This window comes from Apibacter raozihei, from assembly GCF_004014855.1.
GTDB lineage: Bacteria > Bacteroidota > Bacteroidia > Flavobacteriales > Weeksellaceae > Apibacter > Apibacter raozihei.
Genome location: NZ_CP034930.1, coordinates 2,595,215 through 2,710,557, shown reverse-complemented (window position 1 = coordinate 2,710,557; position 115,343 = coordinate 2,595,215). Strand labels below are relative to the sequence as shown.

The 115,343-nt window shown below is 31.5% G+C and carries 100 protein-coding genes (1 of these 100 cut by a window edge); 66 read left to right on the top strand and 34 right to left on the bottom strand.

The window, feature by feature from the left end:
* Window positions 1–253 precede the first annotated feature (253 nt).
* Window positions 254–817 (top strand): DUF4468 domain-containing protein, encoded by a 564-nt coding sequence (locus EOV51_RS12015; protein ID WP_164875307.1) that lies wholly within the window; start codon window positions 254–256, stop codon window positions 815–817.
* 208 nt (window positions 818–1,025) lie between these two features.
* Here EOV51_RS12015 and pgl read toward each other — a convergent pair whose 3' ends face one another.
* The 3 genes from pgl to gnd are packed head-to-tail and all read right to left on the bottom strand — an operon-like array spanning window position 1,026 to window position 4,206.
* A complete protein-coding gene (gene pgl / locus EOV51_RS12010) occupies window positions 1,026–1,751 on the bottom strand; it encodes a 6-phosphogluconolactonase (protein ID WP_128152770.1) in 726 nt (241 codons plus the stop codon).
* Entirely contained in the window at window positions 1,748–3,283 is a 1,536-nt protein-coding gene (gene zwf, locus EOV51_RS12005) for a glucose-6-phosphate dehydrogenase (RefSeq protein WP_128152769.1), read from the bottom strand. The genes pgl and zwf overlap by 4 nt, the downstream gene beginning before the upstream one ends.
* A gap of 26 nt (window positions 3,284–3,309) precedes the next feature.
* Window positions 3,310–4,206: a phosphogluconate dehydrogenase (NAD(+)-dependent, decarboxylating) gene (gene gnd / locus EOV51_RS12000; protein ID WP_128152768.1), complete on the bottom strand. Its 897-nt coding sequence runs from the start codon at window positions 4,204–4,206 to the stop codon at window positions 3,310–3,312.
* A 551-nt stretch (window positions 4,207–4,757) separates the two neighbouring features.
* On the opposite strand from gnd, the gene EOV51_RS11995 reads away from it, so the two are divergent.
* The 6 genes from EOV51_RS11995 (at window position 4,758) to EOV51_RS11970 (ending at window position 11,701) form a co-directional block, all read left to right on the top strand.
* Window positions 4,758–7,952 (top strand): phage baseplate assembly protein V, encoded by a 3,195-nt coding sequence (locus EOV51_RS11995; RefSeq protein ID WP_128152767.1) that lies wholly within the window; start codon window positions 4,758–4,760, stop codon window positions 7,950–7,952.
* A 2-nt stretch (window positions 7,953–7,954) separates the two neighbouring features.
* A complete protein-coding gene (locus EOV51_RS11990; RefSeq protein WP_128152766.1) occupies window positions 7,955–8,803 on the top strand; it encodes a hypothetical protein in 849 nt (282 codons plus the stop codon).
* A gap of 23 nt (window positions 8,804–8,826) precedes the next feature.
* The gene (locus tag EOV51_RS11985) at window positions 8,827–9,180 is read left to right on the top strand and encodes a DUF4280 domain-containing protein (protein WP_128152765.1); all 354 of its coding nucleotides are present in this window, start codon (window positions 8,827–8,829) and stop codon (window positions 9,178–9,180) included.
* Window positions 9,181–9,414: 234 nt separating this feature from the next.
* Window positions 9,415–10,476: a chorismate synthase gene (aroC, locus tag EOV51_RS11980; protein WP_128152764.1), complete on the top strand. Its 1,062-nt coding sequence runs from the start codon at window positions 9,415–9,417 to the stop codon at window positions 10,474–10,476.
* Window positions 10,477–10,558: 82 nt separating this feature from the next.
* Window positions 10,559–11,164: a thioredoxin family protein gene (locus EOV51_RS11975; RefSeq protein ID WP_128152763.1), complete on the top strand. Its 606-nt coding sequence runs from the start codon at window positions 10,559–10,561 to the stop codon at window positions 11,162–11,164.
* 12 nt (window positions 11,165–11,176) lie between these two features.
* On the top strand, window positions 11,177–11,701 hold the full coding sequence (locus EOV51_RS11970; RefSeq protein WP_128152762.1) for a TlpA family protein disulfide reductase: 525 nt from the start codon (window positions 11,177–11,179) through the stop codon (window positions 11,699–11,701).
* A 41-nt stretch (window positions 11,702–11,742) separates the two neighbouring features.
* Here EOV51_RS11970 and EOV51_RS11965 read toward each other — a convergent pair whose 3' ends face one another.
* The gene (locus EOV51_RS11965; protein WP_128152761.1) at window positions 11,743–13,464 is read right to left on the bottom strand and encodes an IgGFc-binding protein; all 1,722 of its coding nucleotides are present in this window, start codon (window positions 13,462–13,464) and stop codon (window positions 11,743–11,745) included.
* A gap of 226 nt (window positions 13,465–13,690) precedes the next feature.
* Here EOV51_RS11965 and ychF point away from each other — a divergent pair, with 226 nt between their 5' ends.
* From ychF to rplS, 3 genes are all read left to right on the top strand, one after another.
* Window positions 13,691–14,782, top strand: a complete 1,092-nt coding sequence (gene ychF, locus EOV51_RS11960; RefSeq protein ID WP_128152760.1) for a redox-regulated ATPase YchF — start codon at window positions 13,691–13,693, stop codon at window positions 14,780–14,782.
* 237 nt (window positions 14,783–15,019) lie between these two features.
* Window positions 15,020–15,826, top strand: a complete 807-nt coding sequence (locus EOV51_RS11955) for a M48 family metallopeptidase (protein ID WP_128152759.1) — start codon at window positions 15,020–15,022, stop codon at window positions 15,824–15,826.
* A gap of 121 nt (window positions 15,827–15,947) precedes the next feature.
* Window positions 15,948–16,304, top strand: coding sequence for a 50S ribosomal protein L19 (gene rplS, locus EOV51_RS11950; RefSeq protein WP_128152758.1), 357 nt, complete (start codon window positions 15,948–15,950; stop codon window positions 16,302–16,304).
* A gap of 70 nt (window positions 16,305–16,374) precedes the next feature.
* On the opposite strand, the gene EOV51_RS11945 is transcribed toward rplS, so the two are convergent.
* Window positions 16,375–16,875, bottom strand: a complete 501-nt coding sequence (locus tag EOV51_RS11945) for a helix-turn-helix domain-containing protein (protein WP_128152757.1) — start codon at window positions 16,873–16,875, stop codon at window positions 16,375–16,377.
* Between the two features lie 320 nt (window positions 16,876–17,195).
* Between EOV51_RS11945 and EOV51_RS11940 the strand changes: the two genes are divergently transcribed.
* The 3 genes from EOV51_RS11940 to EOV51_RS11930 all read left to right on the top strand — a co-directional run bounded on the left by EOV51_RS11940 (window position 17,196) and on the right by EOV51_RS11930 (window position 19,620).
* The gene (locus EOV51_RS11940) at window positions 17,196–18,371 is read left to right on the top strand and encodes a M14 family zinc carboxypeptidase (protein ID WP_128152756.1); all 1,176 of its coding nucleotides are present in this window, start codon (window positions 17,196–17,198) and stop codon (window positions 18,369–18,371) included.
* A gap of 89 nt (window positions 18,372–18,460) precedes the next feature.
* Window positions 18,461–19,003 (top strand): RNA polymerase sigma factor, encoded by a 543-nt coding sequence (locus tag EOV51_RS11935; protein WP_128152755.1) that lies wholly within the window; start codon window positions 18,461–18,463, stop codon window positions 19,001–19,003.
* Complete coding sequence (locus EOV51_RS11930) at window positions 19,000–19,620, top strand: hypothetical protein (RefSeq protein ID WP_128152754.1); 621 nt, start codon at window positions 19,000–19,002, stop codon at window positions 19,618–19,620. The genes EOV51_RS11935 and EOV51_RS11930 overlap by 4 nt, the downstream gene beginning before the upstream one ends.
* A gap of 77 nt (window positions 19,621–19,697) precedes the next feature.
* Here EOV51_RS11930 and EOV51_RS11925 read toward each other — a convergent pair whose 3' ends face one another.
* Window positions 19,698–20,393, bottom strand: a complete 696-nt coding sequence (locus tag EOV51_RS11925) for an ABC transporter ATP-binding protein (RefSeq protein ID WP_128152753.1) — start codon at window positions 20,391–20,393, stop codon at window positions 19,698–19,700.
* 71 nt (window positions 20,394–20,464) lie between these two features.
* On the opposite strand from EOV51_RS11925, the gene EOV51_RS11920 reads away from it, so the two are divergent.
* From EOV51_RS11920 to EOV51_RS11870, 11 genes are all read left to right on the top strand, one after another.
* Entirely contained in the window at window positions 20,465–21,298 is an 834-nt protein-coding gene (locus tag EOV51_RS11920; RefSeq protein ID WP_128152752.1) for a prephenate dehydratase, read from the top strand.
* The gene (locus EOV51_RS11915) at window positions 21,295–21,756 is read left to right on the top strand and encodes a CvpA family protein (protein ID WP_128152751.1); all 462 of its coding nucleotides are present in this window, start codon (window positions 21,295–21,297) and stop codon (window positions 21,754–21,756) included. Before EOV51_RS11920 ends, EOV51_RS11915 begins: the two co-directional genes overlap by 4 nt.
* A 94-nt stretch (window positions 21,757–21,850) precedes the next feature.
* Window positions 21,851–22,930, top strand: a complete 1,080-nt coding sequence (gene prfA, locus EOV51_RS11910) for a peptide chain release factor 1 (protein WP_128152750.1) — start codon at window positions 21,851–21,853, stop codon at window positions 22,928–22,930.
* 89 nt (window positions 22,931–23,019) lie between these two features.
* Window positions 23,020–24,054: a hypothetical protein gene (locus EOV51_RS11905; RefSeq protein WP_128152749.1), complete on the top strand. Its 1,035-nt coding sequence runs from the start codon at window positions 23,020–23,022 to the stop codon at window positions 24,052–24,054.
* Window positions 24,055–24,319: 265 nt separating this feature from the next.
* On the top strand, window positions 24,320–25,198 hold the full coding sequence (locus tag EOV51_RS11900) for an SH3 domain-containing protein (RefSeq protein WP_128152748.1): 879 nt from the start codon (window positions 24,320–24,322) through the stop codon (window positions 25,196–25,198).
* Between the two features lie 16 nt (window positions 25,199–25,214).
* Window positions 25,215–25,607, top strand: a complete 393-nt coding sequence (locus tag EOV51_RS11895; RefSeq protein ID WP_128152747.1) for a hypothetical protein — start codon at window positions 25,215–25,217, stop codon at window positions 25,605–25,607.
* Between the two features lie 205 nt (window positions 25,608–25,812).
* Window positions 25,813–26,841 (top strand): hypothetical protein, encoded by a 1,029-nt coding sequence (locus EOV51_RS11890; RefSeq protein WP_128152746.1) that lies wholly within the window; start codon window positions 25,813–25,815, stop codon window positions 26,839–26,841.
* 89 nt (window positions 26,842–26,930) lie between these two features.
* Window positions 26,931–27,932 (top strand): hypothetical protein, encoded by a 1,002-nt coding sequence (locus EOV51_RS11885; RefSeq protein WP_128152745.1) that lies wholly within the window; start codon window positions 26,931–26,933, stop codon window positions 27,930–27,932.
* Between the two features lie 163 nt (window positions 27,933–28,095).
* Window positions 28,096–30,918, top strand: coding sequence for a DNA polymerase I (polA, locus tag EOV51_RS11880; RefSeq protein ID WP_128152744.1), 2,823 nt, complete (start codon window positions 28,096–28,098; stop codon window positions 30,916–30,918).
* A gap of 170 nt (window positions 30,919–31,088) precedes the next feature.
* Entirely contained in the window at window positions 31,089–31,895 is an 807-nt protein-coding gene (gene pgeF, locus EOV51_RS11875) for a peptidoglycan editing factor PgeF (protein ID WP_128152743.1), read from the top strand.
* 43 nt (window positions 31,896–31,938) lie between these two features.
* Entirely contained in the window at window positions 31,939–32,682 is a 744-nt protein-coding gene (locus EOV51_RS11870; protein ID WP_128152742.1) for a hypothetical protein, read from the top strand.
* Here EOV51_RS11870 and EOV51_RS11865 read toward each other — a convergent pair.
* Complete coding sequence (locus EOV51_RS11865) at window positions 32,679–33,575, bottom strand: helix-turn-helix domain-containing protein (RefSeq protein WP_128152741.1); 897 nt, start codon at window positions 33,573–33,575, stop codon at window positions 32,679–32,681. The two genes, EOV51_RS11870 and EOV51_RS11865, sit on opposite strands and share 4 nt — an antisense overlap.
* Before the next feature lie 179 nt (window positions 33,576–33,754).
* Here EOV51_RS11865 and EOV51_RS11860 point away from each other — a divergent pair, with 179 nt between their 5' ends.
* The 10 genes from EOV51_RS11860 to EOV51_RS11815 all read left to right on the top strand — a co-directional run bounded on the left by EOV51_RS11860 (window position 33,755) and on the right by EOV51_RS11815 (window position 46,286).
* Entirely contained in the window at window positions 33,755–34,735 is a 981-nt protein-coding gene (locus tag EOV51_RS11860) for an aldo/keto reductase (protein WP_128152740.1), read from the top strand.
* 33 nt (window positions 34,736–34,768) lie between these two features.
* Window positions 34,769–35,752, top strand: a complete 984-nt coding sequence (locus tag EOV51_RS11855; RefSeq protein ID WP_128152739.1) for an aldo/keto reductase — start codon at window positions 34,769–34,771, stop codon at window positions 35,750–35,752.
* Window positions 35,753–35,815: 63 nt separating this feature from the next.
* On the top strand, window positions 35,816–36,391 hold the full coding sequence (locus tag EOV51_RS11850; RefSeq protein WP_128152738.1) for an NAD(P)H-binding protein: 576 nt from the start codon (window positions 35,816–35,818) through the stop codon (window positions 36,389–36,391).
* Window positions 36,392–36,420: 29 nt separating this feature from the next.
* Window positions 36,421–37,197 carry a carboxymuconolactone decarboxylase family protein gene (locus tag EOV51_RS11845; protein ID WP_128152737.1) on the top strand — a complete coding sequence of 259 codons (777 nt, stop codon included), beginning with the start codon at window positions 36,421–36,423 and terminating at the stop codon, window positions 37,195–37,197.
* Between the two features lie 5 nt (window positions 37,198–37,202).
* Entirely contained in the window at window positions 37,203–37,604 is a 402-nt protein-coding gene (locus EOV51_RS11840) for a putative quinol monooxygenase (protein WP_228427626.1), read from the top strand.
* Window positions 37,605–37,610: 6 nt separating this feature from the next.
* Window positions 37,611–38,462 carry an aldo/keto reductase gene (locus EOV51_RS11835; protein ID WP_128152736.1) on the top strand — a complete coding sequence of 284 codons (852 nt, stop codon included), beginning with the start codon at window positions 37,611–37,613 and terminating at the stop codon, window positions 38,460–38,462.
* 13 nt (window positions 38,463–38,475) lie between these two features.
* The gene (locus EOV51_RS11830; protein WP_128152735.1) at window positions 38,476–39,534 is read left to right on the top strand and encodes an NAD(P)-dependent alcohol dehydrogenase; all 1,059 of its coding nucleotides are present in this window, start codon (window positions 38,476–38,478) and stop codon (window positions 39,532–39,534) included.
* Window positions 39,535–39,567: 33 nt separating this feature from the next.
* Window positions 39,568–39,987: a cupin domain-containing protein gene (locus tag EOV51_RS11825; protein ID WP_128152734.1), complete on the top strand. Its 420-nt coding sequence runs from the start codon at window positions 39,568–39,570 to the stop codon at window positions 39,985–39,987.
* Between the two features lie 314 nt (window positions 39,988–40,301).
* Window positions 40,302–41,411, top strand: a complete 1,110-nt coding sequence (locus tag EOV51_RS11820) for an acyltransferase family protein (protein WP_128152733.1) — start codon at window positions 40,302–40,304, stop codon at window positions 41,409–41,411.
* 294 nt (window positions 41,412–41,705) lie between these two features.
* Entirely contained in the window at window positions 41,706–46,286 is a 4,581-nt protein-coding gene (locus EOV51_RS11815; RefSeq protein WP_164875305.1) for a T9SS type A sorting domain-containing protein, read from the top strand.
* 823 nt (window positions 46,287–47,109) lie between these two features.
* Here EOV51_RS11815 and EOV51_RS11810 read toward each other — a convergent pair.
* Window positions 47,110–47,313, bottom strand: a complete 204-nt coding sequence (locus EOV51_RS11810) for a SymE family type I addiction module toxin (protein WP_128152731.1) — start codon at window positions 47,311–47,313, stop codon at window positions 47,110–47,112.
* Between the two features lie 154 nt (window positions 47,314–47,467).
* On the opposite strand from EOV51_RS11810, the gene EOV51_RS11805 reads away from it, so the two are divergent.
* The 3 genes from EOV51_RS11805 to EOV51_RS11795 are packed head-to-tail and all read left to right on the top strand — an operon-like array spanning window position 47,468 to window position 49,995.
* The gene (locus tag EOV51_RS11805; RefSeq protein ID WP_128152730.1) at window positions 47,468–47,884 is read left to right on the top strand and encodes a helix-turn-helix domain-containing protein; all 417 of its coding nucleotides are present in this window, start codon (window positions 47,468–47,470) and stop codon (window positions 47,882–47,884) included.
* Window positions 47,885–47,918: 34 nt separating this feature from the next.
* Window positions 47,919–49,163: an AAA family ATPase gene (locus tag EOV51_RS11800; protein WP_128152729.1), complete on the top strand. Its 1,245-nt coding sequence runs from the start codon at window positions 47,919–47,921 to the stop codon at window positions 49,161–49,163.
* Complete coding sequence (locus EOV51_RS11795) at window positions 49,156–49,995, top strand: DUF4435 domain-containing protein (protein ID WP_128152728.1); 840 nt, start codon at window positions 49,156–49,158, stop codon at window positions 49,993–49,995. Before EOV51_RS11800 ends, EOV51_RS11795 begins: the two co-directional genes overlap by 8 nt.
* Before the next feature lie 922 nt (window positions 49,996–50,917).
* Here the strand turns inward: EOV51_RS11795 and EOV51_RS11790 are convergent.
* Window positions 50,918–51,121 carry a SymE family type I addiction module toxin gene (locus tag EOV51_RS11790; protein ID WP_128152727.1) on the bottom strand — a complete coding sequence of 68 codons (204 nt, stop codon included), beginning with the start codon at window positions 51,119–51,121 and terminating at the stop codon, window positions 50,918–50,920.
* A gap of 154 nt (window positions 51,122–51,275) precedes the next feature.
* Between EOV51_RS11790 and EOV51_RS11785 the strand changes: the two genes are divergently transcribed.
* Genes EOV51_RS11785 through EOV51_RS11770 form a run of 4 tightly spaced genes read left to right on the top strand, consistent with a single transcriptional unit; the run spans window position 51,276 to window position 53,764 of the window.
* A complete protein-coding gene (locus tag EOV51_RS11785; RefSeq protein WP_128152726.1) occupies window positions 51,276–51,689 on the top strand; it encodes a helix-turn-helix domain-containing protein in 414 nt (137 codons plus the stop codon).
* A gap of 42 nt (window positions 51,690–51,731) precedes the next feature.
* Window positions 51,732–52,529: a hypothetical protein gene (locus EOV51_RS11780; protein WP_164875304.1), complete on the top strand. Its 798-nt coding sequence runs from the start codon at window positions 51,732–51,734 to the stop codon at window positions 52,527–52,529.
* The gene (locus EOV51_RS11775) at window positions 52,522–52,923 is read left to right on the top strand and encodes a hypothetical protein (protein WP_128152724.1); all 402 of its coding nucleotides are present in this window, start codon (window positions 52,522–52,524) and stop codon (window positions 52,921–52,923) included. Before EOV51_RS11780 ends, EOV51_RS11775 begins: the two co-directional genes overlap by 8 nt.
* A gap of 16 nt (window positions 52,924–52,939) precedes the next feature.
* A complete protein-coding gene (locus tag EOV51_RS11770) occupies window positions 52,940–53,764 on the top strand; it encodes a toll/interleukin-1 receptor domain-containing protein (protein WP_128152723.1) in 825 nt (274 codons plus the stop codon).
* A 513-nt stretch (window positions 53,765–54,277) separates the two neighbouring features.
* On the opposite strand, the gene EOV51_RS11765 is transcribed toward EOV51_RS11770, so the two are convergent.
* The gene (locus tag EOV51_RS11765; protein ID WP_128152722.1) at window positions 54,278–55,972 is read right to left on the bottom strand and encodes a M12 family metallopeptidase; all 1,695 of its coding nucleotides are present in this window, start codon (window positions 55,970–55,972) and stop codon (window positions 54,278–54,280) included.
* A gap of 700 nt (window positions 55,973–56,672) precedes the next feature.
* On the opposite strand from EOV51_RS11765, the gene EOV51_RS11760 reads away from it, so the two are divergent.
* The 5 genes from EOV51_RS11760 to EOV51_RS11740 all read left to right on the top strand — a co-directional run bounded on the left by EOV51_RS11760 (window position 56,673) and on the right by EOV51_RS11740 (window position 64,985).
* Window positions 56,673–57,713 (top strand): hypothetical protein, encoded by a 1,041-nt coding sequence (locus EOV51_RS11760; RefSeq protein WP_128152721.1) that lies wholly within the window; start codon window positions 56,673–56,675, stop codon window positions 57,711–57,713.
* Between the two features lie 28 nt (window positions 57,714–57,741).
* Entirely contained in the window at window positions 57,742–60,378 is a 2,637-nt protein-coding gene (locus EOV51_RS11755) for a fibrinogen-like YCDxxxxGGGW domain-containing protein (protein ID WP_164875303.1), read from the top strand.
* 188 nt (window positions 60,379–60,566) lie between these two features.
* Window positions 60,567–62,207: a helix-turn-helix domain-containing protein gene (locus EOV51_RS11750; protein WP_128152719.1), complete on the top strand. Its 1,641-nt coding sequence runs from the start codon at window positions 60,567–60,569 to the stop codon at window positions 62,205–62,207.
* Window positions 62,208–62,223: 16 nt separating this feature from the next.
* The gene (locus EOV51_RS11745; RefSeq protein ID WP_128152718.1) at window positions 62,224–63,837 is read left to right on the top strand and encodes a helix-turn-helix transcriptional regulator; all 1,614 of its coding nucleotides are present in this window, start codon (window positions 62,224–62,226) and stop codon (window positions 63,835–63,837) included.
* Window positions 63,838–64,115: 278 nt separating this feature from the next.
* On the top strand, window positions 64,116–64,985 hold the full coding sequence (locus tag EOV51_RS11740) for a hypothetical protein (RefSeq protein WP_128152717.1): 870 nt from the start codon (window positions 64,116–64,118) through the stop codon (window positions 64,983–64,985).
* Window positions 64,986–65,103: 118 nt separating this feature from the next.
* Here EOV51_RS11740 and EOV51_RS11735 read toward each other — a convergent pair whose 3' ends face one another.
* Window positions 65,104–65,892: an alpha/beta fold hydrolase gene (locus EOV51_RS11735; protein ID WP_128152716.1), complete on the bottom strand. Its 789-nt coding sequence runs from the start codon at window positions 65,890–65,892 to the stop codon at window positions 65,104–65,106.
* A 580-nt stretch (window positions 65,893–66,472) separates the two neighbouring features.
* Between EOV51_RS11735 and EOV51_RS14830 the strand changes: the two genes are divergently transcribed.
* Complete coding sequence (locus EOV51_RS14830; protein WP_228427625.1) at window positions 66,473–66,679, top strand: hypothetical protein; 207 nt, start codon at window positions 66,473–66,475, stop codon at window positions 66,677–66,679.
* A gap of 6 nt (window positions 66,680–66,685) precedes the next feature.
* Entirely contained in the window at window positions 66,686–67,063 is a 378-nt protein-coding gene (locus EOV51_RS14825) for a GNAT family N-acetyltransferase (RefSeq protein ID WP_317126984.1), read from the top strand.
* Window positions 67,064–67,441: 378 nt separating this feature from the next.
* Here the strand turns inward: EOV51_RS14825 and EOV51_RS11725 are convergent, their stop codons facing one another.
* Window positions 67,442–70,381, bottom strand: coding sequence for a thiol protease/hemagglutinin PrtT (locus EOV51_RS11725; protein WP_128152715.1), 2,940 nt, complete (start codon window positions 70,379–70,381; stop codon window positions 67,442–67,444).
* Between the two features lie 682 nt (window positions 70,382–71,063).
* On the opposite strand from EOV51_RS11725, the gene EOV51_RS11720 reads away from it, so the two are divergent.
* Entirely contained in the window at window positions 71,064–71,390 is a 327-nt protein-coding gene (locus EOV51_RS11720) for a MoaF-related domain-containing protein (RefSeq protein WP_228427624.1), read from the top strand.
* A gap of 407 nt (window positions 71,391–71,797) precedes the next feature.
* Window positions 71,798–73,450: a DUF6770 family protein gene (locus EOV51_RS11715; protein ID WP_128152714.1), complete on the top strand. Its 1,653-nt coding sequence runs from the start codon at window positions 71,798–71,800 to the stop codon at window positions 73,448–73,450.
* A 307-nt stretch (window positions 73,451–73,757) separates the two neighbouring features.
* Here the strand turns inward: EOV51_RS11715 and EOV51_RS11710 are convergent, their stop codons facing one another.
* Both EOV51_RS11710 and EOV51_RS11705 read right to left on the bottom strand, forming a co-directional pair.
* Complete coding sequence (locus EOV51_RS11710) at window positions 73,758–74,402, bottom strand: hypothetical protein (protein ID WP_128152713.1); 645 nt, start codon at window positions 74,400–74,402, stop codon at window positions 73,758–73,760.
* Between the two features lies 1 nt (window position 74,403).
* Window positions 74,404–75,195, bottom strand: a complete 792-nt coding sequence (locus tag EOV51_RS11705) for a hypothetical protein (RefSeq protein ID WP_128152712.1) — start codon at window positions 75,193–75,195, stop codon at window positions 74,404–74,406.
* A gap of 71 nt (window positions 75,196–75,266) precedes the next feature.
* Here EOV51_RS11705 and EOV51_RS14875 point away from each other — a divergent pair, with 71 nt between their 5' ends.
* Window positions 75,267–75,401, top strand: a complete 135-nt coding sequence (locus EOV51_RS14875) for a hypothetical protein (protein ID WP_255424461.1) — start codon at window positions 75,267–75,269, stop codon at window positions 75,399–75,401.
* Between the two features lie 198 nt (window positions 75,402–75,599).
* Here the strand turns inward: EOV51_RS14875 and EOV51_RS11700 are convergent, their stop codons facing one another.
* Complete coding sequence (locus EOV51_RS11700) at window positions 75,600–76,127, bottom strand: TPM domain-containing protein (protein ID WP_128152711.1); 528 nt, start codon at window positions 76,125–76,127, stop codon at window positions 75,600–75,602.
* A 133-nt stretch (window positions 76,128–76,260) separates the two neighbouring features.
* Here EOV51_RS11700 and EOV51_RS11695 point away from each other — a divergent pair, with 133 nt between their 5' ends.
* The 4 genes from EOV51_RS11695 (at window position 76,261) to EOV51_RS11680 (ending at window position 82,534) form a co-directional block, all read left to right on the top strand.
* Entirely contained in the window at window positions 76,261–77,310 is a 1,050-nt protein-coding gene (locus EOV51_RS11695) for an alpha/beta hydrolase (protein WP_128152710.1), read from the top strand.
* A gap of 235 nt (window positions 77,311–77,545) precedes the next feature.
* Complete coding sequence (locus EOV51_RS11690) at window positions 77,546–80,299, top strand: DUF6493 family protein (RefSeq protein WP_128152709.1); 2,754 nt, start codon at window positions 77,546–77,548, stop codon at window positions 80,297–80,299.
* A gap of 4 nt (window positions 80,300–80,303) precedes the next feature.
* Window positions 80,304–81,650, top strand: coding sequence for an SWIM zinc finger family protein (locus EOV51_RS11685; RefSeq protein ID WP_128152708.1), 1,347 nt, complete (start codon window positions 80,304–80,306; stop codon window positions 81,648–81,650).
* 158 nt (window positions 81,651–81,808) lie between these two features.
* Complete coding sequence (locus EOV51_RS11680) at window positions 81,809–82,534, top strand: type 1 glutamine amidotransferase (protein ID WP_128152707.1); 726 nt, start codon at window positions 81,809–81,811, stop codon at window positions 82,532–82,534.
* A gap of 117 nt (window positions 82,535–82,651) precedes the next feature.
* Here the strand turns inward: EOV51_RS11680 and EOV51_RS11675 are convergent, their stop codons facing one another.
* The 3 genes from EOV51_RS11675 to EOV51_RS11665 all read right to left on the bottom strand — a co-directional run bounded on the left by EOV51_RS11675 (window position 82,652) and on the right by EOV51_RS11665 (window position 85,736).
* On the bottom strand, window positions 82,652–83,326 hold the full coding sequence (locus EOV51_RS11675) for a type 1 glutamine amidotransferase domain-containing protein (RefSeq protein WP_128152706.1): 675 nt from the start codon (window positions 83,324–83,326) through the stop codon (window positions 82,652–82,654).
* Between the two features lie 170 nt (window positions 83,327–83,496).
* On the bottom strand, window positions 83,497–84,972 hold the full coding sequence (locus EOV51_RS11670) for a subtype B tannase (protein WP_128152705.1): 1,476 nt from the start codon (window positions 84,970–84,972) through the stop codon (window positions 83,497–83,499).
* 14 nt (window positions 84,973–84,986) lie between these two features.
* A complete protein-coding gene (locus EOV51_RS11665; RefSeq protein ID WP_181951001.1) occupies window positions 84,987–85,736 on the bottom strand; it encodes a dienelactone hydrolase family protein in 750 nt (249 codons plus the stop codon).
* A 318-nt stretch (window positions 85,737–86,054) separates the two neighbouring features.
* Between EOV51_RS11665 and EOV51_RS11660 the strand changes: the two genes are divergently transcribed.
* The 3 genes from EOV51_RS11660 (at window position 86,055) to EOV51_RS11650 (ending at window position 87,573) form a co-directional block, all read left to right on the top strand.
* Window positions 86,055–87,023, top strand: a complete 969-nt coding sequence (locus EOV51_RS11660; RefSeq protein WP_128152704.1) for a bifunctional helix-turn-helix transcriptional regulator/GNAT family N-acetyltransferase — start codon at window positions 86,055–86,057, stop codon at window positions 87,021–87,023.
* Between the two features lie 5 nt (window positions 87,024–87,028).
* Complete coding sequence (locus tag EOV51_RS11655; RefSeq protein ID WP_128152703.1) at window positions 87,029–87,238, top strand: hypothetical protein; 210 nt, start codon at window positions 87,029–87,031, stop codon at window positions 87,236–87,238.
* A 125-nt stretch (window positions 87,239–87,363) separates the two neighbouring features.
* Window positions 87,364–87,573 carry an N-acetyltransferase gene (locus tag EOV51_RS11650; protein ID WP_128152702.1) on the top strand — a complete coding sequence of 70 codons (210 nt, stop codon included), beginning with the start codon at window positions 87,364–87,366 and terminating at the stop codon, window positions 87,571–87,573.
* Between the two features lie 39 nt (window positions 87,574–87,612).
* Here the strand turns inward: EOV51_RS11650 and EOV51_RS11645 are convergent, their stop codons facing one another.
* The gene (locus EOV51_RS11645) at window positions 87,613–88,548 is read right to left on the bottom strand and encodes an alpha/beta hydrolase (protein ID WP_128152701.1); all 936 of its coding nucleotides are present in this window, start codon (window positions 88,546–88,548) and stop codon (window positions 87,613–87,615) included.
* Window positions 88,549–89,056: 508 nt separating this feature from the next.
* On the opposite strand from EOV51_RS11645, the gene EOV51_RS11640 reads away from it, so the two are divergent.
* Window positions 89,057–89,959, top strand: a complete 903-nt coding sequence (locus tag EOV51_RS11640) for an EamA family transporter (RefSeq protein ID WP_128152700.1) — start codon at window positions 89,057–89,059, stop codon at window positions 89,957–89,959.
* Between the two features lie 75 nt (window positions 89,960–90,034).
* On the opposite strand, the gene EOV51_RS11635 is transcribed toward EOV51_RS11640, so the two are convergent.
* From EOV51_RS11635 to EOV51_RS11610, 6 genes are all read right to left on the bottom strand, one after another.
* Window positions 90,035–91,189: a TlpA disulfide reductase family protein gene (locus EOV51_RS11635; protein WP_128152699.1), complete on the bottom strand. Its 1,155-nt coding sequence runs from the start codon at window positions 91,187–91,189 to the stop codon at window positions 90,035–90,037.
* Between the two features lie 120 nt (window positions 91,190–91,309).
* On the bottom strand, window positions 91,310–91,636 hold the full coding sequence (locus EOV51_RS11630; RefSeq protein WP_128152698.1) for a YnfA family protein: 327 nt from the start codon (window positions 91,634–91,636) through the stop codon (window positions 91,310–91,312).
* Between the two features lie 3 nt (window positions 91,637–91,639).
* Complete coding sequence (locus EOV51_RS11625) at window positions 91,640–92,161, bottom strand: GNAT family N-acetyltransferase (RefSeq protein ID WP_128152697.1); 522 nt, start codon at window positions 92,159–92,161, stop codon at window positions 91,640–91,642.
* A 149-nt stretch (window positions 92,162–92,310) separates the two neighbouring features.
* Entirely contained in the window at window positions 92,311–93,108 is a 798-nt protein-coding gene (locus tag EOV51_RS11620; protein WP_128152696.1) for a DeoR/GlpR family DNA-binding transcription regulator, read from the bottom strand.
* 36 nt (window positions 93,109–93,144) lie between these two features.
* Window positions 93,145–94,809: a ribulokinase gene (locus tag EOV51_RS11615; RefSeq protein WP_128152695.1), complete on the bottom strand. Its 1,665-nt coding sequence runs from the start codon at window positions 94,807–94,809 to the stop codon at window positions 93,145–93,147.
* 19 nt (window positions 94,810–94,828) lie between these two features.
* Entirely contained in the window at window positions 94,829–96,238 is a 1,410-nt protein-coding gene (locus EOV51_RS11610; RefSeq protein WP_128152694.1) for a sn-glycerol-1-phosphate dehydrogenase, read from the bottom strand.
* Between the two features lie 95 nt (window positions 96,239–96,333).
* On the opposite strand from EOV51_RS11610, the gene hxlB reads away from it, so the two are divergent.
* From hxlB to EOV51_RS11585, 5 genes are all read left to right on the top strand, one after another.
* The gene (gene hxlB / locus EOV51_RS11605; RefSeq protein WP_128152693.1) at window positions 96,334–96,888 is read left to right on the top strand and encodes a 6-phospho-3-hexuloisomerase; all 555 of its coding nucleotides are present in this window, start codon (window positions 96,334–96,336) and stop codon (window positions 96,886–96,888) included.
* Between the two features lie 83 nt (window positions 96,889–96,971).
* Window positions 96,972–99,119: a TonB-dependent receptor gene (locus tag EOV51_RS11600; protein WP_128152692.1), complete on the top strand. Its 2,148-nt coding sequence runs from the start codon at window positions 96,972–96,974 to the stop codon at window positions 99,117–99,119.
* A 28-nt stretch (window positions 99,120–99,147) separates the two neighbouring features.
* Window positions 99,148–99,789 carry a hypothetical protein gene (locus EOV51_RS11595; protein WP_128152691.1) on the top strand — a complete coding sequence of 214 codons (642 nt, stop codon included), beginning with the start codon at window positions 99,148–99,150 and terminating at the stop codon, window positions 99,787–99,789.
* Window positions 99,790–100,374: a hypothetical protein gene (locus EOV51_RS11590; protein WP_128152690.1), complete on the top strand. Its 585-nt coding sequence runs from the start codon at window positions 99,790–99,792 to the stop codon at window positions 100,372–100,374.
* Window positions 100,367–100,663 carry a winged helix-turn-helix domain-containing protein gene (locus EOV51_RS11585; RefSeq protein ID WP_128152689.1) on the top strand — a complete coding sequence of 99 codons (297 nt, stop codon included), beginning with the start codon at window positions 100,367–100,369 and terminating at the stop codon, window positions 100,661–100,663. Before EOV51_RS11590 ends, EOV51_RS11585 begins: the two co-directional genes overlap by 8 nt.
* A gap of 30 nt (window positions 100,664–100,693) precedes the next feature.
* Here EOV51_RS11585 and nrdG read toward each other — a convergent pair whose 3' ends face one another.
* Together nrdG and EOV51_RS11575 are read right to left on the bottom strand one after the other, a co-directional pair.
* Complete coding sequence (gene nrdG, locus EOV51_RS11580) at window positions 100,694–101,191, bottom strand: anaerobic ribonucleoside-triphosphate reductase activating protein (RefSeq protein WP_128152688.1); 498 nt, start codon at window positions 101,189–101,191, stop codon at window positions 100,694–100,696.
* Entirely contained in the window at window positions 101,184–103,391 is a 2,208-nt protein-coding gene (locus EOV51_RS11575) for an anaerobic ribonucleoside triphosphate reductase (RefSeq protein WP_128152687.1), read from the bottom strand. Before EOV51_RS11575 ends, nrdG begins: the two co-directional genes overlap by 8 nt.
* A gap of 1,182 nt (window positions 103,392–104,573) precedes the next feature.
* On the opposite strand from EOV51_RS11575, the gene EOV51_RS11570 reads away from it, so the two are divergent.
* Complete coding sequence (locus EOV51_RS11570; RefSeq protein ID WP_128152686.1) at window positions 104,574–106,268, top strand: hypothetical protein; 1,695 nt, start codon at window positions 104,574–104,576, stop codon at window positions 106,266–106,268.
* 82 nt (window positions 106,269–106,350) lie between these two features.
* Here EOV51_RS11570 and EOV51_RS11565 read toward each other — a convergent pair whose 3' ends face one another.
* From EOV51_RS11565 to EOV51_RS11545, 5 genes are all read right to left on the bottom strand, one after another.
* The gene (locus EOV51_RS11565) at window positions 106,351–107,484 is read right to left on the bottom strand and encodes a glycosyltransferase family protein (protein ID WP_128152685.1); all 1,134 of its coding nucleotides are present in this window, start codon (window positions 107,482–107,484) and stop codon (window positions 106,351–106,353) included.
* Window positions 107,481–108,287, bottom strand: a complete 807-nt coding sequence (locus EOV51_RS11560) for a UDP-2,3-diacylglucosamine diphosphatase (protein ID WP_128152684.1) — start codon at window positions 108,285–108,287, stop codon at window positions 107,481–107,483. Before EOV51_RS11560 ends, EOV51_RS11565 begins: the two co-directional genes overlap by 4 nt.
* Before the next feature lie 94 nt (window positions 108,288–108,381).
* Window positions 108,382–109,113, bottom strand: a complete 732-nt coding sequence (locus EOV51_RS11555; protein WP_128152683.1) for an MBL fold metallo-hydrolase — start codon at window positions 109,111–109,113, stop codon at window positions 108,382–108,384.
* Between the two features lie 79 nt (window positions 109,114–109,192).
* The gene (locus EOV51_RS11550) at window positions 109,193–110,065 is read right to left on the bottom strand and encodes a DMT family transporter (protein WP_128152682.1); all 873 of its coding nucleotides are present in this window, start codon (window positions 110,063–110,065) and stop codon (window positions 109,193–109,195) included.
* Between the two features lie 235 nt (window positions 110,066–110,300).
* The gene (locus EOV51_RS11545) at window positions 110,301–110,837 is read right to left on the bottom strand and encodes a GNAT family N-acetyltransferase (RefSeq protein ID WP_128152681.1); all 537 of its coding nucleotides are present in this window, start codon (window positions 110,835–110,837) and stop codon (window positions 110,301–110,303) included.
* A gap of 68 nt (window positions 110,838–110,905) precedes the next feature.
* Between EOV51_RS11545 and EOV51_RS11540 the strand changes: the two genes are divergently transcribed.
* Window positions 110,906–112,108, top strand: a complete 1,203-nt coding sequence (locus tag EOV51_RS11540) for an aminotransferase-like domain-containing protein (protein WP_228427623.1) — start codon at window positions 110,906–110,908, stop codon at window positions 112,106–112,108.
* A 328-nt stretch (window positions 112,109–112,436) separates the two neighbouring features.
* Here the strand turns inward: EOV51_RS11540 and EOV51_RS11535 are convergent, their stop codons facing one another.
* Window positions 112,437–113,030 carry an acetate uptake transporter gene (locus EOV51_RS11535; RefSeq protein WP_128152680.1) on the bottom strand — a complete coding sequence of 198 codons (594 nt, stop codon included), beginning with the start codon at window positions 113,028–113,030 and terminating at the stop codon, window positions 112,437–112,439.
* 263 nt (window positions 113,031–113,293) lie between these two features.
* Window positions 113,294–115,343: the 3' portion of a beta-N-acetylhexosaminidase gene (locus EOV51_RS11530; protein ID WP_128152679.1), read on the bottom strand. 635 nt of this gene lie beyond the right edge of the window; only the last 2,050 of its 2,685 coding nucleotides appear in the window; its start codon lies off the right edge, out of view — the gene reads right to left on this strand; it ends in the stop codon at window positions 113,294–113,296.

The following is a 115,343-nucleotide window of genomic DNA, read 5'->3' as shown; positions in this document are numbered from 1 at the left end:
AAAAATCGGGGAAATTAGCCGGGTGGTGTAATTCTATTTCAGCCTTATTAGTAATACTCCATTTTATAGGAGCAATTATTTTTATTGTTGCTGGAGTTATATATGAAGATCCAATGCAGTATTTATATATAGGAATAATACTTATTATTGGCTTGTTTAATTGGTTGTGGATGTCTCTTTTTGTAAGTATAGATGATGTAGTAAGAATTATTGTACATAAAAAATAATGTTGAGTAATCTTATCAATAAAAATATGAGAAAATTTATTTTATTATTAGTCCTATTAACTTCCAGTCTAGGTATATCTCAGAGTAAATATGAAGTAGAAGATGGTAATATTGTAGTTACTAAAACTATTGAGAATATAGGGGAGACCAAAGATGAAATTTATAAACGTGTAAAATCTTATTTTACGCGTTCATATGGTAGTGCAAATTCTGTAATTCAAACAGATGATAAGGAAGGTGGTTTAGTCATAGGCAAGGGGTTGTATTTAAATATGACTACATTTCTTCTTGGAACTTGGAAAACAAATGCGTATCACATACTTAGGATAGATATTAAAGACGGTAGAGCCCGTATAATTTGTACTGCAACGACTATCATACCTAATAGTTCATCTTATTTAGATGATAAATATGAGTATGCAATCGCAAATTACTTACCTATTACAGACAAGCGAGCACCTGCTATGACCAAGAAGGCACAAGAAGAAGCTTTTAACGCTTTAGTAGAAAAAATGCAAGAATCGGTAGAATCTTTGGCGCAAACTATAAAAGGTGAGGGAGGCGTAAAAAAAGAGTATGCAGACTGGTAGGGCATAAAATTAATATAAATACTGAAAGGTTTTGTTACCTATTTGATACACTAATGCGTAAGTTGTTAAATATCAATTGTGTTTTAAATTCCATCCTTTCTGCAAAAAAATCATACAGCATCATAAGCTTCATTGATAAATAGATAAATAAGAGATATAAAAAAAGAGATAGTTTAAGCTATCTCTTTTTTTTATATTGATATCATTTCTATAGTAGCGAAGCAGCTTTTTCATCCAGAAACCAATATAAGTATCCTTGTTCCGGATTAACTAGAGCTGCGGGATATTTAGATTTAGCAACCGATCTGTTTTCGATCATTTCTTTTATTTTTTCTGCTTTATTCTCACCTGTTACAAGAAAAGCAACATGTTGTGCTTTATTAATAACGGTTCCTGTAAGGCTGATTCTTTGCTTTCCGGTTTCTGGGTGTGAAGCAACTACGCAACTGGACTTTTCATTCCAAAGCTGGATCTGATTGGGAAAAATTGATGCTGTATGACCATCATCTCCCATTCCGAGTACGACCAGCTCAAAACTAGGAATAGAATTTTTGGTTAATAATTCTGTAGCAAGAATTTTACTGTATCTTACGGCTTCATCATCAGGATTAGATTCTCCTTTAATTCTGAAAATTGAATTATCTTTAATTTGGGGTAATTGATCAAATAAATGTTCTTTAGTCATTTTAAAATTACTCATTTCATCATCGGGAGAAACACAGCGTTCGTCTCCCCAGAAAAAAGAAATTTTATTCCAGTCAATTCTTTCTTTACAATGCTCAGCCCAATAGTCAAACAAGACTTTAGGAGTAGAGCCCCCGGACAATGAAATATTTACATGCGGATAAACCTCCAGTAATTTGAGTAAAAACAGAGTGAATCCTTCACTCAGATCTTGTGTATCTTTATAAACGTTTATATTTTCTTTTATCATAATTCACAATATATACCATCATCGGATAAATTTTTACAAGGATATCTCCATCCGTATCCACAAGCTTCAATTAGGTCATCAGCTTGTACAGGCCCCCAGGAACCTGCAGGATAGCCGTATAGCGGAGCATCCGGAGTTTTATCCCAGAAATCCAAAATCGGTTGCACGTATTTCCAGGTAGCTTCCACAGCATCTCCTCTTATATATAGGGTAGAATCACCTGTCATACAATCCAGAAGCAGTCTTTCATAAGCATCGGGAACATACGTATTTTGTAAATCCGAATAATGAAAATTAATATTTACATTTTTAACCTGATATCCGTTTCCGGGAACTTTCATTCGGGTTTTCAAAAGTATTCCTTCATCGGGTTGAATTCGTAGAATCAGCTGATTACTGTCACTACTGGAATCTGCAATTTCAGGGAATAACCTTTGCGGAGCCGGACGAAAATGAATGACTATTTCAGATGCCCGGGTGGGTAATCTTTTTCCGGTTCTTAAATAAAAAGGTACATCTGCCCATCGCCAATTGTCTATAAATAGTTTCATGGCAATATAGGTTTCTGTTCGGGAATCGGGAGCTACATCTTTTTCTTCCCTGTATCCTTTAACATATTGTCCCTTGATATTAGCAGACGTGTATTGACCCCGAATCACATTTTTAAACAAATCATCATCCTTTAAGGGACGTAAAGCCTGAAAAACCTTTAATTTTTCGTTTCTGACGGCTTCAGATTCAATGGACATCGGAGGCTCCATAGCCACCAGAGCCAATAATTGCATTAAATGGTTTTGAACCATATCCCGTAAAGCTCCGGAATGATCGTAATAACTTCCTCTGTTTTCGATACCTAAACTTTCGGCAGCGGTAATTTCTACATGATGAATATAATTTCGATTCCAGAGCGGTTCATAGATACCATTGGCAAAACGCGTAACCAACAAATTCTGAACCGTTTCCTTACCCAGATAATGATCAATTCTATAGATTTGATCTTCTCTGTAATCTTCCTTTAATAGTTCATTTAAATCAACAGCTGATTTATAATCCGTACCAAAAGGTTTTTCAATGATTATTCTTCGGAAAAATTCCTCTTCTTTATTTAACCCCTGATTTGCTAAAAATTTAGGTATCAGCGGGTATAGGGTAGGGGGAGTAGATAAATAAAAGATGTAGTTTCCTTCAGTAAATTCCGTTTTGTCGAGACTTTCAAGCCTCTCTTTCAGTTTTACATATTCTTCTTCCTGATCAGTATTGATAGAAAGATAATGCAGTTTATTTAAAAAAGATGAAATATCTTCTTCTGGATCCTGTTTTCCATTGGCAAACTGAATAATTCCATCTTTCATTTTTTCACGGAACGATTCATCCGTAAATGCACTTCTGGCAACCCCTAAAATAGCAAATTTTTCAGGTAGTGATTTTTGCTTATAAAGATCAAACAAAGCAGGAATTAGTTTTCTGTATGTAAGATCTCCGGAGGCTCCAAAAATCACTAATATTTGGTTTTTAATATTTTTTTGAGACATTTATAAATAGTAATTTATACTAAATTTTAATCTTTTTTTACTTCATGTCCACCAAACTGGTTTCTCATAGCAGCCAATAATTTCATGGCAAATGATGATTCCTGTCTGGATTCGAAACGGGTAAATAAAGAAGCTGTAATTACATGCGCAGGAACATCAAAGTCCATAGCTGTCTGTACGGTCCATCTACCTTCTCCACTATCAGCAACATAATCTTTGATACCCTCCAGATTTTCGTTACCGTCTAAGGCATTTCCAATCAGTTCTAATAACCAGGAACGAACCACCGAACCCTGCATCCATACTTTAGATATTTTTTCCAAATCTACATCGTAAGGAGAATTTTTCATAATTTCAAATCCTTCGGCATAGGCCTGCATCATTCCGTATTCAATACCGTTATGAACCATTTTTACCATGTGCCCGGAACCGCTTTCACCGCATCGTAAATAGCCATTCTCGGGGGCAAGACTTTTAAATATAGGTTCAGCAAAATCGCAAGCATCCTTATCTCCTCCATACATAAGACAATAACCGTTTTGAAGTCCCCAAACACCCCCACTGGTACCACAGTCCAGATAGTGTATTCCGGATTCCTTAACTTTTTTCCCACGTTCTACAGTTTCTCTCCAATAGCTGTTTCCACCATCTACGATAATATCTCCTTTACCCAGTAGTTTTGTTAATTCCGCAATATTTTCATCCACAGGCTTACCTGCGGGAACCATAAGCCAGATAAGCTTTCTTCCTTCAAGCTTTCCAACCAGATCTTGTAGGTCGGAAGCAGGAATTGCGCCTTTTGCAGCAGCTTCTTCCACTTCCTTAGCTGTTAAATTATAAACTACAACTTCATGTCCATGATCTAAAAGGCGTTCTACCATTTTACCGCCCATTTTTCCTAATCCTACAAATCCAATTTTCATATTTATAAATTATAATTTTAGTTTAATGGTATTAGTAACCATTGTTTCTCATTAAAATTCACCAATAACCATGCCTCATATCTTAAAATATATAGATGATTTCTATGTTCATATTAGAATTGTTATAAACCTATGCTATTATGTAAATAAAGAAGCTATAAATGAATAAGATAGTGTTGAATATTCCATTACTATTTTTCTGAAAATAAATATTTAAAAATACGAAGTAGAAATAATGTCAAAATGGCATTAATTGTAAGGACGGTTTGGCGGTTGATTTTATTTCTTTTTAAATACAAATAATTAGGAACGAGCCCATGTGTATTTCACCGTGAAATATTGCTTACCGATAGTCAACAAAAGCATATTTCTTATCAAATATAATTATACTTTTTAATAAAGTAATATCCTTATTATTTTGTTTAATTTGTATAACATTGATTTAATTTTTAATAAAAATCTAATTTTATTTTAATTATTATCTTGAAAATAATTTTTATTTTTGGTATTTAAATAATTTGATTTTTTATAAATGTTAATAAACTGATTTCATGATAACGTATGATCCCGAAGATTTTGCCGGTCTTCCGTTTCGCCTTTTACCGGAAGAAGAAGAAAAAAAATATTACGCCCGTTACGGAGGCAGTAAAGACAATCGTTATGGAGATTCGCATCTGGTTCATATAAGAGTTCATATTAAGAGCCAACCATTTTTTACTCACACGCATATAGAACTAAGGTTAGTGGAACGAATCAAGGGGGAACATGAATTTACCCTTATAGCGGATCCGGATGATTTCGGAGAATCGGACGGATATCTTTTAGAGAATTCGCGTGAGTATTTAGGGAGTCACATAACTTTTGAATTTCGACAGTTCGGGAAAACGGCATCTGTATGGACGGGTGTTATTTCTAGCATTTCCAGCAGGAAAAATAAGGGAATCCGCCATGTGATACTTCAGGGAACATCCCCCTCAGTGCTTATGGAAAATGGCCTTCATTGCCGTAGTTTTGAAGACAAAACCTTTGAAGAGATAATACAAGAAGTCACCCGAGGGTATCCTCAGGATTTAATTCGCTTTAAAGTAAACCCTTATTTTAAAGAAAGCTTAAGCTATATCGTACAGTATAATCAGAGCGATTTTGAGTTTTTATGCCATCTGTCGGAAAGGTTTGGAGAATATTTTTATTATTCAGGAGAACAATACCACTTCAGTAGCTGGGGGAGCCGCATAGTGGAAGTATTGGAAGGAGAAGATGTTTACGACTACGATGTTCAGCTCAAAACCCTGCCTCAAAAATTCAGTTATACAGGTTACGATCCCCAACAAAATTCATCTTATACGATAGACTCTTCTCACTTAAGAGTACAAAGTTCGGAAAATCCATTCCAGCGTTCAGCCTCCAATACCAGCGAAGGTTTGTTTACGGTTTCTCCCACCGGACATTATCTGGGGAGTCTTATGCATCAACACCAGCAGGAAATAGAGCATCAGGTACTTAGGGAAAGGCAGCATAAACAAAACCTGGTGTATGTAGAAGCTACGAGCAATAACCCTCACTTACGGGTGGGCGACATCGCAAAGATGAATGCTTGGATGCCGGGTCACAAAGTTTTTAAAACAGGGGTAACTCCGATAGAATCGTACCGGATTCTGGAGATAATTCATGAATTTTCGGATGGCGGGGGCTATATCAACAGTTTTACCGGTGTACCTAAAGATTTAAGTGTCCCACCTTACTACAATGCTGCCTGCTTCCCTAAAGCCGAGTTGCAACATGCCACGGTAACGGATAATCAGGATCCGTTAAAGATGGGTAGGGTACGGGTACAGTTTGTCTGGCAGAAACCGAACAATCAGCAATCTCCCTGGATACAGGTGATACAGCCCCATGCCGGAACAGGCAAGGGTACCTATATGAATCCGGAGATAGGAGAAACCGTGTTATGTGCGTTTCAGGGAGGTAATGCGGAGTGTCCCGTTGTATTAGGAACCGCCTATAACGGAGGGGAGATTGCCGCTTATTATACCCAAGGAAACGATATAAAAGTGATACAAACGAGAAGCGGAGCCAAGATTGTATTTAACGATGCCGAAGGTCAGGGCTCTATAATGATAGAAGATCCCAGCGGAAATAAAATGTTCATGGATGGAGAGGGAAATATTAAAGTAAATGCACCCAAAGATATAGAAATAACAGCTGGAGATAATATGAAAATGCAGGTAGGAAATGACTTGCATTTTACGGTAGGAAACCGGGCTACGCTGGATATTATGCAAAAGATGTTCATCAACACTCCGTTTATGCAGCAGCTGGTGAGTAATTATTACCATACCCAGGCAGGAAAAGCCTTACTATCCTCTGCAAATGAAATAAAAATTGAAAGCCCGGAAACCTTTGTACAAGGAGGACAGAAACTATTTTTACATTCCGATGAGTTAGCTACGTTAAACTCTCAGGGTGTAGCTGAAATGAAAGGAGAAACTAAAAATTCTTTGAGTAATATAAGTAATGCCTATGAACCCCAGCGTGAAGAAATAAAGGCTAAATGTGTGGTAATGTTTAGACCACATGATAAATATAAAGACAATCCTGATTTCGGTTTTGACTGGTTGAGGGCCGGAGATAGCGGACAGAAAGGGGATAACTGGTTCGGAAATATTATGGGTAAATATTATGAAGCGGATAATGTTACTGTATTTAAAAATACCAACAGCTGGAACTCCAACTTTATAAAAGACATGAAAATGTATAATAAACTTTTACGAAGTTATACAAGCCTGAATATTTCATGGAAAGACAAATGGACGGGAAAAGGAAAAAACAGAAAAAAAGAACCTTATTTATACCCTGTTCCTGTGTTAACTCTTTTGCAGGGAAGATCGGCCTTATTTAATTTGAAAATACAAATAGAAGAAAAGCCCAAAAAACTGACCTTTGAATTTAAAGATAAAAAAGGATCTGAGTATTTTACCTTAAACCTAAAAGAAATAGGAGATATAAGAAAAGGGAAATACGATAAGTTCAATTATTTTAAAATAACTTGTAAAAAAGAATCTCCTAAAGAACAAATACTATACGTAAAAGCAGACGGAGAAATATGTGGAGCACTGAAATTACACCCCAATACAGCCGCTTACCAAAAGAAAATTGATGTGGTTTTTGTAAAGGTATGGACTGATGCAAATAAATCAATTAAAAAAGGAGCTATTAAATCTGGAAGCAAAGATTTTTTTAAGCAGAATTTTAATCAGGCTTTGGTTATTCCCAGTATTGTAGAAGAGGACTTAGATTGTACTGGAAGTTTATTAGGTAATGAGTTTAAAAAGAAGTTTTGTACTTACGAACTTTTAGCAGACGGAAAGACCCGCGGTTATAAAATAACCAAACAGGCGGGGTTAAAGGATTATCTGGAAAAGAAACTGAAAGACCAGTTTGGAACTAAATATGATTCTTATTATCGCATGTATTTTATAGGCGAAGAGGCAAATTGGAACGGTTTTTCGTATTTCAACTCTCAGTTCGGAGTTTATTTTGCATCGCACAATAAGGCTACGGTTGCTCATGAAACCATGCACGCCATGAATCTTCCTCATACCTTTGACGGCAGATCTGCTTCTGCCCATTATACCTATGAAGTCTATAAAACTAATAACTTATTGGATTATAGTCACCATATAGGTATAGATAGATTTTGCTTATTTTTATGGCAATGGAAAATTCTTAATTCTAAAATACGTTAAATATGAAAAAAATAACATTTCTACTTATTATATTTATGCTAACCGGATGCCGGGGACAGGAACAAAAAGAAAGTAAACCCAATACAAAAAATGTTACAATGATAGAAAAATTTGATTTTAATATATATGAAAAAACTAATAAAGGATCTGATGAATTTACTTTACCTAATGGCAATACAATATTTTCTATAGGATTTATTAAGGATAAAAAAGGATTTCAATATGAACGACTACCTTCCCCTTCCTTTTTAACTATATATAAAGAATATTATGCCAATGGAAATTTAAAGTTAAAAGAAACCTATATAGGAGAAAATGTAAAAGTAGGAATTTCCCAATACTACGATGAAAAAGGAAATTTAATCAAAGAGGTAAATGAAGACCAGAAATTCGGGAAAATCAAACCCCAGCAGGTGTTGGAATTTTTACAGGAAAAGGGCTATATTAACCTAAAAACCGGAGAAGGACGAATAGATGAAGATGGAAATGCCGTTTTTAATCTATATTTTGGAGAACAAAATAAAGAGAAGTATTGGATAATTTCTATCGTGAAAGGAATTCCTAATACTGACCCAAAAAACTTTCCTGAATTCGGTGAGCCTCCGGCTTTTTTACCCTTAAATTATGTAATGGATGGAGAAACCGGAAAAGTAAAAATAGACGGGGCTGAAGATAAAGAGGCTTCCGGGGTTTATAAAACCTATGAAGGGAAAGATTATACCCGGGAAGAATGGGAAGAGTTTGAGCAAAAACAATTTGAAGACTATGCCCGTAAGCACAATATTTCTATTGCAAAAAATGATAAAAAAGACACGAATGGATTTACCTCTCGGTTTTTATTGGATAATTAAAACCTGATTTAAAAAAATAAATAATGGCGCAAAAAATAACAGAAAAAGCTTTGTTACAATGTAACCAGGGAACTATTGAGACGGAATTACATGTAACCAGCCAGAATTTTTTCTTTATTGAAAATAAGGCCATAGCTACAGAACAAGATAAAGAATCCCAGACTCATATAAAGCCTTTCGGTTTATGTAAATTAAAACCTGTACCCGGAGGATTTCTTCCTTGTAAAGCAGCTCCGATATCCTGGCAGCAAACTACAACGAAAGACGAGCTGAACGGATATAAAGTTTTATTAGACACTTCTGTTTGCCCCTGTGCTACAGGGGGAATTATCAAAGTAACAGACAAAGGACATATAGAGAATCATGAGGCTGACTAATTTTTATTGCTTTAGAAGATATTGCTACGGGGAGTTTTACGATTGTATCAGACCTTTCAGACACTAAAAAATTTTATATACCAGTACTTAGCCGTTATACTATATATGAGTTATAAAATTAGTATTGAATAGCTTTTATCTGAGTTGATCCTAAAAGTTTGTCAGATAAATTTTGTTGAAAAGCTAAGAAAAACACTTGGTGCTACGATTTAATTTTTCCTTATATTTGTCTTTATGTTTAATGAGCTAGGAAAAATAATAAAACTTACGACATTTGGAGAGAGTCATGGACCCGCTATTGGTGGAATTATTGATGGATTTCCGGCAGGGTTGACTGTAAATTTTGAATGTATACAAAAAGAACTGGACAGAAGACGTCCGGGTCAGTCTAAAATTGTTACTCAAAGGAAAGAAGATGATGTAGTGGAATTTTTTTCCGGTATTTTTGAAGGAAAAACAACCGGTCAATCCATTGGTTTTTTAATAAAAAATACCAATCAAAAATCTAAGGATTACGAACATAACACTCAGGTTTTCAGGCCTTCACATGCTGATTATACGTACTTTCAAAAATATGGAATCAGAGATCATCGGGGAGGAGGGAGAACTTCAGCCCGTGAAACGGCCAACTGGGTAGCAGCAGGAGCTTTGTGCAAGCAATTAATTGCAGATATTGAGATAAATGCTTATGTTTCTTCTGTGGGAACCATTAAGTTGGAAAAGCCATACAATGAATTAGATTTGTCAGAAGCAGAAAATAATATTGTCCGCTGTCCGGATAACGATACCGCTGAGAAAATGATTCAGCGTATATCAGAAATAAAAAAGAATGGAGATACCATAGGAGGAGTAGTAACCTGTGTTATAAAAAATGTGCCTGTTGGTTTTGGTGAACCTATTTTTGATAAATTATCAGCCCGCCTGGCCCATGCCATGATGAGCATTAATGCCGCAAAAGGTTTTGAAATAGGAAGTGGTTTTAACGGAACTGAGCATACAGGTTCCGAACTCAATGATGCTTTTATAGAAGGAGGCAAAACGATAACCAATAATTCAGGAGGAATTCAGGGAGGAATATCAAACGGTATGGATATAATTTTTAATGTTGCCTTCAAACCGGTTGCTACCATAATGAAAGAACAGTCTACTATAGACGAACACGGAAAAGCCACAGTTATTCATGGAAAAGGAAGGCATGATCCTTGTGTAGTTCCCAGAGCCGTGCCTATTGTAGAAGCATTAGCTGCGATGATACTTGCAGACTTTTCATTACTTAATAAAGTTAGGAAGCTATAAGATTGTATCAGACAATTATAAGTTTTTTAATGTTTACTAATCAATGAAATAAAATTAAGATACATAAACTAATAAAATAATAATGGAAAATACTATAGATTTACACTATTTCTGGAATCAATCGGTTACTTATCAAGAATATAAAGAGTTAATTACTCAGCAGGAAGAGCAGGATAAAAACTCTGAAGACGAAGAAAAAAGAAAACTTGCAGACTATATTCATTTGAATTTAAGCAGAATTCACAGAAATGATAAAACTATTAAGTTAGATGAGGCTACAGTGGCCGGATTAAAATCTATTTCCAAAAAAATAAATATACTTGTTATTTCTGAGGGTTGGTGTGGCGATGCTGCACAAAGTGTACCTGTAGTAAACAAGCTCGCAGAGTCTTCTGATAAGATTGAATTAAAAATATTTTTCAGGGACAAGGATGAACGTTTGATAAATAAATACCTTACCCGGGGAGGAAAAGCAATACCTATCGTTATTATATTAGATCAGGATTTTAAAGAAATTGCTCATTGGGGACCGCGCCCCAAGCCTTTACAACCTTTTCTGGATAAGTATAAAGCTCAGCCGGAAACTTATACACATGATGATTTTGCCAAAGATTTACAAAATTTTTACAATACTGATAAAGGACAAACCATATCTCATGAGATCTTGCATCTTATTCAAGGAGTATAATAAACTGCTTTTATGAAAATAAAACCTATTTATATAGTAAATTTTTTATTTATTATCATTGTTATTGCTTTACTTTTCTCTCCCTTAAGAAAAGTATTGGAAAAAATGCAATCAACCAATGCTCAAAGTCAGTTTTCAACAATAGATAAACTTTCGGATCAGCAATATTCGATTGATTTAAAAGGGGTTAATGCTCAAGATGTTAATTTTAAAGAATTTAAGGGTAAAAAAATATTTTTAAATTACTGGGGTACCTGGTGTCCTGTCTGTGTGGAAGAAATGCCGGAAATACAAAAGCTTTATGAGAAGAAAAAGAATGAAATACAGTTTGTATTGATATATATGAAAGATGACAGGGCTTTGGTTGAACAATATTTAAGAAAAAATAACTATTCATTTCCTGTCTACGAGGCAGTAAGTCCTATAGATGCAGCACTTCTTGCAAGAGCTTTTCCTACTACTTTTTTAATTGATGAAAAAGGAAACGTAAAAGAGAAAATTGAAGGCGCCAGAGATTGGGCACAATTAAACTTTTAAGTTAAATTTTTTGCTCCGTAAGTTTTTTAACGGATGTACAATCACTTAGAGATAATAGTTAGATTTTTGCTTTGTCCCTTTCTATTATGAAGAATTATAGTTTGCCGGGTGGTTCCGTCATCAAAAGTAAGCCCGGCTGTATTAGGATATATTCTTCCTTCATTTTCCGCTTTAATAATGATGTTATTTTTTCCTTTTTCCAGTGTAAATTTCAAAATAGTACCCGATTTTAAGACATTAACATCAGGATATACCAGCTGATCATTCAAATAAACGGATATGATGTCTCCGTCTTCTTCTGCATTATCAAATACAAGAAGTTCAATCTCCTCTTTTTCTACAATGATGGGTTGATGAAAATCATTCAAAATTATGTCTTTAGGTCGTATTTCCTGAATTTCAGCATTTTTATGTTCCCAAGCATTCATTCCATTATGTATAAGTAACGGGCAAGGAGGGTTTTCACCTGATTTTAAATTAGTAAATCCATCTTTAATTAAGCTTGCCAGGCTTACGTCCCAGCCACGAGCCATCATAATAGGTATAAAATATGCCTTTTTATTGGATACAGATAAAGTATGAAGGTGTAAATCGGATAGTTCGAGGGTAGCAGTTGATAAAGAGGTATCAGCACTAAACGTTTTCCAATCTACAGATAAGGGGGTATTATCTAATAATAAATAATCTGTCATGTCACTTCTCATTATAACCTTTATATCTTTGGAATAAATCATATATTCTGGAAAAGAGAACTGTGCGAGATTAACTGCTTGATTTTCAGAAGGAATGAAGTAAATAGATGGATCCAGGGAATATTCCGGAGAACCTAAAGCCCTTTTGTCAAATATAGAATAAGCCAGTACCGGAGATGAAGATTCTATTGTATGTGGATTTTCATGAGTATACTGATAAAATTCTCCCTTATTTAGCGTTTTAGTTTGTGATTTATCAATTTGTACAGTTGTTTGATTTTTTGACGCGACTATTCTATGGATAGTAGTAGAACTAAAAAATGAACTTCCGGGATTATAAAATTTTTTATCTAAATGCGTATTATCTTTTAACATTAATGCAGTATGATCGCAGGCAGCAGATATTCGCAAACAATGATTACCACTGATTACTCCTACGATATCTGATGCTTCTACCGAATAACCGGTAAGATCCTCGATACTGTTAAATTCATAGTTTTGTCCTGCCTTTAAACTAATTTTTTCAACAATTGCACCGTTTGAATCTTTTATAGTTACCTGTGTTTTCTTTTTATTTATAGAAAAAATATCTATGAAACTTTGTACTTTATATTTTTTCGATTGATCCGGATATCCGGGAACTAAATAATCTTTCCCCCACATCGATTTAGGTATCAGCGTAAAGCTGCTGTTACTGTAGGGATTGTTTCTTTCAACCCGAATAAATGTATTAGGGTTATCAGATTTGATTTTTACAATTTTATCTGAATATTCATGAGTAGCTATCGGAAACTTTTCAGTAACTAATAAATATCCGGAATCAGGAATAGTATATTCTTTGCTGCCGATAAGTATATTTGAACCGGGAACTCCCTGAATATGTAATTTATCATTCATTATTATTTCTTCAACCCCGCCTGCGTCACGTAGTGAGTTTGATCCCGAAAACACAGTGGCAAATTCTTCATTTATAAGATCACAACGGTTTGTATTTTGGGCTTGAACATTGACTGAGAGTAAGAAAATATAAAAATTAATCTTCGAATTCTTGAGTATAGCTTTAACATTCATTATCATAATATATAGTAAGTAAACAGCTTAATTTCTGTGGTTTAACCTGAAAGGCTGTTTTTTTATTGCCTTTATCTGTCTTTTTTAAGAAATAAGTGTGTAAAACAGAAACTTTAGCCTAAATTACAAATATTAAAAATAGTAAAAATTTATTATTAAAGATTCGATAAGATATACTGTTCGGTAAGAATAAAATATTTCTATCTTTGCACAAATTTTTCAAGATATGAAATGTGGAATTGTTGGTTTACCCAATGTAGGAAAGTCTACTTTATTTAATTGTTTATCTAATGCAAAAGCGCAATCGGCAAATTATCCGTTTTGTACTATTGAACCTAATGTAGGAACAGTATCGGTTCCGGATCCCCGCTTAAATAAACTGGAAGAGCTTGTAAATCCGGAGAGAGTACTTCCGGCGGTTGTTGAGATTGTGGACATTGCAGGTTTGGTTAAAGGAGCCAGTAAAGGAGAGGGATTAGGGAATCAGTTTCTTGCAAATATCAGAGAAACCAATGCCATTATACATGTATTGAGATGTTTTCAAGATGATAATATTACCCATGTAGAGGGCTCTATCAATCCGGTAAGAGATAAAGAGATTATTGATATAGAGTTACAGCTTAAAGACTTGGATACGATAGAAAAAAGACTGGATAAATCTAAAAGAGCAGCTAAGGCAGGTAACAAAGAAGAACAGATTGTAGTTTCCGTACTGGAAAAATTAATCGTATTTATTGAACAAGGAAAAAATGCCAGGGAATTTGAAACTGATGATACTACTTATTCCGTTATATCAGAACTTCAATTACTTACATTCAAACCTATCTTATATGTCTGCAATGTAGATGAAAAGTCAGCCAAAGATGGCAATGAGTTTGTGGATCAGGTAAAAGAAAAAGTTAAAGATGAAAAAGCCGAAGTCATTGTATTAGCTGCACAAATCGAAGCAGATATTTCCGAACTGGATACCTATGAGGAAAGACAGATATTTTTGGAAGAACTGGGACTTGAAGAACCAGGAGTTAACCGCTTAATACGTCAGGCATATAGATTGTTGGATTTACAAACTTATTTTACTGCGGGAGTAAAAGAAGTAAGGGCCTGGACTATTCAAAAAGGATGGACAGCACCTCAGGCAGCCGGAGTTATTCATACAGATTTTGAAAAAGGATTTATTCGGGCAGAAGTAATTGCTTATGAAGATTTTGTTACCTATGGCTCTGAAGCAAAAGTAAAAGAAGCAGGAAAATTATCCGTTGAAGGAAAAGAATATATTGTAAAAGATGGTGATGTGATGCATTTCAGATTTAATGTCTAGCATTTTCAAAAAATAAAAATATTTTAAAACAACCGCTTAAAGAGTAATTTTTAAGCGGTTGTTTATTTATACTCATATATTCATAGAAGAAATTTAATTTTTTTTAAGTGTCATTCAATAGAATTTTTATTCATTAAGTATTTAGATTAATTAGGGAAAAATAATTAATGTATACTAATTAATATAAAAAAAAATGCCATATTTGTTTTATTAAACAAATAAATAATTTTACTTATTATGAAAAAAGTTTTATTTACATTATCGGTTGCCTGTTTACTGTGTTCTGGTATTAGTGCTCAAATTAAAATAGGAAAAACTAGCATAGGGAAGGGAAAGATAGATGCAGTGAAAAATGTTTCTAAAGCTCTTACCGTTTCAGATGAAGAAATAGCAAGCGCAGCTGCAAAATCTGTTAAGTATATGGATGAAAACAATCCGGTTTGTTCGACTAAGGATAAAGATAAAAAAAAGAAAGCTTATGCAGAGCGTTTGGAAAGGATATTCGGACCCTATAAAAATTATGATGGGCTGAATTTAAATTATAAAGTTTATTATGTAACTGATATTAATGCTTTTGCTTGTCCGGATGGCAGTGTTCGTGTTTTTTCATCTCTTATGGATATAATGACAGATGATGAACTATTAGGAATTATAGGACACGAAATAGGTCATGTTAAATTAGAGCATTCTAAAAAAGCATTCAAACAAGCCCTTTTAACTGAAGCTGCAGCCAAATATGCGGGAGATACTCAAGGTTCTGTATCTGCTATGGTTAATTCTGATATTGGAACCGTTGCCCAAAATTTAACAGGAGCTCAGTTTTCGCAGACTCAGGAATCTGCTGCGGATGATTACGCATACAAATTTTTAGTTTCTATAGGAAAAGATCCGCAGGCTCTGGTAACTGGATTTACCAAATTTGCTGAAATGGAAAAAAAGGCTGGTTCTGATAAAAGTTTGCAATCTAAAATGTTTTCCAGTCACCCCGACAGTGAAAAAAGAGCAAAGAAAATCAGTGAAAAAATAAAAAAGTCCAAGAAGTAAGATAGATAATAAAAAGTATTTGTAGGTTAAAATTAATTGCTTAATTTTGCAACCTGATTGATTAACCTCTGACGAAGTACGTGAATGTTATTCAACTTTAAACTAATTTATATTTTTATAAATGGAACCATTAATTAAGTACGTACAGGATAAGTACATTACAAAAAAAGAATTTCCTGAGTTTAACGCAGGGGATACTATTACTGTTTATTATGAAATTAAAGAGGGTAACAAAACTAGAACTCAGTTCTTTAAAGGTGTTGTTATTCAGGTTAAAGGTACGGGAGCTACTAAAACTTTTACCATCAGAAAAATGAGTGGTGAGGTTGGTGTGGAAAGAGTATTCCCTATTAATATGCCTGCTCTTCAAAAAATTGAAGTTAACCGTAAAGGTAAAGTTAGAAGAGCAAGAATTTATTACTTCAGAAATCTTAGAGGTAAGAAAGCAAGAATTAAAGACGCCAGATTCGGGTCTTAATAATTTTCGGCTTTATGCAAAAAATAAAAGAGCAACATTTCTAATGTTGCTCTTTTTTTTTATAATAATTTTAGTTGTCATACACTTCAAAACTATGATCTGAATATAAAATTATTATTTTTTTAATCTTCTTGTCTTCTTTATTTATTTCCTTGCTGTCTTCTCTGACATTCTCGTCAGGAGAAATTTCTTTTTTTTCTTTTGAAATATTGAATGTAGAGGAAGGTATGATGGTTTGCGAAAAAAGATCAGGATTATGCACGGTATCATTATCCTCAAATAAAACGGAAGGTGATTTTTTAGATTCTTTCAATTCTTCATCAGTATTCAATGAAGAAAAAATTTCAGTATCTCTATTTTTTACAGGAGAACCTTTCCCTAAAATCAACCAATCAGAATTAACCTCAGGAAATACTTTTAATGTCCTTTCTAAAAAATCTAAAGAGGGTTTATTTCTTCCGGAAGTTATATGGGAAATTCCGGATCTCTGAACATTAATTTTATCAGCAAATTCACCAGGTGACAAACCTAGTATATTTATTAAAGAAGTTATACGTTTAGAAATATCCATGTTTTACAAATGTTAATTATTTACAAATGTAAATAATATATATAAATACAAATTTAAGAATAATTTTTAAGTTCACAACTGCATACAACTTAAACTTAACTTAAACCAATAGTTAATATATAACATGTTAAATAACTAGTATATAGCAATTTAAGTTACTTAGGTTATATAGTTGCTATAAAATCAAGCATAACAAGACATACTGTCATATATGTTTGTTTACAAATGTGAAATAGCGTTAAGGCTATGATTACATTTGTAATATACAAATGTAACGAGGCTGTAGCTTTATTTTAATTTATATTTGTAAAAAATTAGATATGAAAACAGATTTTGATATTAAAGAATTAGACAATAACTTTCAATATGAAGATAATTTTAATACTAGATATGTCAATCCTAAAAAGCTGAATGAATTTTTAAATGCAAATTATAAAAACCAACTGGTGCAGGTTGGGAAATCTGTTTTAAATAAACCCATTTACAAACTTACTTTGGGTAAAGGAAAAAGATGTGCTATCATGTGGACTCAAATGCACGGTAATGAAACAACCGGAACTTTAAGCGCTCTAGATTTGCTTAAATTTTTATCGTCCGAAGGAAATATCGTACACGCAATTCTCAGCGAGTTTACAGTAGATATTATTTTTATGCTTAATCCGGATGGATCAGAGGTTTGGACCCGAAGAAATATAGAAGGTATTGATATAAACAGGGACTATATAGCTGAATCTTCTATAGAAATGCATGTATTAAAACAAATAATAAGTGAAAAAAATTATCATTTAGCATTTAACCTGCATGACCAAAGAACAATATTTGGAGTTAAAGGGAAAAAAGAACCTGCTACATTAGCGTTTTTATCTCCTTCAGTATCAGAAGGTAGGGAAATAACAGATATACGAAAAAAATCTATGGGAATTATTGCTCATATTTACCGTGAATTGACCTGTATTTTACCAGATAAAATTTCAAGGTTTACCGATGAGTTTTATCCACGTTCCTCGGGGGACAATATTCAAAAATCAGGAATTCCTACCTTATTATTTGAAGCAGGCCACTATCCTGATGATTATCAAAGAAAAAAAACAAGAAAATATTTTTCATTGGCATTGATAACTGCTTTATATTACGCATCTACTGAATATAAATGGGAAGATCAACATGAAGAATATTTAAAAATTCCTGAAAATTCAATTTCTTATTATGATATTATATATCGAAATGTACGATTAAGCACCAACAGCAACCGGGTAGCAGATTTAGGCATTCAATATGCAGAATCGATTAAATCTGGAGATGAAGAAATATCCTTTAGTGCTAAAATTGAAGAAATAGGTGATTTATCTCATTTTTATGCACACAGCGAATACGATGCTGAAGGAAGAAGCTTTTATTCTAAAGTATCAGATTTTCCTAAGCTGGGTCTTATGGCAGATTTTCAGTTGGATGAATGGATTATTGTTAACGGTAAAAAACTCGATTCTTTTGTATAAAAATTGTCTGGTTAAATCTTAGAAGTAAGTAAATAATAAATCAGATTAAACTTTTTTGAATATCTATTGTCTATAAGTTAAGTTAAGAAATGGAAGAAAAAGAATTACTACTGCTGATAGAAAAAGATATTGAGAAAGGCTTTTCCATATTGGTTAAACAATATAGTAAGCCGGTATATTGGCATATAAGGAAGATTTTGCTTAATCACGACGACTCGGATGATGTTACTCAAAATGTTTTTATTAAAATTTTTCAGAATTTAAAATCTTTTAAAGGAGATTCAAGCCTTAAAACATGGATTTACAGAATAGCGACTAATGAATCAATTAATTTTTTAAATAGTGCAGCTAAAAAGAAAAATGTTAATAGTGAAGAATTAGTAGCCCAATTATCTTCTAATCTGGAAGACGATAATTATTTTACAGGAGATGATATTCAATTAAAATTACAATTGGCCGTTGCTAAACTTCCTGAAAAACAAAGAATTGTATTTAATATGAAATATTTTGATGATATGAAGTACGAAGAAATATCTGAAATATTGGAAACTTCTGTTGGAGCATTAAAAGCTTCCTATCATCATGCAACAAAAAAAATTGAAGAATATCTTTTAAAAAACGTCGAAAAATGAAAGATTATTTAAATAAACCAACAGGTTCACAACCATTTAAAACTCCGGAAGGATATTTTTCTGAGTTAGAAAATAAAATTTTACATTCAACTATAAATAAAAAAAACGGTAATCCCTTTACAGTTCCAGATCGATATTTTGATGAGTTGGAGAGTTCAATTGCAGATAAAATAGTGCCTGTTCAAAAATCAATAAATCATAAGAAAATAATTCCATTATTTAATAAAAAAATATATTGGACATCTATTGCTGCATGTCTTGTTATATTTATAGGTTTAGGAATTCTTTATTTTAATCAAACGGAACAAGCTGATAACACTAAAATAGTTAAATTAAACAAAACAAATAACGATTCATCTGTTAACAACTCTATAGCTAATAAATATATAAGTATGGAAACAAAGGAAAAAGAAGAATCAGATAATTTGAAAGCATCCTATATTGATCAACCGATGGTAAGCGGTAAGCAGATAAAAAAAACATCTAAAACTTTGCAGAACAAGTCAGAAATGAAAAATAATTACGAAGAAAAAACATCGGAAGTTATTTACAGTTTATATTTTGAAGATACTTCTGATGATACGTATTTGACTTCGGAAGATGAATTTTTTTTATAATTAATTGGTATAACAAATATAACTACCGAAATAATTACCGTTAATTATCATAATTCAATTTTTTAATGAATGAATGATCAATGTGTATATTCAAAAAACGCTTCTTCCAGATTAGAATAAGTATCTTTAAATTCTTCAATACTTTTATCTTGGATAATTGTTCCTTTATTTAAAAGTATAACTCTTGAACATAGAGCTTCTACTTCCTGCATAATATGAGTGGATAAAATGACTGTTTTTTCTTTACCCAGTTCATGAATAAGTTGTCTGATTTCTATAATCTGATTAGGATCCAATCCGTTAGTCGGTTCATCAAGTATCAATATTTCCGGATCAAAAATTATTGCTTGTGCTAAGCCAACCCTTTGTTTATACCCCTTAGATAACTGACTGATTTTTTTATTTTGTTCCTGATTAAGGCCTACTTTTTCAATAATTCCATTAATTTTACTTTTGTTAGTCTTATGAATATCAGCAACAAAACGAAGATATTCCTTAACATACATATCCGGATACAGAGGGTTATTTTCAGGAAGATATCCCACCATTGCTTTGGTTTTGTCAGGTTGAAGGCAGTTATCAATACCATTTATTAAAATAGTTCCCTCATCCCAGGATAGTGATCCAACGATAGAACGCATCATTGTCGTTTTACCCGCTCCATTAGGACCCAGTAACCCTACAATTTCCCCCTTTTTTATTTCCAGCGAAATAGCATTTAAAGCAACTTGCTTCTTATATTTTTTAGTAAGATTTTGTACTTTTACAGACATTTTTATCCTGTGTATAAATGTATTATTTTCTGTAAAGATATTAATAAAACGAAAAAGATTAAACATAATTTATGAAATCAGTAGTTATTCAAGGAATTAAAGGATCCTTTCATCACGAAGCAGTAGTTAAATTTTTTAAAGAGGAAGCTGTAAAAGTGGTAGATAGCCCTACTTTTAATTCTTTGGTAAAATCTGTAACAAGCAATCAAGTAGATTATGGTATGATGGCCATTGAAAATTCAATTGCAGGTACCATTCTTCCCAACTACAATTTAATAACTAAAAATAATTTGCATATTGTTGGAGAAATAGCCCTACCAATAAAACACAACCTGTTAGCATTGGAATCAGAGACCTTAGAATCCATTTCTGAAGTTCAGACACATCCCATGGCGTTATTACAATGCGAAAATTTTCTGGAATTACATCCCGATTGGAAATTATTGGCAAAAGATGATACAGCTACCTGTGCAAAGAATATTCAAATAAATCAATTAAAAGGTATAGCTTCGATAGGTTCAATATTAGCAGCAGAAATGTATAACCTGAAAATATTACAAGAAAATATTCACGATATAACTGATAATTTTACTCGTTTTTACCTATTATCTAAAAAGCCGGAAAAAATAAAACATTTTAACAAAGCATCTTTATATTTTACGGTTAAACATGAAATGGGAAGTTTGGCCAAAGTGTTGAATATTTTAGCTGAAAATGAAATGAATATGACAAAAATACAATCAGTACCCTTAACAGGTTCAGTCTTTGAGTACTCATTTCATGTAGATGTAGTATCTGAAAAAAAAGGATATGATCATTATTATAAATCATTAGAGGAAATTAGAAAAGAAACTGGTTTTTTACATATTTTAGGAGAATATATACAGCATAAAATTGAAATATGAGTTTTCCCGAATATATATTACTAGGGTTTACATTTCTTGGAGTGATATTTGGCTATATACGAGGCTTTTTAAAACAAATTTCTTCACTTCTAGGCTTAATTTTAGGTTATTTAATTGCATTATTTTTTTTAGGTAAAACGCAGGCTTTCTTTATAGAATATAACTTAGTATCTTCCCAATCTTCTACCTGGATAAGTTTCTCATTGACTCTTACCCTGGTATTTTTATCTGTAAAATTTATATCCCGTATGATAGAACAGGCTCTTAGAGCCATAGGACTGGATTTTACCAATAAACTCGCAGGAATGTTTCTGGGAGGCTTAAAATACTTTTTGGTTATCATGCTTGTTTATTGTTTTTTACAATCTATAGGTATATTGTCTGAAAAAAATTGCACTCAAAATTTATTAGACTTTATATCTCTTTTTAAAACAGTAATTTTTCTTTATATCATATAATTTAAAGCTTTAACGATAAATATCACAGCACAGTTCCTGCTTGATTAAATACACGAATATTTTCGTACATTTGCACACTTAGTAAATAATAGATATGTCAGATTTAGTACCCAAATTAGAAGCCATTAAACAGAGATTTGATGAAGTTTCCGATTTAATTATACAACCGGATATCATATCCGATCAAAAAAGATATGCGCAACTTAATAAAGAATATAAAGATTTAGGTAAAATTGTAGATATTTACAAACAATATCAATCACTTTTAAATACAATATCCGAAGCAGATCAGATTATTAAAGATGGAGGAGATCCTGAAATGACAGAGTTGGCAAAAGAGGAAAAAAATCAAGCCATAAGTCAAATTCCGGAGATGGAAGATAATATAAAATTCATGTTGATACCTAAAGATCCGGAAGATGATAAAAATATAACAGTAGAACTTAGAGCAGGAACCGGAGGTGATGAATCAGCCATATTTGTTGAAGATATTTTCCGTATGTATACCATGTACTGGAGGCAAAAAGGCTGGAATTTTGAGGTAGCTGATGCTACAGAAGGCAGTGTGAAAGGCTATAAAGAAATGATTATCAATGTAAGTGGGGAAGGCGCATACGGAATTATGAAATTTGAATCCGGTGTTCATCGGGTACAAAGAGTTCCTGAAACTGAATCTCAAGGGAGGGTACATACTTCGGCCATTACGGTAGCCGTACTTCCGGAAGCAGAGGAAGTTGACGTTGAAATTAATCCTGCAGATTTAGAATTTCAAACTGCACGATCAAGCGGAGCAGGAGGACAAAATGTAAATAAGGTAGAAACTAAAGTTCAGTTATTTCATAAACCTACAGGAATTATGATTCAATGTCAGGTTGCCCGATCTCAACATGCGAACAGGGAAATGGCTTTGCAGATGCTTCGTAATAAATTATATGATATGAAATTGCAGGAACATCTCGATAAAATATCAGCTCACAGAAAAACGATGGTTTCAACCGGAGACAGATCTGCTAAAATCAGAACCTACAATTATCCACAAGGAAGGGTGACCGATCACAGAATTAACAAATCTATCTATAATTTGGATAATTTTATGAATGGTGATATTGATGAAATGATTGAATCTGTAAAAATTGCAGATAATGCTGAAAAGTTAAAAGGACAGGAGAATTAGTAAAACTATTGATATTATATGAAATGACATTTTTGAAATTAAAAAGACCTGAAAATTTTTTATTAGGCTTCGTTTTTATTTTGTTTTATATGTATAGATTACATGAACATTTTTCTTCCATATACATGATTCAATATTATCTTTATGATTACAGTTATGGATTTATAAAAAGAGGTTTAATAGGAACCATAATGAATTATGTACCTATAAAAATTAATGAAAGGTTTGTTATTACATTTAATAAATTATTACTCATATCTCTTTTATTCATACTATGTAAAATACTAGATAAAATAAATTTTAAAGATAAAATAATTGATTATTTAATTATTAGTTGTTTTTTTTTATGTCCTGCCTTAGCCAAAAATTTGTGGTTTGATTTAAAATTTGATATATTAGGGATTATTTATTGTGGACTTTTAATTATTACATCCATAAAATTTGGAAAAATTCTCTTATTATTTTCTCCTGTTCTGTTGTTTATACATGAAGGTTTTTTATTCATGTGTATTCCATCTCTTATAAGTATTGCCATGCTCAGGCAAATAATTACATTAAAAAAAGATTGGATATTTATAACTTTATTATTAATTACATATCTTGCTATCATAATTTTAATTAAAAATTATGGTTCGATTTATATCAGTGATTATGATGATTATTTATTTTATATAAAAGGAAAAATTGATAGTTCAATTCGAAATGATGATATTATTTTTGAAAAAAATTTGATAACTGGAAATCAAATTCAAGATATTAGAAAGTCAATAAGTTATAACTTTAGTCATACCATTTTTTGGCCTTTAGGAATTGGAATTTTATTTTCGATTTATATATTTCTCAATAATATTTCACAACTTTATGAAATCAATTTATCAAAATATTTTTATAACATATTATTTCCTATAATTTTTAATTTTTTGATGTTTTTTTTAGGTTGGGACACTCTCCGGTGGTTTTCTAACATGTCTTTATATATGTTTTTAATTTTTATGACTATTTTTTTAGTTAACGAACATAAAACCAGTGCAAAAATAGACCTATTGAATAATAAAATTTATTTTTTATTTTTTTTACTTATAGCTTATTTACCTTTTAATTATTTAGGGGTAATGAATCCATAATAAAAATTATAAACTATATTATGTAAGCCATAATTAAATGATTATTAACTACATATAAGTAACCCGGTCTCAGCATACCAACAGAAAATGATCAGATAGTTCGTAATAAATTGTATGATTGGAACTTCAGCATTATGGAAATGATATCCACCAAAATCTGAGCATATAATTTAACAGTTTTTAAAATAAGTAAAAATCAGTTAATACATTATTAACTGATTTTTTATATTTTTATATATAATAAAAAATTATCTATAATTAACTAATGAGTAAAAATTTAAAAATAATAATTTTATGGTTAAGTTTTATCAGTATGTTTTTAATCAAAGCACAGGAAATAACCCCTATACTGGAATTTTATTCAGATACCATGTATGTGTTTTCTGATGTAGCAAATATAAGAGAAGGACCCGGCATAAATTTTAAAATAAAAGATAAGCTATTAACAGCTGAGAAAGTTTTTATAATAAATGATTCGGACCAAAAATATAATAAAGCAGTCTATACATCTGATGGTTTAACTGCTGAATGGTTACCAATAAAGTATTATAAACAATCTAAAGAATCGTTTGGATATGTATGGAGGGGAAATTTAAGTACATATTTAATAAAAAAAGGAGACATTCAGTTTATGATGGGAATAAGTGCTAAAGAGAAAATACAGGAAAGAGACTCAGAAGGTACATTGTACGAAAATGAAAAGTACAGAGTGGAACTGAAAGTAATAAAAAATAATCAACAAGTGGCTAAAAAAATTTTCACAACAGATACATTACAAAATTTCATCTCTTTTAAAGCCTTTGGAAATTTGGGACTTACCCACATACATACGATAGTACGTCTTGAGTTTATAGGTGGAGCCTGCGCTATTCCTACTAATTACTACTATTTTGCCTGGAATGGAAAACAATTACTGGATTTGCCTTCCCGGTATACAGTCAGCGATGCTGGAGTTTATTCATATGAAGAAAAATTTATTTTCCCCAATGAAAAAGGTGGAAAGCCAAATCAAATAATAAAAAAAACTGAAATAATTCAGGTTAACGATGAAAGTGCTTCCGAAAATACATCTAATAATATTTTTTCTAAAAGCACTAAAAAACAAATATACATCTGGAATGGGAAAAATTATATAATTAAATAACAAAAAACCTTAAACTATGCAATCTAAAGAATTAAGAAAACAAATAGCTGAAGCCTGTGACCAATTTCCTGCACAGTATGCTCAGCTGGTTAAGCCTATTAATGAAATACTTCTGAAAATTGATGGAGGGATTTCTGAAGAAACAGCTGACATGATTATAAATAATATTCGCTTGTATTATTTAGGAGATAAATATATAGCAGACTGTCACTTAGAAGAAAGTAATAACTTTTTAGAAGATGCTTTGCAAAATCTTAAAAATAATGATCTGTCAAACGGAGCTTTATCTTTATTCGGTGCCGGTTTAAATTTTGCAAGTTTTGCCTCTAAAGCTTCTGGATCTAAAGAATTTGATGCACACAAAATGCTGGAAGAAAGATTTAAAAAAATAAAAGATACGTTGAAATAATTTACTAATATTTATTAAAAGTATAAACATTTTGTAAGATTACGTGCATATAATTAAAATATTTTTAATAAAGTAATACACTTTTTTGATTTTGTTTACGTTATTACTTTTAATTATATTCATATTTATAAATATGATAATATGTCATTTTTTTAAATATTAATTGATGATAAACTAACTCTTAAAACAAAATAAATTTAAAAATATGAAAAAATCACTCTTAATACTATTATTACTTCCAGCTTTAATAATAGCCCAACAAGAAAAAATAAATTTCACACACAAATTAAGTTATGAATTCAATGAAGAATATGGTACAAAAGACATTGATCTATATTTTTCTCCTAATGGAAGTGTACTAGAAATATATGACGTTAATATATTACTCAAAGATCAGCTATCCTTATTAGTAAAGATTGGTCTTGATGGAGTTGCAACTTTTCCAGTTAATGTTTTTGCAGACTCTATTTCTTCCTTTACCTTACAAAAAACAAATAAAGGAGATAATGCCAATGGTATATCCTGCAATTATTATGATTTTTTAGTAGTAAAACAAAAAAGAGAGCAAATAAAAATGTGTATTGCTGAAAACAATCCAATAGATATGCTGGCTTCATTACCAGTTATTAATAAAAATATAAAGGGATTAATAGTAAAGATAATTGTCGGAGAAAAAGAGAGTTATGAGTTAAAATCTATAAATAAAATAAATTCATCTATTTCTATTGATTGGCAAAAAACTTCAGCTAGAGTAAAAGAACAATTAAATGAAAGAAAAACTTATGTAGTTGATTCAATAGATACGTCAATTGATTATGAAGATTATGAAGATTATGAAGACTATGAAGATGAAGATTATGAAGACTATGAAGATGAAGATTATGATATCAATTTTCCTGATTATAATTCTGAATATAAAATTTCAAATTTAGAAAATACGAATTTAGCAGTAGACCAATTAGAGATTGATTCGCCTTACTGGGATGGCCTTCCGGTTTATTGTAAAGAATTAGATCAAAAAGTATCTATATTTAAAAATAGTTCTCTAAGAGAACACGCTAGAAATTATGCGGGCCAGCTCTGTGATTTATATTTATCAGAAATAATAGAATACTCCTTTGATGTAAAAGGAACGTTAGACCAGATACGTTATGAAGAAAACTATTTTAGAAATACGGTTTTTGATAAAACAGATCGAAAAATACTTGATAGTTTTCTTAATGAATTAGATTAATTTAAAATCTATTTACAAAAAAGTTTGTTATATATTGGGAAATTTAAAATTTAATATTAAGAAATAGCAAATAACTGAAAGATATAACTATGAAAAAAATATTATTTGCCTTACTACTTCCAATTTTTTCTATGGCTCAGCAAGAAAAAATAAATTTCACTCATAAATTAGTATATGAGCTGAATTTTGATGAAGATTCAATAGAGCTAAATCTATATTATTCTCCTAATGGGAATGTAGTGGATATGGGATATAAAAAAATGTTATTAAAAGATCAGTTATTCGTTCCTTTAGAAGTCGATTTAGATGGAACAGCAAATTTTCAGCAAAGATATAGTATAGCAGATTCCATACCTTCTTTTACATTAAGTAAAACTATTGATAAAGATAAAATAAACGGAATATCTTGCAATTATTATGATGTACAAATTAAAGATAAAAATGAATCAGAATTTAGAATGTGTATATCAGAAAATAACCAGATAGATTTACTAGGAATATTACCAGTTACTAATAGAAATATAAAAGGACTAATAGTAAAATTAGAATCTAAAAATGAAGGACTATTTTATGTGTTAAAATCCATAAATAAAACAAATTCATCCATTTCTCTGGATTGGAAAAAAATCGTAACCAAGATAAAGGAAGATTTAGATGAACGGAATATCTCTATGGCTGCTGATTCGGTAGCCATACCTTATGATGGATACGATGAAGATTCAGTAGCTGTTGATTCTGCATCTGTAGGATTTACACACTATAATTCTCAATACAAAACTTTAAAAATAGAAAGTGCAAATTTAGCAGTTGATCAATTAGAAAAAGATTCTCCCTATTGGGAAGGACTCCCGGTTTATTGCAAAGAACTAGATCAAAAAGTATCTGTATTTAAAAATAGTTCACTAAAAAAACATGCTAGAGATTATGCCGGCCAGCTTTGTGATTTATATTTATCAGAGATTAAAGAGTATTCTGTAGATATAAAAGGTACTTTAGACCAGATACGATACGAGGAAAATTATTTTAGAAATACGGTTTTTGATAAAGCAGATCGAAAAATATTAGATATCTTTTTAAATGGACTGGATTAACTTAATCCATTTCAATATTTATATAGTAAAAAATTTAAACTTACTTTTTTTAAAGTAAGTTTTTTTGCTTTTAGGTAGAAAAATCTGAGTTTTATTAACTGTAGAAAACCTATTTTTTTTATAAATATCTTATATTTGAATTGAAATATAAAGATATATACGAATGACGACTCAGGACTGCGAAAAAAAACTTTTTCTTCTGGACGCTTATGCATTAATATTCAGAGCCTATTATGCTTTTATTAAAAATCCAAGAATAAATTCTAAAGGAATAAATACATCCGCTATTTTCGGATTCACCAATACCCTGTTTGATTTACTAAAAAAAGAGAAACCAACACACTTGGCGGTTGTTTTTGATGTAGGTGAAACATTTCGCCATCAGGAATATAAAGAATACAAAGCAAACAGAGAAGAAACTCCTGAAGCCATACGTATAGCTGTTCCCTATATACAACAACTTCTTAAAGCACTGCATATTCCTTGTATGTGGAAAGAAGGCTATGAAGCCGATGATGTAATTGGTACATTAGCTAAAATGGCTGAAAAAGAAGGCTATACGACCTATATGATGACTTCGGATAAAGATTATGCCCAATTAGTTTCCGAAAATATATTTGTCTATAAACCAGCCTCTCGTGGAAATGATATAGAAATTTGGGATATCGAAAAAGTAAAAGAGAAATTTGAAGTAACAGACCCTTTACAAGTGATCGACTTTTTAGGTATGATGGGAGATAGTGTGGATAATATACCGGGGCTTCCCGGAGTAGGAGAAAAAACGGCAAAGCAGTTTATTAAAGAATATGGCAGCATGGAAAACCTTTTTGCTCATACTTCTGAACTAAAAGGAAAAATAAAAGAAAAAATAGAAGAAAATAAAGAACTAGGCATACTATCCAAACGATTGGCTACCATTGAAACCAATGTACCCATTGAATTTCATTACGAAGAATTTACAGTAGATAATCCTAACGTTGAAGAAGTGATAAACATATTTGAAAATCTTGAATTCAGAAACATGATTCAAAATTTTCAAAAAACATACAACCTGATGTCTGGCCAGGAAACTGAAACTGTTTCCAATACCAAAAAGAATTCTAATCCACAGCAAACCTCACTTTTCGATTCAGTAGAAAATGAAGAACAAACAGCTGAAAACTCTCATTGGAAAACTATTGAAAATACAGAACATTTTTATCAGTTAGTTGAAACTCCAATGGCAGTAAAGCTGCTTACAGATAAACTGTTAAAACAACCGGTGGTTTGTTTTGATACTGAAACCACATCTACCGATTCCATGATTGCCCGATTAGTAGGAATTTCTTTTTCTTACGAACAGGCCAAAGGTTATTATATTCCTTTTGATCCCGAAAACGAAGATAAAACTGCTGAATTTATAGAAATATTACGACCATTTTTCGAAATGGAAACCGTCATTAAAGTGGGACAAAACCTGAAATATGATTGCAAAGTATTGCGCAGGTATCATCTTGAGGTAAAAGGCACGCTTTTCGATACCATGATTGCCCACTATCTTATTAATCCGGACGGACGTCATGGAATGGATATTTTAGCAGAAACTGAACTCGGATACAAACCTGTCCCTATAGAAACACTTATTGGTAAAAAAGGAAAAAATCAAAAAATATTTTCCTCAGTTCCTTTGGAAGAACAAAAAGAATATGCCGTTGAAGATTCCGATATAACGTTGCAATTAAAAAACAAATTCGATCCTCAGCTCGATAAAGATAATTTAAAAAAACTTTTTGGAGAAATTGAAATGCCACTAATGAGAGTTTTGGCAGATATGGAGTGGCAGGGAATTAACCTGGATATAGATGCATTAAATGAAATGTCCAAAGGTTTGGAAGGAGATTTGGTCAGGCTTGAAAAGGAAATTTATACCCTTGCCGGAGAAGAATTTAATATAAATTCACCTAAGCAGCTGGGAGATATAATTTTTGATAAACTGAAACTAGGAGACAAACCTAAAAAAACCAAGACCGGTCAATACGCTACCGGTGAAGATGTTTTACTAAAATTAGCACATAAGCACACAATTATTGATTTATTGCTGGAATATCGGCAGCTCCAAAAGCTGAAATCGACCTATGTGGATGCATTACCCGGAGAAGTAAATTCGGTAACCGGACGTGTGCATACAACTTTTGCCCAAACCGTAGCTGCCACCGGACGGCTAGCTTCCAATAATCCTAACCTTCAGAATATTCCTATCCGTACACAACGCGGACAAGAGGTAAGAAAAGCTTTTATAGCAAAGGATTTGGGTCATAAAATTATTTCTGCTGACTACTCGCAAATTGAACTTCGGATTATAGCTGCCATGAGTAAAGATCCGGCGATGATAGCCTCCTTTAACAATGGAGAAGATTTTCACAGGTCTACTGCTGCCAAAGTCTTTAACACTCCTATGGAGCAGGTAACCCGCGAACAACGCTCACATGCTAAAACTGTCAATTTCGGAATTATTTACGGAGTATCCGCCTTTGGATTAAGTGAACAGACAGGACTCTCCAGAAGCGAATCTAAAACGTTGATTGATGCTTATTATGAAGCGTATCCGGTATTAAAAAAATATATGGCAGAACAGGTAGAAGTAGCAAGGAAAAACGGTTATGTAGAAACACTTCTCGGTCGGAGAAGATATTTACCGGACATTCATTCCGGTAATGCTATTGTCAGATCTCATGCAGAACGAAATGCTGTCAATGCTCCTATACAGGGCACAGCAGCCGATATAATAAAAATAGCCATGATTCAAATACATGAGCTGTTAAATCAAAGGAAACTACAAACTAAATTACTGCTTCAGGTTCATGATGAACTCGTGTTTGACGCACCAGATGAAGAAGTAACGGAAGTTTCCGTACTGATTAAAAATACCATGGAAAATGCAATTAAAATTGAAGTTCCATTATTAGTAGAAGTAGGGAATGGACAGAATTGGCTGGAAGCACATTAATATAGCATTGATTTATAACATTTAACATTCACTTTATTAGTAAAAAAATTAAAGATTTTAAGCAGCCAAAACGTTATAAATCAGTATGTAAATATAAAAACTTTCGATTTTTTTTTCAATTTGAAGAAAATAGAATAATTATTGTAAGTAGTAAGATGATATAAAGAACTATGAATACAATTTCGGACAAAAGTTTTTATACATATTCCAGTTTCTCAGGGTATAAATCCCTGATACATTTTACAACTACGCTATGGGGCGGAGTAAGCTCAGGAAATTATTCCTCATTCAATTTTGGAATATCATCTGGAGATGAACCGAACAATATAGAAAAAAATAAAAAAATTCTATCCGATAAATTAAAAATTTCAGTAGATCAAATTTTTATACCGCGGCTTACTCATAGTAATAAGGTAGCAGTTATAGATAAAAGTTTTTTATTAGATAAAAATGCGAAATCTTTGGAAATTCTGAAGGGAGTTGACGCATTAGTAACTAATCAAAAAGGAATATGTATAGGAATTACTACTGCAGATTGTGTTCCTGTATTGCTATACGATCCTGTAAACAAAACGCTGGGTACTGTTCATGCAGGCTGGAGGGGTACAGTTTCCAATATAGCGGGAGAAACCGTGAAATTGATGGTCGAAAAATTTAATTGTAAACCGGAAAATATCCTAGCCGCTATAGGTCCGTCTATCTCTATAGAACATTTTGAAGTAGGCAGTGAAGTAGTTGAAGAATTTGTATCTGCAAATTTCAATCTGTCCATAATAAGTAAAATAAACAAAGAATCAGAAAAACATCATATAGATTTATGGAAAGCTAACCGTTTTCTACTTTTAGAAGCCGGACTTTTAGATTCACATATAGAAATATCCGGTATATGTACATACAAAGATTCAGAAAGGTTTTTTTCAGCCAGAAGACAGACATTAAACTCCGGAAGAATGCTTACGGGAGGAGTTTTGCTATAATTTTAAAATTTTAATTACTAACGATATTTATTAAATACATAATATGAAAAAGATAGTTTTTGATAAAAAAAGAATAGAAGATTCCTGGAATTCAGGAAAAGAGAAAGTAAATGAAGAATTAGCACACATAAAAAGTAAAAACTATGGAAATACCAAAGCTTACTTTTTTGCATTTGTTGTAATTGTACTTATTGTATTAGGCTTTTACTTTCATGTAATTCAGAATGTATTTTACAGCTTACTTTCCATCATAGGTATATTAATAGTGTTGGGAATTGGAGTAGGATGGGAATATCTGGTGTTTACTTATATGAATAAAACATCTGCCTCAGTAAAAAAATATGCAGGAAATAGCAACTGGGAAAAATTAGAATGGGAGTTTGAACATTATATTACCGAAAGCAAATACAGGATAGATCAATTAAATAAATATTCAATTATTCATTATATGGCAGCAATTGGTTTATTAATTTTGTCCTGTGCCGTTATGTTTGCCGATTGGATTTATGGGAATAATTTTTCACAACTGCCTTATTCTCAAGATATAAATCCATCTGTTTTATTAGCAGTAGTTTTGGTAGTATTTTCTATATTATTCATGGTATTATATTATTTAAACCAGATGAATGTAAAAAAATACCAGGAAGAACTATCGTCTGCTCAAAAATATATACTGAATCTCAAATCTGCCTATCTGTTAGGTAAAGAAAATCTAATTGATTCTATAATTGCAGATAAAATAAACCCAACAAATAAACAAATTTCAAATTCAGAGAGCAACAATTAATTCAGATTTCGATACTCATTAGGAGACACGCCGACCTTTTGCTTAAATAAGCGGGTAAAGTGCTGTGGGTACTTAAAGCCTAGTTCATAAGCCACTTCACTGATAGATTTACCCACATTGAATATTTTTTCTTTAGCTAAATCAATAACCTTAAGATGTATATATTCCTGTGCAGATTTTCCGGTTTCTTTTTTTATCAGATCACCAAAATAATTAGCAGACAAGTGTAGCTCATCAGCACAATAGCCTACGGAGGGTAATCCGATATTGAGAGGTTTGTCAGATTCAAAATATTGGTTTAATACTCTTTCAAACCTTTCCAAAATTCCTTTATTAGCATTATCTCGGGTAATAAACTGCCTGTCATAAAATCGGGTACAGTAATTAAGGAATAGCTCAATATTAGAAGCTATTAATGTCTTGCTGTGCTTATCTATAGACTGTTCAATTTCATATTGAATATTTCCCATGCAATCCAATACTATCTGCCTTTCTTTATCGGAAAGATGTAAAGCTTCATTAACATCATAAGAAAAGAAAGAATAATTTTGAATATGCTTTCCTAAAGAAGTTCCTTTAATCAGTTCCGGATGAAAAATCAAAGCCCAGCCCTTAGGCTCATACTTAGTAGTGTTAGGTTGTATACCCATTACCTGACCCGGAGCAACAAAAACCAAAGTTCCTTCCTGATAATCATAATGACTTCTACCATATTTCAGCTCTCCACAATTAAGTTCTTTCAGATATATGGCATACAATCCGAAATTATACGTTTGAGCCGGAATAGACTTAGCTTGAGATAAATCTATAACGCTGATTAGCGGATGCAGGGTTTTAATACCTCTCAATTTATTATATGCATCTACACTGTTTAAATTAACTATTTCACCCATGGTCAACTATTTTTTACTGATACAAATGTAGGTATTAGAAAACACATAATTATCCCAATCAGTGATATGGGTATAAAAAGCAGTAATTCGTATAAGGATAAAAATGCTAACTCTCCTGAAATTTGTAACCAGAAATAAAAGTACTAAATATAACTAATATAATTCGATAAAAGTATATAATGAAAATAAGAAGATTAGGAAACAGCGGTTTAACAGTGTCAGAAATCGGAATGGGGTGTATGAATCTTAGTTTTGGAACCGGAGAAGCAGCAAATATTAACGAAGGTATTCAGATAATCAGAGATGCCTATGACCAGGGAATAACCTTTTTTGATACCGCTGAAGCTTATGGACCATTCACCAATGAAGAACTTGTAGGAAAAGCATTGGAACCTATTAGGAAAAAAGTGGTAATTGCAACAAAGTTTGGTATGATATCAGAAAACGGAGGTTTAAACAGCCGGCCGGATCATATAAGAAAAGTAGTGGAAGCTTCTTTAAAAAGATTAAAAACAGATTATATAGACCTTTTATATCAACACAGGGTAGATCCTAATGTACCAATTGAAGACGTAGCAGGTACTGTAAAAGATTTGGTTCAGGAAGGAAAAGTCATCTATTTCGGCTTATCAGAAGCCGGAACGAATACGATTGAAAAAGCACATGCAGTTCACCCTGTTACAGCAGTACAGAATCAATATTCTATCTGGACTCGTGAGCCGGAAAAGCAAGTTTTGCCTTTATGTGAAAAATTAGGTATTGGTTTTGTTCCATGGGGACCTTTGGGAACGGGTTTTTTGACAGGTAAAATTACACCCGAAACTACATTTAATCCGGAAAATGACCTAAGAGCTTCCTTTCCCAGATTTACGCCAGAGGCTATTAAAAACAATATGCCATTAGTAGCTATGTTGAATGATATTGCTTCCAATAAAGGATGTTCTACCGTACAGATTGCTTTAGCTTGGCTATTAGCTCAAAAAGAATGGATAGTACCAATTCCGGGAATGGATAAAATAGAGTATATCAATGATAATATTAAATCTGCGGATGTAATATTAAGCAAAAAAGATTTGGATGAAATTGATGAAAAGCTGTCCTCAATACAAATACAAGGAGAGAGATTGTCTGAAAATTTGCTATCCATTTCAGAAGAATAAATAAAAAATCTAAAAATCTAAAAATTTAAAAATATGAAAACAAGAAAATTAGGAGCTAACGGACCAGAAGTTTCATCCTTAGGATTAGGATGTATGGGTTTAAGTTTCGGATATGGACCTGCAACAAATCAAAGTGAAGCGGTAAAACTTTTGCAAACGGCCTTTCACTCAGGAATAACTTTCTTTGATACTGCAGAAGCTTATGGCCCGTACAAAAATGAAGAATTATTGGGAGAAGCTTTACAACCATATAGAAGTCAAATTGTTTTAGCTACAAAATTCGGATTTAAAGAAGGTCGGCCTGATAAGGGGTTGGATAGTCGTCCGGAAACAATAAGAGCGGTAGCAGAAGCATCTTTAAAAAGGTTGAAAACCGATTATATAGATCTATTTTATCAGCATCGTGTAGATCCGGATGTTCCTATCGAAGATGTAGCAGGTACAGTAAAAGAATTGATACAGGAAGGAAAAGTTAACTATTTCGGTTTATCCGAAGCTGGAGCAGCAACTATCCGCAAAGCGCATGCCGTACAGCCGGTAACTGCTTTACAGAGTGAGTATTCACTATGGTGGAGAGAACCGGAAGAAGAAATTATTCCATTGCTGGAAGAACTGGGAATAGGTTTTGTACCTTTCAGTCCTTTAGGTAAAGGTTTTTTGACCGGAGCTATTAGTGAATCTACTCAATTTGACCCAACAGATTTCAGGAATAAAGTACCTCGTTTTTCAGAAGAAAACAGGAAAGCTAATCAAGCTATGGTAAATTTGTTAAAAAGTATGGGTGAAGAAAAAAATGCAACCCCGGCACAAATAGCTTTAGGATGGCTGTTGGCACAAAAACCTTGGATTGTACCTATTCCGGGAACAACCAAAATACACCGTTTGGAAGAAAATATAGAGGCAGTCTCTGTTCAATTGTCTACCGGAGATGTACAAAAAATTGAAGAGGCAGCATCTAAAATATCAGTTGCAGGAGCACGTTATCCTGAAAATCTTCAGAAGATTGTTGGTAAGTGATTTGCAACTTTTGCCTTTCAAGCTGTTTCATAACAAATTTATAATTTATTTAGTAACGTTAACATGCCTAAAATTTTAATCATAGGAGCAACGGGAAGCCTGGCTCGGCCAGTCATTCAAGCTTTAAAAAAAGATAAGTTTAATACGATTACTCTCTTTGCCCGAAATCCTGAAAAACTTTCAGTTAAAGAAACTGAAAATTGCACGCTAATCAAAGGCGATGCAATGAATTATCCGGATATCGAAAAAGCAATGATTGGTCAGGATATCGTATATGTAAATCTTTCCGGAGATTTGGAAGCCATGATAAACAATTGTATCAGAGCAATGAAAGCATCAGGTGTGTATCGAATTGTAGCTGTAAGCTCAATAGGTATTTATGATCAACCATTAAAGTCTATACTATTGCCTTATAGGATATTAACTGATTTGATTGAAAGTTCTGGTTTAAAGTATACGATCCTTCGTCCCAATTGGTTTACAAATGAAGATGAAATAAATTACCAAATTACTCGTAAAGGTGAACCCGAAACAGGAAACGCTTTATCAAGAAAAAGCATTGCAGATTTTATTAGTCGTATAATAAATGATCCGGGTTTATATGTAAATGAGAATTTAGGAATAAGTAAGCCTGATTAAACTTAATAATAGTAAATAATTAGTTTATAATGAGCAAGAATAAAAAGAAAATAAATATAACATCACAAGCAATTATCAATTATGAGGAGTTATGGCCTGGTTATGAATCGGATATGCTTCAAACAGATCCAGAACTTGCAGAAATAGTCGCCAATTTTGCTTTTGATGAAATACTGGAACATGATAAGCTGGGAACTAAAAAACGGGTGCTCATGATACTGGCATCCACATTGGGAACCAATTCACCCACCGAGTTTAAACATTTTGTTCACGCAGCCTTAAATACCGATACTCAACCAGCTGAAATTAAAGAAATTTTATATCAAGCGGTACCTTATCTAGGAATATCCAAAATTATTGAGTATATTTATATAACCAATACTATTTTTGAAGAATTGGAAATACCGCTTCCTTTAGAGAAACGAGCGGAAACTGTAAGTGAAAATCGTTTTGAAAAAGGATTGGCTCTGCAAAAGAAAATTTTTGGAGCAACGATAGAAAAAATGTATGAAAATTCTCCTGCTGACTTACTCCATATACAAAGATTTTTATCATCTAATTGTTTTGGAGATTTTGTGTCCCGGGGTGGACTAGATTTAAAAACGCGTGAAATGGCAACTTTTACTTTTTTGCTGGCTATGGGAGGGACAGAAAATCAAATGAAAGGTCATATTTTAGGTAATGTTGAAGTGGGAAACGACCGTGCTGTTTTAATCAGTTTGATAACCCAGCTTATTCCTTATATTGGATACCCCCGTGCTTTGAATGCAATAAGTTGTCTGAATGAAATTTTACCCCCTAAATAATTTATATGAAAACAATCCTATTAATAATCAGTGTAATTATGGGCTCATTAGGATATTCTCAAAATAATGATCACCCTATATTACGTATTTCTGAACTGGAAATTTATCCGGAATACCTTTCTCAGTACAAAATTATTTTGAAAGAAGAATCGGCAGCGTCGGTAAAGTTGGAAAAAGGTGTTATTTCCATATTTCCCTTATATATGAAAGAAGATAGCACTCAGTTCAGAATACTTGAAATTTATGCGAATAAAGCTGAGTATGAAAAACATCTGAAAACTGAGCATTTTATTAAATACAAGACATCCACACTAAAAATGGTTAAATCATTAAAGCTGGTGGATATGTATGCCTTGGATGAGACGATGATGAATATACTTTTTAAAAAATATCCCTATCAAAATTAATCAGCAATGAAAACAATACAATTAAATAATGGAATAGAAATGCCTATGTTAGGACTGGGCGTTTATCAGATACCTGAATACGAACAATGTAAAAATACTGTACTGGATGCGCTTCAAACCGGTTACCGTTCTATAGATACAGCAGCTGCATATCATAACGAAGAAGCAGTAGGACAGGCTATCAAAGAAAGCGGAATTGAACGTAATCAGTTATTTCTGACTACCAAATTATGGATATCCCATACCGGATATGAAAAAACCAAAGAAGCATTTGAAGAATCCATCAATAAATTACAGACAGATTATCTGGATTTATATTTAATACATCAACCTTATGGTGATGTTCATGGATCCTGGAGAGCTATGGAAGAATTATATAAAAGTGGAAAGATTAAAGCCATAGGTGTGAGTAATTTTCATCCGGACAGAGTAATGGATATAATAGTAAATCATACGGTTGTTCCTGCAGTAAACCAGATTGAGACTCATCCTTTTTATCAACGCATAAGTGATCAGGAATTTTTAAAAGAAAACGGTATACAGATAGAATCCTGGGCCTCATTTGCTGAAGGAAGAAATGATATGTTCACCCAGCCGGTTCTTGTGAAAATAGCAAATAAATATAACAAATCTGTAGCCCAGGTCGTATTAAGATGGTTAATTCAGCGAGAAGTAGTGGTAATACCTAAATCCGTAAAAAAAGAACGACTGAAAGAAAATATCCAGCTTTTTGATTTTGAACTGTCAGGAGAAGATATGGAAGCTATAAAAACGATGGATACTCATAAAAGCCTATTTTTTGATCATAGGGATCCGGCAATGATTAAATGGTTTTCTACCATGATAAAAAAGAATTAAAACAATATAATATATGGACACTAAACAAGTAAAAGCTTTTGGAACAGAAGCATCAATAGAGCCTTTAAAAGGCATGAAAATAGAACGAAGAGAAGTTGACGTAAAAGACGTGGAGATAGAAATTTTGTACTGTGGTATTTGTCATTCCGATCTGCACAGCGTACATAATGATTGGGGAGGAACCTTATATCCGGTTGTACCCGGGCATGAAATAGTCGGGAGAGTAAAAAAAGTAGGAGAGGGCGTAAGCAAGTTTAAGGTAGGTGATTTGGCAGGTGTAGGTTGTATTGTGGACAGTTGCCGGGAATGTGACCATTGTCATGAGGGAGAAGAACAATTTTGTGATAACGGCTGGACTGTCGTATTTAATTCTCCGGATAAAAAACATGGAGGAATAACCTATGGAGGATTTTCCGAAAGTATCGTCGTAGATGAAAATTATGTAGTACATATTCCCGAAAATCTAGATTTACCAAGTGCAGCGCCCATTCTTTGTGCAGGAATTACAGTTTATTCACCTTTAAAACATTGGAAAACAGGTCCGGGTAAAAATGTAGGAATAATTGGTATTGGCGGTCTGGGGCATATGGCTATTAAAATAGCAAAGGCAATGGGTGCTGAGGTTACCGTTTTTACAACTTCACAGGCTAAAGCAGAAGATGCAAAGCGTCTGGGGGCTGACGAGGTAGTTTTATCTACAGACAAGGAGCAAATGAAAAATTGTCCGAAACAAGATATGATTCTGGATACGGTATCTGCAAGTCATGACGTAAATGAGTACATTAACCTGCTTAAAGTAGACGGATCTCTTGTGTTGGTAGGTTTACCCAATGCACCTTTGGAAATAGGAGCCTTTAATGTAGTAAACGGAAGGAAAAGTTTTTCCGGCTCCAATATCGGGGGAATAGCCGAAACTCAGGAGGTAATTAATTTTTGTGCCGAACATAATATAAAGGCAGATATTGAAATGATTTCCATTGATGAGGTAAATACAGCATTTGAGCGCTTGGAAAAAGGAGATGTAAAATACCGTTTCGTTATAGATATGTCTTCTTTAGCACAAGCTAATTAATATTGTAATAATGAGCTAAATGAAAAGAATAAAATGAATACACAAAACGAAAATATATCACAACAACCATTTCCTAAGGGATCTCCGCTGGAAAATGATAATTTTAGCGGAACGGCCTGGCTGGAGATGTTAATGGAAAACGGAAAAGATTTTGATATAACTATAGGTAATGTAACTTTTGAAGCAGGAGTAAGAAACAGCTGGCATTCTCACCCTGGCGGACAGATTTTGTTGTGTACGGCAGGAGAGGGCTATTATCAGGAAAAAGGTAAATCAGCACAGAAATTAAAAAATGGAGATGTTGTTGAAATTCAACCCGATATTATTCACTGGCACGGAGCCACTCCCAATAGTGAGTTTACACATATAGCCATTAGCACCTGCATCAGTAAAGGATCGGCTGTTTGGCTGAGCCCCGTTACTGATGAAGAATATTTAGCTGTTCAACAATAGTTAATTTAAAATTTGCTGTTTAAAGTAGATCATGATTTACTTTTGGCGGGTGAATAGATAAAAAAGTCAAAAAGAAAAGAGTTTCTTTTTGACTTTTTTTATGTTTAAGTTTTTAAATATCTTATTATCAGACTATACTTCTTTAAAAAAAGTAATTTCTTTAGGCACTGGAACACGTTTTAACAATAAAATTGCATGATTTTTACCTGAATTTTGTTTTTACAATATTTATTTTAGTTTTTTTAATATATTTGTGTCAGAGGGACACATCTTTGTGTTACTTGCTAAAACTAACCATAAATAAAGAAATTACTATGAATTTAGACATTAAAAAATCAAAACCCCATTACGTAATACTTGACGGACTTAGGGGAGTAGCAGCCATTTTAGTAGTGTTTTTTCACGTTCTTGAAATTTATTCGGGAGGTGATCATGCTTTACAAATGATCAATCACGGATATTTAGCTGTTGACTTTTTCTTTCTTTTATCCGGATTTGTTATAGGATATGCCTATGATGACCGATGGCAAAAAATGAGTTTGCTGGACTTTTTTAAGCGTAGGATTATACGTTTGCAACCCATGATTATTATTGGTTCTATTATTGGAGCATTACTTTTTTATTTTCAGGATTCGCCGGCATTGCACTGGGTAGGTATATCACAGACACCTTGGTGGCGTTTAATTCTTATTACTATATTAGGATGTTTATTAATTCCCGTTGGTAAAGGTGGAGACATTCGTGGCTGGAATGAAATGTATCCGTTAAACGGACCGGCCTGGTCTTTATTTTTTGAATATATAGCAAACATAGCTTATGCATTAGTTCTTCGCAGGGTTTCTAAAATGGTACTTGGCCTTCTGGTGATTATTGCTGCCGGATTTACCATCCATTACGCTTTTACCAATGAAATCGGAGATATTATAGGCGGATGGGCAATAGACGATCCTGTTCAGCTCAAAATTGGCTTTATACGTTTATCATTTCCATTTTTAGCCGGACTTTTATTGTCACGTACAGCTAAACTTAAATATATTCCCAATGCATTTCTTATTTCATCTATTTTATTAGTTGCTTTACTTTCTGTTCCAAGATTAGGAGATATACCTAACAGGATTTATGAATGTTTATGTTTAATGGTTATGTTTCCTTTTATTATTTGGTTAGGAGCCGGAGGAAAGGTAATTGGTGCAAAATCTTCTGCTGTTTGTAAATTTTTGGGAGATATTTCATACCCCGTTTATATTACTCATTTCCCGTTGATTAATATATACATGGCCTGGGTGGCAAATAACAAATTGAGTTTTGAAGAATCCTGGCCTTACGGTTTACTAGTTGTAGTATTATCCATCATTTTGGGTTATGTTACTATGAAGTTATTTGATATTCCTATGAGAAATTGGTTAAAGAAAAAATTTCTTTAGAAATATAGTTGTTACAATTTATTTATTAGCATGCCCGGATGATTATATCATCCGGGTTTATTATTTCAATATATTTTTAAAATTTTATGAAAACCTGAAACTTAAAAATTAATTCTATTTACTTTAATTATTTGATCTAATAAATTTTATTTAAATATTATAATATATAAATTAAGTTATTTTATACTTTAAAATATTAAATTAATCTATATTATTATAGATTTAATATATAATATGTACTTTTAAATGATTTTTTAATCATGTAAAAAAATGTATTACAAAAAAAATATAAGTATGAAAAATAAAATTATTTCAAAGTTTGTACTTTTAATTTTGGGTTTTATTTATATACCTTGTTTATCTCAAAACGTTGTAGATTTAGACTCAAATATCGAAATTACGCAAACCATTAATCAAAAAGGAGCAGTCGTTATTACAGGCAATTTTACCAAACCTGTGACTTCCGACCAGGTTGTTATTACAATTAAATATAAGAATTCTTCAGGAAACTGGGTTTCAGCATGGGATAAAACATTTGCAGCGACTAATGAATTTAATCAAAATTTAACTGCTAGTTTCGAATTGCCCGCATCTAATATTAACAAGCAGAATGTTAAAATTGAATTGAGCTCTAATACCAATCTTTCAAATTGGCAGTCTATAATTTGGCAAAAGACAGTATATCATTACAAACAATCAGATTATACAACAGGGCAATGTCAGCTCAACGAAAATGATTATACTTATTTGTTTACCCCCAAAACAAACGAAACTGTTGTGTTAAATCAAGATGGCACTGTAAAAAGTATAAAAGATAGAGTAACCTCTCTGCACTTACACAAAAAATTAGATAATATAGCTTTGTCAATTAATGCTACCGGAACATTAAATACCTCTAACCCTAAAGCACCGGTAATCAACATTGAAAATCCTAATAACCTTACAATATTGGCGAACACTCAAAAGTATATTTATCAGGGAAGCGAATTAAGTCCTTTCGAATATTCTTATCATGACCCTGTTTATATGTTTGCAGGTAAATTTTCTGATGCAGGTTTTTTTGTTAACTTTAGTAATTGGGCATTACCTTTGGAAGAAGGAGGAGAACAGGCTGGAAGAGGCTATTTAGACTTTACTAATCCTAATGCTTTAATCAACAGATACTATAATCTATACAACTATATTAATCAAAAACTTACAGATATAATTACTAATCAGGAACCTGTAGTGATTGTTATAAGTAAATCAACCGGTTTAAGAATATATAAATCCAACAGTAGTTATATTACTATCAATGCAATCAGCAACTATAATACAGTAAATCATTATGGATATCCACGTTTGTATGAAAAAGACAGAGGGCCTGGATCTGAAAATTTCTTTTTAAGTAATACCTCAAAAGCATCCATTTATGGAATAGGAGCTATTAGAAACAGAAAGGTAACAGCTGGCTGGAACGGAACTTCCTCTCCTTTGACAGAAATTGAAAAGGAAATAAAAAAGTTTATTAACTATGTAGGTATTTTTGGTGATTTGAATAATTCCAATGAAACTAGCTGTATTACAATCAATCCGGGAGCAAAGAGCGATCTTGTGGATTGGAAAAAAGCACCCAATAGTTATATTTTTACGGGTAAAGATAAAAATGGAATTAGTGTAAACGGATTTTACATTCCCGTAAAAAAAGCCTATGAAATGTGGAAAAACGGAAATTACATGAAAGGTATCGACATTCCTACTGGAGAAATAACTGCTGATGTTTTATGGGAAGACACTATGGGACTTATAAGATCTAAAGAGAATTACAAGCTGGATATTATAGGCAGTGGAGAAGAAGCAGAAATAAAAGTACCCGTAAATAATGTAAAAAAAGGAAATGCTGTTATTGCTTATAAAGTAAATGGGGAAATTTATTGGTCGTGGCACGTGTGGGTAACAAATGACCCAACGAATGGCTCGACATATAAAAGTTTTGATGATGTAAAAAGAGAATTAAGTGATGGAACTATAGAAAAGATTCCTGATTCTGAATGGGGGTGGATGGATAGAAACCTAGGAGCTCTGGGAAATTCATTTACAGGAGAAGGATGGAATAGGAATGGTGGACTCATGTACCAGTGGGGAAGAAAAGATCCGTTTCCTCCTTTAACCACAACTGATGCTAATTATTATCAAGTATCCGGAAGTTTAGGGAAAATTGTTCATGATGAGGGTTTGGCTGTAGTAAAGTTTCCTAACAGTCCATTTAACGATTACAAAAGTTTGACCAACTCTACAAAATTTATTTATAAAACAGTAGCAAATATTACAGATAATATAAGACTATCCGTTAAAAATCCCTTGAGCTTAATTTATGTTACTGATGATGGTACTGTCTCACCATCTGTTTATGGTACATATGATTCAGTTTTGTACTATTATAATTGGTTTGGGATAGTTCCGGGACTACAAACTCATGAATTAAGTAAAGTTAATTTATGGTCTGACAACTCTTTTGGAGTGCAGGCACCAGAGATTAAAGAGACTCAGCCTCAGCCTCAGCCTTACCGTAATAAATCTTCTTATGATCCATGTCCCAATGGGTGGAGGCTTCCTTCTTTACTGGCGGCTTCTGCAGAAAAAAAATTAAGAATGGATTTTACTCCATTTGGACCTAAGTCAAGCAATTCTTTATCAAATTTTAATACTGATGGATCTAATATTAGTCCAGGATTATCTAATTTGAAACCTTATCTTGCTGGTATAAAAATATACCCTCAATACGGCTTTGATATGACCAATGTAGCAGGTAATAATATGGGAATTTTTCCAGGAACTGGTTGGATAGGAAGGGGTGCAAGTGGAGATGTCAGATACCATTCAAAAGCATCACATACAGACCATCTTGAAACTTATTTATGGACTTCAACCATGACAACTTTCGGGGAAATTTCTTCTGTAGCCAGTGCTTTGAGATTAATTCCTTCTACCGATCAAATTAACAAACAGCCAGACTTTTTAAATTATCCTAATGTTCACGGACTCTATTTATATAAGCCAGCAGATGATTTTCCTACCAATAATGCCCATGCTTGCAGATGTATAAAAGATCCTTTATTTGAAAAAAACAATTATAATTTTGAAACGAGATTCTTCACTGAAAATGAAACGTATACAGCGGGTCTGGATAATCCTAATGCTTACATGATTACAAAATCACCAACAGATCAGCTCATTTCAATACCTGTAAGTAAGGCTTTTTCGGTGCAAAGTAACTATTTAGGCAACACACAGATTTTAAATCCAGTAAGTTTTAATAATCTGAAAGCAAATGTACTTTGGGCAGACAATAATGAATTAATAACTCAATTGACTGTTGATAATCCGGCTTCTAAAGAAGCCAATATAAATGTAAAAATCAATGCCAACAAATCCGGTAATGCGTTAATTACATTACACAATGGCTCCATTGATAATCCTGTTTACTGGAGTTGGCACATATGGGTTACTAACAGTGAGGTTAGTTCTCTTACCTATGTAAATGATGAACCCATAACTACGGACAACTACGTAAATTATACACAGTATGGTACCATTATGAAAACGAAAATTATGGATAGGAATCTGGGAGCTATTGATGTTATGCCAACAGTTTATAATCAATATCAGTCTGGTTCCAATGTATTATTACAATTAAATAATTCTCAAGGTTTACATTACCAATGGGGAAGAAAAGATCCTTTACCGACTTTTACTAAAATAGCTCCAAGTAATAGCAAATTTAACGTGTATTTAGGAAGAAACAATAATGGAACCGTAACTTATTCAACTTTAACAGAAAACATGTATAATTCCAGCCAGATTGTTAATTACAACACCTATAAAAACAATATAAATTCCAGTGACAAGATAGATGTAAGAATCGAAAAAATTCTTGGATATTCCGTGGCAAATCCTTTAAAGTTCATGATGCCTAATGTAGTATATCCAACTCGCCCAAATGATTATTATATGCTGGGTTCGGATTGGTTGTTAGACACAGGATATCACGGTCTGTATCCTGAAAGATGGGGATTGGGAGGAAACAAATCTGTATTTGATCCTTGTCCTAATGGATGGAGAATTCCAGAGACTGTAACGGGTCCTATAAAATCCTCTCCCTGGAGCTTAAAAAATAATCGGGAATATGTTACTTATGTGAATAAAGAAGGACAACCGGTAGGTAATTCTGAACAAGGTTATTACGGTTCTGTTATTTACCACCTACCCAGACCAGTAGATAAAGCTTATAACAATACAGTAGGTTTTGTCTTTAATAATAGTGAATATAATACAGGAAATTATCCGAAAGGATATATCAGAGGTAAAAGAAGAGTACTTAGTAAAGATGGTCTGAGTAGTATCATTAATCCTGCTTTAGGAAGTGGAATCTGGTATGCTAATTTACATGATATATTTACGGGTAGGGGAACTTATATGCATTTTGATCAGTTTTCCCGGATTCTTGTTAAATACACAAATGTAGATCCTTATGCTGCAATGAATTGTAGATGTATAAAACAGGAAGACAATGGTGTATCAAGAGGCCCGCTGCCGGGAATTCCCGTATCCAGAAACGCTACTTATGAAGCTAAAGCCTATTTTACACAAGAAGCAGTACAAGAAGATATAAAGAACGAGAAACTTGTTTTATATCCTAATCCTGTTAAAGACATTCTTAATATTGAGGTAAATGATAGTAAAGATTATTACTATCAGATTTATAATTTGTCCGGACAGCTTGTAAAAGAAGGAAAATTTCAAAACAAACAAACAGATGTATCTTCTTTAAAAACAGGTTATTATTTAATTAGAGTTAATAATTCTGAGATTATGGTTAAAATTTTGAAGCAATAAATAGTAGTAAACTAAATTCACAAACAAAACCATGCCATATGCATGGTTTTGTTTGTTGTAAGAAGTTGTCTTATAATATACGTAGAGAGATAGAAATTCAAATTATCTATTTAACATAATATAAATTATAGGAAAATTATATATTTCAAATTTACGGCGGTAATTACACATTTTCCTATAATGTCATATTATGTCTACGCAAAAGCTCCGGGCTTCGCCTAAATAGAACTTTTCTGAGACAAACACATTTTACAGGGTTTTCCTATAATTTGCCATTATGTATAAATAGCCGCGCGGCTAACCTGGTTTGCCTAAAAAATTTACAGCTTTTAAAAATATAAAATTACGCTGTAAATTTTTTAAACAAATCCCACACACGGCCAGCCTGTGCTGTTTAATTTTTTGGCCAACACCTGATAAAAGAAATTTTATTTTTTGATGTGATATTGATATGTCGAAAAATAAATGTTTGAGCGATAGCGAGTTTTTATTTTTCTTGAATTTTTGTTTCTTTTTTTCACAGCTTTAATAAATTTTATGGAGTTCAAGAATGCAAAGCATTTGTATCAAGACAAAAGAATGATGAAATGAATAACTATATTAAAAATATTTTATGTTTGAAAAGAAGTTTTTTAAGCTGAAATCCACTTACAGCCTTTATTTTTGATTCTTTTTTTCACAGCTTTAATAAATTTTTAAGGAGTTCAAGAATGCAAAGCATTTGTACCAAGACAAAAGAATAATTCAAAATTTTAATAAAAATTGATTAACTCCTTTCTTTTCTTCACTTTTCACTATTCCCTATTTAACATAATATTTTTATTCAAACCTTAGTAATCACAATTCGTTTTTTGGTGTGTTTGATTTGTATTTGGTCTCCGGTTCTGAAACCCGAATCCTGCAACCATTTCCCTGCCATACGTATTTCCGGAAAAGAAACATAACGAAAACTGGTTCTTTTAAAATCTCTTTCATATACCTTTATAGTGCGTATTTTAGCTTTACTCTTATATTTACTAACTTCCATATTTCTGATTTTTTCTTTTTGCAAAGGAAGCCCTACCCTGCCCGATATTCAATTTAGAATGCTGATATTTTACCAAAAATATTTAATTATTTATCTTATATTTTATTTGATTTTTTTGTATCTTAGCTCAAAGATAAATTAGTACATTTGCTTTATGACTATAGACAACCCTACACCCAAAAAGATACATCAGGGAAGAAATATTAAACGTTTTCGTGAAATATTAGGTATAAAACAGGAAGCTTTGGCTTTTGATATGGGAGTTTCCCAATCTTCCATTTCCGATTATGAATCTAAAGAAACACTTGATGATAAAGTGTTGGAAAAAATTGCGGAAATCTTAAAAGTTCCTGCAGAAGCAATTAAAAATTTTGATGAAGATTCAGCTATTAATGTTATAGCAAATACATTTAACAATCACGACCATTCAACCCCTCAATTCGCTAGTATAATCAATAATTCACCAAACTTTAATCCTCTTGATAAAGTAGTGGAACTTTTTGAACGCTTGTTAGAAAGCGAAAAAGAGAAAACTCAACTTATGAAGGATATTTTGGATAGGATAAAGTGATGAATGAGCCTAAAGAATTTAACGATGTAATTATATGCAAATAAAGGAATTTTATATAGAGGGGTTATTCGATTTATATAATCATAAAATTGATTTTACCATTAATAAGCATGAACGTGCAAATGCAGACGTTATAATGATTTATGGTAAAAATGGTATAGGTAAAACTACAGTTTTAAGAATGGTTGATGGTTTCATGACTTTGGATTTTGATGAATTTAGAAAATCTAAATTTAAATATGCGCATCTAATATTCTCTAATTCTAATAGAATTACTGTTAAAAAAGTAGTTTTAGAGGAACAAAAATATTTATTTGTTACTTATAGATCTGGAAATAAAAAAATACTGAATGCTAAGTTAAATGTAGATGATAAATTTGAAGATACTCCTGAGAATATATTATCTAAACAAAATTTTACTGAACAGTATAGAAAGGATTTAGATAAATTTTCTTATGAATTTATAGATACTGAAAGACTTATAAAGAAAAATATTAAAGATGAATCTATAAGTGAAAAAATAAAACTAAATAAAGAAATAATAAAAAAAATAAAATTTCAAAATAAATCATTTTTAAATAATAAAATTCGAAATTTTATTAAAGATTCTCAAATAAACTATTCTAATTATTTTCATACTGAGGAACCAGATTTATTTGATAAAATATTAGACAATATTGACAATGTTATAGAACTCGACTATAAAAAAATATTAGAAAGGCTAAATTTACTTGAAAAAATTGAAAAACAATATAAGTTTAATCAATTAAAACTTTATAGAGAAAATTGGGATTATAAAAAATTAAAAAATAAGATAGAAACTTTTAAAAATAATCAAATAAAATTAAGTATTATCTCTGCCTACATTAATGTACATGAATCTCGAATCTTTGAATTAGTAAGCTTGGCCAACAGATTATTAGTTTTTGAAAATACATTAAATGATTATTTATCAGATAAAAAGATTACTATTAGTGGAAATGGATTTAAAATAAATATTCTAAATTCAATGTTAGATGAAATATCTGAAAACGAATTAAGTACAGGGGAATATCATTTACTTTATTTAACAGTACTAGCATTATGTACTAAAGTAAAAGGTTCTGTAATTGCAATTGATGAACCTGAAATGTCTATGCATATATCATGGCAAAGAAAACTTGTAAATTCATTAATAACAATAGCTAGTAATGCTTCTCCTCAAATGATTTTTGCAACACATTCTCCTGATATCGCCGAAAACTTTCCTAATTCACTTATAACCGAAAGATATGAGTGATTATAATGAAAGGCCAAAACGAACTCCAAAATCACATATTAAGTCTTTTGAACTTGATAATGAAAGAAGGCTTTTGGTTGTTGAGGGAATAACAGATAGATTTTTTTTTGAGTTTATATGTGATAAAATAGATAAAAACTCTATTATTATTGAAATTGAAAATATAGAAATGGATCCAGTTGAAGGGGGGAATAAAGGAAAGATTTTACATTTTTCAAATATTGTACCTTCAGATATGGAGAATATTAAATTTTTTATTGATAGAGATTATGATTTAAATGAAACAAATATAAATAAACACATAATTATTACAGATTTTAAAGATTTAGAATCATATCTATTGAACCAATTTTTTTTAGATAAATTTTTAAAAATAGGGCTTAAAACTAATAAAATAGATGCAACTACTTTATTTGAATTATTAATTTCATCTGTTTATTTTGGATATGTTCGAAAATTTTCTATATTAAAAGGTAAAAATTTATCAATCAATAATACTAATGAAAAATTAAATAAATATATTAAATATGTTGGTAATACGTTAGAAATTGACAAAAATAAATATATAGCAGTATTAATTCAAAATTCAGAAAAATTAAAAATTAAACCAGAATTTTTGATTGAAGAAATAGATGAATTTATAAAAAGTTCAGAGGAAATTGATTATAGATTCATTATACATGGAAAAGATTTAATAAAAGTTTTAGAAGTTATATGTAAGAAAATAGGCTTTGAAAAAGATAATATTGATAGTGTTTTTTGGATGTCATTTGATGAAAAAAAAATAAAAGAATATAAAAATTTAAATTTAGCAATTACTTATCTAAAATAATTAAAATATTAATTAACATAACTTTTGGAAAGAAAATTTAAATAAATATTAAGAAAATATTGACATACAACAATTACGAAATGTAATTTTAGAAAGTCGGGGCTTATTTAATGGTTCAATATATTTAAGCTGATTTATGTAAATAAAATTTCTTTTCCTCTCCCCTTTTAAAAATTAAATAGCTCAAAGCTATGTAACATAATGCAAGAACATTATAGGAAAATAATTCATTTCAAAATTACGGCAGTATTTACACATTTTCCTATAATGTTATATTATGTCTACGCAAAAGCTTCGGGCTTCGCCTAAATAAAACTTTTCTGAGACAAACACATTTTACAGGGTTTTCCTATAATTTGCCATTATGTATAAATAGCCGCGCAGCCAACCCGTTTTGTTTAAATAATTTACAGCCTTTACAATAAAAAATTACGCTGTAAATTTTTCTGAACAAATCCCACACACGGCCAGCCTGTGCTGTTTAATTTTTTTGGCCAACACCTGAGAAAAGAAATTTTATTTTTTAAATGACTTTTAAAGTGTTTTATTATATTTTTAATTTGAAAACATGAGGAAAAATAAATGTTTGAGCGAAAGCGAGTTTTTTATTTTTCTTGAATTTTTGATTCTTTTGTTTCAAGACAAAAGAATGAAATTAATAACTATATTAAAAATATTTTATGCCTTGAGCCTTAGTGAGTTCAAAATCTTTCAGCTTTTTAAAGAAGTTTTTAAGCTGAAATCCACTTACAGCCTTGATTTTTGTTTCTTTTTTTCACAGCTTTAATAAATTATTAAGGAGTTCAAGAATGCAAAACATTTGTACCAAGACAAAAGAATAATTCAAAATTTTAATAAAAATTGATTAACTCCTTTCTTTTATTCACTTTTCACTATTCCCTATTTAACATAATATTTTTATTCAAACCTTAGTAATCACAATTCGTTTTTTACTGTGCTTGATTAATATCTGGTCTCCGGTTCTAAAACCCGAATCCTGCAACCATTTCCCTGTCATACGTATTTCCGGAAAAGAAACATAACGGAAACTGGTTCTTTTAAAATCCCTTTCATATACCTTTATAGTGCGTATTTTGGCTTTGCTTTTATATTTACGAACTTCCATATTACTTATTTTTTCTTTCTGCAAAGGAAACCCTACCCTGCCCGATACTCAATTTGGGAAGCTAATATTTTACCAAAAATCTTTGATTTTTTACCTCATATTTTATTTGATTTTTTTGTATCTTAGCTCAAAGATAAATTTGTACATTTGCTTTATGACTATAGACAACCCTACACCCAAAAAGATACACCAAGGCAGAAATATTAAACGTTTTCGTGAAATATTAGGAATAAAACAGGAAGCGTTGGCTTTTGATATGGGAGTTTCCCAATCCTCCATATCTGACTATGAATCTAAAGAAATATTAGATGATCAAGTGTTGGGGAAAATTGCGGAAATCTTAAAAGTTCCTGCAGAAGCTATTAAAAATTTTGATGATGAGCTTGCTATAAATGTCATTTCTAATACAATAAACAATAATGACAATGCCACCATGACAAATCCGGCAGTTTTAAATTATCAACCAAGCTTCAATCCTGTTGATAAAATGGTGGAACTTTACGAACGTATGCTTCAACAACAAAAAGAAATGATTGATAAGTTGGAGAGGTTGATTGAGGGGAAATAAACTTATAATACAGCTAATATGTATAGGGGTTTTAATCTTTCAATGCCATCTAATCTAAAAATAAATGATAATACTATAAATGAACTCATTAAAATAGGTGGGAAAATTTTTAATGATACTAAAGCAAAAGTAAAAAGTACTCTAGACGATTATTTATTAGATAATAAACGTCTAGATGGCGATAAAATTATTAGTGAATGGTTTCCTGAGGTAAAAGCACATATTTTTTTATCCCATTCTCATAAAGATGAAAAATGGGCTTTTCTTCTTGCAGGTTTTTTTCATGAAGCTTTCAATATTTATACTTTTATTGATTCAGCTGTTTGGGGATATTCAGATAATTTACTAAAACAATTTGATAATAGATATTGCAAAGATAGTGATAGTTATTATAACTATGAAAAAAGAAATTATTCTACAACCCATGTGCATATGATGCTTTCTAACTCTTTAAACAGAATGATTGACAATTGCGAATGTATTATGTTTTTAAATACTCCAAATTCTATCACCACTTCTAATGAAATTAATAATAAGACTGATTCACCTTGGATTTTTTCAGAAATCAACACTTCAATAATTGTACAAAAGAAAACGCCTAAACGCTTACAACAAAAGGTTAAAGTATTTTCATCAAATCAAATGAAAATGTTAAATGAAAGTGATCAACAACAATTATTAATAGATTATAATGTAGAGCTTTCACATTTAATGAATCTAAATGCGCATGATCTACTGAATTGGCTTAAAACATCAGAAAACATTAGTAATCCTGAAAAAGCTTTAGACACTTTATACGCACAACATCCACTAAATAAAAGATTTTTTTCAAATGAATGATAAAAAACTTAAACATCTGGAATTTATACAGAATACTATAACTCGAATGAGTACAAATTCATTTATAGTCAAAGGTTGGTGTGTTACTTTGTTAGCAGCTTTATTTGCTCTTGCGGCAAAAGATGCTAATAAAAATTACATACTAATAACTTATTTTGCATTATTAATTTTTTGGATGTTAAATGCATATTTTCTACAATTAGAACGTAAATTCAGATGCTTATATGATAAAGTTAGATTAATTCAAAATAATGACAATATAGATTTTTCAATGAATACTTCAGAATTTACTAAAGATAAAAATATGTTTTACAAGTGTTTTTTATCAAAAACCTTAATATTTTTTTATGGTACACAATTAATCATAAGTTTATTAATTATGTTTTATATTTAAAAATACACATTAAATAATGGAATATAAATATCAAGTTGCTTTATCTTTCGCCGGAGAAGATAGAGAATATGTAGAAAAAGTTGCTTTAATATTAAAGGAAAATAAAATATCTGTCTTTTACGATAAATTTGATGAATTAGATTTATGGGGTAAAGATTTAGGAATTCATTTTGATTACATATATAGAAGGCAATCAAAATATTTTATTCCATTTATTTCATCTTTCTATAAAGAAAAAATTTGGACAAATTTCGAAATTAGAAATGCATTAGCAAGATCAATTGAAAATAAGGAAGAATATATCTTACCTGTGAAATTTGATGATACAGAATTAGACGGCCTTAGATCTACTATAGGTTTTATTAATATTAAAAATATGCAACCTGAAGAGCTGGCAGATAGAATTCTAAAAAAACTTGGTAGTGAGGTCAATATTCCAATTCCAGAAAAAGAGATCTCTGAAAGCAATATTTATTTATCAATATATATATTAGTTAATAGTTTTGGTATATCTGAAATATGTATTGGAGTAACAGTGACAAATATTATTAAAGAGCATAGATATTTCCATGCTCCTTATTTTACAATTAGCCAGCCTGTGATAGGATCTGCTGATACTTTTCAATTAGTAGAATCTATAAATCACATTGAATTTCCAATAAAGATGGAATATGGAGAACAATATCAAATAAAATATAAACTTGTTGAAGGCTTTTTTAAACAATTTGAAAAATTTATAGGCAAAGGTGTAACAATAACTGCTTATGTAACTACTACTATTGGTGAAAAGTTTTCTTCAAACCCAATGCCTGTTGATGATATTTTTAAATTTAAAAAATAAATTGCAAAATAAATTTTTTTTTCCCTCCCCTTTTAAAAAATAAATAGCTCAAAGCTATGTAACATAATGCAAGTACATTATAGGAAATTATAGGAAAATTATAGAATAATTAAATATTTCAAAATTAAGGTAGTATTTACACATTTTCCTATAATGTTATATTATGTCTGCGCAAAAGCTCCGGGCTTCGCCTAAATAAAACTTTTCTGAGACAAACACATTTTACAAAGTTTTCCTATAATTTGCCATTATGTGTAAATAGCCGCGTGGCCAAACCTGTTTGTTTAAAAAATTTACAGTCTTTACATTAAAGATTGGGTTAACACCCGAACTAAATGTAAAAATATATGAAAAATAATAGTTAAGAATTTCTCCAATTAAAGAAACTGAAATATAATATTCAATTTAAAATATAGTAGTTAAAATTTACATGGCTACATTAAAAAATCCGTCTCATCAAGATTATTGAGACGGATTTAGGATATTGTTAGAGTATTGTACTAACTATTTTTATTAGTATTTCAATACATATGAATAATCCCATCTACCAAAACCATTTCTTGCATAATCTACATGCCATTTTCCATAAGAAGTTAAAGCTAAGTCTGCTTTACCATCACCATCATAATCGGCAGGACAAGAAACATCATTACTACTTCCATACCCACTATAACTAACATCCCATCTACCAAAGCCATTTTTCGCATAATCTATCAACCAAACTCCCGATGGTGTTCTTAAAGCTAAATCTGCTTTACCATCTCCATCATAATCAGCCGGACAAGGGATATCAACACTACTGCCGTACCCTCCATAATTAACATCCCATTTACCAAAGCCATTTTTTGCATAATCTATTAACCAAACTCCCGATGGTGTTCTTAAAGCTAAATCGGTTTTACCATCTCCATCATAATCGGCAGGGCAAGGAATATCAACACTGCTGCCATATCCACGATAACTAACATCCCATCTACCAAAGCCATTTTTTGCATAATCTATCAACCATACCCCCGATGGCGTTCTTAGAGCTAAATCTGCTTTACCGTCCCCATCATAATCGGCAGGATAAGGAATGTCAACACTGCTTCCATACCCACTATAACTAACATCCCATTTACCAAAGCCATTTTTCGCATAATCTATCAACCAAACTCCCGATGGTGTTCTTAAAGCTAAATCTGCTTTACCGTCTCCATCATAATCAGCCGGGCAAGGTATATCAGCAATGCTTCCATACCCACTATAACTAACATCCCAGCTGCCAAAGCCATTTTTTGCATAATCTATATACCAAATGCCCGATGATGTTTTATAAGCTACATCTGCTTTACCATCTCCATCGTAATCAAGATTTTGAGATAGTTGTAATGTCGGATAAATCATTTTTAGAGCTTCTATATCTCCAGATGAAAAACTTTGTCTATTAGATTCAAAAGTTTGTCCATTTTTTTTTGTAATGGTTGGCTTGTTATTCGTACTAAAAGAAAATGAACCATATAACATTACCGAATTAAAATCAAATACTCCATAATCCAGTCCATATTTTCCACCCGAGTGTTTTTCAAAATTATGCTTATTATTTTCAGTTATATTATTCCAATGAATTGTTATGTACTTATCTCTATCTAATCTGGTCTGCTCATGAAAAAGTCCTAGAGCATGACCAATTTCATGAGTTATGATTCCTAAGTTTGTATCGTTATATAATGATAAATATTGTTTTCCACCTGTCATTCCTACATAAGACCAATTACCATTACCTTTGAAAAAGTGTATGTAATTGTTCTCTGTTTTTCTTTCATAAAATTTAACCGGAACCTGACTTTCGATAATTCTTATAGCATTTAATATTGCTGATTTGCCTGACATGGGTATATTTATATCAAATGTATAATATATTTTATTGCTCACCCATTTTTTAGATTTTATAAATGGAATACCAGCGGCTTTTGTTTGTATAATATCTTCTTTAATTTTAATATCTCCTTCTAAAAATAATCCTGTATCATTACTTATTAAGTATAATTTTTCAGAATTATTATCAAACGTAACTAGATACCCTTCGGCGTTAGAATACTTTAACCAGTCACTTTCTTTTCCTTGTTCAATGTTAGTATCAGATGTAATTAAAGTATCATCTGAAGAACAGGAATTAAGTATAAGCATAATAATTGTTAATGCATTAAAAGTAAAAATCTTTCCCATTTTATAAAATTTTACAGATTGTTAATTTTTAAATATAATAAAAATTAAGCATTTTTATGTTAAATAATTTAATTTATTAACCTGATTTATAAATTAAGTTCTCCCCTCCTCTATATTTATAGTTTACTTATTACTAAATCGAAAAATTTAAGGATAAAAGAAGGTGGATTTATTTAAGTCACTATTTTATTAAAACGTTTTTTAAAGCAAATTTTAACCTTAGTCTTCTAATATTTTAAGAGCCTGGATGAACAAATCAACGATTTATTTATAAAAGCTATTCTAGTAAAAAGAAAATAGTTTAAGATCAAAATTGCTCTCTGGATTAAAACAGTTAGTTGAAATTTTCCAATTAATATATATCATACAAGGTTAATGTAAAGGCTCTGTTTTTGTCTGAATAGTTAAATTCTCAGACTATATTCCATATTGAAAAAAGGTTTTCCTTTTTTTTAAAAAAATATATGTAAATATTTGTATTACAATAATTTAAAAACAAATTCATAATTCATAAATTCAATAAATATGAATGCTTTGACTTTTTAAGTAAGCTACTCGTATGTAATTTTGCATCGCAAGAAAATCAAAATCAAGTTTTATTTAAAATAAGAACAAGATAAAAATCATGGAAATTAAATAATCATGGTTTTTACTTCAATCCATTTTTTATACAACAATAATTTATGTAAATAATATGAAGATGAATACTTTTAAGATTGTAAGTTTTATTTCAACTACTTTTCTTTATTCCCAGGTGGGAATAAATACGGAAACACCTGCAGCTACTTTAGACATAGCAGCTTTAAATAGTACAGGAACAAGTACAAAGACAGAGGGATTGTTGATTCCCAGAATAGACAGGCAGAAAGCGCAAAGTATGTCTTCAGTACCTGTTTCGACATTGGTTTACATTAATAGTATAGCTACAGGCACACAAACGGGTTCAACTGCTACCATGAACACTATAGGCTATTATTATTACAACGGAGCTGCCTGGGTAAAACTCAATACTAGCATTTATAACAATAACGGAAGTCTTACAGAAGATCGTATTGTAACTTTGGGAAGTAAGACTCTTTCTTTTTCCGGAGGAACCACGCTTAATGCTTTTTCAGTAAACGGGAATACTTTTTCAGTGGACGCTCAGAATAACAGAGTAGGTATAGGTACAACTAATCCGACTTCTAAATTACAGGTAGAAGGAAGTTTATTTTTAAATGCATCCAGAACAAAAAAAGACACAAATAACGCATTAGGAATAAATATCGGTCAGGATGGATATTCCTACGGAAACCGTACCGATAATTTTGGTATACATATACAAAGTACCTCATCCGTACATGGCGGATCAGTAGCGCGAATAAACTTTGGAGACGTATCTACAGGAACAGCAATCGGAAACCGCTATCTGTCTTTTAGTGTTGGCAAAAATCTATCGGAAATACTTAGCATTACAGATGCCAACGGAGGAAGAACAGGAATAAACACCTCGGCTCCTACGGCTACTTTAGATGTAATAGGGACGGCTAGAATTGGACAGTCTGTCGGTACTTCTGATATTAATTCTGCTGTAGAACTTGAAATTTCTTCAAATGATAAAGGGATTTTATTACCCAGAATAGCTAAAAATTCATTATCTACAGCAGTAGATGGACTTTTATATTACAACACCGATAATGGATGTTTCCAATATTACAGCGAAAAATCGAAAAAATGGTTATCCCTTTGTGGAAGCTTATAAATAATTAATGTAATTTTTAGAATTTAACATGATTACTAAGTACATATTTATAATAATATTCTTGTTTTTAAGCATTTCAGGTTACTCTCAGCTAGGGATTAATACGGAAACACCTGCAGCTACTATAGATATAGCAGCCTTAAATAGTACAGGAACAAGTACAAAGACAGAGGGATTATTGATACCCAGAATAGACAGGCAGAGAGCGCAAAGTATGTCTTCAGTACCTGCTTCGACTTTGGTTTATATTAATAGTATAGCTACTGGCGCACAAACGGGTTCGGCTGTTAACATAAATGCTATAGGCTATTATTATCACAACGGAACTGCCTGGGTTAGAACCACCCCGAATATTTATAACAATAACGGAAGCCTTACAGAAGATCGTATTGTAACTTTGGGCAGTAAGACTCTTTCTTTTTCCGGAGGAACCACGCTTAATGCTTTTTCAGTAAACGGGAATACTTTTTCAGTAGATGCTCAAAATAACAGAGTAGGTATAGGTACAACTAATCCGACTTCTAAATTACAGGTAGAAGGAAATTTATTTTTAAATGCATCCAGAACAAAAAAAGAAACAAATCATGCATTAGGGATAAATATTGGTCAGGATGGATATTCTTATGGAAATCGTACCGATAATTTTGGTATACATATACAAAGTATCTCATCCGTACATGGCGGATCAGTAGCGCGAATAAACTTTGGAGACGTATCTACAGGAACAGCAATCGGAAACCGCTATCTGTCTTTTAGTGTTGGTAAAAATCTATCGGAAATACTTAGCATTACAGATGCCAATGGAGGAAGAACAGGAATAAACACCTCTGCTCCTACGGCTACTTTAGATGTAATCGGGACTATGAAAATTGGAAAAAATTCCAGCATGAGTGAAGGCGCACAATTAGAAGTAGCTTCTGATGACAAAGGAGTATTATTACCAAAAATTACTAAAAATTTATTACCGGTTACCATAGACGGACTTGTCTTTTATAATCCTGATACCGGTTGTTTCAGATACTACAGTGAAAAATCAAAAAACTGGTTGTCTCTTTGTGGAGATCCGGGTAATGCCGATTTTGAATTAGTTGATTGTAATGCCCCCACTGGAGGTATAGTTACAAATGCAGTCGATACTCCTCTTATTAAAGGAGAATCTTTAAACGGTAATACGCAGGCTACATATACAGTAAAAATTAATATTACCAGTATAGGAAGGTATGCTATAAAATTATCAACTTCCAATGGTTATTATTTTTACAAATCCGGAAATTTTGATCAAACGGGAGTTTATCAGGTGAAATTAGAAGGACAGGGAATACCGATAAATCATAATGAAACAGTTGCTCCGGATACAAGCGTAGATGCAATAACGGATATCCGGTTTAATGATATAAGTACTGTAATTGGATGTATTCTACCAGGAATTCATGTAAAATCAGATGCTGCAAAAATAACTAATGTTGATTGTAGTTCAATAACTTATGGCCCGGGTAAATATATTACCAAACAAACTGAATTTTCAACTACTCAGCATTATATAGATATTCCGGTTACAATTACAGGACAAGGAGACTTGGTTTTGGAAACAACAACTGAGAATGGATTTAAATTTTCTTCCGGAAGCCTGGCTGTAGATTCTTCTACTTTGACTATTCGTTTATATGCCCAAGGGACTATAGGTAATACAACCGGAATTATAAGTTTCAACTTAATCGATGTTACACCTGATTGTTCTGGAATAATAAATGTAAAAGTGGATAGTTCTAAAGGATCGTTTACAGATCCGGCTAATCGTTGTACGGAAATATTAGATGCAAATCCGGATTCTCAAAATGGATATTATTGGGTAAGAGATACCAGTAATAATAAATTTAAAACCTATTGTGATATGAAAGGCGGAGGATGGACATTAGTAAAATCTTTATCTGAAAGGCAAATATTAGTTGTTGAAAGGACACAGGCAGAATCGATAGCAACTCAGGGACAAAGAAATCCGGTAAAAACTGAAACAGGAGTTTTCAATGAATATGCTTTTTCTGTACCTAGTGCTGTGGTTAACAATATAGGTAATATAAATAATCAGTACAGGTTTACAATTAAAGAAAAAGGACATCAAAATACAGGAACCTTAACACCTGAAATTGTAGAAAGTACAACCGTAGCGCCTTCAGATGATGTATGGGGAAAAGATAATTACTGGAATGTAAAAATTTTTGGAGGTGGTAATCCTGCAACGGGAAACTATGTGTCAGATGAATATACATCAGAAGGTAAAGTTTTTGGAAATTCTCTTGTAAAAGCTTCTGCATCAAATGCTGTTTATACATTTGGCGGAATACCATTTGCTGCTACTCCTCCGGGATTTTATAGTTTTGCATATTTTTTTACCGGATTTTACGGAGGTGTCAATCTTGCGGGTACGGGTACTCTTTCCTATACTTCGAGCAATGGACAAACTGTTTCTTTTGATAAGAGGTATATTAATGATTTATTTGGTTTATATATGAATAGTGAAATGCAGGTAAATCATCATATCGGTACTTGTTCAAACAGTAATGATGATTTTGGCGGACAAAGTTATTGTATGGCTGGCTGGGCAAACTGGCGACCTCACAAATTTAATAATGGAGAAGGAAGAATAGTACAATATTGGGTAAAATAAACAGCTAAATCATAGTATTAATGAAATAAAATCTAATAGTAAATATTTTTAACTTTTTTGAATTTGTTAAGCCTGTAAATAATTTACAGGCTTAATTTTTTGTGAAGATTTATAATTTAAGAAAGTTTTATGATTGAAGGTTTTTAAACATTTAAAAATATATTATAAATTCGCAAGATTATAATAGCATGAAAAAACTTTTTTCTTTATTCTGTATTTTAATACTAATGCAAATATCTAATGCAGAAATAAATAAATCCTCCATTGATTCCATAGAGCAGGTTATTAAGGAAACTACCAAAGTAGATTTTTCTAATACTATTAAAGTTGAACAAGCTATTGAAAATTTAAAAAAAATCTATTTATTTTCCGAAAAAATACATTATGATAAAGGAATGCTGGAAAGCGGTAATTATTTAATGACTTTTTATTACCGTAAAGGACAGTATGAAAAATTAATTCATTTTGCAACTGAATTGGAGACTGATATGGATTTAAAGAAATCAACTCACTTTTATCTGGTAAGTTCATTTTATCGTTTATTAGCTCTATCATACAGAAAATTAGGTTTTGATGAAGAAGGTGATAAAAAATATCAAAATACTTTTAAATCAGCACAAAAAATTCAAGATAAAGAAGAAGCTCATTTACTTTTAGCTTTGATCTATAAAGATCAGGCTTCATATTTTTCAGAAATTCATAAATATCCGGATTCTGTAGGTTATTATTTATTTAAAAGCCTTAAAGAAATTGAATCAATTAAAGATAAGGAAAAACTTATAAGGTTTGCTAATAAAATATTTATTTATAACAGTATTGCAGTTTATTATTTAAAGGTTGCCCAACCTAAAGATACTGTACTGGCAAGAGAGTATTTTACAAAATCAGAAAAAATCTATGAAAATACATCGCCTCCAATGCTGGCCATTAATGAAGTTGAATATCTGCTCACTTTAAGTGATTTTTATTTGTCCGAAAAAAATTATGATAAAGCTATTGAACTTACAAAAAAAGCTTTGGATATAGAAAAAAACAATCCCACCAACGCATATAAAAGAAAAAGAATGTATGAGATTCTTACCAAGTCTTACCTGGAAAAAGGAGATCATGAACAGTCAAAAAAATATATGCATTTATTAACTCTCACCAGTGATAGTATCGCTTTAGAAGGTGCTAACAGTATACAAAAACCGTTAACTAAAATTATAGAAAACAACAAAATAGCTAATCAGAAACAAACTCAAAAAATTTTAGTTTTTCTGGCAGTAATTCTTATACTGGTCTCTATTATTATTTATATAAAAGTTAGAAATAATCAGAAAAAAACTCATGAAAATTATAAAAAGCTTATTCAAAAGTTAAAAGATAATAAAGACGTATTTTCACAGCAGATACCAGAGAATAAAAATCCCGAAGAAAATACAATAATTCGAACTACAGCAAAAATATCTGATGAAACATTAAACCATCTCATGGCTAAACTAGATAAGTTTGAACAGTACAACGGATTTTTAAAAAAGGATCTTACCCTAACGTCTCTGGCTCATTCTCTGAACACTAACCCTAAATATTTATCGGAAATTATTAAAGAAAATAAGTTTAAATCTTTTAATAATTATATCAATGGTTTACGAATTAAATATATTACTCATAAATTATATGAAGAGCCTGTATACAGGCAATATAAAATAAAATATTTATCGGAAGAATGCGGATATGCTTCACACCAGGTATTTATTTTAGCGTTTAAAAAAGAAAACGGAGTAACACCTTCTTATTATATAGAAAGGTTAAAAAAGGAAGCTATTTTTCCTAAGGAAACTGCGTAAAAGAAAATATATAAATATGAAATTTCTTTTCTTTATTTTCTTCTTTATATTTATAATAAAATTTTCTTACACACAAAAAAATAAAGACTCCATTGATAATCTAATTGATCAAACCGGTAAACTGGATTTTTCAAATACAATAAAAGCAGATCAGGCAATAATAAGACTTAAAAGTATTTATAATTATTCAAAAAAGATTCATTACGATAACGGGGTTATAGAAAGTGGTAATTATATTATAATTTTTTATTACAGAAAAGGACAATATGAAAAAGTCATTAATCTGTCTTCGGATATTGAGCAAAATGTTAATTTTAAAAATATTAAAAATAATTATTCGATAAGTAAATTTTATCGCTTTTTATCATTGTCTTATATGAAGTTAGGGTTTAATGATGAGGGTTTAAAGCAATATAAAAGTTCGGTTAAATATGCTAATAAAATAAAAGACAAAGATTTTTCTCACTTTTCATTAGCTCTTTTGTATTACGAAAAAAGTATATATTTGGATCAGAATAATAAACATTCGGATTCAGTCGGATATTATTTATTTAAAACCTTAGATGAAGTTGAACTAATTAAGGATAAAGACCTATTAAATAAGTTTGGAAATAAAATATTCATATATAATGCTTTAGCGCACTTTTTTTTATATAAGGTAGAACCGAGTGATACTGCTATGGCTTATAAATATTTTACTAAAGCAAAAAATATTTATGAAAATTCCAGACCTTCAATGTTGGCTATTAACAGAATTGAGATGCTTTTAAATGAAAGTAAGCTTAATTATCTGGAAAAAAAATATGAAAAAGCTGCAGCCTTAGCTAAAAAAAGTTTAGAAATAGAGAAAAAACAGCCAACAAACTCTTACCAAAGAAAAAGAATATATGAAATTCTGGCAAAATCCTATTTAGAAACAGGTAATATTAAAGAATCAAAAAAATATATGGATTTGTTTGCCCAGACCACTGATAGTTTAGATATGCTGGAAAAAACAAACATTCAAATACCAATAGACAAAATTATTCAAAATAAACAAAAAGAACACTTTGAAAAGAATAAACAAGTTATTATCATTTTGAGTGTGATTTTAATTATTATATTTATCTTAATATATATAAAATTCAAACAAAATCAGAAAAAAACTCATGAAAATTATAAAAGACTTCTCATTAAGTTACAGGAAAATAATTTGAATTCAATTGATATAAAAGTTGAAAATAATGCTAGTAAACAAAACCCTATTGGAAAGTCTGTAACCAAAATTGCTGATGAAACAGCAAATCAGATAATTTTAAAACTTGATCGGTTTGAGCAATCTTTAAAATTTTTAAAAAAAGACATTTCGTTGACAACATTGGCTCATTCATTAAACACAAATCCTAAATATTTATCAGAACTTATCAAAGAAACTAAATCTAAATCATTTAATAAATATATAAACGGATTAAGAATTAATTACATAACTAAAAAACTTTTTGAATCTACTGTCTACAGACAATATAAAATTAAATATCTGGCAGAAGAATGTGGCTATTCCTCACCCCAGGTTTTTGTTTTAGCATTTAAAAATGAAAATGGCGTTACTCCATCTTATTATATAGAGCAACTAAAAAAGGATGATAAATAAATTTTAGTTTTATTTCAGGACAATAAAGTTAAAAGCTAATAAATTATCATAGCTTAATTTTCCAATAATACAAAAGACGTTTCAGTTTCGCTCTACTTTTAGGGTTATTTAAATAAGCAAAATTTACACTAAAACATGAATAATTTCTGAAATTATGTCTACTAGTTACATGAGTTAATTAATTGTATTTTAGTATTTTATAAAAAATTTTACGGTTGTGGTATGTATACAAGTAATGTGTAATCTGTTAGCTACCTAAATTTGTGAAAAATTAATTTATGAAAAAAACATTTTTATTATTACTAGTTGTATTATTTCAATTTTCTTTTTGTCAGGTAGGAATTAATACAGATACTCCGAACAGTACTTTATCTATAAACGGATCTTTACAAGCCGGTTATAAAGAAATCTCAGGTTCATATAATTTAACTTCTACAGACTACTATATAACGTATAATGGTACATCTGAAGCAACAGTAATACTTCCGGTAGTACAGACCGGAAACACAAGTTTCACAGGTAGAATTTATAAAATTAAAAACATCTCAGGGTTTTCAATTGATCTGGTAACTAATGACAGTAACTTACGAATTGATGGAGAAATTTCAAAAAGCATAACTATAAAACCTGGTTCATATGTTGAGATTGTCAATAATAATAATCTTACTTCCGGATGGGACGTTTCTTTTCTAGGTGCGAATATTACTAATCAGGTAATAAATAATGTTCAGATTTATGGAACACAATTAAAAATTCCACCTCATTCAAGATTTATTGCCGATTTTTCTAATCATTCAATTACAACTTACGACACCACCGATTGGTTTGTTATTTCAAAATCCTCATCAAGTTTTGAATATCAGGGTGCTTATTCTAAATCAAGTAGAATGATCATAGTTTACGAATATCAAGGAAACACTATGGATATAGAAAACTTGTATCCTATTTTAACAACAGGCAATGATCAGTCATATCCTGATATTTTTGTTGCATCTTTTATAAAATTAACGAATGACGGAACAAATGGAAAAACAAGATTAACTGTTTCTGTTAGTAGAAGTGACTTTGTAGGTACAGATCAAACAACAACAACATCAAACTGGCAAGGAACATTTTTATTAAACGTTTTACTCGCTAAATTAAAATAAATATTGAAACTCTCTAAATAAACAGGTTAAACAATAAGTCCATAAATTCATACTAGTCATTGGACTTATTGTTTATAATTTATTAGTCAGTTTTTAATAATTATAGCTAGAATTTATGTTAAAAATCAAATAAACTATTAATAAACGTTGTAGATTTTTTCAGAACTAATTCAGGAATTTCTTTATGAGGTGTATGACCTACATTGGGAATAATATATTTTTCTGCCTTTCCATTTACATTACGAACAGTTTCATCAACCTGTGTCAATGTTCCGTATTCATCTTTTTCGCCCTGTATAAATAAGAGCGGACAGCTTACAGAAGGTAGTAGATGTTTAATATTCCAATCTCTGAAATCATTACGGATCCAAGTTTCAGTCCACGATTTGAAAACCATTTCTGCTTTGTTTCCATGATACTTTTGTAAACGCTCTGCAAGATTTGAGTTTTTGTATATTTCTTGTATAAGGTAAATGCCTGAAAGTGTAATATCTTCAACAAATATATGTGCCGCTTCAACAATAACGGCCCTAATTTTTTTAGCATAAATACTTGCTGTAATAAGAGCCAGGCTTCCTCCATCGCTGTGACCAAATAAAATTGCCTGATCAATTTTAAAAAAATTCAACACATGGTTCAAGATATCGGCTTCATATTCAAGATACTTTACAGGCCTGTGGTGTGTAGGCATTGGTTCTGATTTTCCATAGCCCAGCCGGTCGTAAATAAGTACATTGCATGATACAGCTTGGGCCAAATCAAATGGAAATCTACGCCAAAGTTCTACACAGCCCAAACTATCATGTAAAAATACAAGTACAGGACGATTTTCATATACAAACCTCCATTCTGCATAAAGTTTCTTACCTTTTATTTCAAATAATTCGCTTCCGGTTTTATGTATCATTGTATTACTTTTAATAATTTTGTTTTTCCTTTAGTAATATTCAGTCCTGTAATTGCCATCATCATATAAAAGATTCCCTATACCTGTAAATTCGTTGGGAGGAAAAGCTTGGTATGTTATAACCGCTTCTCAATTTTACAAATAATATCAGTTCATCATTTAAATAAGATTATTTAAGCAATAAGCTGTCCAAAAATTTGGGATTTTTTCTCATTTGAAATATAGGCTGGTGTTTAATTATTCGTAAAATAAATGGTTCTTAGTTACATTTAGATAAAATTAAATATAATTTATAAATATTAAGATACTTGTTTATAAATACATTAGATGCTTATAAACTCAGTTGAAAAAAACAAAAACCTGCTTGCTGTTTTTTTAGGAATTTTACCAGCAATAAAGATAAAAAAATTAAATAGTTTATCTAAAATTAGGAAATTGTTTCCAAATAAAAATTTTATATCCATTTACGCTAATACACCTTTCTTTATAGAAACAGAACTATAAAAGCTGATTAAAAGTAAGTTGCAATAACGCATTTTTATCGTGTAATTAGTAATTTTAAACAAAAAATAGTTTATATATGAAGATTACTTTAAGGTTAGAAGAAGAGGCAGAATATCGTATTGTTGAGGAAATTACAAGAGAAGCATTTTGGAATGTATATTCACCAGGGTGTAGTGAACACCTGATTATTCATAAATTAAGAATGTGGCCTCAGTTTATTAAAGAACTGGATTATGTAGCTGTTAGTGATGATAAAATAGTTGGAAACATAGCTTATGTCTAATCCCAAATAATAGATACAAAAAAAAATAAAAAACATGAAATTGTTGTATTGGGGCCTGTAAGTGTTTTGCCTGACTATCAAAATAAAGGTATAGGAAGCAAGCTAATTTTGCATACTATTCAAAGAGCAAAAGAGCTAGGATACAAAGCTATTCTTTTATGTGGAGATCCAGATTATTATAAGAAATTTGGTTTTAAAGAATCAAAAAAATATAATATTACAAATGCTGAGGGAAAATTCCCGGTAGCATTACTTATTTTAGAACTTTTTCCAAAAGCTCTTAATGATGTAGAAGGCATGTATCTTGAAGATGATATTTATAATATATCTGAATATGAACTTGAAGATTTTGATAAAAATTCAAAAAAAAAGAAAAAAAAGTAACTCAATCTCAAAATAAATTCCGACAAATAGCAAATAAATATTTATAAGATAAGTATAATCAGTAATCTGTTGCTTTTAATATAACGGATCATTTAAATTATAAATCCATCACAAGAGCAACCTTTGTTTAACTTTTGCAGTCAACATCTGAGAAAAAATTAAGATTAGCATACATAATGAAAAATAAATGTTTAAGCGATAGCGAGTTTATATTTTTCTTGAATTTTTGTTTCTTTTTCACGGCATTGATAAATGATTAATGAGCTCTAAAATACAAATCTATATAGTGAGTTAAAAAAAGTTCGATATATTATATCGAACTTTTTTATCATACTAAAGAAAAATTATTAACTGTTAATTTTCAAATGCATAGAAAATTTACTTTTTAATAAAACGTAGAGTTGATTGTTGGGTATTTGTTTTAACAGTAAGCAAATAAATACCGGAAGATAATAATCGTACATCAATACGGTTATTTTTAATATTTTTCTCTTGTTTAATTAATTTACCGTCAAAGTTATAAATCTCTATACTTTGAATTTCATTGAATGTATCAAAGTGTAGTATATCAATAACCGGATTTGGATAAATTGAAATATCGGAAGAAACAATATCTGAAGAATACAGAGTTGTTGGATTATTAATGTAAATAGTATATTCTAAAGTAAACCTCGGAAATTTAGAATTAGTCATCTTACAGGTCAATGTAGTATTTACGTATTTAGGATCTGCAATGAATTTTCCATTTCCGTTAGATGCCAAAGAAATTTCTGTACTTCCGTTATACCATTTATATTGGGTAAGAGTGTTGTCAACACTGTATTCTGAGCTCAGGTCTATGGTTTTACCTGCGGAAATGGTTCCACCTTCAATTCTGGCCTGTGCTTCATAGGAATACTTGGCTATCGATTTCAAAGGTAAGGTAGAGAACCGGAACTTATTATTATAAACATAAAGTGTAGTAACGGAATTCCAGTTAGTTACGTTTATTTTTTCCAGTCGGTTAAAATGAACCAGTAAAGTGTTTACTGCTGCACAGTTGTTTACCGTCACTTCGGTCATATTATTGTACCCGGCATCAATCATTTTAAGTTTAGAATTATCAGAGGCTCTAAAAGCTGTAACGGAATTAAAAGGAAAAATAGCTTCTTCAATTTCCGGGAATGGAGTTATATCAATAGTTCCGGTTATTTTTATAGGATGATTCCACCAATATATTCTGGATATTCTTTTTCCCTGCTCACTATCTTTCCAGGTTACCCCTCTTACTTTGGAAACCCATTCTTCAGATATGTTCCAGTTTTTCAGATCATCATCCGATAATCCTACTGAAGTATAATTACTTCCCTGATTTAATATATTTCTTAACCCTTCTTTATCGCTTTCATTATAGATTCCTTGTGATTTTTCAATCTTGACTGTATATTCTAAAGTAAACCTTGGAAATTTAGAATTAGTCATCTTACAGGTCAATGTAGTATTTACGTATTTAGGATCTGCAACGAATTTTCCATTTCCGTTAGATGCCAAAGTAATTTCTGTGCTTCCATTATACCATTTATATTGGGTAAGAGTGTTTTCAACACTGTATTCTGAGCTCAGGTCTATGGTTTTACCTGCGGAAATGGTTCCACCTTCAATTCTGGCCTGTGCGTCATAGGCATACTTGGCAATCGATTTCAAAGGTAAGGTAGAGAACCGGAACTTATTATTATAAACATAAAGTGTAGTAACGGAATTCCAGTTAGTTACGTTTATTTTTTCCAGTCGGTTAAAATGAACCAGTAAAGTGTTTACTGCTGTACAGTTGTTTACCGTCACTTCGGTCATATTATTATATCCGGCATCAATCTTTTTAAGTTTAGAATTATCAGAGGCTTTGAAAGCTTCTACAGCATTAAAAGGAAAAATAACTTCTTCAATTTCCGGGAATGGAGTTATATCAATAGTTCCGGTTAATTTGGGAAATTGGCTCCACCAATATATTCTGGATATTCTTTTTTCCTGCTCACTATCTTTCCAGGTTACCCCTTTAACTTTAGCTACCCATTCTTCGGATTTTTCCCAGCTGAGAGTATCCGAAGCAGTAAGCCCCAATCCTGAGAGGTTTCTTCCCTGTCGCAAAACTTTGCGTAATCCTTCTTTATCTACTTTGTTATAAGTTGATACGAATAAGGGTTTTATATTATGTACTATATTCTGCTCCATCGTAAAACCTAAAGTAGCATCAATAGAATAGTAACCGTTTCTGGAGCCATTCCATCCCCAATTGAAATGAAAAAGTCCTTGCGCATCATAGCCGTCACAAATAAAAACATGACCTGAATTTGATGAGGATCCTGCATAAGATATCGGCAGATTATTATCTAAATTACTTTTTAAAATAGAAATCCACTCATCATCAGTTTTTGTTCGTCTATTAAGATACTGAATTTTAGGATCATATCCAAAATAAGTTTTTAAAACCCAAGCCACATCATTAGCGTATGCATTGCTACCTCCATAATTGTAATCCATATGCAATGCTGCACCACAATGGTACATTAGATCAGCTACTGCTTTTTCCTGAGCAGCATTACTTAATCCGGGGTTATATCCGGTAAGCATATTATCCCAATTATAAGTATATTGGGTAATATCTATTGAAGGAATTTTAATCTCCAACGTACGCGTTGTATAACTAGAAGTTGCCAAAATTCCTTTTGAAGGAAATTTATGATATTTCATAATCTGAGCCATAGCAGTAGCTACACATCCGGTAAGTGCTGGTTTTCCGGACTGATTTTTAACAGGAATGGAATTCCAAAAAGGATGGGCTTGGCTCCAAGCTGTTTTTATTAAGGGACTGACACTTTTTTCCAAACGAAATGCAGCTGTGGTAAAATTCAGGTAGGACTGCCATTGTTTTTTCACCTTTTCTGTAGGTTTTTTTTCTTTTAGAATAGCTTCTTCAATACCTTGCTGAACTTTTTCCATCCACTCGATGTAATTGGGTGGAAGATCTTCTTCATTATATGTACCTTCAGTAGTATAACCTATAACAGGAGTACATACATCATCAGCTGCTATAATGATATATCCATGGTTGTTGCCCTTGTCAAATACATAGTATAAATTGGGGGCTTTCTGAGTTTTTTTTGATTTAGAATTTCCTTGCACGGTTTTTACCAGCTGAATGTCCGCTGACCTGAATAAAACAGAGCTGTTTTGGCTTTGATGAACCCGAGCAATCCGGGTAGCTTCATTTACAGTTATTTGCTTCCCAAATATTGGTAAAGAACATACTGTCAGTAAGAACAATAATAATTTTTTTTTCATATGTAGTTAATTTTAATATGTTTAAATATGAGCAATCGTAGCTTATTACTTATAATGTTTATAATCAGTAATCTTTATATTATTTAGTTATAAAAAATTTAGCTCAACATTTGTACATTTTTTGTTTCATTATGTAAAAGAACTTTTTCATATTCTATTTGTCAAATACAGATGTCAATACGTTGACTATTTTCAATAACCTTCTAGTTTATTGATGATTACAGACAATTTTTTTTGTCATCTATAATTTTTTATTATAGTAATAGCATACTAATAAATTTCCTTATAATTAAAATTTATAATAAGAAGTAAAAAATCAAGAAATAATATTTATTATATTAAAATAAGAAAAAATTTATCTTTCAAAGATAGTTATTTTTGTTTTTTATTAAATAAAAATAATTATTTATTTCTAATTTGTAATTTTGTAAATTGATACTCAGGTTCTTTCGTTTGATTGCATTCAATTTTAATACTACAATTGGCATTAAATATATTTATATCAGTTCTATTACATTCTCCTAATAAAATAGTATTTATTAAAACTTTAGCATGTTTTTTTACATTTTTATATTACTAATTAATGTAGAATTAAGAAATATTATATAAAAATTACTTAATTATTTCTATTTAACTTTGCAAAAAGTTTTCAATAATAAAAATTAATCAATTATATAACGTAATGATGACCAGTAACAAATTTCCATATTCAGGACAAATATTTTTATTAACCATGGATAACGGATTAAAAGTAACTAATAATTATTTAGCAGATGGAATTAATCTAGAAGTCGAATTTATTTCAGGTGAATTAAAAGGTGTAAAGATGCAAATGCCTTATACATGGAAAGAAATATCAAAAAATTGTTTTTTAATATCATGGCAAGAAAATGATAAATCAACAGTTGTTCATTATGATGATTTTAATCAAAATAAATCCCATGCATTTTATACTACAATGAAAGGAGAATTTTATAAAATGGAAGGTATCATTGAAAAATATCAATAAATTTTTTATTTCCATGTATATTATATTTTTTAGTGATCATAAAAATTTAATCTAAAATATAATTAAATTCTAAAACTAATTTTTTATTAATAAAAAGTTATTATTAAATATACATGTGAGTAGTTAAAAAACAAAAATTAACTAAAGTTTAGTTTTATGATGTTCTATTGCTCTATTGACACCATTTTTATATTTAGTATAATCAATTTAAAATAAATGTTTGAGCGATAGCGATTTTTTACTTTTTTGAATTATAATTCCTTTACTTACGCCTTAAAAAATTAAGTAACTTAAAGCTATTCAACATAATGCAAGAATAGTAAAGAAGATAATCATGAGATTTATGACCGATTTAAACATTTTATTTAAAATAAATATATTTGCAATTATAAATTTTTAATAAAAATATGAAAAAAGTTATACTGATTGTTATATTAACCTTATTTTATAATATAATAAATGCTCAATTACTTGAATTAAATAAATTATCTAAAGGAGAATTAATTCAGGAATTATATTTACGTGATAATAATAAAGACGATCTATTCGGTTATTTATACATCTTTAAAATAGATCAGCTTGATAAAAAAGAATATTTATATGATTATATTTTACTTGATAAAAATTTAAATAAAGTATCAGCCGGAAATTTTACAGAAAAACTAGGTAACTTTTCAAAAAAAATATTTGTAAATGCCATACATAGAAATGGTTTAATATCTTTTAATATTAATGAAATAGCTACCGGAGGTGCTACCGTTAGAAATAGATATCGTCTTTTAAATATTAAAGATAATAAGTTATCAGATGCATTTTATTTATCTAAAGATTTAACTAAAGAATACAATCAGGAAACCAAAAATGTAAGAGAAAGTATTACCTTTTATTACGAACCCAATAGTTTTGGTTATCACTTATATAGTCCATTGGAAACCAATCAGGAAAAAAAATTACTTAAATTATCCTCTAAAACTATAGAAGAACGTTTAGAGCTGGCAAATGTAAATGTAAACCGTTTAAATTTTGCTAATGAAAACTTAGATTTTCAATGGTCTTACGAGTTTAATAAATCAGCTAATGAAAACCAATACGAAAAAATTTATCTTTCAAATAACCCCAATCTTACCAATACTATTATCGGAGAAAAGTATTTCAAAGGAAAAAATAATGAGACTAAATTAAAAAACGGACAATTATTTAATTCTTTTTTAATTTTTAATAAAGACAGCGGGCAATTGATTAGTGAAATAACTCCTTACGGTCAGCATACTGTAAATGGAATAGAAGCTAAAGAAATCACAAATATTAATGTATTTATAGATTCGGAAAAGATTACATTTTTAAACCGAATTATGAGTAATAAAGTCAAATCGTTTAATTTAGATGAAAAGAAAATTATAGGTTTTTCTAAGTCCCAATATTCTATTTCTACAGGAAACGAAATAAATAGAATTTTTTTTACATGGGATCAATTAGCTGAATATTTGACAATTAATGAATTCGGATATATACAAGAAAAAGATAATCCTAACTGTTATTTATACTTACACGATGTAATATTAAATTCAAATGGTAATCTTATTTTTATTACCGAACAATATAAAACATTAGCTGGTGACAGTATTGGATTTGCTATCCCTGGAGGAGTTAAAATAGGTGATATGATTATTTTTGAACTTGATAAAAATATGAAACTAACTTATTATAAAAGGATAGAAAAAGAATTACAAACCATACGGAATGGTGTGAAAATGCAAGGGATTTTGGCGGATTATTTAAATGCTTTTGACTATACCGGATATCAAAATGCAGGAAATAATAAATATTATTTCTTTTACTACAATAGACAAATACCAGAAAATGGTGGAAAAAAACAATGGTTTTTAGGGATTGTAACATACGATAACGGAAAATTTACAGAGAGTAAAATACAATTGAAAACTTCAAGAGATGACAGTAAATTAAATGTTATTCCAGCAAAAAATGGATACGTTTTAGTTACGGAAATTTTTAAAGATAAAAATAAAAGTACTGAAATACGTTTAGAAAAAATAAACTAATCTAAAAAAACTGCTGAAATGTCAGCAGTTTTTTTATTGTATTTGTGAAAAATTACTAAGTGGGAAAGTTAAATTTTTTCCCCTCCCCTTTTTTTTAATTAAATAGCTTAAAGCTATGTAACCTAATGCAAATACATTATAGAAAAATTACATATTTCAGATTCACGGCATAATTAACAGATTTTCCTATACTATCATGTTATGTCAGCGCAAAAACTATAGGCTTCGCCTAAATTAAACTTTTAAAAGCCGATTACCCAAATATATTTATATATAAAAGAACCATGCAGTTCTTTTACTTATAAGATTAAAAATTATCTCCTATCAATAATTTAGATAAGTTTTCAAAGCCCAGTTGTTCGTTGGTATTCATATAATTCAATTTTTCGGCAAATGAATGAAGTTCTTTCACCACCTGATTCACCGCTAGTTTCAACGCCAAACGGTCAATTTCAAATTCGTCTTTGGGAGGTGTGGGAACAAACGATTCGCCCTGTGGTAGCTCAGATCTGAGATTAAACCGTATCCTGTCTTGAGTTATATTAATTGCCGGACAAGGATGCCCCTGCCAGAATGAATGATTATTACCATTAGAAAGATCAATCCAGCCTTCAATATCTGCCAAATCACCACAACATTGTGGGTACAATACATCTTCTCCATTTACATTCAGAATATATCCTCCATCCAACGGATATATTTCATCTAAACTATAGTTTTTAGTCTTGTATTCTATCTGAAGTAATAGATGAGCATCGTTAATCTTGGCTATTTCGTAGAAACTGCAACCCTTTGTATAGGGTGTCAATTCAGAAAATCCATGCTCTGCAAGGCATTGATCGCTATACCTCTCCCATTCGTCCGGATATAGCCAGTAAGGCCCTTTTTCGGGGCTTTTTATATTATCCGAAGAACGAAATATTTCAATAACCGGGATTAGTTTTATATTCATGTTAGTTGTTTTTTTTATATAATTCTACTAATGTATCTACTACTTTGAATGAAGCATCCTTAGATATGAAGGATAACAAGGTAATGGATTTTTTTTCACGGGAGGCAGCCTGTATTTTATGATGTCCGTCTAATAGGTAATTAGCATACGTCCAATGGCTGACAATGCCATCTTCCGGTATTTCCATGTAAGTCATACATTCTTTAGCATCCACCACTGCCAGGGCCAGAGCTGTGGGTTGTTTTCCTTCTCTAATCTGTTCCTGATAAAACCGTACTCTATTTTCCTCTAAAGAAGAAGGTGGGTATAAGGGAATAAAAAACTCAAACAGTTTTTCGTGCTCTGAAATCACACTGTCCGTACCCCGATAATATATACCGCCGGTTTCATCCGTTTCATCTTCATAATCCCATAAAGGATTTTGCTCTTCCTTAAAATAGTCTCTTTTGCCGTTGTAGCAGGTTTGATAAGGCTGTATTTCAAGTAATAAACATTCATATTCACCCTCAGGTATAATCGCAGATAATTGCTTCGATATATCATCAGATATAGTTTCAATACCGTTGGCCAGATTATTTCTTACACTATCAGCGGTATAGCTACCCGCCAGGTCTGTTTTAATCTGAGTGAAAAAAAATGCGCAAGTACCGCAAATATTGCCGATATGAAATAAAGGCTCATTGTCGTAAGAAATAAACCGGTCCCACACTTCCCAATCTCCACCTCCGGTGGTAGTAAAGCTTAGTTTTGAATCAGACTTTGTAATTTTTAAATATATATGATCTAATAGCATACTATAATTTTTTGTACCCTTGATGAGATTCGAACTCACATTCCCCGTATATCGGGGCAGTATGGCTCTAAATGCGCTTCCCTACTTATATTACTACTTTCGGTGCTTCTGCAAAGTCTACCCGTTGCAGCGCACAGGCCGGCAACGGGAATATCCATACACTTCACGGTGACGTTACAACTTTTTCCGCAGCTTTATCCTTTTAAGCTACAAGGGTGTTTAGGTTATCGTTGTTGAATGATTATGCAAAATAAGAGTTTAAGTACGCAGTGTTTATGCGTAATATGAAGTATTTTTATTTATTTTGAAATTAATTAAAACATTTGAATTTAAACATAGCTGATAAATAATGAACACGGTGTCTTTTTTAAATCAAAAAATTCTACGAAATTTTCTGTCGGATATTATATCCTGGAGGAATTTATGATCTGATTTTCAACATGCAAAACAGCCTGATTCTTTTTATTTATACGGTTTCTATGGATCAGTAAAGACTTTACACCATTGTAAACCCCTGTAAAATACTCATCTTTTTTAAAATGAGGTATAAACACTGAATCCAGTACTTGTTTACAAATAGAATCAGTAAGAATCTTTTCCAATCTTCGGGAAGTAGCAATAGCTATCAAACGACGCTTTTTGCTTATAGCAATCACTACCTCAGTTTTTTCATATTCCGGTTGATTGCCCAAATTTGCAGCATAACTCAGTATGTTCTTGTAAGGTGCAATATTTTCCGTGGTAACTACTGAAACAAAAAAATGCTGGCGGTTGCTGTAGGCTTTTAATTGAATTTCCAGTTTATTTTTTTCGCTGTCCGTAAAAACACCTTCTTGATCCTGAACCTGATTTAAATGCAAAGGCATCTGCGGACAAAAGCCTGTAAAAAGGAACATACATACTGTAAGAAATAAAACCTGATTATTAAACATCTGACAAATATATTCATAAAAAATAACAGGCTTTTAGTATTACTGAGCTTACAAACAAAAAACATTGAGCTTTATAACAAAGCCTTTACCTGTAACAATTTATACTTTTACCCTGTAAATAAGTAAATAGATAATGAAGAAACTGATATTCGTATTGGCAGTTGTAATACAAACATTTGGAGCCTGCCAGCAAAACAAACAAAAAGAAATTATGAAACAGACAGAAGAAAAAGAACATTATACTTTTACATTGAGTGATCAAGTAACACGTAAAAAAGTAACTTTTGAAAACCGTTACGGAATCAGTCTGACAGGTGATTTATATTTACCTAAAGAATATAATTCCGGCAAAAAGCTACCTGCTCTGGCAATTAGCGGGCCGTTTGGAGCCGTCAAAGAACAATCGTCCGGGCTGTATGCAAATCAGATGGCAGAGCGAGGATTTGCCGTATTGGCATTTGATCCCTCGTACACAGGAGAAAGCGGTGGCGAACCCCGCAATGTAGCTTCACCGGATATCAATACGGAAGATTTTAGTGCTGCGGTAGATTTTCTGGGTATCCAGAAAATGGTTGATCGAAATAGAGTCGGAATTATCGGCATTTGCGGATTCGGAGGTTTTGCCCTGAATGCCACTGCGGTAGATAAACGGATAAAGGCAGTAGCTACCACCAGCATGTATGATATGTCAAGAGTTATGTCTAACGGATATTATGATCAAATGACTGAGCAGGAACGTACCCTACTTTTAGAACAAATGAGCAGGCAACGCTGGGAAGATGCAGAATCCGGAACTTATAAATTGGCACCTCGTGCCAATGCAGAAAAGTTAAATGGAGATGAACCTCAATTTGTTAAAGAGTATTTTGATTATTATCGCACACCCCGAGGTTTTCATGAGCGTTCTATTAATTCCAACGGAGCCTGGGCAGCTACGAATGCATTTTCCTTTATGAACTTTCCATTGTTAACCTATAGTAAAGAAATAGCCCCGCGACCGGTGCTGCTTATAGCAGGAGAAAATGCACACTCCCGTTATTTCAGTGAAGATGCTTACAAGAACCTTAAGGACCCCAAAAAGCTTATGATTATTCCTAATGCGGTTCATGTGGACTTATACGATAGAGTAGATATTATTCCTTTTGATGTATTAGCAACCTTTTTTAAAACTAATTTAAAATAAACAAATTGTTTACTTAGGTTGATATGTGATATATAAAGCCTTTATCATGCCGCTAAAAGTTAAATAAGAAAGTTCTTGAATCTTGTATAGTTCAAGAACTTTTTTTAAATATAAAAGTTTACAGATCAATTGATTCATTTAAATAATGATTTTAATTTCTGAAATTAGATCCTCTTTACATTATACATATTTTTTCGCCCTCTATTTTGTTTATATTTGTTAAAATGTAAATACTATGCTACACAAAGAAAAGTTCTTTATAATACTGGAAGAAAAAAAAGTTTTTGAAATTATTCCTTTTTTAAAAAGTTTAACCCTTGAAGAACGTAAAACATTAGCTAAACCAATCAGGCAGAGTATTAAAAATGCACAGGAAGAAACTGATAAAAGAAATAACGATACTTTTGTTATACTTTCCATTGCTGCATTTGTTTGTTTCAATTATAGTGATTATGTTCGCAACTACATATACCTGAGTTACCTTTCGTCCGGGTTCATTAAATTTCATGAGTATACGCAGGGCGAGTTAATGAAAAAGATCAGAATTGAGGATGTTTTATGCTGGTACTGTCCCGACTGGATAGATACATATCTGAATAAAACGGATAATTTTGAAGCAGTTACTTACGATGAGATAATACACTGGACGGACAAAGGATATGTAAAACCTTCACCTGAGCTTATTTCTCATAATCTGGTTCGTTATATCTATCAGTATCATCCCAACCAAACTATTCAACATACTTTTCACCCCGAACGTTTATTACAATATCCAATTACTTTGAAAGAACATATCTGGTATTTATTTCAATACAAAACCGATATTAACCATCCAGAAATATATTATGGAATGGAGAATCCTGAAAATGATTGGATAAAAGCTATTAAGCTGCTAGTGGAAAATAAGCAAACGGACAGACTAAGAATATTAGCAGAATGTGTAAAGACGGCCAACCAGGGATTTAATAAAACCTTATCCGGATGGTTTTTCAAACTTTTTAATGCATTACATCCTACTCCTTCGGAATTGATACAGCTTCAGGAACATTTATGGCCGGCATTAAGCTCTCCACAGACAAGTGTCGTTGGAATAGTGCTTAATTATAGTAAAAGCATCAAAGAATATTTTGAATTTGATTTCGATGCATTTCTTTTTTATCTTCCCAACTTATTGTCCTCTCCAACCAAAGCTATCGTAAAAAGTTCTCTGGATCTTGCCGAATATTTGTTAAAAAATAAAAAAGGCTGTTCAGAAAAAATTTGTGAGGCCTTGGGAAACGGATTCATTTCCCGGGATGAAAGCATTCAGAAGCGTTTGGCCAAGCTACTTATCAGCTATGGTAACCCTACAGTTCTTAAAACAAAATTATCTCCATATACCGATTATATTTTGTCATCAGTCAAACCTCAGCTTCAGGAATTGTTAGAAATAACATCAGTCAACCCGGACGATGAAGAGAATGTTGAAATTCAACCTTCCGGAATGCCTAAATTCATAAGTCATCATTCACAAATTGAAGAAATAACAACTTTAGATGAATTTCAGTTTTTCATCAATCAGGTTTTTGAAAATAATGAACCCTGGCATATCTTTTGGTTACCCGTATATATACAAAAATTTAAGGATGAGATAATTAAAGATCCTGATTTGTTAGCTTCGGCATTAAAAATAGCTGTAAAAGCTTTTATGAACCAAAACTATGGACGAATAGATAATGTAGCTGCTTCATTTTTAATTAGCTATGCGAAATATTTGATAGAACAGTATCCGGAAAATACTGCTAAAATTAAAGCTATAGTAGTAAATTCAAAGGTTCCGGATTTAACTAGTCTGAAAACCAGATTCGTACAATCATATTTAACTCCCTTGATTCATATCTATATGCGGGTATACGAACAACTTAAAAAAGGAATTGTTCTGCCCCTGTTATCAACACCAACTCATACTCCTCATTGGATTGAACCTTCTGCACTGATCAGTCGTCTGGCAGAATATCAGCACAAAAAAGAAGAACCGTTTAGTTTTGATTTGCAGCTGGCTATTCAGCGTTGCTGCCTCGAAAATGCTTCTGCATATATAGAAATGGCTCAGAAAAAACTTACCGGTGAATTGAAAGATCTGATACTTTTTTTATTGGATTCTACCCTGGATGAACCTAATCAGGTAGAACATTCAGCCTGGTGGATGACAGCTGCCCTTACACGAAATCCGAATAAAATTCCTAAAATGAAATCTGAATGGGGATATGATTATTTAAATGATGACTATTTTACAGATCACCTGAAGTGGGAAGTACTTGTTAAAGAAAAAAAATATAAAATAAAACTTCCCTATTATACCCTATCTGCCGGTAAATCTACCTTATACATGGAATATTTAATCCCTAAAAAAATATGCGATCCTTTACGCAAAAATGATGCATACCATTTAGGGTTGTCTATGCCGCACAACAAGACCTTACTCGAGGTGCATATTTTAAACTCTTTAAATGATCCTACCTCTTCATCATCCGATGTTTTAGTAGATGTATGTTCGATGCTACAGATCTTACAAACTACAGGTATTAATGATTTTGATTTTAATTATCATTTCCTGGCTCACAGTTGGTTATATCCAAATAAAACAGCGCGGGACATTGTTTCTTCTCTGTGGGTTGAATATGTACAGCAACAGAAGCTGGACAGTAGTAAATTAGGAAAAGAATTAGGCAGGTTAAATACAAACGGATGGTTACCGGTAAAGCGTTTAACAGATGCACTAGACATGCTTCTAAATATTAGTTCCGTGCATGATAAAGAATTAATCTGTTTAATCGAAAATATATTGTTGGAAACTTCAGAACCTTATACTAACATAAGGAAATTACTGGAAATATATAAAGAGTTGTTATTGATTGCCAATCAAAAATCAGGTATAACCGAAAAGCTGGATGCCTGGAAAGATGAAAAAAACTGTAAGAAGGTAATACTGGAAATTTTAAAACAATAAACGCATGGATGATAGTTTAATATATAAATATGCATTTCCTTCCAGCGTTATACAAAAATCGGGTAAGGATGAACTTTTCCTTTCAAAATATAGTGAAATACAAAAAAACAGCGAGGCTCCCTGTTATTTCTGGGGTACTATCCGAAATCCTTTCATCATCTCCCGCTGCCTGGTCACTCTGTCTAACGTTGTAAAATCAAACTATAGTTTAACGCCTGCACAACTGGCCCTTATCAAAGATCCTATAGTAACAGCCGGTAATGAACGTATACGTTTTGAAGGTTTCTCACAATGTGCAGGTGTATATGCGCGGGTAGATGTTTTGCCCGATGCACTGGATGGAGAATTTCTGGAAAACGGCACTACTAATGTTGATTTTAACCCGCCCATACTTACCGCTTTAAACAGTCTTCGTTCAGATGCTAAATTGATGATGTCTGTAGGCCAAAAGGAAGTGGGAATACATATAGACAATGAGCACATAGTAGAGCGTAAGGTACCACTGCCTGACAAGTGGATCCGAGGATTGAGCTCAGTTCAGATCTACCTTTCGAAATCAGAAAAATCGTTTACTTTAAACCGGGTACAGGCTCAGCAATTATTTCGCGATATTCCTAAAGGAATAATAAAAACAGATTATTATCTTAGTATTAGAGGTAATTTACCTGTTTTTTCTCCTGCAAAATCTATCAGCGGAGTCTGTGTCGGTGGCTTACACCGTTTGCGATTGTTGGAACCGCTTCTTCCCTATATTGATTGTTTACAGATATTTTCCCACTCCAGCATGCAGTCTACTACCTGGCAGCTTTATTTTGGATCCATACGCTTCAGCTTAACCTTATCCCGAATTTCCTGGCGGGGATTTTCGGGTGAAGGAGCAGTGCTTGATTTTTTGCTGAATGATTTGCCGGAACATTGGATACAGGCTATGGATAATTATTCATATGCCAACCAATCTTTTAATCCTGTACAATTTGCGATTGCAGAAAATTTAGATTTCGATAAGGTAGACAGACTTACAGGTAAATTGACCGCTATGGGTTTACTAGGATTTGATCTTGACGAAAACCAATTCTTTTACCGACGTCTGCCCTTCAACCCTGACCGCATAATCAAATTAAATCCGAGAATAAAAGGAGCTGAAAAGTTAATTGCCGATCAAAAAGTAGAAATAATAAGCAATGTAGAAGGAAAAATTAAGGCATATGTTGAAGGAAGTGATATAAGACATACGATATTACTGGATAAGAGCAGTGAACGATGTACCTGCGAGTGGTATACTAAATATCAGGGAGAAAGAGGGCCATGTAAACATGTTCTGGCAGTAAAAAAAATGATCAATTACAAGTAATGTTCTGTCATAAATAGCAACTACTTCTAAAATATAATTAATTATTAAAGTAAAGTGCAATAACATAACAACCTATAATTACAATCAAGGGAATTTTTTATATTATATTTCAAAATATTTAGAAATTAATACCTTTGTATTCTTAATTTTTACCTGACATGAATTTACATTTTATACAGCACGAAACTTTTGAAGCTCCCGGAGCATATTTACAATGGGCGCAAGATAAAAATCATACGTTTCAATTCTCAAAAGTATTTGAAAAGGATCTGCTTCCTGAATCTGTTGAAAATATAGATATGTTAATTGTTTTAGGAGGACCACAGGATCCGGCAACTACTCTTGAAGAATGTTCTCATTTTGACTCAAAAGCTGAAATATCTTTTATAAGAAAATGTATAGATGCAGGCAAGGCTGTTGTAGGCATATGCTTAGGTTCTCAGCTTATAGGTGAAGCTTTAGGAGCTCGTTTTGAACATAGTCCGGAAAAAGAAATAGGTGTATTTCCTATTCAACTTACAGAGGATGGAAAAAAAGATGAAAAAGTAGCTCATTTCGGAAACTTTCTTCCGGTAGGACACTGGCATAATGATATGCCCGGATTAACCGCTCAAAGTAAAATACTTGCAGTTAGTAACGGATGTCCCCGACAAATTGTTTCTTATACTCCTTTAGTGTATGGATTTCAATGCCATATGGAATTTACTTCTGAAGTAATGGAGCTTCTTATTGCTGAAGAAAAAGACTTTTTAGAAACACAAAATACTTATGCCTGGGTTCAAAAGCCAGAAGAAATTCGAAGTTATAATTACAATGAAATGAATGAAAAACTTTGTATATTTTTAGATAAGCTGCAAAATGCATATCAACAAAGTCTTTCTTAAACTATTTTACATAAATAAAAAACGTATCACCTCCTTTAAAAAAAGAGAAGTAATACGTTTTTTATTCGCCGGGTTATTTATTTACATTTTAAATCCGGGCATATAATCAAAACGGATCTAGTTTTTAAGAGCTTCTTTTATCATTTCTCCTACACGGGTAGCAGATTGCGGATTTTGTCCGGTAATAAGCCGTTGATCAGAAACGGCCTGAACTTTCCAGGGATCCGCTTTTTCAAAAATAGCTCCACGTTCTTTCATCTTATCTTCTAACAGAAAAGGTACCACTTTCGTTAGTCCTACTTTATCTTCTTCTTCATTGGTAAACCCACTTACCTTTTTACCGTTCAGTAAGTAAGAGCCGTTGTCCAGTTTTACATTTATTAATCCAGCAGGGCCATGACATACAGCAGCTACAATACCATTATTTTCATATATTTTTGATGTTATACGCGCAATATCTTTATTATCTGGCAAATCCCACATAGCCCCATGTCCCCCAGCATAATAAATAGCATCATAGTCTTCGGTATTCACCTGGGAAGGTTGTAAGCTATGACTGATTTTATTATTATATACTGGATTTTCCCAGAATTCTTTATTAACAGGATCGTTTAAATCAAAACCATCTACCGGTGGATTTCCTCCCTTTGGACTGACAAAATCAATTTCATAACCCGCTTGGGTCAATACTTTCCACGGATGAGAAACTTCACTTAAAAAATAACCTGTTTTTTTTCCTGTGTTTCCTTTTTCGCTGTGACTGGTAACAACAAATAAAATTTTCTTTTTCATTGCATTTTTTTTAGCTTGTTGTGAGAATAAAAATATAGGGCCTAAGACAGCGATTAATAGTAAAAATCTGAATGTTAATTTCATTATGTTAAGAATTTTTGCTTGGGTGGTAATTCAATCAGTGCAATAATTAAACCAGTCAGTTAAAATGCTTATATTTATAATACCGATTATTTAATACATATAAGACCAATCCAGTTGAACAATTCATTTAAATCATAATCGCCACTATGAGGAGTTTCCCAAGGAAAAGCTAAATCTACGTCATAACCTGAATTCTGCAATTTTGTAGCTAAAATTACCGGTATGGCCAGCGATCCGTCTTTATCTATAGTACCATGACGAATGCGCCAGTGAGGAGCTACCTTTACTTTAGAATCCATGATAAAATACATAGGATTCATCATTTTAATAATGGTTTTATCTGCCATTTTTGCTTTTTTAGTCCCATGTCTTAAAGAATAAGATGTGAAATGCCTTGCACTATCTGATTCTGTACCAAAAAGATCATTTTCTCCATTTTCAAGATTTAACCCGTCAAAAGCAGGCGGTAGTTTCATTCGTTGAGTATATTTTACATAAGCTTTAAAATCTAATCCGGTAACTTTTTTTTCCTGAATAGTAAGCCATTTAAATGAGCTTAAATCAGCACCTTTATCCAGCTCTTTTTGTGCTGAAGCTTGTATATAAGAAGCTACCAGATTTCTGAAACTTCCCTCTCCATTTTGATTTAGTTTTACTATATTTCCTTTCTTGTCTTTTAAATTTAATGAATTAATATAGGCTGGAAATAAAGATTTTAATTGAGCTGAAATAGCTATTTCTTTTTCAGAGAGAACTCCTTCCACCATTTTTCTCTCCATCCGAAAATCAATCATCTGCGAAATTTGCATTTTTTTATATTCTTTGACATCGCCAAACTGCCATTCATAAGCAGCATCGGCATGATCTAGATTTGTTATCGGACAGTAAGCAGACACGGCAAAAATAGCATCGGAAGCATCCGCAGCCCCAAGATCTTTAAGATAGGGTATAAATTCAATAGCATCTCCTGTCCCTCCCAACAGTACAGACATGGCTCCACCCGCGCTGGTTCCATTGGAAATAATTTTGCGTGCATCTCCAGGCATATTCTTGTCATTATACGCTAGATATCGAACTGCTGCTTTTAAATCCACAATATCAGCCGGTGCTTTTCCATAGTATTTTCCCTGTTCATTTTTTAATGATCTTCCTCTTGCTCCGGGGTAGGCAACAATCAGTCCATGAGATAATGCAGTTAAAGCAGCATTGGGTTTACCACTCCGTTGATCTATTGACGGAGTTCCTGGTTTAGCCGGCATATACCCTCCTACATTGTTGGGTAAAAAAATAGGAGCATTGTTTTGATTATACTCTCCCACCGATTTTCCTTTATAATATTCTATCGGAACATAAAAATTAAGACTTTGGTAAGTTATATCTACCGGATTTTTAACATAAACAATATTTTTATAAGCTCTGAAATACAAAGTTTTGCCTTCAACTTTTGCGGAATCCAAGGTGTAATTTTGGGAATTAAATTCCAAAGAATATGTTTTTTGCTGTGCATTAGCCGTAATTAAAGCTAAAGGTAATATAGCGAGTATATTAAATAATTTTTTCATTAATTGATTTTTTATTATTTCAACATTTCCTGTAAAAACATGATTGTATGCAACCAGGCACGATGAGCCATTACAGGATTATAGTCTTGAGATGCTGGATTGGTAAAAGTATGCTTACTGTGGGCATAGTATATCATCTGCCAATCGGCTTGCGCTTCATTCATTTCTTTCATAAGATTCTTAATATCTTCTTGTGAAACGGATTCATCGTCTGCCGGATGCTCGATGAGTATGGAAGCTGATAATGCTCCGTTAGGTCTGTCGGGAGACTTTCCTAATCCCCCGTGGATAGAAACCACTCCTTTTACCGGAAGCTGAGCACGTGCTGCTTCCAGAGCTCCTGTACCACCAAAGCAGTATCCGATTACTGCCAGACGGGAAGCATCTGCACCTGCCTTTTTTAGCTGTTCCAAAGCCAATTGAATTCTTGTTTGATAAGCTAAAAAATTGGTTTTATAACTGCTGCTTATTTTTGCTGCCTCAGCAAATGAAGAAGGAGTATTTCCTTCACCGTAAATATCAGCAATAAACACTTTAAAACCTTTTCGAGCCAGATCTAAGGCTGCAGTTTTTGCTTCCTCATCTATTCCCATCCATGCAGGAAGTATAAGTACACCCGGTTGATGAGCACCCGTATTATCTGTTATTAATCCTTTAAGCTTCTGATTACCATCTTGATAATAAATGGGTTTTAATTCCTGTGATTGTGCTGTATGCAATAAAAAAAGACTACTTACAGCTATTAGCATAGCTCTTATTTTCATATTTAAGGTTGTATAGGTTGATATTATAAACTAAAGAAGTTGTAATTATATTACTATTTGAAAGATAAAAGTTACAATTTAAAAATATAACTAAAAAATATTTTTTTGTTTATGCTGGTATTAGTATTATCTAGATTACCCTAATTTTTACGAATAGTATTATTTTAATTTGTTTAAAAATCAGTCTCTTATCTTTTATATGCAAATTAAATTTAAATCGGTTGTATGGATTGCGTAAATTTTTTTTTGGTTGCGTAAGTGAAAAAATTAAAATATTTATATATTTGCATAACTGGTTATGTAATTAATTATATAGTTATGAATTTATTTGAAAAAACAGGAAAAATGGCACTTAGCAGCCGATTACGATTATTGACTTCTCAGATTACCGAAGATGCTTCCCGGGTATATCAGCTTTATGACATCGGGTTTTCACCTAAATGGTTTCCTATTTTTTTCATACTTGTTGAAGAGGGTGAAAAAACAATTACTGAGATAGCTCAGGAAGTTGGTCATTCTCAACCCTCAGTTACTAAAATTGTAAAAGAAATGGCTATAGCCGGATTAGTTGAGGATAACAGAAATTCAGCAGATAAAAGAAAAAATATGGTAGCACTTACTGAGTTGGGAAAAGAAACTTCTGAAAAAATCAAACCATTGTATGAAGATGTGGGAGCTGCGGTTGAAAGTCTGATTAATGAAGCAAACCATAACTTATGGGAAGCTATGGAAGAATGGGAGTTTTTACTAAAGCAAAAAACATTGCTGAGAAGAGTTCAGGAATTTAAGAAAAAACGTGAAAGCCTCAAAGTACAGGTAGTTTCTTATGAACCCAAGTATCAAAGGGCATTTAAAGAATTAAATGAAGAGTGGATATCCCAATATTTTAAAATGGAAGCAAATGATTATAAATCGCTGGATCATCCGGAGGAATATATTATTAATAAAGGGGGAAAAATTTTAGTGGCTCTTTATGAAGGTAAACCTTTGGGGGTATGTGCACTAATTAAAATGGATGATCCTGAGTATGACTATGAAATGGCAAAAATGGCAGTGTCACCTTCTGCACAAGGTAAAAACCTGGGCTGGCTTCTAGGACAGGAAATTATACGTACTGCCATAGAACTGGGCGCTTCCCATCTTTTTCTGGAAAGCAACACCCTACTTAAACCAGCTATTAATTTATACTATAAAATGGGATTTCAAAAAATAGTCGGGCGACCTTCCCCGTATGAACGAGCTAATATTCAAATGGTTTTAGATTTAAAAAATTTTACCAGTAAATAAATAGCATGGAATTAAAACAAAAATACACGATTGATAATACTACTTTTCAAGATTGGGATCTAATTTTAGAACTGTTGGATAAAGCTATAAAAAATAAGAGAAAAGACGGGTATAAAGTTTGGAATCAGATAGATGAGTCGGGAATAAAAAATGATATAGCAAAAAAATTACAATATAAAGTAAAAATAAAAGAACAAGTATCAGGAATATTTTAATTCAGTTTAATGATCCTTTTATCTGGAGAGAAAGAGATTGTGATAAGGCCATATACTTACATCGTATTGTGGCAAATCCTGATGTCAGTGGTCAAAAATTTTTTTAAACAGTACTAAACTGGGTCATGCTGTATGCTAAAAATAATAAAATTGATAATATCCGAATGGATACGTGGGCTGATAATCAAAGATTAATTGAATATTATAAATCTTATGGTTTTCAATTTGTTGAAAACCATAAAACACCAAATGAACCTGAATTACCTATCCAAAATCGTAATTTAGAGATTATCCTTTTAGAAATAGATTTAACAAAAATAGATGAAAGTTTATAAAATAATTAGATAGATTTATATTCTGAATATTTGTATTAATTATAAATATGCTCTGAAAAAATCAGTTAGCTTTTCTGTTACCTGTTCCACATATATTTCCTGATCGTATAAATCTACATGGCTGGCACCTTCAACAATATAGAGTTCTTTGGGTTCATTGGCTTTTTCGTAAGCGTTTTCGCTAAAATATATTGTATCAGCTAAACTGCCAACAATTAATAATAAAGGTCGCGGTGACAGGGTATCTAATAAATTAAATGCCTCCCAGGCTATAAATCTGTCGTTACCCGTATAAAGATATTTGTTGTGTGAATTAGGATGTGCTGCTCTGGATGTACAGTAATATTCATAGGCTTCCCTCTGAATTATAGGAGTATCATCGTCAAAATCTGCTTCAGAATCGGGTACATATCCAACAAAAAGTGGCTTTTCTCCACGGGCTTCGCGTGTTCTTTGCAGGGCTACCTCTTGAAGAATTTCATTCCGCTGTTGTTTTGTCCATTTTCTGGCAAAACCATTTCTCTGACTATCTCCTACATCCCAGGTACTGATTCCTGCAACTGCTTGTATTCTGTACTCGGTTTGTGCAGTGTTGATAGCATATCCAGCTCCTGCACAAATTCCCATAGCCCCTATTTTATTTTCATCTATATAGGGTAAAGTGACTAAAAAATCTACTGCACAACGAATATCTTCTACTCTTTTTGCCGGATCATCCAGATATCGTGGCAACCCTTCACTTTCTCCCTGATGGGATGCATCAAAAGCTAAACTTATAAATCCATTTTCAGCTAGTTTTTTTGCATATAAACCGGCAACCTGCTCCTTTACTCCGTTTCCCGGATGAGATATAATAATTGCTGCAAATTTTTGATTGTTGTCAAAATCTAAGGGAAAATAAAGTTCTCCAGCTAATTTTAAAGTTTGATTTTTAAAAAAAATTTTTTCTTTGTTTATGGTTTCCATTTTTTCCATTTGTTAGATTGGTATTTTTGAATTAGTTTAATTTAATAAATTTGTTTATTCATTATCCAGCATGGTTTTTCAAAATTAGTAAGACTCTTAAAATAATATTTTGCTGTATAGCTCAATTTTTTTGATTCTAAAGTTCATTTAGGTAAGTAATATTATAATTTTAAATGGTTATTGATTTTTGAGCAGCTCGTTGATCTGTCAACTTTTAAAATAGTTTTTTTTGACTCACAGATATAATAAAGAAAATAAAGTTTTTTATAATCAGTATTTAAATATCCCGGATATAATATATATTTGCAAAGGATATTAAAATATTTACTCATGTACCAACAATTTGCTTCCAACACTCCCCCGCCATCAGCATAAAGGCTGAATAACTCATATATAATAATACTTACCTTACAGTTGCATAATTGTGCAAGCTTAGAAGTTCGTTATTCTCAATTCTCAAGGTTGTTTAGCCTCTTATCAGACTCAAATTTATAAACTTTTAAATTACAATCTTGAAATGAAAAATTTTAAATATATCGCTTTGGTACTGGCAGGAGCCTCTATGTACGGTACTATGTCTTCTTTTGTTAAATTATTTTACTTACGTGGTTATTCAATTGCAGAAATGTCTTTTTTACAGGCTTTATTTGCAGCGATTTTTCTGGGATTTGCTCTTATATTTTCTTCTGATAAAAGAAAATTAAAATTATCCAGAAAAGAATTGATTTCTTTAGCTGCTACCGGAGCAACCATTGGGTTAACTACATTTTTATATTATCAATCGGTGAAGTATATTTCTGCATCACTTGCTATCGTATTGCTTATGCAGTTTACTTGGATAAGCCTGTTATTGGAATGGTTATTTTTCAAAAAAAAACCTGCCGGAGCTGAAATGATAACCATTTTATTTGTTTTAGCAGGTACTGTATTAGCAGGAAATCTTTTAAAAGCAGAGAAGATAGATTTTTCCTGGATCGGAATAATTTTAGTATTAATATCTTCATTTACCTATGCTGTTTACATTGTTGCAAACAGTCGGGCGGGTGTAAATGTTAACTGGCTTCCAAAAAGCACACTTTTGATGGTAGGTTCTGCAATTACGATATTTTTAATTAATGCCCGCCAGATTTGTGTTGAAACTCATTGGAGTTCTGAATTGTTACTTATAGCTCTTTTTCTTGCTGTAATAGGAACAACTCTTCCTACTGCTTTTTTTGCAGCCGGAATTCCAAAAATTGGAGCAGGAATAAGTGCTGTGTTAATGACAATTGAACTTCCGGTTGCTGTTATTTGTTCTTCATTATTGTTAAAAGAACCTATCAGCTTTCTGCAAATTATTGGAATTTTAATTATGTTAGGCTCTATAGCTTTCATGAATTATTTTAAGTACATGAAAAATAAAAGAAATCATTTAACCTGAAATTAATTTTCTAATTTCTTTATAAAAAAAGCGGGTTGAATTTTCAACCCGCTTTTTTTATAGCTTAAATTTTATTTATTCACCAAATATTTTTACTAATTCAGCATCTAAAGTCTCTGGCTCTTCACCTACCAGACGTGCAATAATTTTTCCTTCGGGATTGATGAGAATCTTGGTTGGAAAGGCTATAATACTGTATAAATTAACAACATCATATTTATTTTGATCTTCATTATTTAATATCTGAGTCCATACCAACCGATCTTCTTTAATAGCATTCAGCCAATCATTTTTACCTGTACTGCTTTCCTGAGCAATGTTAATAAATTGTAATCCTTTAGGGGAATATTTTTCATAAAGTTTAACTAAATGCGGGTGAGATTGCCTGCATGGCATACACCAGCTACCCCAAAAATCAATCAAGATATATTTTCCTTTATAATCACTTAGTTTAACAAGCTTTTCATCTTTATCTTTTTTCTCAAAATAAGGAGCCTGCTGATTAATCGCTGTTTTTTTACTGTTCTCTATGTATTCGGATATTGATTTTCCTAATTCTGAATTTTTTATAGAGGAATCTAATTGATTATACTTTTGCTCAAATTCCTCAAAAGAAAGTTCGCCGATTAAATTTTGCAAAAGGAAAAGTGAAACATAGCTGGAAGGATTTGCTTTGATAAAGTTACTTTGTTTATCTGTTATCTTCGATAGAATATCTTCCTGTTCTTTATTAAGTTGAGTTAATTGAACAGAATCTTTAGTACTTAGAAATTTATCGTGTTTTTCCATTAAATCTTTTTCCAGAGTACCCTTGTCAGTCAAATACTTCATATATTCAGTATTGGTTTTACCTCCTGACAATTTAACTATTGGCCATTCTTTGTTGTCAAAACTTAAAGAAACTCTTTCTCCGTTTTCTGCAAAAAAATAAAAAGGTGATGAAGGTATAACACCATCCCCTACTTTTAATGATTTACTTTCATCCAGATTCATTAATGATAATACTGAATATTCAGGAACTTTAATATCAATTTCTCCTTTTCCGTTTTTCAAAATTATAGTTTCCTGTTTAAATTCATCTCCTTTATTCCAAACCAATACCAATGAATCTGAAGGATAATTTTTTGCCTCAATTATTATTTTGCATGTATCTTTTGCTACAGGTTCCTTAGGCGAACATCCTGTAATGATAAGCATGATCAGTAGTGTAAGTGATACTAGATTTCTCATAAATTTTTTACTTCTTTTGAATTATTTCTTATTATTTATTTTTCTTCTAAACTATTATTTAAGTATTTTATTGTTTCAGTTAATTTGACCTTTTGTAAGAATAATTCTTGATATTATATATTATGTTCTGGGTGAATAATAAATAATGCAAACTCCAATCAATGATACTAATGCACCTATAATATCATATTTTGTTGGTGTATACTTATCAAAAATATAAGCCCATAGTAAAGATAAAACAATGAAAAAACCTCCATATGTAGCATAAACCTTAGCAAAATTTGATTCTTGAAATGTAGCTACAATACCGTAAAGCACTAGTATGATTCCTCCTGCTAATGCCCAAATCAATGATTTTCCTTCCTTTAAACTTTGCCATATAAGATAACCACCACCAATTTCACAAATTCCGGCTAATATAAATATAAGAACAGATTTTAAAACCATACTTTATTTTAAATTTAATTTCATCATTATATCTGTCTGTTCATCGTCACCTAAACGAAAAATGTGTTTATCAAATTCTATAAAACCATTTTTTTTGTAAAAAGCAATGGCTTTTGGATTTTCTTCCCATACACCCAACCATATATATTCGTAGTTTTCTGTTTTTGCAATTGATAAAGCTTTTTCAAAAAGTAACTGACCAATTTTCATTTTCTGATATCCCTGTAAGATATAAATTCTTTCAATTTCAAGACTATTAGTATTTTTAATTTCTGTTTGTGCTTTTGAACTATTAATTTTCAGGTAGCCGACCATCTTATGTTCAAATTCTGCAAAATAAAACTCAGATAAAGGATTTTCAAGTTCACTACGTAATTTATCTATACTAAAGTTTTCATTTAAATAATTTTGCATATCTTCTTTAGTATTAAAACTTTCAAATGTTTCATAAAAAGTTTTTTTTGCTAAATCCTGTAGTATTTCAATATCCGTTAGCTCAACTTTTCTAATGGAAACTGTATTCATATTTTTGGTATTTTATAATTTCAAATTTAATAATTAATATATACAATAAGCTAAAATTATTGATTAACATTTTTTTACGTTTTATAAATAGAGAAAAGCTGTTATTTTTGATAACAGCTTTAAATATAAATAGATAATGTAATTTTATTTTATGGTTTTTCTTCAGCAATAATAATTTCAATGCCTAAGTCTTTAATGTTATGATAATCATTGTCACTAATGTGAGCATCCGTTATTAATACATCTATACATTCTATATCAACAATTTTGCTAAAACCTCGTTTTCCTATTTTAGAAGAATCTGCTAATAATATAACTTTTTCCGAATTTTCTATCATCATTCTATTCAATTCCACTTCCACAGTTGTAGAAGTTGAAATTCCAAATTGTAGATCAATTCCGTCAGCACCAAAAAACAATTTTCCTGAGAAATAATTTTTAATCATTTGTTCGGAATAAATACCAACGGCTGCTCCCGAAGATAACCTAATATCTCCTCCAACCTGCATAAGATTTATGTCGGATTTATTTTGTAGAATTACTGAGGTATTGATAGTAGCAGATAGTACGGAAAGGTTCTGAATTTCTGAATTTACAATTTCAGTTGCGAGGTACTGAGTCGTTGTACCCGGCGCCAGGCTTACAAAATCCTGATCATTAATTAAATTAAGAGCAGCCTGGGCAATAAGCTGTTTTTCGGATATATGAATTTTTTCCTTGCTTAAATTATGAGTTTCTCCTACAATAATACTATCCTGACAACCTACAACTCCTCCATGTTTACGACTAACGAGACCTAAATTTTCCAGATATCGTAAGTCTTTTCTTATAGTTGCTTCAGTAACCTGAAAGGTGTTAGCCAAATCAATTACAGATAAATAACTATTTGAAGAAAGAACTTTAAGTATTTTTTGCTGCCTCAGATTATGTATATTATTATCTTCCATGGAACAAATATAAATTATATATAGGAAAGTCTTATTTTACTCTATAATTTGTTTAACATTTTCTAATTTTCTGTATTTATCATACGCTTTTAAATAAAACTCACGGTTTTCGTTTCTTGGTGTATAAATTTTATAATCTTTTACACCTAATTGATCCTGAGCTGTTTCTAGATCAGGATAATATCCGGCAGCAACTGCTGCACACATAACTTCTCCCAATGCAGGACCCTGAATAACATTTAAGACTTTGATGGGCATTTGTAAAACATCTGACATGATCTGCATTACAAATGGTGATTTTTGAGAAATTCCCCCGACAGCAATAATTTCCTCCACTTCAATTCCGTGTTTTATAAATTGATCAGCTATAGCTTTAGTGCCGAAAATAGTAGCTTCTACTAAGGATTTATAGATTAAAGGCGCTGTACTTGATAATGTAATTCCTGCTAATGTCCCCTTAAGATTGTAATCTACATCAGGTGTTCTTCTACCATTTATCCAATCAGTAGCAATCAGGCAACTTTCATCATTGCCCGACAATTTTGCCTGTCTGGCCAGATTAGGAATAAGTTCATCATAAACATCTTTATAAATTTTTTCTTTCAAATCATCATCAATATAAGGCAGTTTATTAAAAATTTCAACAAATGGCCACAAAAGAACCCTCCGGAACCAGGCATACAAATCTCCGAAAGCGGCTTGCCCTGCTTCATACCCAACTAAACCAGGAATAACTGCATCATCTGCCTGTCCTGTAATTCCAGGAATACTCCGGTTGTGTTTTTTTCCTGCCAGTACTGCACACGTTGAAGTTCCAACAATTTCGACCATTACTTTTTCCCTTACTCCTGCTCCTATAGCTCCTGCAGTAGCATCCATATGGCCTGCGGCAACAATTACATCTGTGTTAAGGTTTAGTCTGGATGCCCATTCTTCACTTAAAGTTCCTATAGGTGAGACACATAAATATACTTCTTTAGAAAAAGTATCAACTATTCCATCTAATACAGGATCTATAGATTTAAAATATTCGTTGGGCGGATAGCCACCCCATTCTTTATTCCATAAAGCTTTAAATCCTGCTATTGATATATTTCGTTTGAGTTCTTCCGGCTTTTTTATACCCACTAATAAATTAGGTAGCCAATCGCAATTTTCAACAAAAGAATGAGCTTCTTTCTTTATTTTGGGATTTCTGAAGATATGAAGGCATTTGGCCCAAAAATGTTCAGCTGAATAGTTAGCTCCTCCACCACTATATTTTGTGTAATCTAATTTTGAAGTTTTTGCATGACGGTTAATATCATCACAATCCTTTATAGCAGTATGATCTTTCCATAAAATAAACATAGCATCCGGATCTTCTTCAAAACCTGGTTTCATAGACAACGGAGTGCCTTCTTTATCAACCGCAATTGGTGTACAGTTTGTTGCATCAATACCCAGTGCTTTTATTTTTGTACGAGCTTCAGGTACTTTTTTAACAATGTCATTAACTACAAATTCAAGAACTTCAAGATAATCCAACGGATGCTGTCTGAATTGAGACTGTGCCGGATTACAATATAATTTTTTTTTCCATCTTGGATATATCATTGAAGATTCTGCAATTTCTTTCTTAGTTTCAATATCTACTAGGATGGCTCTCATGGATTCTGTTCCATAGTCAATGCCTAAGATTAAATGATCGGATAATTTCATGATTTATAATTTTTGAGTTTTAGTTTTTATTGCTAAGATAACCGGAATCAAAAAGTTCATCTACCCATTGTTCCAAAAGTCCTATACGATATGCAAGATCTAAAATAGTATATCTGCTACGTATTTTTTGTCCCCTAAAAAAGGTTTCTTTTAATTTTTCTCTAGTTATTCCTATTTCTTCGCACTCTGTAGGAGCACCTACTTTTAGTAAACGTATTTTAGATTCCTGATAAGGAATCAACTGTTTTTTTAATTTTTCCTTAGTTGTCGGCCAACTGTTTTTTAGTCGTATAAGCTGATCTTTTAGTTCTTCTTTGGTTACATGTTTGTCTGTAACCTGTTGTATAACAAAGTCTAGTATATCAGAGTTTTCATACATTTCTTTTACTCTGTTAATTTCTTCATCTAATGAATGCCATTGTTCAGTTAAAGAATCAATATTTAAATTTTCAACCGGAGTTTCTAACAATTTTTCATAAAGTGCTATAACACATAAAGTATTAATTCCTACTTTAAATCCGTGCGAAGGAGCTTGTGTATCTTTGTTGGGATATAAACCAAATTTTTGAGCCATATTTCCGCTAAAAGTATGATGTTCATTATCCCAAAGGTGACTGAATTGATGATCTGCTCCCGATCCCGGACGCGTCGATTTCATGTATTGTATGGCTAGTCCTCCGAGCATTAATCCGTTTGTTAATGATTCTATTGCTTTTCTATCACCGTTTTTAGCACCTTCAGGGTCAGATAACGCTTCATGTAGTCCATTTTGAACAATACCCCATGCTATTTCGTCAATTGGTTCTACCCCTATTTTGGGATGATCGGGATTACTGATAGCATCTGCCAGAATCCAGTCAGCACCACCGGCGACTTTGGCAAATAAATCTCCGTAACCGGAGGCTGTTAATAAACTAGGAGCTTTTCTGATAATTTCTATATCTGCAAACAGTGCTTTCGGGGCAGGACAGGAAAATGTTACTTTAGAACCGTTTTGAGTTATTGATGCACCATAAGCAGAATAACCATCCATTGAATCTGCCGTGGCTACGCATACATATTCACGTTCCAGCTCAAAACTTGCTCTTTTAACTAAATCGTTTATTACTCCCGAACCTACGGCGATAGGAATCAGATCGTCTTTTTTCAAAAAATCTCTGATTTGATCGACAAATCGATACTCAGCATATAAATCCGGATCTGTAATAATATAAGATTGGCTTCCTTTTAAATTATTTTTTTCCAGTATTTGTTCAATTTCACTACCCGCAGCTTTAAAGGTATTGGGATCTGCGATTATAACAGCTTTTTTTTCTGGAAAAAGTTGTTTTATAATTTCCGGAATTTTCGGAAGAATGTCTGAGCCGATTACCAGACTTTGGGTTTGTGTTGCATAAGTAAGTGCAGAATTTATTTTATTTAGGTTCATTTTGTTAAAATATTTTTTCGTTTACGAAACAAATTTAAAAAAATATATGTAATTTTGAATAAATAATTTCGATTTTTAAAAATAAAATTTCACAAATGAAAAATACTTCATACTATATTGAAAAAATTTTGTTGGAACTTGAAACCAGCCGTTATAAAATAAATGATGAAGAAATTAATCAATTTATCAGTTATATACTTAACGCAAATCGTATTTTTTTATCTGGAGCCGGAAGATCGGGTCTAGTTGCCAGGGCTTTTACCAATAGGCTCATGCATTTAGGACTTGAAGTAAGTTTTATTGGAGACATAAATACACCTCATACAAAAGAGGGAGATATTTTGATTATAAATTCAGGATCCGGGGAAACTTCCAGTCTGGTTATGCTTGCACAAAAGGCTAAAAAGTTAAATATGGCTGTTTTATTGAATACTGTAAATCCAAAATCATCTTTATTTGACTTATCGGATGCAGCTATTGTTTTACCGGGATCTAAGAAAGACTCAGATACAGAAGCATCATTGCAGCCTATGGGATCTTCATTTGAACAACTGAGTTTTATTTTGTTTGATGCTATTGTTTTGAATTTGATGAAAAAATTGAATGAAACGGGAAAAACTATGTATGAGCGACATGCAAATTTGGAGTAGCAGATATATTTTGTGTAAATTTTTTTAGCTGATAAGTACTTTTATGCATAAAAGTACTTATATTTGCTAGAGATAAAATTACAATGAAAATAACTGTCGTATTTTTTACTGTTGTATTTAATTTACTATTTCAAAATTTTGTTTTTTCACAAAATATTATCAAAGGAAAAGTTATTGATCATAAAAATCTTCCTCTTGTTGGTGCTAATGTTTTCATTGAGGGTACGTTAGATGGTTCAACCACAGATTCAGACGGAACATTTACATTTTCTACCTTACTTACCGGTGATACGATATTAGTTGTTAAGCATCTTTCAAAAGAGGATATCTGGCAACCGGTATTTATTGAAAAAAATATGCCTCCGTTTTTATTAAAAATGAAAGATCCTATTTTGTCATTAGATGAAATAGTTATTACTGCAGGGAGTTTTGGTATAGGGGATAAAAATAAATCGGCAGTATTAAATACTATGGATGTAGAAACTACTGCAGGTACAGACGGAGATATTACAGGCGCCTTACGCACTCTTCCAGGTACTCAGGTAGTTGGAGAAAGCGGACAGCTGTTTGTGAGAGGAGGAAGCGGTGATGAAAGTAAAGTGATGATAGACGGATTGAATATTCCTAACCCTTATACATCTGGAGTTCCTGATATAGCTCAAAAGAGCAGGTTTTCTCCTCATTTATTTAAAGGGATTATTTTTAATACCGGCGGTTATTCTTCCCAATACGGAGGCGCTTTATCGTCTGTACTAAATCTCGAAACCAAAGATCATCCATCTAAGTCTTCCTCCGTAATTGCTTTAGTTCCCTATGCGATTCAAGGCGGACATACTTTTTTAAATAAAAATAAAGACTTTTCAGGGGGAATTGATATCAGCTATTCCAATTTTTCTACTTATTATTCCATAGTTTCTCAGTATACAGACTGGATAAAATCACCTGAGGGGGCAACTGTTACTGCTAATCTTAGAAAAAGTACAAAAAATAATGAAATGTTCAAATGGTACGGCTATGGAAGTATACAAAAACAATCTCTTTTAAGTCCGGATTATGATTTGCCGGATCATTTCATTCCATATAGTATTAAAAATGCAAATGCCATCTCTTTATTGACCTACAAAAAGAAGTTAAATAATTCATGGGACATTAATGCCGGTTATGGATTTAATTTTAATAGAGACAAAATTAATAACAATCAAACTCTGATTGAAAACTCAACTTACCAACATCAGCTCCGGTTTTCTGTAAATGGAAAAATATCAGATAGGTTTAAACCTAGTTTCGGGGCTGAAGGATTCTATTTTAGTGTACATTTTGATACGACGAATATAGGACAAAAAATACATCATTCTAATTATAGTTCAGGTATCTGGGCAGAAACTGATATAGTTATAATGCGTAATTTTATTTCCCGCCCGGGAATACGAGCAGAATATGATGAAACTTTACATAAATTTATATTTTTACCCCGTCTATCGTTTGCTTATCGTACAAGTAAATTTAGTCAGATAAATATTTCTGCAGGTGAATATTCACAAACTCCTGAGTTTTTATACTCATATTATGGAAAAGAATTAACTTTTACAAGAGCTTTTCATTATATCGCTAATTATCAGTACACTAATCAAAAGAGAATTTTAAGAATGGAAGGGTATTATAAAGATTATCGTAAATTAATAACTACCGCTCCGGAAATTGGAAATCATGGATTTGGATATGCGGGTGGTCTGGATCTTTTCTGGAGAGACGGTAAATCCATTAAAGGTCTGGATTACTGGATTTCATATACCTGGCTGAATACGGAAAGAAAATACCTGGATTATCCCAACAAAGCCATGCCTACTTTTGCCTCGTCTCATACGGGACATCTTGTGGTCAAATATTTTATTGAAAAACTGGGACTGTTTGTGGGTACTTCTTATTCTATAGCTTCCGGAAGACCTTACTATAATCCATCCAGTCCAATATTTTTAAATGATCGAACTCCTTTTTATCATAATGCAAATTTTAATATAGCCTTACTAAGAAAATGGGGGAAAACTTTTAACACTTTTGTTTTTGCTGTGAATAACATATTGGGAAATGAGCAGGTTTTCGGATACAGGTATTCAAATGACGGCACAAACAGACAAAGCGTTACCCTTCCTTATAAAAGAAGTTTTTTATTAGGCTGGTTCATCAGTATTGGGCAAAACCGATCAGATGAAATTCTTAATCAATTACCTTAACGTAAATTTTAAAATAATCCTATATAAAATGAAAAGAAAAATTTTTATTACTCTGATTTTATCCCTGTTTTTGTTTAATGCTCATTCGCAAAGCAAAATGGAAACTATGATTGAAGAACGTATTGCTATTCTGGATACTGTTCGTTCAAAAGAAACTTTGGTTAAAGTAGCTAATGAGTTTGAGCGGATGTCTCTGATAGACAAGACCGATTGGTTAATCCCTTATTATACAGCTTATTCCTATATTAATATAGCCAGCCTTAGTAAACCATCTGAAATTGAAGCTTATTGTAATCGGGCAGAAAATTATATAGCTCTAGCTGAAAAACTAAATCCTGATGCTTCAGAAATATATGCATTGTATGCTTATCTTTACGGGATAAAGGTTAATATTGATCCAATGGTTTTAGGTGCTGAATTAGGCAAAAAAAGTGCTGATTATGTAAATTTAGCTTTAAAAGCCAACCCAGAAAATCCTCGTCCTTATCTGATTCGTGCATTTGGTATTTATTATACGCCTAAAGCTTTCGGAGGTGGAGAGGAAAGAGCTATTCCGGTACTAAAGGAAGCCTTACAAAAATTTTCAGATTTTAAGCCTGTAAACAGGATAGCTCCTCACTGGGGAGAAAATACTGCTCAGGAACTATTAAACAGTTGTTTAAATAAGTAAATGATGCAAAATAAAAAACAGGAAGCCAAAGAAAAAATAAATTATATATACCAGGTACTGCATAACGTAAGCTATGCTGAAAGAAAAAACGGATTTCATTATATAGTATGGGGTACAGCTATATCTATAGCAATGATTTTACATTTTATTTTTTTAGTGAGCGGATATTCTGATTTTGCTTTATATTTCTGGATTATTATTACCGTAATTGCAACATTTCTTTCCATCTCATTTTATTTAAAAGAAAAAAAGAGTAAGAAAGAAAATTCTCAATGGGAAAAAAATACGCATTTTATTTCTCTTATATTTCATTTTTTCTTGTTTCTTGTTCTGGTTATACTTCAACAAACTCATATACCTCCTTTACCTATGATATTTATGGTTTACGGTTCGTGGCTATTAATTAGTGGTAATTATTTGAGATTCAAGCCTCTGATATTAGGAGGAATGCTAAATTGGATCATGGCTTTAGCTGCAGTTTATATTGCTCTTCCCTATCAGCTGCTTGCGGGAGGTATCGTTTGTTTGTTTAGTTATACATTACCAGGATATTTATTAAACAGAAGAATTATTAAGAATGTTTAAAGACTTAGATCCTTTATTACATAATTCTCAACTTCGCTTGGGGATTGTTTCTATATTGGTAGCGCTAAAACAGGCTGATTTTTCTTATTTATGTGAACAAACTCATGCCAGTGAAGGAAATTTGAGTATACAATTAAAAAAATTAAAAGATGCGGGCTGCATAGAGATACATAAGGGATATAAGGGCAATTTCCCGTTAACAACCTGCAAAATTACGGATATCGGTCTTCAAAGATTTAAAATGTATATTGATTCATTAAACAGCTATATAGATTTTAAAGAAAATTAGCATCCAAAATTAATAATTCATCAGGTAAAATTATATTCTTTCCCAGTTTATAATTTTACCTGTTTTTATTGTTTTTTTTATGTCTATTATGCGTTGATTGCTACTTCCTTTAAACATTAATTTTTTATCATTGTATTCATCCACGTATTTACCGTCAACTAAAACATCTATAAATGGAAGTATCTGAGCTAATTTTTTAGATTTAGCTATTTGTTCGTAAACAAATCCTGTATAACACCAAATATTCTTATTCGTTTCTAATTTTATTTTTTCACTCAGCTCTCTAAATCCCTGAACCTGAATTAACGGGTCGCCACCTGTTAATGTAACGTGTGCAAATTCATTTTTTTTAATAATATCAATTAAATATTCAATTGAATAGCGTGTACCTTCATTTTTATTCCATGATTGAGGATTATGGCAGTTATAGCATTGGTGTATACATCCGGCTGCATAAATTGCCGTACGAAATCCAGGTCCGTCAACGGTGGTGTCGTATACAATGTCTAAAACTAATAAATCAGTCATGAATAACCCGGTCTTTTAGCTCTGATAATTTAGCATGATTCCATCTATTGGTTGTACCAACCAGATATCCTGTTATACGTTGTAAACAGTCTATGTGAATGCTTCCACATTCCGGACATTTTTCAAGTTTGTCATCTGCATTTTCATGACCGCAATCCAGACAACGATTTCTATTATGATTGACAGAGACATATCCCATATTATATTTATCCATCATATCTACAACAGTCATTATTGCCTCAGGATTATGAGTGGCATCTCCATCAATTTCAACATAAAATATATGTCCTCCCCGTGTCATTTCATGATAGGGAGCCTCAATTGTCGCTTTGTGATGAGCACTGCATTTATAATATACAGGAACGTGATTGGAATTTGTATAATATTCTCTGTCTGTAACCCCGCTGATGATTCCAAACTGTTCTTTATCTTTACGGGTAAAACGTCCGGACAATCCTTCGGCGGGAGTAGCAAGAACGCTATAATTATGTTTATATTTTTGAGAATATTCCTCAACTTTTTTCCGCATATGTGAAATAATTTCCAATCCTAATTTTTGTGCGTTTTCATCTTCAGCATGATGCTTTCCTATTAAAGCAACTAAAGCTTCTGCGAGTCCAATAAAGCCAATTCCTAGTGTTCCTTGATTAATTACGTCTTCAATGGTATTTTGGTCTTTTAGTTTTTCAGTATCTTTCCATAAAACAGACATTAATAAAGGGAATTGACGTGGTGCTGCTGTTTTTTGAAATTCGAATCTTTGATGAAGCTGAAGAGCTGTTAAATCTAATATTCGGTTTAAAAATGAGTAGAAATAAGTTATTCTTTCCGGTATATCTTGAATATTTTTACTTTCTAATGCTATTTTTACCAGATTGACTGTTGAAAAAGATATGTTTCCCCGTCCTATTGATGTCTTTTCACCGTATAAATTTTCAAAAACACGTGTTCTGCAACCCATGGTTGCCGTTTCATATTTGTATCGTTCGGGATCATCTTCTTTCCATTTTTGATGTTGATTAAAGGTAGCATCTAAATTGAGAAAATTAGGAAAAAAACGTCTAGCACTTACTTTACAAGCTAGCGTATAGAGATCGTAATTCTTATCCTCCGGTAAATAACTAACTCCCCTTTTTTTCTTCCAGATCTGAATGGGAAATATAGCCGTAGCTCCATTTCCAACGCCTTCATAAGTACTGTTCAACAATTCACGAATAATACATCTGCCTTCTGCCGAGGTGTCTGTTCCATAATTTATGGAACTGAAAACTACCTGATTTCCTCCTCTTGAATGTATTGTATTCATGTTGTGTATAAAAGCTTCCATTGATTGATGAACTCTTCCTACTGTTTTATTGATAGCATACTGAACTATTTTTAATTCACCTTCTAAACTTTCTAAATCTTTTTTAATATACTCACTGATGGGATAAGAATATAGATGTTTATAATCTTTTGTATTTAATTGTTCTATATTTTTAATTTCTTCAATATAACTTCTACGGACATAAGGTGCCAGATAAAAATCAAAAGCAGGAATAGCCTGTCCACCGTGCATTTCATTTTGTGCTGTTTCTAATGATATACAGCTAAGCATACTTGCGGTTTCAATGCGTTTTGCAGGTCTGGACTCTCCGTGACCTGCAAAAAAACCATATTTGAGTATTTTATCTAACGGATGCTGTACGCATGTTAAGCTTTTTGTGGGGTAGTAATCTTTATCGTGTATATGTAAGTAATTAGACTCTACAGCTTCTTTAACTTCCTGATTTAAAAGATATGAATCTGTAAATGGCTTGGTTGATTCACTTGCAAATTTCATCATCATACCTGCTGGTGTGTCAGCATTCATATTAGCATTTTCTCTGGTTATATCATTTGATTTTGCTTCTATGATTTCAAGAAAAATTTGCTGAGTTTTTGCTTTTCTGACTATACTCCGCTTATTTCTATATGAAATAAATTTTTTTGCAACATCTTTTCTCGAACTTTTCATTAGTTCAATTTCAACTATATCCTGAATTTGTTCTACAGATATTTCTTCTTGTTTTAATTGAGATATAGAATTTGCGATTTCTTCTATCAAGGAATAATTTACACCTTTTTCTGTCTGTAGCATTGCCTTTCTTATAGCCTCAACTATCTTTTCTTTATTAAAATCTACCATCTTACCATTTCGCTTAACTACTTGCTGAATCATAATAAAATTTTATATTACCAACTGGATTAATAATTTTAAAATAGATACTTTAAAGAGATTTTTATTCTGAAACTATTCGAACTTGTTACGGACTCCTATTTATAAATATGTTTATATAATTAATCCATAATTATATAAACATATTCAATAATAAATATCTATTCTACTATAGGTGACTACAAATGTACTCTGTTTAGAATTATGAAAATCTTTGGGCAGCACAGAGTTATTAACTAATTTTTAACTGCCTGTTAAAAATTAACAATTTTAAAATATAATATTAATTAAATATAAAATTTCAATTATACTTAAATAGTTGAAATAAATTATTCGTTATTTGATTATTGATAAATTTTCACAAAAAAAATTTCACAATGTATTAAGATTCAATCGTATATATATTTAAAAACTAATTTATCAAATTATAATATAAATATAAATTATATTTTAATTTAACAACATAAATTATGATTTTAAGTAATTATTATGTATAAATAATATGATTTATGTATATTTTAGTAATAAATTTGCGAAAATAAATAGAATTACTACTTTTACCACGGAAAAATACAATATACAACTTATCAAAAAATTAATTATGCAACAATTATCTCTCAAACCCGCTCATTCTAACTCATTAATCTACTTATTTCAATCAATATTAATCTAATTTTTTAAATAGCTATGTCTTTTTTATAGATACTAATTAAAATAACAAAATAAGATAAATAATATTTTTATATTGAAATAATAGGAAAAATATTAATATATAAGATAATATTAATATATATTAATTTATTGTTACTCTTTATTTTTATTTTATTAGAAAATATCTGGCTTATTCTTTTATTTTTTAAAATTAATGGATTTATTTATGTTTCTAAATAAAAGTTTTTAAAAAATAACTTGTTTATAAGATATATACTTGATTAAAAGTGAAAATACACATTCAAAAAAAATTTAATCTTGTTAAATATTATTATGTAATCATCATTAATTTACTGAGATACAAAATAACTTAGTTTTTTTTTAAATAAAGGCTGGTAATTTTTACTTAATCATATAAAAATGACATAAAATTAGTTTTTTTTTAATAATTAAATGTAAAAAAAGTATTAAAAGAAAGCATGAAGCTTTCAAGACTATTAAAACAACAACCTCTAAATTAAGAATATTTTATCAATGAAATACTTACAACTTTTGGGAAGTATAACTTTTTTATGCTGTTTTACTTCGCCTTTTCAGGCACAAATGACTATTGGTACTAGTACTAAAGCTGCCAACGGATCTCTTTTACAATTGAAATCATCTGAAGTTAATGATGGTTCCTCAAATGCTGAAAAAGGATTACTTCTACCTCGTGTAGAATTGGTTGAAATAGATAAAGCAATTATGAAAAATGCTAGCAATCAAACAGATTTCAGTTCAGCTAAGGATGCTAATACGGGTATAATTGTTTACAATTTAACAGATAATACGGTTAGCGAAAATGATGTTAACAGACAATTATGCGTAGGTCCTTATGTATGGGAGGGTTCAGTATGGACACGTTTATGGAGTCCTTGTACTCAAGCCAATCAATTTCATTTAGACTGTCAGAATCTTTCAGTTTCAGTTTCTACAGGAATAGCTACTCAACTATCCGAACAAATAAGTTACAGTCAATCCGGAAACCCTATATCTTTAATTAATAATCAAAGTATTTTGGTTTCTCCGGATGATGGTAAAGGATTAGACGTACAGATTGATGGAGATCAGACATTAAATGGTACCGGAACAGTTTCCATTAAAATTGTTGGTACTTCTAATTCTACTACAGACTATATTATCCCTGTACAAATTGAAAATTCGCTATGTGAAATTCATATCGTTATATCTCAAGTACAGGAATCTTTACGTGTTAATCCAACCTTAATAGAACTAGCCAGCGGACAGGATCTAAGATCGGTAAATAATCAAATATTTACTATTACCTGGCAGTCAACTACAAATACACCAACTATGGCTATGCCGGCTGCTCCGTTTAGTTTATCTGCTGATCAAATTGGAAGCTCACCCTCTTCCATACAGGTTTCAGCTGATTCTATGACAGACAAAGAAATAGAAAATAATCCGTTTTTATATAAAAACTCATCTTCCTTAGTTCAGTTAGGAAGCAATTCAGAAACGGTTAAATTTATTCAGCAAAATTATGCGATTGTTCCTAGCTTAACCAGCTATACGGTAACTATTGTCAATGCTACTAAATCTTTAATCATTCCTGTTGCTTCTAATGTTGTCTGGAATTCATCAGTAACCAGTGAGTCAGCGTCTGTAAAAAGCATTACGGTCAGTGGTGGTACAGAACTTACCGGAGGTACTTCAGCAACAAGTAACTTAGTTGTTGAGTTAAATCGTCCTTCAGCAGATAAAAATGTAATCATAACTTTAACAGATGCAAATGCTGATCCAAAAGCGAAACCGGTTACTATCACCATAAAAATTATTAATGGTTCAGAAAGTAAAAATCTGGGAACTGCAGGCTGGTGGACAGCTGCTAACACTGTAGATGATGGAGGTGCTAATTGTAGTTCTGGATCTAGTCATCCGCAATCTGATCCTCCTTTGGCCGGATCCTGCAGATCTATAGGATCAGGATGGAGATTGCCTACTTTAGCTGAGCTAAAGGCTATGAATATCCCTAAAGATAACTGGAGTTTTATTATAGACGGATACTGGTCAAATCAATCCGGACCTGGTTGTACTTCTGCTATTTCATGGGAACGTGATAATAATGGGGCCGGAGGTACTCCAAGTGGAGAATTCAAACAAAGTGTTCGTGTTAAATCTAACCGATTAAAAGTACGATGTGTTTACGATGCTTCGCTGGATAAGTAGCAGTTAGCAATGAAATAATTATTTTATATATACTTTTGAATTAGAAAAAGGATAAAAACTGTAAATGTTTTTATCCTTTTTTTTAATTGAATTTTACCAATAAATCTAATTCACTCTCTTTTTTGTGATTGATTTTAGTAACTATCTGCTCCATATATATTTCTTCTGCTTTGCTTACCCAATTATGATAACTTGTATCATGAGTTGAATAAGTATTTATAAAATTCAACAGTTTTGAAATGTCAAATGTATTGGCTGAAATACATTTTCCTGTTGATACTGCATCGTGCGCATTTATTTTCTGCTCTATATGTACAGGTATGACCATTACCGGTTTTTTCAGATAAAAAGATTCACAGATTGATTCAAATCCGGCTGTAGATATATAGCCTACACATTCTGTCATATATTGTATAAACTTCTGATCATTTAAAGTGTAAAATGTTAAGGTTTGGTCAATCTTCACTTCTTCTGGAACGTTTTTTTTATCCCAAAATATTTTAAGGTTTACCTCGGGATTTTTTTCATGCCAGCTCCGTATCTCTTTTTCAAACCCTTCGTTTAACAGATATCCGAGAATAAAAGTACCCTTAGTGCTTCTTCCATTCCTGACCTCTTTTCTTAGTAAAGGGGGGACTACTTTAATCTTTTTATTACCCATTTTATCATCTACGGGATAAAATGATAAAGCCAGGATTTTATCTGCTTGCAAACCTGTCATCCAAGCATGAAAACGAAGAAAAATAAAATTTGACTTTAATTTATTTTCTTTGTATTTGTCACTTAAATAATTAAATAAATATTGATGCCCAATAGTAACTAATTGATTGTTTTTCCCGTAAATCAAGTGAGTAAACCCGGTAAGCATTTCATAAAAATTAATAACCACATCGGGCTGAAACTCCTGAATACTTTTACGTATTTTTTTTATACTTCGTATATATTCCATCGTTTTTAGTGGATTTGCATTGTAAAGTACAGTTTTTAACCAATTAACCTTTTTTTTATCTTTTTTAAAAATAAACGAAGGACTTTCTATAACTTCAACTTCACTACCTATTTTACGAATGAAATATTCAGGGACTTCTCTCTGATGGCTCATACCTATGATTACTTTACCAATTTCATGTCCGTTTTTTCTAAGCATTTCAGATAAGACCAAAGCCTGGGTCATATGCCCTCTACCCTCTCCTTGTATTGTAAATAAGTATTTCATATTATTTGCAAGTAGTATTCTTCTTCAAACTCATTTACAGGATCTTCAAGATTTATATAATCTTCCGGCTTATAATAATATAAACTCCAATTGCCCTGATAATCTTCTGTTAATGCTGATAATGATTCTACCCAGTCACCAGAATTAAGATACAATATTTCATTATATTTTTTTATTTCAGGGTGATGAATATGTCCACAGATTACTCCTTTGCATTTTTTTGCTCTTGCAATATCTACTATATGTTTTTCAAAATCACTGATATATGAAACAGAGAGTTTTATTTTATTTTTAATTTCTTTAGATAAAGAATAATAGGGTAATCCTTTTTTTAATCTCTTTTGATTATAAACTTTATTTACCCATAATAAAAACGTATAGCCTACATCTCCTAATTTAGCCAGCCAGCTAAAACGTGAAGTTACTTTATCGAAAACATCACCATGTAGAATATAATATGAGTTTTCGCCACTAGTGTATAGATAATCCCTTACAATTTCAATATTCTGAAATTTCATGGGAACTACTTTATCCAGAAAATCGTCGTGATTTCCTCGTAGGTATATTATTTTGGTTTCATGTTGAATATCTAATATAAGCTTAATAAAATCAGTGTATTTTCTTTTCCATTTACCTTTTTTTCCTCTCATTATATTCCATCCATCAATAATATCACCACATAAGATAAGAGTGTCGCAGGTATTGTGTTTCAGATAACAAATTACTTCATCGGATTTACACCATTTTGAACCTAAGTGTAAATCAGAAATAACAATTGTTTTATGATGTTTCTTTTTATTCATTTATTAGTGCTTTGTATCTTCATCAAAGAAATAAAAGAATAATTAACAAGTTGTTACTTACTGATTAAGAATAAATTAAATAATATAAAAAAAATTATTGAGCTGTGAGATTAGTAACCGGAGTTTTTAAGTCATGATAAAAAAGTATTTTCCAGTTATATAGTAATGCTTCCTGCTTCCAGTTTATCCGTTGTTGTTTGGCTTTTTTTCCATCAAAATCAGATTTATAAGCAATGTCATAATTTAAATAAGCTGATGTAGGTAAATTATCAGCACCGTAAAAAGCTATAGTATCTGAATTTTTAATCCAAAATGCCTGGTGATAAGGAGTATGTCCTCCGGTTACCTGATATTTTATATAATCATTTATATACCCTGAGTCAGCATTAAGCCAATGCACTGCAGAATTGTTTTTTAATGCTTCTATTAATTTAAAATCATATGATAAGCTTTGTTTTTGTGAATTTGCATATTCAAATTCTCTTTGCTGAACATATATTGTAGCTTGGGGAAAATTTAATAAAAAATAATTGTTTTGTATTATACCTAATCCTCCGATGTGATCTTTATGTAAATGAGAAATTAATATCTTGGAAATTTCAGATGATTGTATGTTTAACTTTTTTAAGAGATGCAAAAAAACCGGTTTGTCATCATATAACCAGCCTAAGCCACAATCCAGCATAATATATTCATTATGTACCTTAATTAAAAAAGGCTGAATCGCAATCCTTAAATCATTAGAGTTTTCTCCTTCTTCTAATAAACGAAACTCTTTTCTTTTATTTACGAAAAAATCGCCTTCTTTCAATGGTATAATTTCCATAACATTAAAAAATTTTATTTGTTATTATTTTAAAATAGCTTATTATCAATTTTTAATAATAAGCTATTTACTAATTTATTTATTTATTTTTTCGTGTAGAAAAATACGTTTGAAGGGCTACTGATAAAATAACAAAGAATAATCCTAAATAAAAAGCAAAATTAACCTCTTTGCTTTCATTAAAAAACATAAAAGCCATTGCTATTGCATATATTGGCTCTAAATTGAAACTTAAGTTTACTGTAAATGCAGGAATGTTCCTTAATGATTCGGCAAATAACACATATAAGCCTACAGTACAGAATAAAGATAATAATAATAGATATAAAGTATCCTTAAAATCCGGTACAAGACTGTTGACAGGAAAAAAGTAAAGATAAAGTGGTAATAATAAACCTAAACCAACAGTCCCTCCTATCATTTGATAGTAATTTATTATTTTGCTGTCATATATTTTCACTAGTTTCTCATTATATATAGTGTATAATGCAGCAAAAGAAGAAGAAATTATTCCTAAAATTATTCCCGTCTGGTAGGAAGTATCAAAATGAAAGATTAAACTTATACCCAAAAGAGTGACGGCACTCAATAGCAATTCTGTTATATTAAACTTTTTCCGGTTAATTATGGGTTCAAAAATAGCGGTAAAAAAGCTGGTTAAACAATAGCAAACGACTCCTATGGATATGTTAGAATATTTAATGCTGGCATAGAAAAATACCCAGTGTATTGTTATAAACATTCCTACTCTTGCTATTTTAAATCTTTCTTTAAAATTATGAGTTGTATCAACAACTTTGAATATTTTTAAAATTAAAAATAAAATTAAAAAGGAAAAAAAAACGCGGTACCATACCAGCAATCCTTCATTCAATGAAATTAATTTGCCAAAAACTCCGGTAAAACCAGCTAGTAATACGGCTACATGTAGTATTAAATATGACTTTTTCATAAAAAATTATCTTCCTGCCTTTTTTAAAAGGCAATAGTTTTACTTATTAATAATTATACTTTCCAGGATAATTACATTATTTGTTCCTGGATTTTTTATAAACATTCTTAAATTATTAAAATCGTAGTGGTGGAGGAAGACAACTTTCCCTATTCATATATTAAATTTTAAACAAATATAACAGTTTTATCAGATAATTTGTAATTTATTTTTATGTTATATTATACTTTATTTTTTATAATTTTAACCATTTCTCCTTATTCAATTCATAAACAAAATCAGGATTTACAGGTTCTTTTGAATGGTATGCAATATTTTCTTCACTTATTTTTTCAGCCCCTAAACGTGTAACTGCAATTTGAGAACGAATATTAGTGGCTCCGACCTGAAAGTATATTTTATCAACATATTGAAATATATAGTTAATCATTAATTTCTTTACTGAGGGATTAATTCCTTTACCCCAATATTTTACCGCATAAAAAGTAAAACCTATCATAATGCTGTTCTCATTCTCTATATAATTATAAAAACGTGTACTTCCTATAAACTCGCCGGATAATTTATCAATTATTACATATGCTCCTCCACTTTCCATTCCGCCTTTAAAAAATAACTCGAAAACTTCTTTTTTCCATCTGTCATTTACCGGGTGTTGTTTCCATATAGCAGGATCTGAGGCTACTTTATAAAGTAAATCAAAATCCTTTTCGTCCAAAGGATTTAATAATATTTCATTATTCTCTAAGGGTGTTTGTATTGAAAAATTCATAACCTGTGTTTTTAATTTTTCAAATTTACTCTTAATTTGGACTACCTTTATATACCAATTTTATTAAAATGGATAGTCCAATAATTATTTCGTTATTTTCACAGTTAAAATTAGATAAATACGCAAATACGTCTTTATATATTCAACTGAGTGATTATATTATAGATGGCATTAAACAGGGAAAATTATTACCCGGATATAAACTTCCAAGTACAAGAAGACTCTCAGAGCTACTTAATATTAACAGAATAACTGTTAGTAAAGCTTTTCAGGAATTGGAACAACAGGGTTGGATGGAAAGCTTTATTGGAAAAGGTAGTTTTATTTCATCTTCTTTACCTCAATTATCTAACTATGAGTTCAGTCCGGGTAATTCAGATTTTTTAAAACATTCAGGTTTTAAAATTTCAAAAAATATTTCCATTGATTCTCATTATCCGGTTATAAATTCTCGTTTACGTTTAGATGATGGTTTTCCCGACTTGAGACTCAGCCCAATTAAAGAATTAACTAAAGCGTATCAAAATCAAAGCAACAGTCGTAAATTTTATTTTCAATATGGGACATATAGTACTCCTTCAGGTTCACTAATTTTAAGAAAATCGTTATCTGAATATTTAAATTATTCTAGAGCTTTGCAAACTACGGAAAATAATATTTTAACTGTAAAAGGCACTACTATGGGTATACATCTTGTATGCAGTGGTTTACTTGAACCCGGAGACTGTGTTGTAATGGAAAATCCCGGATGGAAACGAGCGGAAGATAATTTTAAATTTTTTAAGGCCGAAATATTGAAAGTCTCAGTTGATACTTACGGGTTATCAACTGAGGAATTGGAAAATATATGCATAAGAAAAAAAATACGTTTAGTCTACGTAACTTCTCATCATCAATATCCAACTACTGTTACTTTGCGGATGGATCGTAGGTTAGAATTAATTAGGTTATCTGAAAAATATAAATTTATACTCTTTGAGGATGATTATGATTTTGATTTTCATTATAAGCAAAAACCGTTACAACCACTAGCAAGCTTAGACAAACATGGAATGGTTATTTATTGTGGTTCTTTTAGTAAAATTCTTGCCCCTGTTTTTCGATTAGGTTATTTGGTTGCTTCCGAAAATGTAATTGAACATTTAACTAAAATACGTTTGATAACCGACAGACAGGGTGATTATGTGTTAGAAAATGCAATGGCTGAACTAATAGATGAAGGTATTATTCAAAGATATTTACGAAAAGCTGTGAAAATATATAAGGAATGAAGAGATTACTTTTGTTTTCTTCTTAACAGAGATCTTAAGGATCAGATAGAGTTTTCTATTCCTGAAGGAGGCTTGGCGGTATGGTGTCAGTTTAATATTAAAACGAATTTGATTAATTTGTCTAAAAATGCACTTATTCATGAGTTAGATATTTCGAATAGTCATATAGTACATAATCAACCTTTGCATTCAAATTTTATTCGTTTAGGATTTGCCTCCAGCACATTAGAAGAATTAGAGGAAAGTGTATCAATTTTAAAGCAAATAATGTAAAGCAAAATAAAGAGATAATAAGTTACTTCTTTATTTTGCTTTATATATTTTTAAATCAAAGTAAAGGTCCGCCTACGGGTAAAACTGATTTTCCAAAGTATCCTGACAAATATTTTGCAAATAATGCATAAAAAGTCAATAATGAAATGGTTAGTTCTGAGTATGAGGCTACATCGTGCCAAACATCTCCCATTCCAAATGAATCCATACTTAGTGCAAAAAACAGCAGACAAATATCAGCCATTAACAAAAACATTACTACTGACATTTTTAATGAAGAAATGGTTAATACAATACTTAAGAGTAAATAGGAAATAAATGCGAATCCTAATTGTTTGGTATCGGTTGTTGAAGCTAATGTATCTCCAAAACATCCTAATTTTATCAGCCAGCTGAAACAGACGGTTATCCAAAAAAGACCGTAGGCGCAAAAGGCAGTAGCTCCAAATAGGTTATTATGTTTAAAATCGTAAAATCCTGCAATCAGTTGAGCAATCCCTCCCAAAAAGAGAGCCCAGGGTATTACTAATGATAACCCTTCTGTTATTCCCATTTTTTGAGAAGATGCTACTAATGTTACCAAAGCAAGGCCAAATAAGCCAAGAGGTGTAGGATCTGCTACCTGAATTTTCATTGCTCTTATTTCCATATTATTACAATTTTGTGGTTTATATTTTATTTTGAATATAGTTTTTATAATTTATCAACCATTATTTATAATGTTTTTATTTGATTATCTAAATTATATAAAATTTTGATTTTCAATATTAACATATATTAATATAATTGCAAATACCTAGTTATAGGAAAAAAATACCTAAGAAGTCTTATAATTTATTAATTAAAATATAAACAGTCCCGTTTAAAATATATAAACAGGACTGCTTTCATAATTAAAAAAAATTAGATCTATTAATTTATATATTCTGATCTACTGGTTCTTTTACCATCTTTAGATCGACTACGAATCATAACATTTTGTGCGTTATCTGGTAATCGTACCGGTTTATCATACGCAATCCAGGTTTGACCTTTATCTGTTGAGTATTCGATATTTAAAGAAGGTAATATAATATTGGCAGTTAAAACCTTATTATTAATTTTTGCACCTGGTACAGGTAGTCTGTAAAGAATTTCTGAATTTTCAAGTTTAGAAAGTTCTTTTTGACCTACATAATTAGCAAATTTAATCCAGTCTTTTTTTAGTAAATCTGTATTTACCCAATGGGTTTCTCCTTTTTTGTAATTTCTGCCCTTCTGATAATCTAATTCCCAGTCAGACTTATGCCATGCGCGTTCAGCAACTGCTAATAAACGTGGAAAAAGCATATATTCCATTTCTTCAGGTGTACGAATGGTTTCTTCCCAGATATGTGCTGAAATTCCGGCTATACCTTTCCAATCTCCAACTGATTTTCCTTCAAAAACGTTTCCGTCTCTGTCTACGGATGTTTCGGCATTTTGTGGTAAATTTTCGGGAGCAAAAGAAAAGACTTTTTGAATATTATTAGATCGGGTAGCCCAATAATATCCAGGTTCTTTTGTATTAACTTCGTTGGGCATATCCAGATAAACATAATCCGGATTGGAAATAACAACCTGATATCCTTTGTTCCTCCATTCATTAACAGATTGACTTCCTCCCCAATATAAAGGATCCCAAAAGTTAACATATACTTTATCAGTCGCAAAATCTTTGCTGTTATCTACGTGTTTTAGTCCATCCTGCCAGGCCTGCATAGATTTAATATTTAAATTTTTTAAGATTTTACTTACTTCTACGGCAAATACTCCTGGTAAATGTTCAAAATTCTGAGCTTTTCCCTGAGCTATAAAATTTTTACAAACCTGAGATTTTTCAAAAGGATGATCTTCTTTACTTTGATCGATAGTTCCTTTCCATGTCACTTTATCTGCTGCATTAATATCCTGAAATCCAGCTCCGAATTTAATATTTTTAGCCTCATCTCCTCCAAAATGCCAGGTAGTTATCGGATGGCCTGCTTCTTTATGCATGGCAGCCATTTCTTCAATAATTTTAGTAACAAACTTTTTTGAAGAATCCATACATAGATTCAGATATCCTGTACGATCATAATATTGTACAGAAGTAGTATTTGAAAGATCTGTCGGATCTTTAAGCCTGAATTCTTCAGCTTCTTTAAGCTTTCCTTGATTTTTTAAGCGGTTATATCTTGCTTCCATAGATACGACTGCTGCTCTTGCATGAGCCGGCATATTAATTTCCGGAATTACATCAATATATCTTGCTTTGGCATATTTGAGAATGTCAATATAATCAGACTTAGTGTAAAATCCTGTACCCGCATTATCTGAAAATGGACCGGATCCCAGTTGTGGCAAAAGACAATTTTGCTCACTTAAATCATGACATCGTTTTCCACCAACTTCGGTAAGTTCAGGAAGACCTTGAATTTCAATTCTCCAACCTTCATCATCTGTAAGGTGAAAATGAAATTTATTCATTTTGTATTTTGACATCTGATCCAATACTTTTAAAATAGCTTCTTTACTTTTAAAGTTTCTTCCCACATCTATCATTAAACCTCTGTAGTCAAATCTTGGATAATCTTCAATTTTCAAAGCCGGAAGAACGGCAGGTGTTTCCTGAGGTAATAAAGATATTACTGATTGTACTGCATAGAACAGGCCTCTTTCATCATAGGCAACTATATCAGTTCCATTATCTTTAATTTCTAATTTGTAAGCACCTGAAATTTTATTTAAAAATTCTTTAGGTTTGATATTTCCAACTATTTTATATCCTTGAGTACTGACAGGTATGTTACATCTTTTAAATTGATTTTCCAAGACAAGTTTACTTTCACTATCCAAACCTTTTATATCCAGATTTATTCCTTTATCTGTTAAAAGAATATTGGTCTTATATATTTCCGCTTTAACCGGAGTTGGCAATATATGACCGCGTAAATCCTGAGGT

Coding starts and splice junctions, on each gene's coding strand:
- EOV51_RS12015 (WP_164875307.1), top strand. CDS start 254: ATGAGAAAATTTATTTTATTATTAGTCCTATTAACTTCCAGTCTAGGT.
- pgl (WP_128152770.1), bottom strand. CDS start 1,751: ATGATAAAAGAAAATATAAACGTTTATAAAGATACACAAGATCTGAGT.
- zwf (WP_128152769.1), bottom strand. CDS start 3,283: ATGTCTCAAAAAAATATTAAAAACCAAATATTAGTGATTTTTGGAGCC.
- gnd (WP_128152768.1), bottom strand. CDS start 4,206: ATGAAAATTGGATTTGTAGGATTAGGAAAAATGGGCGGTAAAATGGTA.
- EOV51_RS11995 (WP_128152767.1), top strand. CDS start 4,758: ATGATAACGTATGATCCCGAAGATTTTGCCGGTCTTCCGTTTCGCCTT.
- EOV51_RS11990 (WP_128152766.1), top strand. CDS start 7,955: ATGAAAAAAATAACATTTCTACTTATTATATTTATGCTAACCGGATGC.
- EOV51_RS11985 (WP_128152765.1), top strand. CDS start 8,827: ATGGCGCAAAAAATAACAGAAAAAGCTTTGTTACAATGTAACCAGGGA.
- aroC (WP_128152764.1), top strand. CDS start 9,415: ATGTTTAATGAGCTAGGAAAAATAATAAAACTTACGACATTTGGAGAG.
- EOV51_RS11975 (WP_128152763.1), top strand. CDS start 10,559: ATGGAAAATACTATAGATTTACACTATTTCTGGAATCAATCGGTTACT.
- EOV51_RS11970 (WP_128152762.1), top strand. CDS start 11,177: ATGAAAATAAAACCTATTTATATAGTAAATTTTTTATTTATTATCATT.
- EOV51_RS11965 (WP_128152761.1), bottom strand. CDS start 13,464: ATGAATGTTAAAGCTATACTCAAGAATTCGAAGATTAATTTTTATATT.
- ychF (WP_128152760.1), top strand. CDS start 13,691: ATGAAATGTGGAATTGTTGGTTTACCCAATGTAGGAAAGTCTACTTTA.
- EOV51_RS11955 (WP_128152759.1), top strand. CDS start 15,020: ATGAAAAAAGTTTTATTTACATTATCGGTTGCCTGTTTACTGTGTTCT.
- rplS (WP_128152758.1), top strand. CDS start 15,948: ATGGAACCATTAATTAAGTACGTACAGGATAAGTACATTACAAAAAAA.
- EOV51_RS11945 (WP_128152757.1), bottom strand. CDS start 16,875: ATGGATATTTCTAAACGTATAACTTCTTTAATAAATATACTAGGTTTG.
- EOV51_RS11940 (WP_128152756.1), top strand. CDS start 17,196: ATGAAAACAGATTTTGATATTAAAGAATTAGACAATAACTTTCAATAT.
- EOV51_RS11935 (WP_128152755.1), top strand. CDS start 18,461: ATGGAAGAAAAAGAATTACTACTGCTGATAGAAAAAGATATTGAGAAA.
- EOV51_RS11930 (WP_128152754.1), top strand. CDS start 19,000: ATGAAAGATTATTTAAATAAACCAACAGGTTCACAACCATTTAAAACT.
- EOV51_RS11925 (WP_128152753.1), bottom strand. CDS start 20,393: ATGTCTGTAAAAGTACAAAATCTTACTAAAAAATATAAGAAGCAAGTT.
- EOV51_RS11920 (WP_128152752.1), top strand. CDS start 20,465: ATGAAATCAGTAGTTATTCAAGGAATTAAAGGATCCTTTCATCACGAA.
- EOV51_RS11915 (WP_128152751.1), top strand. CDS start 21,295: ATGAGTTTTCCCGAATATATATTACTAGGGTTTACATTTCTTGGAGTG.
- prfA (WP_128152750.1), top strand. CDS start 21,851: ATGTCAGATTTAGTACCCAAATTAGAAGCCATTAAACAGAGATTTGAT.
- EOV51_RS11905 (WP_128152749.1), top strand. CDS start 23,020: ATGTATAGATTACATGAACATTTTTCTTCCATATACATGATTCAATAT.
- EOV51_RS11900 (WP_128152748.1), top strand. CDS start 24,320: ATGAGTAAAAATTTAAAAATAATAATTTTATGGTTAAGTTTTATCAGT.
- EOV51_RS11895 (WP_128152747.1), top strand. CDS start 25,215: ATGCAATCTAAAGAATTAAGAAAACAAATAGCTGAAGCCTGTGACCAA.
- EOV51_RS11890 (WP_128152746.1), top strand. CDS start 25,813: ATGAAAAAATCACTCTTAATACTATTATTACTTCCAGCTTTAATAATA.
- EOV51_RS11885 (WP_128152745.1), top strand. CDS start 26,931: ATGAAAAAAATATTATTTGCCTTACTACTTCCAATTTTTTCTATGGCT.
- polA (WP_128152744.1), top strand. CDS start 28,096: ATGACGACTCAGGACTGCGAAAAAAAACTTTTTCTTCTGGACGCTTAT.
- pgeF (WP_128152743.1), top strand. CDS start 31,089: ATGAATACAATTTCGGACAAAAGTTTTTATACATATTCCAGTTTCTCA.
- EOV51_RS11870 (WP_128152742.1), top strand. CDS start 31,939: ATGAAAAAGATAGTTTTTGATAAAAAAAGAATAGAAGATTCCTGGAAT.
- EOV51_RS11865 (WP_128152741.1), bottom strand. CDS start 33,575: ATGGGTGAAATAGTTAATTTAAACAGTGTAGATGCATATAATAAATTG.
- EOV51_RS11860 (WP_128152740.1), top strand. CDS start 33,755: ATGAAAATAAGAAGATTAGGAAACAGCGGTTTAACAGTGTCAGAAATC.
- EOV51_RS11855 (WP_128152739.1), top strand. CDS start 34,769: ATGAAAACAAGAAAATTAGGAGCTAACGGACCAGAAGTTTCATCCTTA.
- EOV51_RS11850 (WP_128152738.1), top strand. CDS start 35,816: ATGCCTAAAATTTTAATCATAGGAGCAACGGGAAGCCTGGCTCGGCCA.
- EOV51_RS11845 (WP_128152737.1), top strand. CDS start 36,421: ATGAGCAAGAATAAAAAGAAAATAAATATAACATCACAAGCAATTATC.
- EOV51_RS11840 (WP_228427626.1), top strand. CDS start 37,203: ATGAAAACAATCCTATTAATAATCAGTGTAATTATGGGCTCATTAGGA.
- EOV51_RS11835 (WP_128152736.1), top strand. CDS start 37,611: ATGAAAACAATACAATTAAATAATGGAATAGAAATGCCTATGTTAGGA.
- EOV51_RS11830 (WP_128152735.1), top strand. CDS start 38,476: ATGGACACTAAACAAGTAAAAGCTTTTGGAACAGAAGCATCAATAGAG.
- EOV51_RS11825 (WP_128152734.1), top strand. CDS start 39,568: ATGAATACACAAAACGAAAATATATCACAACAACCATTTCCTAAGGGA.
- EOV51_RS11820 (WP_128152733.1), top strand. CDS start 40,302: ATGAATTTAGACATTAAAAAATCAAAACCCCATTACGTAATACTTGAC.
- EOV51_RS11815 (WP_164875305.1), top strand. CDS start 41,706: ATGAAAAATAAAATTATTTCAAAGTTTGTACTTTTAATTTTGGGTTTT.
- EOV51_RS11810 (WP_128152731.1), bottom strand. CDS start 47,313: ATGGAAGTTAGTAAATATAAGAGTAAAGCTAAAATACGCACTATAAAG.
- EOV51_RS11805 (WP_128152730.1), top strand. CDS start 47,468: ATGACTATAGACAACCCTACACCCAAAAAGATACATCAGGGAAGAAAT.
- EOV51_RS11800 (WP_128152729.1), top strand. CDS start 47,919: ATGCAAATAAAGGAATTTTATATAGAGGGGTTATTCGATTTATATAAT.
- EOV51_RS11795 (WP_128152728.1), top strand. CDS start 49,156: ATGAGTGATTATAATGAAAGGCCAAAACGAACTCCAAAATCACATATT.
- EOV51_RS11790 (WP_128152727.1), bottom strand. CDS start 51,121: ATGGAAGTTCGTAAATATAAAAGCAAAGCCAAAATACGCACTATAAAG.
- EOV51_RS11785 (WP_128152726.1), top strand. CDS start 51,276: ATGACTATAGACAACCCTACACCCAAAAAGATACACCAAGGCAGAAAT.
- EOV51_RS11780 (WP_164875304.1), top strand. CDS start 51,732: ATGCCATCTAATCTAAAAATAAATGATAATACTATAAATGAACTCATT.
- EOV51_RS11775 (WP_128152724.1), top strand. CDS start 52,522: ATGAATGATAAAAAACTTAAACATCTGGAATTTATACAGAATACTATA.
- EOV51_RS11770 (WP_128152723.1), top strand. CDS start 52,940: ATGGAATATAAATATCAAGTTGCTTTATCTTTCGCCGGAGAAGATAGA.
- EOV51_RS11765 (WP_128152722.1), bottom strand. CDS start 55,972: ATGGGAAAGATTTTTACTTTTAATGCATTAACAATTATTATGCTTATA.
- EOV51_RS11760 (WP_128152721.1), top strand. CDS start 56,673: ATGAATACTTTTAAGATTGTAAGTTTTATTTCAACTACTTTTCTTTAT.
- EOV51_RS11755 (WP_164875303.1), top strand. CDS start 57,742: ATGATTACTAAGTACATATTTATAATAATATTCTTGTTTTTAAGCATT.
- EOV51_RS11750 (WP_128152719.1), top strand. CDS start 60,567: ATGAAAAAACTTTTTTCTTTATTCTGTATTTTAATACTAATGCAAATA.
- EOV51_RS11745 (WP_128152718.1), top strand. CDS start 62,224: ATGAAATTTCTTTTCTTTATTTTCTTCTTTATATTTATAATAAAATTT.
- EOV51_RS11740 (WP_128152717.1), top strand. CDS start 64,116: ATGAAAAAAACATTTTTATTATTACTAGTTGTATTATTTCAATTTTCT.
- EOV51_RS11735 (WP_128152716.1), bottom strand. CDS start 65,892: ATGATACATAAAACCGGAAGCGAATTATTTGAAATAAAAGGTAAGAAA.
- EOV51_RS14830 (WP_228427625.1), top strand. CDS start 66,473: ATGAAGATTACTTTAAGGTTAGAAGAAGAGGCAGAATATCGTATTGTT.
- EOV51_RS11725 (WP_128152715.1), bottom strand. CDS start 70,381: ATGAAAAAAAAATTATTATTGTTCTTACTGACAGTATGTTCTTTACCA.
- EOV51_RS11720 (WP_228427624.1), top strand. CDS start 71,064: ATGATGACCAGTAACAAATTTCCATATTCAGGACAAATATTTTTATTA.
- EOV51_RS11715 (WP_128152714.1), top strand. CDS start 71,798: ATGAAAAAAGTTATACTGATTGTTATATTAACCTTATTTTATAATATA.
- EOV51_RS11710 (WP_128152713.1), bottom strand. CDS start 74,402: ATGAATATAAAACTAATCCCGGTTATTGAAATATTTCGTTCTTCGGAT.
- EOV51_RS11705 (WP_128152712.1), bottom strand. CDS start 75,195: ATGCTATTAGATCATATATATTTAAAAATTACAAAGTCTGATTCAAAA.
- EOV51_RS14875 (WP_255424461.1), top strand. CDS start 75,267: ATGCGCTTCCCTACTTATATTACTACTTTCGGTGCTTCTGCAAAGTCT.
- EOV51_RS11700 (WP_128152711.1), bottom strand. CDS start 76,127: ATGTTTAATAATCAGGTTTTATTTCTTACAGTATGTATGTTCCTTTTT.
- EOV51_RS11695 (WP_128152710.1), top strand. CDS start 76,261: ATGAAGAAACTGATATTCGTATTGGCAGTTGTAATACAAACATTTGGA.
- EOV51_RS11690 (WP_128152709.1), top strand. CDS start 77,546: ATGCTACACAAAGAAAAGTTCTTTATAATACTGGAAGAAAAAAAAGTT.
- EOV51_RS11685 (WP_128152708.1), top strand. CDS start 80,304: ATGGATGATAGTTTAATATATAAATATGCATTTCCTTCCAGCGTTATA.
- EOV51_RS11680 (WP_128152707.1), top strand. CDS start 81,809: ATGAATTTACATTTTATACAGCACGAAACTTTTGAAGCTCCCGGAGCA.
- EOV51_RS11675 (WP_128152706.1), bottom strand. CDS start 83,326: ATGAAAAAGAAAATTTTATTTGTTGTTACCAGTCACAGCGAAAAAGGA.
- EOV51_RS11670 (WP_128152705.1), bottom strand. CDS start 84,972: ATGAAAAAATTATTTAATATACTCGCTATATTACCTTTAGCTTTAATT.
- EOV51_RS11665 (WP_181951001.1), bottom strand. CDS start 85,736: ATGAAAATAAGAGCTATGCTAATAGCTGTAAGTAGTCTTTTTTTATTG.
- EOV51_RS11660 (WP_128152704.1), top strand. CDS start 86,055: ATGAATTTATTTGAAAAAACAGGAAAAATGGCACTTAGCAGCCGATTA.
- EOV51_RS11655 (WP_128152703.1), top strand. CDS start 87,029: ATGGAATTAAAACAAAAATACACGATTGATAATACTACTTTTCAAGAT.
- EOV51_RS11650 (WP_128152702.1), top strand. CDS start 87,364: ATGCTGTATGCTAAAAATAATAAAATTGATAATATCCGAATGGATACG.
- EOV51_RS11645 (WP_128152701.1), bottom strand. CDS start 88,548: ATGGAAAAAATGGAAACCATAAACAAAGAAAAAATTTTTTTTAAAAAT.
- EOV51_RS11640 (WP_128152700.1), top strand. CDS start 89,057: ATGAAAAATTTTAAATATATCGCTTTGGTACTGGCAGGAGCCTCTATG.
- EOV51_RS11635 (WP_128152699.1), bottom strand. CDS start 91,189: ATGAGAAATCTAGTATCACTTACACTACTGATCATGCTTATCATTACA.
- EOV51_RS11630 (WP_128152698.1), bottom strand. CDS start 91,636: ATGGTTTTAAAATCTGTTCTTATATTTATATTAGCCGGAATTTGTGAA.
- EOV51_RS11625 (WP_128152697.1), bottom strand. CDS start 92,161: ATGAATACAGTTTCCATTAGAAAAGTTGAGCTAACGGATATTGAAATA.
- EOV51_RS11620 (WP_128152696.1), bottom strand. CDS start 93,108: ATGGAAGATAATAATATACATAATCTGAGGCAGCAAAAAATACTTAAA.
- EOV51_RS11615 (WP_128152695.1), bottom strand. CDS start 94,809: ATGAAATTATCCGATCATTTAATCTTAGGCATTGACTATGGAACAGAA.
- EOV51_RS11610 (WP_128152694.1), bottom strand. CDS start 96,238: ATGAACCTAAATAAAATAAATTCTGCACTTACTTATGCAACACAAACC.
- hxlB (WP_128152693.1), top strand. CDS start 96,334: ATGAAAAATACTTCATACTATATTGAAAAAATTTTGTTGGAACTTGAA.
- EOV51_RS11600 (WP_128152692.1), top strand. CDS start 96,972: ATGAAAATAACTGTCGTATTTTTTACTGTTGTATTTAATTTACTATTT.
- EOV51_RS11595 (WP_128152691.1), top strand. CDS start 99,148: ATGAAAAGAAAAATTTTTATTACTCTGATTTTATCCCTGTTTTTGTTT.
- EOV51_RS11590 (WP_128152690.1), top strand. CDS start 99,790: ATGATGCAAAATAAAAAACAGGAAGCCAAAGAAAAAATAAATTATATA.
- EOV51_RS11585 (WP_128152689.1), top strand. CDS start 100,367: ATGTTTAAAGACTTAGATCCTTTATTACATAATTCTCAACTTCGCTTG.
- nrdG (WP_128152688.1), bottom strand. CDS start 101,191: ATGACTGATTTATTAGTTTTAGACATTGTATACGACACCACCGTTGAC.
- EOV51_RS11575 (WP_128152687.1), bottom strand. CDS start 103,391: ATGATTCAGCAAGTAGTTAAGCGAAATGGTAAGATGGTAGATTTTAAT.
- EOV51_RS11570 (WP_128152686.1), top strand. CDS start 104,574: ATGAAATACTTACAACTTTTGGGAAGTATAACTTTTTTATGCTGTTTT.
- EOV51_RS11565 (WP_128152685.1), bottom strand. CDS start 107,484: ATGAAATACTTATTTACAATACAAGGAGAGGGTAGAGGGCATATGACC.
- EOV51_RS11560 (WP_128152684.1), bottom strand. CDS start 108,287: ATGAATAAAAAGAAACATCATAAAACAATTGTTATTTCTGATTTACAC.
- EOV51_RS11555 (WP_128152683.1), bottom strand. CDS start 109,113: ATGGAAATTATACCATTGAAAGAAGGCGATTTTTTCGTAAATAAAAGA.
- EOV51_RS11550 (WP_128152682.1), bottom strand. CDS start 110,065: ATGAAAAAGTCATATTTAATACTACATGTAGCCGTATTACTAGCTGGT.
- EOV51_RS11545 (WP_128152681.1), bottom strand. CDS start 110,837: ATGAATTTTTCAATACAAACACCCTTAGAGAATAATGAAATATTATTA.
- EOV51_RS11540 (WP_228427623.1), top strand. CDS start 110,906: ATGGATAGTCCAATAATTATTTCGTTATTTTCACAGTTAAAATTAGAT.
- EOV51_RS11535 (WP_128152680.1), bottom strand. CDS start 113,030: ATGGAAATAAGAGCAATGAAAATTCAGGTAGCAGATCCTACACCTCTT.